This window comes from Methanopyrus sp. SNP6, from assembly GCF_002201895.1.
In the GTDB taxonomy this organism is placed as follows: domain Archaea; phylum JAADCQ01; class Methanopyri; order Methanopyrales; family Methanopyraceae; genus Methanopyrus.
Map to the genome: position 1 here is coordinate 1,035,198 of NZ_CP019436.1, position 115,343 is coordinate 1,150,540.

117 protein-coding genes, 2 tRNA genes and 1 pseudogene (1 of these 120 only partly in view) are annotated in these 115,343 nt (G+C 56.6%); 61 read left to right on the plus strand and 59 right to left on the minus strand.

The annotated features are described in order from the left end of the window. Positions 1 to 22: 22 nt before the first annotated feature. From BW921_RS05765 to BW921_RS05775, 3 genes are read right to left on the minus strand one after another with little or no spacing between them, the layout of a single operon-like run. Entirely contained in the window at positions 23 to 937 is a 915-nt protein-coding gene (locus BW921_RS05765) for a DUF89 domain-containing protein (protein ID WP_148688944.1), read from the minus strand. 15 nt (positions 938 to 952) lie between these two features. Further along, entirely contained in the window at positions 953 to 2,197 is a 1,245-nt protein-coding gene (locus tag BW921_RS05770) for a hypothetical protein (protein WP_148688945.1), read from the minus strand. A gap of 1 nt (position 2,198) precedes the next feature. Then, positions 2,199 to 2,630: a secondary thiamine-phosphate synthase enzyme YjbQ gene (locus BW921_RS05775; protein WP_148688946.1), complete on the minus strand. Its 432-nt coding sequence runs from the start codon at positions 2,628 to 2,630 to the stop codon at positions 2,199 to 2,201. A gap of 3 nt (positions 2,631 to 2,633) precedes the next feature. Here BW921_RS05775 and BW921_RS05780 point away from each other — a divergent pair, with 3 nt between their 5' ends. From BW921_RS05780 to BW921_RS05790, 3 genes are all read left to right on the plus strand, one after another. After that, positions 2,634 to 3,380 carry a mechanosensitive ion channel family protein gene (locus tag BW921_RS05780; protein WP_148688947.1) on the plus strand — a complete coding sequence of 249 codons (747 nt, stop codon included), beginning with the start codon at positions 2,634 to 2,636 and terminating at the stop codon, positions 3,378 to 3,380. Between the two features lie 111 nt (positions 3,381 to 3,491). Further along, positions 3,492 to 4,391 (plus strand): formylmethanofuran--tetrahydromethanopterin N-formyltransferase, encoded by a 900-nt coding sequence (locus BW921_RS05785; RefSeq protein ID WP_148688948.1) that lies wholly within the window; start codon positions 3,492 to 3,494, stop codon positions 4,389 to 4,391. Positions 4,392 to 4,394: 3 nt separating this feature from the next. Further along, positions 4,395 to 5,288: a carbohydrate kinase family protein gene (locus BW921_RS05790; protein WP_148688949.1), complete on the plus strand. Its 894-nt coding sequence runs from the start codon at positions 4,395 to 4,397 to the stop codon at positions 5,286 to 5,288. Between the two features lie 15 nt (positions 5,289 to 5,303). Here the strand turns inward: BW921_RS05790 and BW921_RS05795 are convergent, their stop codons facing one another. Beyond that, positions 5,304 to 6,020 (minus strand): 7-carboxy-7-deazaguanine synthase QueE, encoded by a 717-nt coding sequence (locus BW921_RS05795; RefSeq protein WP_236953814.1) that lies wholly within the window; start codon positions 6,018 to 6,020, stop codon positions 5,304 to 5,306. 2 nt (positions 6,021 to 6,022) lie between these two features. Then, entirely contained in the window at positions 6,023 to 6,496 is a 474-nt protein-coding gene (locus tag BW921_RS05800) for a 6-pyruvoyl tetrahydropterin synthase family protein (protein WP_236953815.1), read from the minus strand. A 205-nt stretch (positions 6,497 to 6,701) separates the two neighbouring features. Here BW921_RS05800 and pheT point away from each other — a divergent pair, with 205 nt between their 5' ends. From pheT to tfrA, 9 genes are read left to right on the plus strand one after another with little or no spacing between them, the layout of a single operon-like run. Then, positions 6,702 to 8,468 carry a phenylalanine--tRNA ligase subunit beta gene (gene pheT, locus BW921_RS05805; protein ID WP_236953816.1) on the plus strand — a complete coding sequence of 589 codons (1,767 nt, stop codon included), beginning with the start codon at positions 6,702 to 6,704 and terminating at the stop codon, positions 8,466 to 8,468. Between the two features lie 3 nt (positions 8,469 to 8,471). Next, positions 8,472 to 9,698 (plus strand): cell division protein FtsZ, encoded by a 1,227-nt coding sequence (ftsZ, locus tag BW921_RS05810; RefSeq protein ID WP_148688953.1) that lies wholly within the window; start codon positions 8,472 to 8,474, stop codon positions 9,696 to 9,698. 15 nt (positions 9,699 to 9,713) lie between these two features. Further along, complete coding sequence (locus tag BW921_RS05815) at positions 9,714 to 9,899, plus strand: protein translocase SEC61 complex subunit gamma (protein ID WP_088335960.1); 186 nt, start codon at positions 9,714 to 9,716, stop codon at positions 9,897 to 9,899. Between the two features lie 26 nt (positions 9,900 to 9,925). After that, positions 9,926 to 10,417: a transcription elongation factor Spt5 gene (locus BW921_RS05820; protein WP_011019191.1), complete on the plus strand. Its 492-nt coding sequence runs from the start codon at positions 9,926 to 9,928 to the stop codon at positions 10,415 to 10,417. Between the two features lie 27 nt (positions 10,418 to 10,444). Further along, entirely contained in the window at positions 10,445 to 10,942 is a 498-nt protein-coding gene (locus BW921_RS05825) for a 50S ribosomal protein L11 (RefSeq protein ID WP_088335962.1), read from the plus strand. Positions 10,943 to 10,955: 13 nt separating this feature from the next. Next, positions 10,956 to 11,600: a 50S ribosomal protein L1 gene (locus BW921_RS05830; RefSeq protein ID WP_088335963.1), complete on the plus strand. Its 645-nt coding sequence runs from the start codon at positions 10,956 to 10,958 to the stop codon at positions 11,598 to 11,600. 13 nt (positions 11,601 to 11,613) lie between these two features. After that, complete coding sequence (locus BW921_RS05835) at positions 11,614 to 12,669, plus strand: 50S ribosomal protein L10 (RefSeq protein WP_148688954.1); 1,056 nt, start codon at positions 11,614 to 11,616, stop codon at positions 12,667 to 12,669. A 22-nt stretch (positions 12,670 to 12,691) separates the two neighbouring features. Beyond that, positions 12,692 to 13,234, plus strand: coding sequence for an NTPase (locus BW921_RS05840; protein WP_148688955.1), 543 nt, complete (start codon positions 12,692 to 12,694; stop codon positions 13,232 to 13,234). Positions 13,235 to 13,239: 5 nt separating this feature from the next. Next, positions 13,240 to 14,910 (plus strand): fumarate reductase (CoM/CoB) subunit TfrA, encoded by a 1,671-nt coding sequence (gene tfrA / locus BW921_RS05845; protein ID WP_148688956.1) that lies wholly within the window; start codon positions 13,240 to 13,242, stop codon positions 14,908 to 14,910. On the opposite strand, the gene BW921_RS05850 is transcribed toward tfrA, so the two are convergent. The 5 genes from BW921_RS05850 to BW921_RS05870 all read right to left on the minus strand — a co-directional run bounded on the left by BW921_RS05850 (position 14,885) and on the right by BW921_RS05870 (position 20,265). Next, positions 14,885 to 16,462 (minus strand): adenine deaminase C-terminal domain-containing protein, encoded by a 1,578-nt coding sequence (locus BW921_RS05850; protein ID WP_168168795.1) that lies wholly within the window; start codon positions 16,460 to 16,462, stop codon positions 14,885 to 14,887. The two genes, tfrA and BW921_RS05850, sit on opposite strands and share 26 nt — an antisense overlap. 175 nt (positions 16,463 to 16,637) lie before the next feature. Further along, positions 16,638 to 17,768, minus strand: coding sequence for a hypothetical protein (locus BW921_RS05855; RefSeq protein WP_148688958.1), 1,131 nt, complete (start codon positions 17,766 to 17,768; stop codon positions 16,638 to 16,640). Between the two features lie 144 nt (positions 17,769 to 17,912). Continuing rightward, entirely contained in the window at positions 17,913 to 18,917 is a 1,005-nt protein-coding gene (locus BW921_RS05860) for a hypothetical protein (RefSeq protein WP_148688959.1), read from the minus strand. 70 nt (positions 18,918 to 18,987) lie between these two features. Continuing rightward, positions 18,988 to 19,968 (minus strand): ketol-acid reductoisomerase, encoded by a 981-nt coding sequence (ilvC, locus tag BW921_RS05865; RefSeq protein WP_236953728.1) that lies wholly within the window; start codon positions 19,966 to 19,968, stop codon positions 18,988 to 18,990. 12 nt (positions 19,969 to 19,980) lie between these two features. Next, on the minus strand, positions 19,981 to 20,265 hold the full coding sequence (locus BW921_RS05870) for a 50S ribosomal protein L14e (protein WP_088335970.1): 285 nt from the start codon (positions 20,263 to 20,265) through the stop codon (positions 19,981 to 19,983). 26 nt (positions 20,266 to 20,291) lie between these two features. Here BW921_RS05870 and BW921_RS05875 point away from each other — a divergent pair, with 26 nt between their 5' ends. Then, complete coding sequence (locus BW921_RS05875; protein ID WP_148688961.1) at positions 20,292 to 21,794, plus strand: hypothetical protein; 1,503 nt, start codon at positions 20,292 to 20,294, stop codon at positions 21,792 to 21,794. 11 nt (positions 21,795 to 21,805) lie between these two features. Then, positions 21,806 to 24,262, plus strand: coding sequence for a DEAD/DEAH box helicase (locus BW921_RS05880; RefSeq protein WP_168168796.1), 2,457 nt, complete (start codon positions 21,806 to 21,808; stop codon positions 24,260 to 24,262). On the opposite strand, the gene BW921_RS05885 is transcribed toward BW921_RS05880, so the two are convergent. Further along, positions 24,251 to 25,528, minus strand: a complete 1,278-nt coding sequence (locus tag BW921_RS05885) for a hypothetical protein (protein WP_148688963.1) — start codon at positions 25,526 to 25,528, stop codon at positions 24,251 to 24,253. The two genes, BW921_RS05880 and BW921_RS05885, sit on opposite strands and share 12 nt — an antisense overlap. After that, complete coding sequence (locus BW921_RS05890; RefSeq protein WP_148688964.1) at positions 25,525 to 25,866, minus strand: hypothetical protein; 342 nt, start codon at positions 25,864 to 25,866, stop codon at positions 25,525 to 25,527. Before BW921_RS05890 ends, BW921_RS05885 begins: the two co-directional genes overlap by 4 nt. Before the next feature lie 44 nt (positions 25,867 to 25,910). On the opposite strand from BW921_RS05890, the gene BW921_RS05895 reads away from it, so the two are divergent. Beyond that, complete coding sequence (locus tag BW921_RS05895; RefSeq protein ID WP_148688965.1) at positions 25,911 to 26,777, plus strand: coenzyme F420-0:L-glutamate ligase; 867 nt, start codon at positions 25,911 to 25,913, stop codon at positions 26,775 to 26,777. Here BW921_RS05895 and BW921_RS05900 read toward each other — a convergent pair. Next, positions 26,767 to 27,363: a TATA-box-binding protein gene (locus BW921_RS05900; protein ID WP_168168797.1), complete on the minus strand. Its 597-nt coding sequence runs from the start codon at positions 27,361 to 27,363 to the stop codon at positions 26,767 to 26,769. The two genes, BW921_RS05895 and BW921_RS05900, sit on opposite strands and share 11 nt — an antisense overlap. Beyond that, a complete protein-coding gene (locus BW921_RS05905) occupies positions 27,303 to 28,307 on the minus strand; it encodes an anhydro-N-acetylmuramic acid kinase (protein WP_236953819.1) in 1,005 nt (334 codons plus the stop codon). The genes BW921_RS05900 and BW921_RS05905 overlap by 61 nt, the downstream gene beginning before the upstream one ends. Positions 28,308 to 28,400: 93 nt before the next feature. Between BW921_RS05905 and BW921_RS05910 the strand changes: the two genes are divergently transcribed. Genes BW921_RS05910 through BW921_RS05925 form a run of 4 tightly spaced genes read left to right on the plus strand, consistent with a single transcriptional unit; the run spans position 28,401 to position 30,154 of the window. Further along, positions 28,401 to 28,880: a 50S ribosomal protein L22 gene (locus BW921_RS05910; RefSeq protein ID WP_011019209.1), complete on the plus strand. Its 480-nt coding sequence runs from the start codon at positions 28,401 to 28,403 to the stop codon at positions 28,878 to 28,880. A gap of 13 nt (positions 28,881 to 28,893) precedes the next feature. Then, positions 28,894 to 29,577, plus strand: coding sequence for a 30S ribosomal protein S3 (locus tag BW921_RS05915; RefSeq protein WP_148688967.1), 684 nt, complete (start codon positions 28,894 to 28,896; stop codon positions 29,575 to 29,577). 3 nt (positions 29,578 to 29,580) lie between these two features. Beyond that, the gene (gene rpmC, locus BW921_RS05920) at positions 29,581 to 29,814 is read left to right on the plus strand and encodes a 50S ribosomal protein L29 (RefSeq protein WP_198324572.1); all 234 of its coding nucleotides are present in this window, start codon (positions 29,581 to 29,583) and stop codon (positions 29,812 to 29,814) included. 19 nt (positions 29,815 to 29,833) lie between these two features. Next, a complete protein-coding gene (locus BW921_RS05925) occupies positions 29,834 to 30,154 on the plus strand; it encodes a translation initiation factor (RefSeq protein WP_088336504.1) in 321 nt (106 codons plus the stop codon). Here the strand turns inward: BW921_RS05925 and BW921_RS05930 are convergent. From BW921_RS05930 to BW921_RS05945, 3 genes and pseudogenes are all read right to left on the minus strand, one after another. After that, entirely contained in the window at positions 30,147 to 30,851 is a 705-nt protein-coding gene (locus tag BW921_RS05930) for a methyltransferase (protein ID WP_168168798.1), read from the minus strand. The two genes, BW921_RS05925 and BW921_RS05930, sit on opposite strands and share 8 nt — an antisense overlap. A gap of 200 nt (positions 30,852 to 31,051) precedes the next feature. Beyond that, positions 31,052 to 31,791, minus strand: a pseudogene (locus BW921_RS05940) (slipin family protein). Then, positions 31,788 to 32,204: an NfeD family protein gene (locus tag BW921_RS05945; RefSeq protein ID WP_168168800.1), complete on the minus strand. Its 417-nt coding sequence runs from the start codon at positions 32,202 to 32,204 to the stop codon at positions 31,788 to 31,790. The pseudogene BW921_RS05940 and the gene BW921_RS05945 overlap by 4 nt, the downstream one beginning before the upstream one ends. A 59-nt stretch (positions 32,205 to 32,263) precedes the next feature. Between BW921_RS05945 and BW921_RS05950 the strand changes: the two genes are divergently transcribed. Then, positions 32,264 to 33,568, plus strand: a complete 1,305-nt coding sequence (locus BW921_RS05950) for an NAD(P)/FAD-dependent oxidoreductase (RefSeq protein ID WP_168168801.1) — start codon at positions 32,264 to 32,266, stop codon at positions 33,566 to 33,568. Position 33,569: 1 nt separating this feature from the next. On the opposite strand, the gene metG is transcribed toward BW921_RS05950, so the two are convergent. The 6 genes from metG to hisB all read right to left on the minus strand — a co-directional run bounded on the left by metG (position 33,570) and on the right by hisB (position 40,075). Then, a complete protein-coding gene (metG, locus tag BW921_RS05955) occupies positions 33,570 to 35,576 on the minus strand; it encodes a methionine--tRNA ligase (RefSeq protein ID WP_148688972.1) in 2,007 nt (668 codons plus the stop codon). Positions 35,577 to 35,581: 5 nt separating this feature from the next. Further along, a complete protein-coding gene (locus BW921_RS05960) occupies positions 35,582 to 36,949 on the minus strand; it encodes a hypothetical protein (RefSeq protein ID WP_148688973.1) in 1,368 nt (455 codons plus the stop codon). A 53-nt stretch (positions 36,950 to 37,002) separates the two neighbouring features. After that, positions 37,003 to 37,617, minus strand: a complete 615-nt coding sequence (locus tag BW921_RS05965; protein WP_148688974.1) for a hypothetical protein — start codon at positions 37,615 to 37,617, stop codon at positions 37,003 to 37,005. Positions 37,618 to 37,619: 2 nt separating this feature from the next. Then, on the minus strand, positions 37,620 to 38,306 hold the full coding sequence (locus BW921_RS05970; RefSeq protein WP_168168802.1) for a hypothetical protein: 687 nt from the start codon (positions 38,304 to 38,306) through the stop codon (positions 37,620 to 37,622). Positions 38,307 to 38,493: 187 nt separating this feature from the next. Continuing rightward, positions 38,494 to 39,465, minus strand: coding sequence for a UDP-N-acetylglucosamine--N-acetylmuramyl-(pentapeptide) pyrophosphoryl-undecaprenol N-acetylglucosamine transferase (locus BW921_RS05975; RefSeq protein WP_148688976.1), 972 nt, complete (start codon positions 39,463 to 39,465; stop codon positions 38,494 to 38,496). Between the two features lie 4 nt (positions 39,466 to 39,469). Next, entirely contained in the window at positions 39,470 to 40,075 is a 606-nt protein-coding gene (gene hisB, locus BW921_RS05980; RefSeq protein ID WP_210400503.1) for an imidazoleglycerol-phosphate dehydratase HisB, read from the minus strand. A gap of 64 nt (positions 40,076 to 40,139) precedes the next feature. Between hisB and BW921_RS05985 the strand changes: the two genes are divergently transcribed. Further along, the gene (locus tag BW921_RS05985; RefSeq protein ID WP_148688978.1) at positions 40,140 to 40,484 is read left to right on the plus strand and encodes an OB-fold nucleic acid binding domain-containing protein; all 345 of its coding nucleotides are present in this window, start codon (positions 40,140 to 40,142) and stop codon (positions 40,482 to 40,484) included. Then, positions 40,456 to 41,271 (plus strand): hypothetical protein, encoded by an 816-nt coding sequence (locus tag BW921_RS05990; protein ID WP_148688979.1) that lies wholly within the window; start codon positions 40,456 to 40,458, stop codon positions 41,269 to 41,271. Before BW921_RS05985 ends, BW921_RS05990 begins: the two co-directional genes overlap by 29 nt. Here BW921_RS05990 and BW921_RS05995 read toward each other — a convergent pair. From BW921_RS05995 to BW921_RS06005, 3 genes are all read right to left on the minus strand, one after another. Continuing rightward, positions 41,262 to 42,185 carry a transcription initiation factor IIB family protein gene (locus tag BW921_RS05995; protein WP_148688980.1) on the minus strand — a complete coding sequence of 308 codons (924 nt, stop codon included), beginning with the start codon at positions 42,183 to 42,185 and terminating at the stop codon, positions 41,262 to 41,264. The genes BW921_RS05990 and BW921_RS05995 overlap by 10 nt on opposite strands. A gap of 15 nt (positions 42,186 to 42,200) precedes the next feature. After that, positions 42,201 to 42,482: an H/ACA ribonucleoprotein complex subunit GAR1 gene (locus BW921_RS08065; RefSeq protein WP_148688981.1), complete on the minus strand. Its 282-nt coding sequence runs from the start codon at positions 42,480 to 42,482 to the stop codon at positions 42,201 to 42,203. Between the two features lie 80 nt (positions 42,483 to 42,562). Beyond that, entirely contained in the window at positions 42,563 to 43,039 is a 477-nt protein-coding gene (locus BW921_RS06005) for a 4Fe-4S dicluster domain-containing protein (RefSeq protein ID WP_148688982.1), read from the minus strand. A 28-nt stretch (positions 43,040 to 43,067) separates the two neighbouring features. Between BW921_RS06005 and BW921_RS06010 the strand changes: the two genes are divergently transcribed. From BW921_RS06010 to BW921_RS06035, 6 genes are all read left to right on the plus strand, one after another. Further along, positions 43,068 to 43,460 carry a hypothetical protein gene (locus tag BW921_RS06010; RefSeq protein ID WP_148688983.1) on the plus strand — a complete coding sequence of 131 codons (393 nt, stop codon included), beginning with the start codon at positions 43,068 to 43,070 and terminating at the stop codon, positions 43,458 to 43,460. A gap of 31 nt (positions 43,461 to 43,491) precedes the next feature. Continuing rightward, positions 43,492 to 44,427, plus strand: coding sequence for a PhoU domain-containing protein (locus BW921_RS06015; RefSeq protein ID WP_148688984.1), 936 nt, complete (start codon positions 43,492 to 43,494; stop codon positions 44,425 to 44,427). Positions 44,428 to 44,438: 11 nt separating this feature from the next. Beyond that, positions 44,439 to 45,155: a hypothetical protein gene (locus BW921_RS06020; protein ID WP_148688985.1), complete on the plus strand. Its 717-nt coding sequence runs from the start codon at positions 44,439 to 44,441 to the stop codon at positions 45,153 to 45,155. A gap of 12 nt (positions 45,156 to 45,167) precedes the next feature. Further along, positions 45,168 to 45,404: a hypothetical protein gene (locus tag BW921_RS06025; protein WP_088335999.1), complete on the plus strand. Its 237-nt coding sequence runs from the start codon at positions 45,168 to 45,170 to the stop codon at positions 45,402 to 45,404. Between the two features lie 41 nt (positions 45,405 to 45,445). After that, positions 45,446 to 46,609 carry a bifunctional glutamate N-acetyltransferase/amino-acid acetyltransferase ArgJ gene (argJ, locus tag BW921_RS06030; RefSeq protein WP_148688986.1) on the plus strand — a complete coding sequence of 388 codons (1,164 nt, stop codon included), beginning with the start codon at positions 45,446 to 45,448 and terminating at the stop codon, positions 46,607 to 46,609. A 232-nt stretch (positions 46,610 to 46,841) separates the two neighbouring features. Further along, entirely contained in the window at positions 46,842 to 48,080 is a 1,239-nt protein-coding gene (locus tag BW921_RS06035; protein WP_148688987.1) for a TIGR00300 family protein, read from the plus strand. On the opposite strand, the gene BW921_RS06040 is transcribed toward BW921_RS06035, so the two are convergent. Beyond that, the gene (locus BW921_RS06040; protein ID WP_148688988.1) at positions 48,052 to 48,306 is read right to left on the minus strand and encodes a hypothetical protein; all 255 of its coding nucleotides are present in this window, start codon (positions 48,304 to 48,306) and stop codon (positions 48,052 to 48,054) included. The two genes, BW921_RS06035 and BW921_RS06040, sit on opposite strands and share 29 nt — an antisense overlap. A 32-nt stretch (positions 48,307 to 48,338) precedes the next feature. Here BW921_RS06040 and BW921_RS06045 point away from each other — a divergent pair, with 32 nt between their 5' ends. Genes BW921_RS06045 through BW921_RS06055 form a run of 3 tightly spaced genes read left to right on the plus strand, consistent with a single transcriptional unit; the run spans position 48,339 to position 49,972 of the window. Further along, complete coding sequence (locus tag BW921_RS06045) at positions 48,339 to 49,322, plus strand: 2-phosphoglycerate kinase (protein WP_148688989.1); 984 nt, start codon at positions 48,339 to 48,341, stop codon at positions 49,320 to 49,322. 6 nt (positions 49,323 to 49,328) lie between these two features. Next, on the plus strand, positions 49,329 to 49,745 hold the full coding sequence (locus BW921_RS06050; protein ID WP_210400444.1) for a CBS domain-containing protein: 417 nt from the start codon (positions 49,329 to 49,331) through the stop codon (positions 49,743 to 49,745). After that, complete coding sequence (locus BW921_RS06055) at positions 49,724 to 49,972, plus strand: hypothetical protein (RefSeq protein ID WP_148688990.1); 249 nt, start codon at positions 49,724 to 49,726, stop codon at positions 49,970 to 49,972. Before BW921_RS06050 ends, BW921_RS06055 begins: the two co-directional genes overlap by 22 nt. Here the strand turns inward: BW921_RS06055 and BW921_RS06060 are convergent. Genes BW921_RS06060 through BW921_RS06070 form a run of 3 tightly spaced genes read right to left on the minus strand, consistent with a single transcriptional unit; the run spans position 49,969 to position 52,587 of the window. After that, positions 49,969 to 50,853 (minus strand): hypothetical protein, encoded by an 885-nt coding sequence (locus BW921_RS06060; RefSeq protein ID WP_148688991.1) that lies wholly within the window; start codon positions 50,851 to 50,853, stop codon positions 49,969 to 49,971. The genes BW921_RS06055 and BW921_RS06060 overlap by 4 nt on opposite strands. Positions 50,854 to 50,856: 3 nt before the next feature. Then, complete coding sequence (gene cyaB, locus BW921_RS06065) at positions 50,857 to 51,402, minus strand: class IV adenylate cyclase (protein WP_148688992.1); 546 nt, start codon at positions 51,400 to 51,402, stop codon at positions 50,857 to 50,859. A 6-nt stretch (positions 51,403 to 51,408) separates the two neighbouring features. Continuing rightward, positions 51,409 to 52,587, minus strand: a complete 1,179-nt coding sequence (locus BW921_RS06070) for a chloride channel protein (RefSeq protein ID WP_148688993.1) — start codon at positions 52,585 to 52,587, stop codon at positions 51,409 to 51,411. A 41-nt stretch (positions 52,588 to 52,628) separates the two neighbouring features. On the opposite strand from BW921_RS06070, the gene BW921_RS06075 reads away from it, so the two are divergent. From BW921_RS06075 to BW921_RS06135, 13 genes are all read left to right on the plus strand, one after another. Next, entirely contained in the window at positions 52,629 to 52,949 is a 321-nt protein-coding gene (locus BW921_RS06075) for a cupin domain-containing protein (protein ID WP_148688994.1), read from the plus strand. A 267-nt stretch (positions 52,950 to 53,216) separates the two neighbouring features. Then, positions 53,217 to 53,933 (plus strand): hypothetical protein, encoded by a 717-nt coding sequence (locus BW921_RS06080; RefSeq protein WP_168168803.1) that lies wholly within the window; start codon positions 53,217 to 53,219, stop codon positions 53,931 to 53,933. A 7-nt stretch (positions 53,934 to 53,940) separates the two neighbouring features. Next, complete coding sequence (locus BW921_RS06085; RefSeq protein WP_148688996.1) at positions 53,941 to 54,543, plus strand: hypothetical protein; 603 nt, start codon at positions 53,941 to 53,943, stop codon at positions 54,541 to 54,543. A gap of 9 nt (positions 54,544 to 54,552) precedes the next feature. Further along, positions 54,553 to 55,407 carry a triphosphoribosyl-dephospho-CoA synthase gene (locus BW921_RS06090; protein ID WP_168168804.1) on the plus strand — a complete coding sequence of 285 codons (855 nt, stop codon included), beginning with the start codon at positions 54,553 to 54,555 and terminating at the stop codon, positions 55,405 to 55,407. Further along, the gene (locus tag BW921_RS06095; protein ID WP_168168805.1) at positions 55,379 to 55,915 is read left to right on the plus strand and encodes a hypothetical protein; all 537 of its coding nucleotides are present in this window, start codon (positions 55,379 to 55,381) and stop codon (positions 55,913 to 55,915) included. Before BW921_RS06090 ends, BW921_RS06095 begins: the two co-directional genes overlap by 29 nt. Positions 55,916 to 56,075: 160 nt before the next feature. After that, a complete protein-coding gene (locus BW921_RS06100; RefSeq protein ID WP_198324681.1) occupies positions 56,076 to 57,386 on the plus strand; it encodes a proteasome-activating nucleotidase in 1,311 nt (436 codons plus the stop codon). Positions 57,387 to 57,473: 87 nt separating this feature from the next. Beyond that, on the plus strand, positions 57,474 to 58,184 hold the full coding sequence (locus tag BW921_RS06105; protein ID WP_168168806.1) for a GNAT family N-acetyltransferase: 711 nt from the start codon (positions 57,474 to 57,476) through the stop codon (positions 58,182 to 58,184). Further along, positions 58,166 to 58,888, plus strand: a complete 723-nt coding sequence (locus BW921_RS06110; protein ID WP_148689000.1) for a polyprenol monophosphomannose synthase — start codon at positions 58,166 to 58,168, stop codon at positions 58,886 to 58,888. Before BW921_RS06105 ends, BW921_RS06110 begins: the two co-directional genes overlap by 19 nt. Before the next feature lie 51 nt (positions 58,889 to 58,939). Next, complete coding sequence (locus BW921_RS06115; protein WP_236953820.1) at positions 58,940 to 60,271, plus strand: FAD-dependent oxidoreductase; 1,332 nt, start codon at positions 58,940 to 58,942, stop codon at positions 60,269 to 60,271. After that, entirely contained in the window at positions 60,268 to 60,783 is a 516-nt protein-coding gene (locus BW921_RS06120) for a magnesium transporter (protein ID WP_148689002.1), read from the plus strand. The genes BW921_RS06115 and BW921_RS06120 overlap by 4 nt, the downstream gene beginning before the upstream one ends. Then, positions 60,780 to 61,301 (plus strand): magnesium transporter, encoded by a 522-nt coding sequence (locus BW921_RS06125; protein WP_088336017.1) that lies wholly within the window; start codon positions 60,780 to 60,782, stop codon positions 61,299 to 61,301. The genes BW921_RS06120 and BW921_RS06125 overlap by 4 nt, the downstream gene beginning before the upstream one ends. Positions 61,302 to 61,312: 11 nt before the next feature. Beyond that, positions 61,313 to 61,903 carry a potassium channel family protein gene (locus BW921_RS06130; protein WP_236953821.1) on the plus strand — a complete coding sequence of 197 codons (591 nt, stop codon included), beginning with the start codon at positions 61,313 to 61,315 and terminating at the stop codon, positions 61,901 to 61,903. Between the two features lies 1 nt (position 61,904). Then, positions 61,905 to 62,201, plus strand: a complete 297-nt coding sequence (locus BW921_RS06135; RefSeq protein WP_148689004.1) for a transcriptional regulator — start codon at positions 61,905 to 61,907, stop codon at positions 62,199 to 62,201. On the opposite strand, the gene BW921_RS06140 is transcribed toward BW921_RS06135, so the two are convergent. From BW921_RS06140 to BW921_RS06160, 5 genes are read right to left on the minus strand one after another with little or no spacing between them, the layout of a single operon-like run. Further along, on the minus strand, positions 62,191 to 62,847 hold the full coding sequence (locus BW921_RS06140) for a hypothetical protein (RefSeq protein ID WP_148689005.1): 657 nt from the start codon (positions 62,845 to 62,847) through the stop codon (positions 62,191 to 62,193). The genes BW921_RS06135 and BW921_RS06140 overlap by 11 nt on opposite strands. Further along, complete coding sequence (locus tag BW921_RS06145; protein ID WP_148689006.1) at positions 62,844 to 63,608, minus strand: hypothetical protein; 765 nt, start codon at positions 63,606 to 63,608, stop codon at positions 62,844 to 62,846. Before BW921_RS06145 ends, BW921_RS06140 begins: the two co-directional genes overlap by 4 nt. Beyond that, positions 63,602 to 64,372 carry a tRNA pseudouridine(38-40) synthase TruA gene (gene truA, locus BW921_RS06150; RefSeq protein WP_148689007.1) on the minus strand — a complete coding sequence of 257 codons (771 nt, stop codon included), beginning with the start codon at positions 64,370 to 64,372 and terminating at the stop codon, positions 63,602 to 63,604. The genes BW921_RS06145 and truA overlap by 7 nt, the downstream gene beginning before the upstream one ends. Continuing rightward, positions 64,369 to 65,268, minus strand: a complete 900-nt coding sequence (locus BW921_RS06155) for an AIR synthase related protein (protein ID WP_168168808.1) — start codon at positions 65,266 to 65,268, stop codon at positions 64,369 to 64,371. Before BW921_RS06155 ends, truA begins: the two co-directional genes overlap by 4 nt. A 2-nt stretch (positions 65,269 to 65,270) precedes the next feature. After that, the gene (locus BW921_RS06160; protein WP_168168809.1) at positions 65,271 to 66,440 is read right to left on the minus strand and encodes a tripartite tricarboxylate transporter permease; all 1,170 of its coding nucleotides are present in this window, start codon (positions 66,438 to 66,440) and stop codon (positions 65,271 to 65,273) included. Positions 66,441 to 66,469: 29 nt separating this feature from the next. Between BW921_RS06160 and BW921_RS06165 the strand changes: the two genes are divergently transcribed. Next, positions 66,470 to 67,018, plus strand: a complete 549-nt coding sequence (locus BW921_RS06165) for a hypothetical protein (protein WP_168168810.1) — start codon at positions 66,470 to 66,472, stop codon at positions 67,016 to 67,018. 51 nt (positions 67,019 to 67,069) lie between these two features. Here BW921_RS06165 and glmU read toward each other — a convergent pair whose 3' ends face one another. Further along, complete coding sequence (glmU, locus tag BW921_RS06170) at positions 67,070 to 68,347, minus strand: bifunctional sugar-1-phosphate nucleotidylyltransferase/acetyltransferase (RefSeq protein WP_148689011.1); 1,278 nt, start codon at positions 68,345 to 68,347, stop codon at positions 67,070 to 67,072. After that, positions 68,344 to 69,702, minus strand: a complete 1,359-nt coding sequence (gene glmM, locus BW921_RS06175) for a phosphoglucosamine mutase (RefSeq protein ID WP_148689012.1) — start codon at positions 69,700 to 69,702, stop codon at positions 68,344 to 68,346. Before glmM (BW921_RS06175) ends, glmU begins: the two co-directional genes overlap by 4 nt. Before the next feature lie 13 nt (positions 69,703 to 69,715). Between glmM (BW921_RS06175) and BW921_RS06180 the strand changes: the two genes are divergently transcribed. Beyond that, positions 69,716 to 70,519, plus strand: coding sequence for a TRM11 family methyltransferase (locus tag BW921_RS06180; RefSeq protein ID WP_168168811.1), 804 nt, complete (start codon positions 69,716 to 69,718; stop codon positions 70,517 to 70,519). A 280-nt stretch (positions 70,520 to 70,799) separates the two neighbouring features. On the opposite strand, the gene BW921_RS06185 is transcribed toward BW921_RS06180, so the two are convergent. From BW921_RS06185 to cofG, 3 genes are read right to left on the minus strand one after another with little or no spacing between them, the layout of a single operon-like run. Then, on the minus strand, positions 70,800 to 72,197 hold the full coding sequence (locus BW921_RS06185; RefSeq protein WP_148689014.1) for a radical SAM/SPASM domain-containing protein: 1,398 nt from the start codon (positions 72,195 to 72,197) through the stop codon (positions 70,800 to 70,802). A gap of 58 nt (positions 72,198 to 72,255) precedes the next feature. Then, positions 72,256 to 73,404: a 5-amino-6-(D-ribitylamino)uracil--L-tyrosine 4-hydroxyphenyl transferase CofH gene (gene cofH, locus BW921_RS06190; RefSeq protein ID WP_236953729.1), complete on the minus strand. Its 1,149-nt coding sequence runs from the start codon at positions 73,402 to 73,404 to the stop codon at positions 72,256 to 72,258. After that, complete coding sequence (cofG, locus tag BW921_RS06195) at positions 73,346 to 74,419, minus strand: 7,8-didemethyl-8-hydroxy-5-deazariboflavin synthase CofG (RefSeq protein WP_236953730.1); 1,074 nt, start codon at positions 74,417 to 74,419, stop codon at positions 73,346 to 73,348. The genes cofH and cofG overlap by 59 nt, the downstream gene beginning before the upstream one ends. Positions 74,420 to 74,534: 115 nt before the next feature. On the opposite strand from cofG, the gene ileS reads away from it, so the two are divergent. Beyond that, positions 74,535 to 77,762 (plus strand): isoleucine--tRNA ligase, encoded by a 3,228-nt coding sequence (ileS, locus tag BW921_RS06200; RefSeq protein ID WP_148689015.1) that lies wholly within the window; start codon positions 74,535 to 74,537, stop codon positions 77,760 to 77,762. A 5-nt stretch (positions 77,763 to 77,767) separates the two neighbouring features. Further along, complete coding sequence (gene alaS, locus BW921_RS06205) at positions 77,768 to 80,515, plus strand: alanine--tRNA ligase (RefSeq protein WP_148689016.1); 2,748 nt, start codon at positions 77,768 to 77,770, stop codon at positions 80,513 to 80,515. A 319-nt stretch (positions 80,516 to 80,834) separates the two neighbouring features. On the opposite strand, the gene nrdD is transcribed toward alaS, so the two are convergent. Then, positions 80,835 to 82,610: an anaerobic ribonucleoside-triphosphate reductase gene (nrdD, locus tag BW921_RS06210; RefSeq protein ID WP_168168812.1), complete on the minus strand. Its 1,776-nt coding sequence runs from the start codon at positions 82,608 to 82,610 to the stop codon at positions 80,835 to 80,837. A 147-nt stretch (positions 82,611 to 82,757) separates the two neighbouring features. Then, positions 82,758 to 84,377, minus strand: a complete 1,620-nt coding sequence (locus tag BW921_RS06215; protein WP_168168813.1) for a hypothetical protein — start codon at positions 84,375 to 84,377, stop codon at positions 82,758 to 82,760. Positions 84,378 to 84,471: 94 nt separating this feature from the next. On the opposite strand from BW921_RS06215, the gene BW921_RS06220 reads away from it, so the two are divergent. Continuing rightward, entirely contained in the window at positions 84,472 to 84,900 is a 429-nt protein-coding gene (locus tag BW921_RS06220; protein ID WP_088336033.1) for a 4Fe-4S dicluster domain-containing protein, read from the plus strand. Between the two features lie 470 nt (positions 84,901 to 85,370). Here BW921_RS06220 and BW921_RS06225 read toward each other — a convergent pair whose 3' ends face one another. Together BW921_RS06225 and BW921_RS06230 are read right to left on the minus strand one after the other, a co-directional pair. Then, on the minus strand, positions 85,371 to 86,993 hold the full coding sequence (locus BW921_RS06225; RefSeq protein ID WP_236953731.1) for a homocysteine biosynthesis protein: 1,623 nt from the start codon (positions 86,991 to 86,993) through the stop codon (positions 85,371 to 85,373). Beyond that, positions 86,968 to 88,092, minus strand: coding sequence for a tRNA sulfurtransferase (locus tag BW921_RS06230; protein WP_148689019.1), 1,125 nt, complete (start codon positions 88,090 to 88,092; stop codon positions 86,968 to 86,970). The genes BW921_RS06225 and BW921_RS06230 overlap by 26 nt, the downstream gene beginning before the upstream one ends. Before the next feature lie 39 nt (positions 88,093 to 88,131). On the opposite strand from BW921_RS06230, the gene BW921_RS06235 reads away from it, so the two are divergent. Continuing rightward, entirely contained in the window at positions 88,132 to 89,037 is a 906-nt protein-coding gene (locus BW921_RS06235) for an AIM24 family protein (protein WP_168168814.1), read from the plus strand. Positions 89,038 to 89,080: 43 nt separating this feature from the next. Here the strand turns inward: BW921_RS06235 and BW921_RS06240 are convergent. From BW921_RS06240 to carB, 3 genes are all read right to left on the minus strand, one after another. Beyond that, positions 89,081 to 89,158: transfer RNA gene (locus BW921_RS06240), tRNA-His, on the minus strand. A gap of 29 nt (positions 89,159 to 89,187) precedes the next feature. After that, positions 89,188 to 91,110: a hypothetical protein gene (locus BW921_RS06245; protein ID WP_148689021.1), complete on the minus strand. Its 1,923-nt coding sequence runs from the start codon at positions 91,108 to 91,110 to the stop codon at positions 89,188 to 89,190. Between the two features lie 116 nt (positions 91,111 to 91,226). Further along, a complete protein-coding gene (gene carB, locus BW921_RS06250; protein WP_148689022.1) occupies positions 91,227 to 92,921 on the minus strand; it encodes a carbamoyl-phosphate synthase large subunit in 1,695 nt (564 codons plus the stop codon). A 1,375-nt stretch (positions 92,922 to 94,296) separates the two neighbouring features. Here carB and BW921_RS06260 point away from each other — a divergent pair. Continuing rightward, complete coding sequence (locus tag BW921_RS06260; RefSeq protein WP_168168815.1) at positions 94,297 to 95,022, plus strand: hypothetical protein; 726 nt, start codon at positions 94,297 to 94,299, stop codon at positions 95,020 to 95,022. Positions 95,023 to 95,191: 169 nt separating this feature from the next. Here BW921_RS06260 and BW921_RS07905 read toward each other — a convergent pair whose 3' ends face one another. The 3 genes from BW921_RS07905 to BW921_RS07810 form a co-directional block, all read right to left on the minus strand. Beyond that, positions 95,192 to 95,920: a hypothetical protein gene (locus tag BW921_RS07905; RefSeq protein ID WP_210400445.1), complete on the minus strand. Its 729-nt coding sequence runs from the start codon at positions 95,918 to 95,920 to the stop codon at positions 95,192 to 95,194. A 405-nt stretch (positions 95,921 to 96,325) separates the two neighbouring features. Beyond that, positions 96,326 to 98,545: a hypothetical protein gene (locus tag BW921_RS07805; protein ID WP_168168816.1), complete on the minus strand. Its 2,220-nt coding sequence runs from the start codon at positions 98,543 to 98,545 to the stop codon at positions 96,326 to 96,328. Continuing rightward, entirely contained in the window at positions 98,509 to 99,105 is a 597-nt protein-coding gene (locus BW921_RS07810) for a hypothetical protein (RefSeq protein WP_168168817.1), read from the minus strand. The genes BW921_RS07805 and BW921_RS07810 overlap by 37 nt, the downstream gene beginning before the upstream one ends. Between BW921_RS07810 and BW921_RS08070 the strand changes: the two genes are divergently transcribed. Further along, positions 99,088 to 99,321, plus strand: a complete 234-nt coding sequence (locus tag BW921_RS08070; protein ID WP_157666094.1) for a hypothetical protein — start codon at positions 99,088 to 99,090, stop codon at positions 99,319 to 99,321. The two genes, BW921_RS07810 and BW921_RS08070, sit on opposite strands and share 18 nt — an antisense overlap. A gap of 3 nt (positions 99,322 to 99,324) precedes the next feature. Continuing rightward, positions 99,325 to 99,528, plus strand: a complete 204-nt coding sequence (locus tag BW921_RS08075; RefSeq protein WP_157666095.1) for a hypothetical protein — start codon at positions 99,325 to 99,327, stop codon at positions 99,526 to 99,528. A 72-nt stretch (positions 99,529 to 99,600) separates the two neighbouring features. Here BW921_RS08075 and BW921_RS06275 read toward each other — a convergent pair whose 3' ends face one another. From BW921_RS06275 to BW921_RS06290, 4 genes are read right to left on the minus strand one after another with little or no spacing between them, the layout of a single operon-like run. Next, complete coding sequence (locus BW921_RS06275) at positions 99,601 to 100,029, minus strand: hypothetical protein (protein WP_148689027.1); 429 nt, start codon at positions 100,027 to 100,029, stop codon at positions 99,601 to 99,603. 2 nt (positions 100,030 to 100,031) lie between these two features. Beyond that, a complete protein-coding gene (locus tag BW921_RS06280) occupies positions 100,032 to 101,096 on the minus strand; it encodes a sugar phosphate nucleotidyltransferase (RefSeq protein WP_236953822.1) in 1,065 nt (354 codons plus the stop codon). Positions 101,097 to 101,123: 27 nt separating this feature from the next. Then, a complete protein-coding gene (locus tag BW921_RS06285) occupies positions 101,124 to 102,041 on the minus strand; it encodes an SIS domain-containing protein (protein WP_148689029.1) in 918 nt (305 codons plus the stop codon). Then, positions 101,998 to 102,474: a GtrA family protein gene (locus BW921_RS06290; protein ID WP_148689030.1), complete on the minus strand. Its 477-nt coding sequence runs from the start codon at positions 102,472 to 102,474 to the stop codon at positions 101,998 to 102,000. Before BW921_RS06290 ends, BW921_RS06285 begins: the two co-directional genes overlap by 44 nt. A gap of 24 nt (positions 102,475 to 102,498) precedes the next feature. Between BW921_RS06290 and glmM (BW921_RS06295) the strand changes: the two genes are divergently transcribed. Then, on the plus strand, positions 102,499 to 103,869 hold the full coding sequence (glmM, locus tag BW921_RS06295; protein ID WP_148689031.1) for a phosphoglucosamine mutase: 1,371 nt from the start codon (positions 102,499 to 102,501) through the stop codon (positions 103,867 to 103,869). A gap of 4 nt (positions 103,870 to 103,873) precedes the next feature. Then, positions 103,874 to 105,301 carry a DNA topoisomerase VI subunit B gene (locus BW921_RS06300; protein WP_148689032.1) on the plus strand — a complete coding sequence of 476 codons (1,428 nt, stop codon included), beginning with the start codon at positions 103,874 to 103,876 and terminating at the stop codon, positions 105,299 to 105,301. Between the two features lie 964 nt (positions 105,302 to 106,265). Here the strand turns inward: BW921_RS06300 and BW921_RS06310 are convergent. Continuing rightward, positions 106,266 to 106,368 (minus strand) — tRNA-Asn (locus BW921_RS06310). Positions 106,369 to 106,430: 62 nt separating this feature from the next. On the opposite strand from BW921_RS06310, the gene BW921_RS06315 reads away from it, so the two are divergent. Continuing rightward, positions 106,431 to 107,018: a hypothetical protein gene (locus tag BW921_RS06315; protein WP_148689034.1), complete on the plus strand. Its 588-nt coding sequence runs from the start codon at positions 106,431 to 106,433 to the stop codon at positions 107,016 to 107,018. After that, positions 107,015 to 107,893, plus strand: a complete 879-nt coding sequence (locus BW921_RS06320) for a hypothetical protein (protein WP_148689035.1) — start codon at positions 107,015 to 107,017, stop codon at positions 107,891 to 107,893. Before BW921_RS06315 ends, BW921_RS06320 begins: the two co-directional genes overlap by 4 nt. Here the strand turns inward: BW921_RS06320 and BW921_RS06325 are convergent. Further along, positions 107,823 to 108,764: a hypothetical protein gene (locus BW921_RS06325; protein ID WP_148689036.1), complete on the minus strand. Its 942-nt coding sequence runs from the start codon at positions 108,762 to 108,764 to the stop codon at positions 107,823 to 107,825. The genes BW921_RS06320 and BW921_RS06325 overlap by 71 nt on opposite strands. A 77-nt stretch (positions 108,765 to 108,841) precedes the next feature. Between BW921_RS06325 and BW921_RS06330 the strand changes: the two genes are divergently transcribed. From BW921_RS06330 to BW921_RS06340, 3 genes are read left to right on the plus strand one after another with little or no spacing between them, the layout of a single operon-like run. Further along, positions 108,842 to 110,272, plus strand: a complete 1,431-nt coding sequence (locus BW921_RS06330; protein ID WP_148689037.1) for a Mur ligase family protein — start codon at positions 108,842 to 108,844, stop codon at positions 110,270 to 110,272. Further along, positions 110,273 to 111,037, plus strand: a complete 765-nt coding sequence (locus tag BW921_RS06335) for a hypothetical protein (protein ID WP_148689038.1) — start codon at positions 110,273 to 110,275, stop codon at positions 111,035 to 111,037. 14 nt (positions 111,038 to 111,051) lie between these two features. Then, positions 111,052 to 112,074, plus strand: a complete 1,023-nt coding sequence (locus tag BW921_RS06340) for a radical SAM protein (protein WP_236953732.1) — start codon at positions 111,052 to 111,054, stop codon at positions 112,072 to 112,074. Here BW921_RS06340 and frhB read toward each other — a convergent pair. From frhB to frhA, 3 genes are all read right to left on the minus strand, one after another. Next, positions 112,071 to 112,967 carry a coenzyme F420 hydrogenase subunit beta gene (gene frhB, locus BW921_RS06345; RefSeq protein ID WP_148689325.1) on the minus strand — a complete coding sequence of 299 codons (897 nt, stop codon included), beginning with the start codon at positions 112,965 to 112,967 and terminating at the stop codon, positions 112,071 to 112,073. The genes BW921_RS06340 and frhB overlap by 4 nt on opposite strands. Before the next feature lie 23 nt (positions 112,968 to 112,990). Beyond that, the gene (gene frhG / locus BW921_RS06350; RefSeq protein ID WP_148689040.1) at positions 112,991 to 113,692 is read right to left on the minus strand and encodes a coenzyme F420 hydrogenase subunit gamma; all 702 of its coding nucleotides are present in this window, start codon (positions 113,690 to 113,692) and stop codon (positions 112,991 to 112,993) included. 162 nt (positions 113,693 to 113,854) lie between these two features. Further along, positions 113,855 to 115,105, minus strand: coding sequence for a coenzyme F420 hydrogenase subunit alpha (gene frhA, locus BW921_RS06355; RefSeq protein WP_236953733.1), 1,251 nt, complete (start codon positions 115,103 to 115,105; stop codon positions 113,855 to 113,857). Between the two features lie 134 nt (positions 115,106 to 115,239). Between frhA and BW921_RS06360 the strand changes: the two genes are divergently transcribed. Further along, on the plus strand, positions 115,240 to 115,343 hold the 5' portion of the coding sequence (locus BW921_RS06360; protein WP_148689041.1) for a radical SAM protein. 1,477 nt of this gene lie beyond the right edge of the window; the window shows 104 of its 1,581 coding nt (coding positions 1-104); it begins with the start codon at positions 115,240 to 115,242; its stop codon lies off the right edge, out of view.

A 115,343-nucleotide genomic window follows, 5' to 3' on the forward strand; every position in this document is an offset into this window, starting at 1 on the left:
AGGGGTCGACTTACCGACCCACTCACCCAACGATCTCCCTCCACCGTCGGACGTTCTCTTCGTCTGGTTCCCAGCGCAGTGCCACGTTACTCCCTACTTCGACCCCTAGCTCCTCGGCGACGGGCTCGCACTTGGCCCTCAGTAGGAAATACACAGGCACATCGGGGAACGGTTCCTCCGGGATGGACTCGAAGTTCCCCTGCCCTTTGGATATCACCACGTCTGCGTAGGACAATTCCTCGGCGAACTCATCGCTGACCTCAGTCGTGAGCAGTCCGAGCATCTCGGTCCCCGTGTCGATCACGTCGCAGATCTCGGTAATACCAACTTGCTCGGCGTCCTCCCGCGTGGCGTCGTTCACTATCGGACCACCGCGGACGGCCACTACCACGTCGCACTCCAACTCTTCCACCAACACCTCGATCAGCAGCTTATCCAGGGCGATCTCTCCCGCGTTGTCGCACAGATAGAGCACGCGTGCGCCTCTGAAATCCTCAGGTTTCAGGTCGAAGACAGTGAACCCTGCACCACTGATCTCCTCCCGGAGTTCGTCTAGGTCGAACTCGTGACCTGCCACCGCGAAGTCGATAGTGTTGCCGACGATCGCTGCGGCCGCGGCCTTCTTCAGGAGTTCCTCAGGGTCCTCGATATTCTCGAGATCGCTCTCGAGCTCCTGCGCGACCGCCGCCGCACGCTCGTTGGCCCGCCGCTTCTCCTCTCGGTAGGGGTCCGGATCCTCCGAGTACTTCATAACGGTTCGTTGTGCTTCGGTACCCAGCTTAGGAGGTTGGGGTGTGGGTTCCATTCGGTACAACTCGCTAACACATTCGGTCGCTGCTAGGATGGCCTCCTTCTGACGGTCCTCCGGGACAGCTCGTTCGACGGTGTTTACCGCGATTTCAAGCACGCACGGTACACACCGTGGTACTGCCCTCATTACCGATGCCCCCTGTCACTTCAGGAACAGCCACTGCAGGTCGTGTGGCACCTTCGTATGTTCCAGTGGCCACAACCCGAACGGTGCAGGTGATATCAGCAGGACGAGCAGGGACACCAGCAGCAAGGCGGGTAGCCAACTTTTGCTCTCGTCATCGTCCAAGAACGAGCGGTCGGACGGTAGTTTCGCCGTTATCTTAACCAGCACGATCACGGTCGCAACCGCTATGTGGTACCAGTGCAGGAAGCCTTGGAAGAACGCCGACATCACGGAGAACCACTTGACGGTGCGGGTATCGTAGTAATATCGCACGATGTATCCTCCTTCGAGCGGGTACACCGGCAGGGCTGAGAGCCAGGTGATGATGAGTCCCGCCCATCCAGCCAACGTGATCGGGTTCGCGACGATTCCGAGCTCGCGCGATAGGGACAGCGTCCACAGGTTGTGCCACACGAGCATTCGGACTGGCGTATGGTCGAACACGGCACCGAGGAGGAATGTCGCGGTGGATAGTAGGAATCCGGACACCAGACCGGCCACGCCTATCCGGCATAGCGATTCGACTAGCATAGGTCGAACTTCCGAGCGAATCACGGAGGAGAAGGCTCCCGGGAAGGGAGGAACCGCGAGGAAAAACGGCAGGCGCGGTCGGAGGCCCTCTACTTTCGCTACCCAGAGCTTCACGATCTCCTTTCCGAAGTAAATCGCCGAGAACGCGAGTGCGAACTCCACCGCGGCCCAGGTCGAGCCGAACGCCAACCACCCACCCAAGTACGCGAATACCGGAACCGAAATCCCTAGCAGAACCAGCCATCCCGGCTCCTGCTCTGGGACTTCGAAACGCTGTACGACCAGCCTACCGGCCTTCCCTTCCGGTTCCGCTGTGAATTTCATCTCAGCCAGCTTCCTAGCCAGGCGACGCGCGTCTCCCTTCCGCTCGTAGTGGAAAACGACCGAACTGTCCTCCCGGATACGGAACTCCTTTACCTCGTATCCTGCGCCTTCGAGGGCCTTTTCAATGCTCTTGACGTCTTTATACGATGGAAACATCGACGGGTCGGCATTCGTTCGGAACACACCCTCGACTAGCAACGTCCCACCACATTCGGGGCACTTACCCTTCCGCTCGTATACTACCTCATGATCGTGAGGTTTGAACTCGAAGTAATCGCAATCGTCACACGCGAGCAGGGTTACCAGCTCGTACTCTTCCTCTACCTTTTCGGCCGCCACGGGCTCCAGGGGTAACTGCCGTCTCATTTCACTCCCCCACCACAGTCACGAGCAGACGACGAGATCGCGGGCCGTCTAACTCCACGAACAGCACGGATTGCCACGTTCCCAGTACAAGATCACCGTCGGACACGGGAATGGTAACGGAATTCCCTAGGAGTATAGCGCGCAGGTGTGCGTCGGCGTTGTTGTCGATTCTATCGTGTTCGTATCCCGCATCTTGTGGCACCAGCTCTTCAAGCTTATTAACGATATCACGGAGGAGACCCGACTCAGGCTCGTTCACGACCACGGTCGCGGTGGTGTGCCGCGAGTACACGTGAGCGATCCCTTCCTTCACTCCGCTCTCCTTAACTTTCTCTTTGACCTGATCGGTGACGTCGATCACCTGAACCCTGCGTTCCGACTTGATCCTCAGCTCAGCCTGGTACACTGACAACGACCGCACCCCGGGGGACATCCTGTGGAACTGCCGTCGATGAAGCTACCGTCGGCACATGTGGAGCCGCTGAAGCTGGCCACGGCGATCGTAATAGCCTTGCTCCTCGTGAAGATTATGGGTCGAGCGGCTAGGGTCGTTCGGGGTAAGCTCGAAGAGGAGGGCTTACAGGATTTGGGGTGGTGGGTGGAGAAGACGCTTCTCTACGGTTCTTACCTACTGGCGTTCTCGATAGTTCTCGAGTCCCTAGGGATGAGCATCTGGGCCCTCGTCACCGGATTGGGGCTGGCCGGAGCCGGTATCGCGGTAGCTGCCCGTGATCTCATTGCGAACCTACTAGCGGGTCTGTACCTGGCACTGGAGCGCCCTTTCGAGGTTGGTGACAGGATTCGAGTCGGTGAATACTCGGGGGAGGTTGTTGACCTCCGAATTCGGTGTACGGTGTTGAAGTCCAGAGGTCGTAGGATAGTCATCCCAAACTCCGTCCTAGTCAACGAGACCGTAGAGAGACTGGACGATTCCGACGAGTGTGAGTTCGAGGTTGTGGTGGAAGGATCCCCTAATGAAATCGGGCGACGGCTGGCCGCGCTCGAAGGAGAATTGGACTCCCTAAAGCTGAAGTATTACGACATCTCGGTGGAACGTGTGGAGTCGGGCAGGGCGCTGGTCCGGGTACGGGCGGCTGGGAAAGAAGTGGATAGTGTGCACGGGGCGGTTCGACGCGCGCTCGTGAAGAGGCCTGGCGGGACGGACCGCTGGGATGACGATTAACCGGGAGCCGGGAGCGGATTCCGCCCCGACCCCCTCATTGTTACACAGTCCGCAACGAACCGAGGATCCAGTTTATAATTACTTTCACTCTACCCCTCGGGGGGGAGTTAAGTGGAGATCAACGGGGTACCTGTAGAAGACACGTTCTGTGAGGCTTTCAAAGGTTTGTACGCACGATTCATTGTGACGGCTGCCGACGAACGTCCCCTGCGTGAGGCTGCTGAGAACGTCGCCGCTCTGCCGGCCACCGTCTTCGGCGAATCTGAGGCGGGCGTGGAACGCTGGTTGGACCCGGAGGAGACCCCGGACGACCGTCCTGGGTTCGTCGCCCAGGTGTGGGTGGAGTACGGCGATGACGCCGTGAAGAAACTGGAGCACGAGCTCGGGAAGCGCATACGTCAGGGTGTCCTGGTACGACCGACTACCAGAGTCTTCGACGCTTGCGAGGATCCGGACGGCTATATCGACACGGAACGCCCTATCGGCCGTTGCGCCGACGGATACGAATACACCGACGTACGTTTCGACCGGGAGATGGTCCACATCCCGATCATGATGGGCGAGTTCATGATCGAGCGTCGACTAGGGTACGCGGAAGGTGTCGCTGGAGGTTTAGTGTGGCTGTTCTGCGAGGACGTAGATGCCGCGCTCGAAGCCGGTTATCGTGCCGTTGATGCCTTGCGAGACGTAGAAGGCGTCATCACCCCATTCAACGTCTGTGCCGCCGGTTCGAAGCCTGAAACTATCTACCCGGACATCGGCCCGACGACCAACCACCCGTACTGTCCGACTCTCCGTGATAGAATCCTCGACTCGAAGGTCCCGGAAGGCGTCGAGGCGATCCCCGAGATCGTGATCAACGGGGTCTCGCTCGACGCGGTAAAGCGAGCGATCGGAATCGCTATCGAAGCCGCCACGGAGGTTGACGGGGTCGTCAAAGTGTCCGCCGGGAACTTCGGAGGTGAACTCGGCGACTACAGGATTCCGCTGCGGGAGTGCATTCGGGAGTGAGAGGTGTTGGACGCAGTGGGTCTCGGCGCCCTCAACTTGGACGAGCTCCTGTACATTCCCCGAATGCCAGAACGCGACGACTCGGTGCCTATCGAACGGAGGGTGCAGCGAGGAGGTGGGTCCGCGGCGAACACGATCTGTTGGCTCGCCTACCTCGGGAGGAAAGTGGGGTTCGTCGGGAAGGTCGGCAGCGATAACGCTGGGGATCTTCTACTTCGGGAGTTCGAAAAGCACGGTGTCGATACCTCAAGAGTCGTCAGGGGTGACGGATACAGCGGTACGGCGTTCTGTCTGGTCTCTGGAGATGACAGGAGGATCCTAGTCGATCCCGGGGTCAACGACGATCTTCGACCTGAAGAGGTCGATATCGACTACATTCGTGAAGCTCGCATACTCCATACGAGTTCGTTCATCGGGTTACGATCGGAGACGTCCCTGGAGACCCTGAAGCGGACCATGAAGGCGGTATCGGACGAGCTGATGGTGACTTTCTCTCCGGCCACGATGGTCTTGCGTGGCTGGTCCTATTTGGAACCGTACTTCGAAGCTGCTGATGTCGTGTTCCTCAACGAAACTGAGGCAGTTCACTTGACGGGCGATGTCGAGGAGACCCTCAACAGGCTGGCTGAACTCGTGGAAATAACTATCATCACCCGTGGGCCCGACCCCGCGATCGTCCAAGAAGGGACCGAAACCTCGGAAGTGGCACCGGAGCCCGTTCCGGAGGAAGACATCGTAGATCCTACTGGGGCAGGGGATGCTTTCGCTGCTGGATTCATCGAAGGCATTCTACGGGGTGAATCGGCCGACCGGTGCTGCGAGCGCGGTCACGCGGTAGCCGCAGAGTGTCTGAGAATCGAAGGATGTCGTCCCCCCAGCGAAGGGCGCCCCGAATAGTGGCTCCGAGGACAATCACTTCGGGATGAAATCCACAAGCTTGTGCACTTGCGGCAACACCCGCACGTCGGAGTCCACCAGTCCGGCTAATCTCCAGAGATCCTCGAGGTCGTGCTCAGAGCCCGTCGCCGGCTGCAGGAATATCGGCTCTACACCCAGCCGATGAAGTCCCTTCAGTGCACCCTCGGCGTGCCGGTAACATTCTTCGTTCACCAGCACCACCTTAGCGTAAACCTCTGCGTTGATCCTCTCGAGGAACCTCAGACAGCGGTCTGGAAAATCTTCCATATTGGGACCGTGTGACGGCAATTTCACGTCCGCGGAAACTGCATCCACCAATCTGTCGATTAATGGAGCTCGGTCGGGCAACGAGGCGTTGGTCTCGAGCAGTACCCTGAATCCGCGTTCACGGAGCCCTTCGATCAACCTCTTCAGTGCGCTCCACGGCTGGACTAGAGGTTCTCCCCCGGTTAACGAGATTATTCCGAACGTATCCTCCAGGTCCTCTAACTTCACCAGCACTTCGACGACGTCCTCCGGTCCGCATGGGACCGGGAGCTCGAGTTTCACCTCTCCGCTCACACGTCGAACCGGGGCCCTCCGGTGGCTGCTCCGGGAGGCCGGTTCGTCACAGTATACGCATCTCAGGTTACATCCTGAGAATCGGACGAACGCCTGCGGTTCCCCCACGAACTTGCCCTCTCCCTGCAGTGAGAGGAATACCTCGTACACGTTCAATCCAGGCGTCGGACGACCTCTGCCCCCTGTCCCCATCCCTCGTCCACCCGGATGCGTAGTTCCTTCAGATTGTCACCTGATAGCTTGCGCTCCAACTCGTCCGCTAAGTACTCTGCCAAGTCTTCGGCCGATAGTGAACTGGTAGGGATCAGTACAACATCCTCCCTAGGAAACACGTAGCGTTTGCCGTCCGATAATCGAACCGTGATCTCGTCCTCGGATTCCTCGATCTCGAAAAGTTCGGACTCGGTCGGTAACAACACCCGATGATCCAGGGGATTTATCAGCTCTCGCACCGCGCTCTTGAGCTCGTCGAAGTCGTACACAAAGCCGTGTGGTTCCGTACGCTCCCCGAGCAGCTCAACCGATACATGGTACGTGTGACCGTGCAATCGACCGCACTTACCATGTCCTGGGATCACGTGGCACGCCGAAAACCTCAGTCCTAACTCCCTACCGTCCAAATACACGCGCGGCAAACGTGCACCCCCGGCCGATGACGAGCAGCCGGAACACCGAGTGGTGACGAGCCCTGGCTTTACCGAGGCCTCGGGTCGGCGGTTAAGGCCCCCCTCATCGCTCGGCCACCGCCGTAGGTCCTCATCCCCGACTCGACCGGCGAGCTAACAGTATTAACGGTGTACCCGAGACGTTCGGGGGTGCCGAAGGTTGCCTGTGGTCACGATCCACTACGATAAGCTCGTGAAAATACTCGGAAGGGAAGTCTCGTTCGAGGAGCTAGCTCATAACCTCATCCCGATGCTAGGTAGCGATGTGGAGCGAGTCGACGAGCGTGAAATGGTGATCGAGACGGAGTTCTTTCCAAACCGTCCCGACCTGTATAGCGTGGAGGGCGTTGCGCGGGCTCTCAAGGGATTTCTGGGGATAGAGAAGGGCATACCCGAGTACCACGTTCGTCGCTCGGACGTGGAAGCACGGGTTGAAGAGAGCGTACTCGACGCGCGCCCATGCCTCGCGGTCGCAGTCGTCCGTGGCGTTGAGTTCGAGGACGAGCGTGACTTGGAGCATCTCATGGAGTTCCAGGAGCACCTCCACTGGGTGATAGGGAGAGATAGGAAAAAGGCTGCGATCGGTATCCACGACTTCGAGTCGATAGAGCCACCTCTTAGGTACTTCCTCGTGGATCCGAACGACAGGTCGTGGGCGTTCGAACCACTCGATCATCCGGGCGAGGAAATGACACCTGCCGATGTTCTCAGGCGGCACGAAAAGGGTCGGCAGTACGCCCACCTGGTGTCCGGTGGAGCTCCGATACTCGCGGACGAAGAAGGAGTGATTTCGTTCCCTCCAGTGATAAACTCGGAACGCACCAGGGTCACACAGGACACGACGGACCTACTCATCGACGTGACCGGTACCGACTGGCGGTCCGTGCTGGACGCGCTCCACGTAATCGTGTGCAACCTGGCCGAACGCGGCGCGGAGGTATTTACCGTTGAGATACTAGGAGCATACGAGCGGACAACTCCGACGATGGAACTCGACGTATGGGACGTCCCCGTGAGCGAAGCTCGGAAACTGTTAGGGATCGATCTCTCCGGCGAGCAGCTGGAGGGGCTGTTGGAACGCGCTCGGCACGAGGCCATCCTCGTTCCCGAGGGTGAGCGTGAGCTCAGGGAATACCCGCTCCCGGATGTGTACCACATCGAGGCTGATTGGCGTGAGATCCCACCGATACTCTACGAGGAGGACGTGGTACGGGTTTTCGTGGGGCCCTGGCGGACGAACGTACTTCACGAGTGGGACCTGATCGAAGATGCTGGAATTATGTACAATTACGACCGGTTCGAGCCTACGGTACCTGACTTTTACACGCCATCACGTGCGGATAGGGGACGCGAATTCATCAACGTCGTGCGTGATACTCTCGCGAGGATGAAATTCGTCGAAGTGAACTCCTTGACTCTCATCAGTCCGGAAGAGAACTATCGGAAAATGCGCCTCGAACCGGATGGCCGCGCGGTGAAGTTGGCTAATCCGATTCAGAGAGAGTACACGATCGTACGAACGTGGATCCTCCCATCTCTGATGCGTTTCCTCGCGGACAATAAGCACCGTCCGTATCCGCAACGGGTGTTCGAGCTCGGAGAGGTGATCGAACAGGACGAGAACGCGGAGACTGGTGCCAAAGACCGGTGGAAGCTGGCGCTGGCGATAGCCGGTCCCGGTGTAGGCTTCTCCGAGATTAAGTCCGTGGTAGAGGCACTACTGCGCGAACTGGGCGTCACCGGGTGGGAGATTACCGAGAGAAAACACCGATCATTTATTAATGGAAGGTGCGCCGCCGTACTCGTTGACGGGCAGGAGCTGGGTTTCTTCGGTGAAATCCACCCCGAGGTATTGACTGAGTTCGACCTCGAAGTGCCCGTAGTGGGTGGTGAGTTCGACGTCGCGGCCCTTAGAACGGCCGCCGGGTGGTGACACTTGGAGCAGATAGTGAAGAACGCGCTGGAGCGCGTCGAACGAGAGCAAGGGGGCGACGACACGCCGTCGTCCCGGGGGACCGACGACGATCAGGAGTTGATGGAAGTCCTTGAGCGGGCCCGGGCCAGGATACTCGTAGTCGGCGTGGGGGGAGCTGGTAACAACACCGCGACTAGGCTCAAAGAGGAGGGTATCGGAGGCGCCGAAGTAATAGCGATCAACACCGACGCTCAGGACCTCGTTTCGTGTAAGGCCGACCGGAAAGTGCTCATCGGATACGAGCTGACCCGAGGGTTAGGTGCCGGTGGTGATCCGCGCGTCGGCGAAGAGGCGGCTAAGGAGGACATAGAGAAGATCAAAGAGGTCGTCGAGGGCGCCGACATGGTGTTCGTCACCTGCGGTCTCGGCGGCGGCACCGGCACGGGAGCGGCACCTGTCATCGCTGAAGTCACCCGCAAGGAGGAGGGAGCGCTCACGATCGGTGTTGTCACTCTCCCGTTCTCGGTTGAAGGTAGGAGGAGGATAGAGAACGCCCTTGAGGGTTTGGAACGGTTGAGGCAAGTGGCCGATACGTGCATAGTCATTCCCAACGACCGCCTGCTGGAGATCGTCCCGGACCTCCCCATCGCGGCAGCTTTCAAGGTGGCGGATGAAGTCCTCATCAACGCCGTGAAAGGGATCACTGAGATGATCACACGACCCGGTCTCATGAACCTCGACTTCGCCGACGTGAGAGCTGTGATGGAGAACGGAGGTTTCGCCCTGATAGGCATAGGCGAAGCCGAGAACGATTCCGAATCCGGTAACAGGGCCGTTCAAGCCGTGGAGAACGCACTCAACAACCCGCTGGTCGACGTTGAAGTGAGCGGTGCCACCGGAGCCTTGGTCAACATTGTCGGTGGCAAGGACCTCACGCTCAAGGAGGCCGAGGAAGTCGTGGAGTTGGTAGCTTCGGAACTGTCGGAAGACGCCACGGTCATCTGGGGAGCTCAGATCGACGAGGACCTGAACGACGTGCTCCGCGTCACCGTAATAGTTACTGGGATCGAAGACGCTGACCTCGAGGCCATGTTCACAGGTCCGAAGCAGCCGAAACGTGCTGAAGTGAAGGAGATGACTGCCGAGTCTTCTCGACCCGAAAAAGTCCCGGAGGTGTCGAAAGGAGGTGCGGAATCGCCAGAAGGTGAGAAGCCGTCCTCACTCGAGGACCTGGAGAAGATCCTCTAAGGGGGCCAAGATTCCGTGAGCACCTACGAAGAACTGATCTCCCTGTTACGGGACTGTAAGCGCGTCCTTCGAGCCGCCCGGAAGCCTACCTGGGATGAGTACGTAGAATCGGCTAAGATCGCTGGACTCGGCATCCTCATCGTAGGCGGAGTGGGGTTCCTGATCAGAATGATTGTGCAGTTGATCGAGCTCTACACGTGAGTGGTGAGTGAGTGGGGTAGTTTGAATTGGCCGAAACCGATTCGACGAAGCTCTACGCCGTCCGCGTGCAGGCGGGTCGAGAGGAGGCCACCGCTGACATGCTCGTGATGCGCGCTCGAAGGAAGGTCAAAGAGGAAGGTATCGAAACTGGTTTAAAGGCTGTAATAGCTCCCGAGGAGCTCCGAGGATACGTAATCATCGAAGTCGAGGAGTTGACCGACGAGCTCAGAGATCTAATTCACGATCTTCCGGATACGCGCGGTATTGTTGAGAAACCTATGGATTTTGAGGAGATTGAACACTACTTCGCGCCTAAGCCCGAGGCCGTGGAAATCAGCGAAGGAGACGTCGTCGAGATACTCTCTGGACCCTTCAAGGGGGAGAAGGCACGGGTCGTCAGTGTGGATGAGTCACGTCGTGAGATAACGGTTGAGCTGCTGGAGGCCCCCGTACCCATCCCCGTAACGGTAAAAATGGACGCCCTGCGGCTCCTGCGGGAGGAGGAGTACGAAGGGTGAAACTAACGAATTAGGGGTGCGGTAATAATGCCGAAGGAAGAGGTCGAAGTTCTCATCGAAGGAGGTAAAGCTGACCCTGGACCGCCGCTCGGACCCGCCCTAGGTCCGCTCGGTGTTAATATACAGGAAGTTGTTGAAGAGATTAATCGTAAGACGAAAGACTTCGAAGGTATGGAAGTGCCAGTTAAGATCATAGTTGACACTGAAACTAGGGAGTTCGAAGTGAAAGTTGGATCGCCTCCGACTTCCGCGATAATAAAGTCAGAACTTGGTATTGATAAGGGAGCGCATGAACCTAGACACGAAACAGTTGGCGACCTCTCGATGGAACAGGTGATAAAAATAGCGAAAATGAAGTTCGACGACCTACTGTCCTACGATTTGAAGACAGCGGTTAAAGAGATCCTAGGAACATGTGGGAGTATGGGAGTTACGGTTGAAGGAAAGGACCCAAAGGAGGTTCAGAAAGAAATCGACGAAGGAAAGTGGGATGACCTGTTCGAGAAGTACGAGGAGGAAGGGTAAGGGGTGAGTGGGAGTGGCGATTACCGAGGAAGACTTGATCGAACCGCTCCGGAAGGTAGTAGAGTACTCTCCACCCCGTCGGTTCCTCGAGACCGTAGACATGATCGTCAACGTGAAGGGAGTCGATCTCTCCGATCCTTCCCAGCGCATCGACAAAGAGGTCGTACTCCCTCACGGTCGCGGCAAGCCCGTGAACGTTTGTGTCATCGCGGAAGGTGAGATGGCCCGAGAAGCTGAGAAGGTCGGGGCGACGGTCATCAACCGCGAAAAGCTCGAGGAACTCGCGGAGAATGTACGCGAAGCCAAGAAGATTGCCCGACGCCACGAGTTCTTCTATGCCCAGGTGGATTTGATGCCGGACGTGGGTAGGGTTTTAGGACCCGTCCTCGGTCCCCGCGGCAAGATGGCCAAGCCAGTGCCACCTAACGCCGATATCCGTGCACTCATCGAGCGGGCCCACCGGACCGCCAGGGTACGGATGCGCGACCAGCCGGTCATTCACACGGTAATCGGCGCCAGGAACATGGAGCCGGAGCAGCTCGCCGAGAACGCTATGACGGTCCTCCGGGAGGTAACTTCCGAGCTCGAGAAGAGCTGGGCCCAGATAGACTCCGTGTACGTTAAAACCACGATGGGCCCGGCGGAGCGGGTGTACTGATGGGGGACTGTGCATGACCGTCAAAGCGAAGGGACAGCCGCCCTCCGGCTACGAGCCTAAGGTCGCGGAGTGGAAGAGGAGAGAAGTTGAGGAACTCAAAGAGCTGATGGATGAGTACGAGAACGTGGGCCTCGTCAGCCTCGAGGGAATCCCGGCACCACAACTGCAGGAGATCAGGGCTAAGCTCCGCGAGCGTGATACCATCATCAGGATGTCCAGGAACACCCTGATGCGAATCGCACTTGAGGAAAAGCTTGACGAGCGACCCGAGCTGGAGCCACTACTGGATTACATCGAGGGTCCTGTGGCGTTTATCTTCACGAATTTCGATCCATTCAAGCTGTACAAGCTTCTGGAGGAGAGCAAAGCCTCAGCGCCCGCTAAGCCAGGTGATATCGCTCCAGAGGATATCGTCGTACCGGAAGGTCCCACACCGTTCGAACCCGGACCGATCGTAAGCGAGCTCCAGCAGGCCGGTCTACCGGCTCAGATCCAGGACGGAAAGGTAGTCATCACTAAGGATACTGTGTTGGTCAAGGAGGGGGAGGAAATAGACGAGAAGACAGCTGAGATTCTTAAGAAGCTCGAAATCGAGCCGATGGAGGTAGGAGTCGATATCGTAGCGATCGTAGCCGAAGGGACGCTCTTCGAGCGCGATGACCTCGCGATCGACTTCAACGAGTACGAAGACATGGTCAAGGAAGCCGCGCAGCACGCGTTTAACCTATCGATCAACGCGGCTATACCGACGGCGGAGACTGCGGACGTTATCGTCGCGAAGGCGCACGCGGAGGCGCTCAACCTGGCAGTCAACGCGGGAGTGCCAGTACCGGATGAAACGGTCATGGGATGTATCCTGGCCAAGGCTCACGGAGAGATGCTGGCATTGGCGGGAGCTATCGCCGAGGTGGACGAAGAAGCCCTCGATGAAGAGTTATTAGAGATGGTGAGCCGATCAGCCGAAGCGGTCGAGCGGGAGGAAGAGGAAGAAGAGGAAACCGAAGAGGAAGAAGCGGAAGAAGAGGAGGAAGAAGAGGCGGCAGCAGGTCTCGGAGCCCTATTCGGTTAACCGACCACGGGGGTCCTATTTCCTGCCTCATAACGTCGTTCTTACCGGTCGTCCCGGTATTGGCAAGACCACGGTTTGTCTCAAAGTTCGTAACGTTCTAGAGGAGAAGGGCTATACCGTCGGTGGAATCTATTGCCCCGAGATCAGGGAGAGTGGTCGACGGATAGGCTTCGAGATCGTCGACCTCACCGAGGGTGACCGGTACCTACTTGCGAGAGAAGGAGCTTCGGGGCCCAGAGTCGGCCGCTATGGGGTTTTCATAGATAACCTCGAACGGGCCGCCGAATCCATCGAACGTGCCGTGGAAGGGACCGACGTTGTGATCGTCGACGAGGTCGGCCCCATGGAGCTCAAGTCGAACACGTTCGTAGGCGCCGTGAGACGGGCGGCCGACGCGCATACACCCGCGATCTTCGTAGTGCATGAACGATCTCGACATCCTGTCGTAGTGGATCTTAGGGAGAAACGCACCGACGTCGTGCGTTTTCGGGTCACGCTCTTCAACAGGGATGAGTTACCCGACAGAATTCTCGAGTACGTGCTTGAGTGGTTGAGGGAGAGGTGATCGTCTTGGAACATCTGGAGTGTGATGTGCTCGTGATCGGAGGTGGCGGCGCGGCCGCCCGTGCGGCGATCGAGGCCGCCAAAAAGGGTCTGAACGTAGTAATCGTTTCCAAAGGTGCCATGGGTAGGAGCGGATGCACTGTTATGGCGGAAGGGGGCTACAACGCTGTCTTACGCACAACCGACCCGGATGACTCCTTCGACGCTCACTTCCGCGACACCGTCGAGGGGGGTGCCTACCTCAACGATCAGGACATGGTGGAAATCCTCGTACGGGAAGCACCTAAGCGCTTACTCGACCTGGAGAATTTCGGAGCCGTATTTGACCGTAACGAGGACGGCACCCTGGCCCAGCGCCCTTTCGGTGGTCAATCTAAGCCCCGTACTTGCTACGCCGGTGACCGTACTGGACACGAGATAATGATGGCGTTGCTGGACGAAGTTCGCCGCCTCGACGGTATCACCGTTCTGGAACGCACGATGGGGTACGGACTGATTCGGGATCACGACGGAAAGGTAGTGGGCGCGGTATGCGTGGACCTTCAAACCGAGGACGCCATCGTCATCACGGCCTACGCCACTGTTCTAGCCACAGGGGGCGCGGGTCAACTCTACCCAGTCACCACGAACCCTGTCCACAAAACCGGTGATGGGTACGCTATGGCCCTACGCGCCGGTTGTCCGCTCATTGATATGGAAATGGTTCAGTTTCATCCCACTGGAATGGTGTATCCCGATAGTGTTCGCGGAGTCCTGGTTACGGAAGCCGTTAGGGGTGAGGGAGGACGACTTTACAATGCCAGAGGCGAGCGTTTCATGAAGCGCTACGATCCTGAAAGAATGGAGTTGGCGACACGTGACGTCGTAGCTCGAGCTATTTACAAAGAGATCAAAGAGGGACGTGGGACAGAGCACGGCGGAGTCTACCTGGACGTCACTCACCTGCCCGATGAGGTGATAGAAGGGAGGCTTGAAACCACGTTCAAGCAGTTTCTGCGCGTGGGCGTGGACATTCGAAACGAGCCCATGGAAGTGGCCCCCACGGCCCATCATTTCATGGGAGGAATCCCGATCGACACTGACGGGAAGACGCCGATCCCGGGTCTCTTCGCGTGTGGTGAGGTGACGGGAGGCATCCACGGAGCGAACCGACTCGGCGGAAACGCCCTGGCCGATACACAGGTTTTCGGGTGCCGTGCCGGGAGGGCTGCCGCCGAACTCGCTCTGAAGTTAAGGAGACGAGGTCGTAGGATACAGGTGCGCGAGACCGACGCACCGGCTGTGGAGTCCGAGATCTGGTCAACCATCGGTCAAGAGGATACTATTCTAGTGCGCGAGAAACTCCGGAAGACGATGTGGGAGCACGTGGGTCTGGAGAGGTCCGAGAAAGGTCTTAAGACGGCGATCAAAATCCTTAATGAGCTTAAGGAGACCGTGGAGTCCGGTCTAGACGATGAATACGGATTACGACCGGTCTTAGAGGTGCGCAACATGGTAGAGGTGGCGATCGCCGTCGCGCGGTCCGCCCTCTACCGGACCGAGAGCCGTGGAGCTCACTACCGCTCGGATTATCCAGAACGCGATGACGAACGGTGGCTCCGTCACACGGTCTACAAGCCCGACGGATCCCTGACCACCCGTCCAGTTAAGATCACTCGACTGGATCCCCGTCGATGATTACGTCGACGAAGCGGATCTCGTCCGGCTCCACCTTTACTAACCCTCGATCCGTGAGCCTCAGTTCCGGTATAACCGGAAGGGTCACAAAAGAGAGAGCCTGGAACGGGTCCCAATCGACACCAGAACTAGATCTAATTAACTCAAGCACGTCCTCGTAGGATTTCTTCACCTCCTCAGGATCTGAGGAACTCATCAACCCAGCCACATCTAGTCGTACGAACTCGGCTCGGTCTCCCGCGACGGCCCCTACGCACCCTCCCACTTCGAAGACGAGCTGCAGAGCCTTACGCACGTCATCGAGGCGTCTACCCGCGACCACCACGTTGTGTGAGTCGTGAGCTACCGTGGATACCAGGGCGCAGCCGAGCTCCTCGAACCCTTCTACGAACCCTATCGACCAGCTGCCCTGCCCGTATCGGTCCGACACGACCAGAAACGCCACGTCGTCGTCTTTCACTACACCGTCCTCGACGGTAACCTCTCGTACGATCTCTTCCGTGCGGATGGAACCTCTCACAAGTCCGATGCACCTCACCTCGTATTTTCCGTCCTGAAACGACACCTTCCTGGGGTTGACGGAGAGTTCGACGTCGGGTAATTCAGCCTCCGCGTCTCGGAACCGAACATGTTCCGAACGTTTGCCACCGATCCACACGTCCGTGAGTTCCATGCTCTCGTCGAGATCTTCGACCACCACTATGTCGGCGTGGAACCCGGGTGCCAAACGTCCTGATCGTAAGCCATAACACAGTGACGGATTCAACGTGACCGTGCTGAGGGACTCCAACGGATCGAAACCGGCCTCGATTGCACGCCCCACCATTTTCCGGAGTGATATTTCGTCCATGTCCTTAATGTGCAGATCGTCGGTGACGAAGCACACACCACGGAGATCCTCTAACGTCTCCAGTGCTACTTCCAAGTCCTTCGAAGATGAGCCCTGTCGGACGAAGGTCCAGATCCCGAGCTCCCGCCTTGAAATGAATTCTTCCGCCGTCGAGCACTCGTGATCTGTCTCAGGGCCGGCCGCGAAGTATCGCATCGCTTCGAACCCTGTGAGGCCTGGGGCGTGTCCGTCTACCGTCAGGCCGTACAGATTCTTCAGCCCGATGAACCCGTCCTTTTCTCCCTCCATGACTCCAGCGACGTCCATCAACTCTCCTACGGAAACTACCATCGGATGGCTCGCAAACCTTCGAGCCACGTCGACCGTAATCTCGCCTTCCACAGTCTCATAGGGAGGTCCTAGTGCCGGGACGCACGACGGTAGCGCGATATAGAACTTAAACGGTAGTGCCTCTTCCGCTGTCTTGACGGCCCATTCAAGTCCGAGCTCGCCTGAGACGTTCACGACCTCGTGAGGGTCCCAAACGACGGCCGTAGTACCTTCACGTACTACGATCTCGGCGTATCGGGCCGGCCTCAGTCCGGAACTTTCCACGTGGACATGAGCGTCCACGAACCCAGGGCAGATGATCCCGTCGACGTCGATAACATCGGCGTGCTCGGGTTCATCTCGCGTCACTCCGAGCAACCTACCTCCGTTCAATATCACATACCCGGTTCGAATTTCCGAGAACCAAGGGTCGACGAATCGACCTTGGAAAGCTCGCGACTCGTTTCCCCCCGCGAGTACAGCGGGGAGGTAGGCGCGCGGGATCACGGTCGGGCCACCGACGGCCCTCTCACCCGCGCACCTGTGGCCCGGCGGAGCCCACGCGGGATCATCCTCGGGATTCCCGCGTCCCCCGCGCCGGTTCGACCGGGCCATGGTGCTCGGTAGGGAATGAGGCATATGAACTTACCGCTAGTTTCCTCAGATTCCAAATGTACAGGCAGGAAGTCACCAGAAAGTGGTATAAGATCGAAGTTTCTAGTAGGTACCTCGCGGCGGCGTTTCCCATAGAGAGATCGGTGGTAGGTGGTGGTGGGATGAACAACTCTCTGATATCGTACCGGCGCCCGTCCTCCGCGTTGTAGTACTCCTTCATAGTTGCTATGGACACCGCTGAGGCGGTGAGAAAGTAAGCGGCCGTCGAGAGAACCATAGCCCCTTGCTTCCACGATATCAGGCACACCATCGGACACCCGACAGCCCAGTAGTTCGGGTTCACCACTTTGGAGAACGCTAACAACGCTAGTCCGATGCACCCGGCCGCGAGTTCTGGGTTCCCTCGCGTTGCCAGTGGGGCGACGACGGAGAGCATCCCGACGGCGTCTTCGAGCCCTGGACGCCATGTTACTAGGGTCCAAATGGAACAGTTCTGAGGAGGACGTTTAGCCTGAAAGATTACGACATCGTAGATGAAGTCCCAACCGTTAGCGACGAGGTAGGGTCCGCATATTAGTACGGAAGCTAGGAGAAACGTGGGGATCGATTGCCGCCGGAGGAACGGAAGGGCGACTATACCTGCAGTTGGTTTCATCCATAACGCCGTCGCTGCGCACAAGCCGGCCAGCTTACCTTCACATACTGCGGTTGCCAGCGCCGGTACCATCGAGATAGTGTCCAGTTGCCAGAACACACACGGATACGCCATCGAGGCGGCGGCTATTAACATCCCAACTTTTCCAACCCCGGCCCACCGGATCAGGTAAATGCACACTATGGCGCCGAGCCATGTCGGCATCTTCCACAACACTCGGAACTCCCAAGTGTGAGGGCTAAGCCCCAGCATGTTGGTGCCGACGTACCACACGAGGGCGGGTAACAGCGATCCTAGCGGGGGATAATGGACGTCAGTCGCCGAGTAATACGAGAGGGGATGACTGCACACGACAGGGCACCAGCGCATCCACTTCTCGAAGTCCGGCGCGTAGACTACCGTCAACAACCACCATAGCATATCCTTCATTCCGCCACCTCCGGATCAGCAGCTCGTGCCTTCCTCATCCGGCTCGGCGAAGGCCAGAATCATCATCCCTCGAGTAAAACCATGTAAGAATTGTTATGATTTCGATAACAATTCCGGCCTGAGGGCGTAAGAAAATGTGGTGGTTTAGGCGAGGTACCCCGCTATCGGCGAGGCCAGCATCGTCAGCAGCTGGTCCAGAGCCTTGACCACTGGCGCCACGATCTGCGCTGCGGTCGCTACGCCCTTGTCGGCCAAGTGTCCCAGCACCGTACTTACAGTCGGTAGCGCTAGGCCGATCGCGCTGGCCACTGATACCTCGGCCGTACCTCCTAGCCCTAGATCTTCCGCGATGTCTACGATTAAGTCACTGAACGGGCTGCCCACCATGTACAGCAGCGGCGCTACCACCGCGCCCGCCATAGTGCCCACGTCGAGCATCGACAGCGTGTTCGGCATCACGTTGTGGTCTAGACCCCAACCCGCCAGCAGGTCGGTTGCCAGCACCATCGCCGGTAGAACGGCGCCTACGTCGTTCTCAGCGAACTCCCTGAGTCCTAGGTCGTCCAGGAAGTTCTGTAGGTCCGTCTTGTAGCCTAGCATGTCGCTGAGCGGGTATCCCATGAACGGGTCCAGTAGCATCAGCGCTGGCACCGCTAGCAGTAGGTCCTTGACCACGGCTCCTGCCAAGTGTGTCGGGATTACCGGTTTCGGAGCTACTACGGTCACCTCGACGCTCTGCGTGGCAGTTCCACCGGTGATCCCGTACTGCGGTAGGTCCGGGAACTTCGCGGTCACGGTGATCGTGTGCTTACCTTCGGTTAGTTTCAGGGTCGCGCTCACGGTCCGGGTGTCTCCGAGCTTGTACGGCGGGTTGATCGTCTTCGTGTCGACTACCTGCCCGTCGACCGCGAACGTCACCGTGGTTGGAGTGCGCTTGATCGTGTACGGGTAGTTACCAGTCCATGTGATTGTGGCCGTCACGGTTACATCGGCGGTCGTCTGATTCCTCTCCAGCTGCACTTGAGTTGGCGCCTCTACGGACTGGATTTGCGGCTTGATGGTGTACTTACCTGGGTAGGCTTTGGCTTCGGCGCCGCCTACTAGGGCGACGGCCAGCGCCACGGCCAGCGCCAGAAGCACACGTTTCACGGCGGTTTCACCCCCGCCACCGGTGTGAACGGGACGTTATATTACCTTTTTGGGAATTTCCGATATAGACTTAGTCCTCAAACCCCATCATCTTCCTCAATCGCTCACCTACCTTCTCTATTTCGTGGTTCTCTATCTTCTCCCGGAGACGCTTCATGACGATACGACCGGACTCGTTTTCGAGCGTCCACTCGCGGGCGAATTCGCCACTCTGGATTTCCTCCAGCACCTTCCGCATCTCACCCTTGTCGATGATCCGTTTACCTCTGGTGAGCCCGCCGTATTCGGCGGTGTTGGAGACGTTATCGAGCATTCCACTGAGGCCTTTCTCGTAGATCAGGTCGACGATGAGCTTCAGCTCGTGTAACGTCTCGAAGTAGGCGACCTCGGGTTGGTAACCCGCTTCGACCAGGGTCTCGAACGCGTAGAGGATCATGTACAGGACTCCGCCGACGAGATCTACCTGCTCGCCGAAGAGGTCGGTCTCCACCTCCTCCCGGAACGTCGTCTTGATCACGCCGGCGCGGGTGAACCCCATCGCCTTGGCCATTGCGAGGGCTAGGTCCATCGCCTCACCGGTGTAGTCTTGATGTACTGCTACTAGGGCCGGAGTGCCGAACCCCTCGGTGTACAGCTTGCGTACCATATGTCCCGGCCCTTTCGGGGCCACCAGGATAACATCGACGTACTCCGGAGGCTCGATGAGACCGTAGTGGATGTTGTAGGCGTGGCTGAAGCTGAGCACGTTCCCCTTCTCCATGTTGTCATGGATGTGCTCGCGGTAAACCTGCGGCTGTACCTCATCGGGTATCAGTATGTGAACCACGTCGCCTGCCTCGGCGGCTTCCGAGATCGGTAGCACTTCGAAACCGTCCTTCTTGGCTCGCTCCCAAGACGGTCCTCCCTCACGTACGCCGATGATAATGTCTATACCGGAGTCTCGGAGGTTCTTCGCTTGGGCCTTACCCTGCGACCCGTATCCGATCACAGCAACCGTTTTGTCCTCGAGGGGTTCGAGAGAGGCGTCCTCATCGCCGTAGATCTTGGCCACCATATGGCCCCCTCACGATCCACTCACTATGCCTTCCTTCATGATGTCCAGGAGGCCGGCTTCATCCAGCGCTTCCTTGACCTCCTCGTCGGACGCGCCCCGGTCGATGTCGACTTTCTCTGGTGTCGGTTCCAGGTGCTTGATGTTACAGCGGCGACGCTTGACACCTGTCACGTCCTTAGGTCCTGTGATAATCACGAAATTCTCATCAACGATGTCCACTACGACGCAGTACCTGCCCGCCTCTCTACCCGCAGTTTTCACGCAGATCCTTCCCACCTCGATCGGCGCCGGCACGCAGATCACCCCGGGGAGTTCGTCGATTGGCGACAGTAGTAATGAAGATGCTGATCGCGGTCGCCTTAATCGCCGGCTTAACAATATTATCCTTGTGCGGATACGAATCGGTCGCAAAAGCTCCCACGTGGAAGGACGCAGAGCGCGCCTTGTATCACTACGGCTTATGCTTGGTACTGTCAGCGTGTTCGATTCGGCGGGTTCCAGGGTACTCGTCCGTGAACATCCTACTACATGGGTACTCCGGGACGTCTCCTTCTCCGGTTCCACTTCGGTGGTGGCTCGCATGGCAGACGGCCAAAATAGTAGGCCTCTCCACACTGCTTTCCGGGTTTCCAGCCCTGGAGGTGTTGAGATGGGTACTCTCCGGCGATCCGAGCCGATGGGTGCTCGCCGCGGCGGTACTGTTCGGGCCTGTTTTTAAGGTCCGAGTGTTCATGAGTGTGATGTCTCAATTAGCCGTTACCATACTTGACGTCTCCGAGTATCGAGTCGACAAGAGACTCCTACAGTCCGCCTTGGTTTCTCACGGACTACGCACTGCCTCGTTGCTCCTCGTATACTTAGTCGTCGTATTGATCACGTACCCCGTTATCTCATTGTGTCTTCTTCCAATGATCATCACACTAGGCTGGATCGTCTGGTACCTACACAAGATGTCGCGTCTGCCGTGGAAGGATCACACCCAGGTGTGTCGAGTGCTCAAAAACCGTCTCAAGCCCATCTTAGTGAGTTCCCTACTACTCTGCTCCGTGACCTTCACCTTAGGCCTGACTACGGATCACTTCACTAACGTCAGTATCCGGATCTGGGAGTACGTCTCGGGAGAGCACGTCAGACAAGTCCACACTCTCGTACCCGCGGTGCTCTTGGATCAAACCTCGCTACGGCGAATCGCAGAGACACACCGGACGGATACGTCCTTCCTAACCCTGGACGCACTGCAGGATAGAGTGATCGTACTCATAGGCGAGGGAGGTGATCAGGCTATCGCTATAGATCCGAGAACCGGCAGATCTTTGGGATCACGGAAGTTACCACCTGAACTTCGCGAGTCGAGCGTCGGGGCTCTAACCGAGGACCTGGAGTACGCTTATCCGTATTTCCGGGCTGGATTGCCCGTACTGTACTCCGGTAAGCTGACGATATCCGGATGGGTCGTCGCCGACGTTTGGATACCGTTCGCCGGCTATACCCTGATGATCCCCGAAATCACGTTAGAGGTTCGGAATAAGAGGTTCAAACCCACCGAAGCTCCGGCGTTTCCCGGCGTTGATTGGGGCGTCACTTGGTACCCCGCACGTTTGGACGGTCGGATTGTTCCCGTGGTGATCCCCTCGACGATCTGCTTCACTAGTTCAATCAGAGTGCCCGGAAGCCTCGTAATATCCCTGCATGGGCCTACCGCGGTTCGAGTATGGCTTCACCAGCCCTGTTTCATCGAGATCGAGCGTGGTCGTGTATACGTATTGAGACCGGAGTACTATCCGGATGGTACCTTGATGAAAGTCGAGAAAATCCGAGTGTAGGGGAAACGAACGTGATAATCGCAGTGTTCACGGAGTACAAGGGTGGAAAGCTTAGGTTCGTGTTAGCAGAGGGTGATCCGGAGGACGGTGCCGAGATATCGATCGAGGGTCACCTGGAGCTCTCCGGAAGCGGTGAACCCGTTCGGGGAGTTTTGGAAGGAGAACCAACGCCACCCGCCCGCGTGTTAAACGAGCTACGGAAAGCTGGTATGAAAATCGCCCTCCCCGACGTTGCGAAGGTGGCCGATCGAGTTATGGGGGAGAAAACTGAGGTTAGGGAACTCTGTCGGAGATGCCTCGCGTCCGATCGAGTGACCGTGTTGAGGGACGGGTACCGGTTCGGTGAAGTCGAGGTGTGCGAGCGCTGCGCCCGTGAAATTCTGGAAGAGGAGTTGAGGTTCCGAGTACCCGGCTTTTCCCAGACTCTCCTCGAAAAGCTCGAGAGATTCTTACATGAGCTCCGTGACATAGATCGTGTCGTGGAGATGGTGGACCCGGCGTTCGATCCCGCCGAGGAAGAGGATAAGACGCGATGGGAGGTGGTGGAGGCCGAAGACGAGGAGGAACACCGTCTCCCACTGACCGAGCTCGACATCCCGGAGGAGCTGCGTCGAGTTCTCGAAAGGATTGGGTATCAGGAGCTAACCCCGGTCCAGACGAAATGCGTTGAGCGAGGACTCCTCGAAGGTCAGAATCTGCTGGTAGTCTCTCCCACGGGTTCCGGTAAGACGCTGGTGGCGGAGCTCGCCGGACTCACCGAAGTCCTCCGAGAAGGTCGTAAGATGGTTTACCTGGTGCCGCTGGTGGCCCTGGCGAACCAGAAGCACCGGGAATTCACGAAAAAGTACGGACGACCACTAGGGATAGGAGTCAGGCTACAGGTCGGCGCGGCGAGATTGAAGGAGTTTTCCGGACCCGAACGTGGTCCGTCGCCATCTAACGCCGACATCATAGTCGGCACCTACGAGGGATTCGACTTCCTCCTCCGAACTGGGACCATAGACCCTGACGATATCGGCGTCGTAGTCATCGATGAGATACATACGCTGGCCGACGAGAGAGGTCCACGCCTTGACGGTCTCATATGCAGGCTTAAGACACTGACCGATGCGCAGTTGTTGGGCCTCTCGGCTACCGTGGGGAACCCAGAAGAACTCGCCGAGTACTTGGATGCTAAACCGATAGTTCACAACCGCCGCCCTGTACCCCTAGAGTACCACCTCGTGATCAATCAGGATCGTCGACAGAAGTGGGATAGAATCGCCAGACTCATGGAGTCGGAATGGGAGACCGAGTATTCCACGGGGTATAGGGGTCAGACTATCGTCTTCACGTATTCGCGCAGAAACACCCATCGATTGGCTGATTTCCTCAGCGAGAGAACGGGACTAGATGTCGCCCCTTATCACGCGGGACTTCCCTACGACCGACGCCGCTCCATCGAACGTGCTTTCGAACGCGGTGAACTAGCCGCAGTCGTGACCACGGCAGCCCTTGGGGCCGGCGTGGATTTCCCGGCTTCGCAGGTTATCTTTGAGAGCCTGGCTATGGGCATCGAATGGCTCACACCGCGCGAATTCCAGCAGATGGCTGGTCGTGCGGGCCGACCCGGATACCACGACCGTGGTAAGGTCGTTCTGATGGTCGAGCCGGGTCGCCGTTACCACCGTTCCCAAAGTGAGACCGAGGATAAGGTAGCCTTCACGCTCCTCGAGTCCGAACCGGAACCCGTAGAAGTCGAGTACGATGACGAGGACGAGAGAGAGCAAGTGCTCGCACACCTCGTCAGCGGAGCGGTGAAGTCTCCGGGCGAGCTCGAGCGCGTATGTGACGAATCACTGGGCTTCGCTGGGGATCCGATGCTTAGGATGAAAGAGCTTCGGGAGATGGGTTTCGTCGAAGGGTTCGAGCCTACAAATAAAGGTCGTGTCGCGGCTCGCTACTTCACGGGTCCCAAGACCGTCCACGAGCTGTCCGCCAGGGCGGGCTCGGATCCACTTAGGGCGGTCGCCTCGGTACGTCCGTTCGAGAGGTTCCAACTGTCACCGTCAGTCAAGCGTGCGGTGGAAAGGGTCACCCGCATGTCAATTCCATCGAGACTGGACGACGCTCTGAGCGTGATACACTCGGAACGGAAGGAGGTGATCGAAAGGCTTCCGCCGAAGGAGAAGCAGAGGTTGGTCTCGCTGATGAAGGAGTTGGATTGTGGATGTAATGCCTTCCCTCACTGCGAGCACGTCAGCCAGCGCGCGTCGGAGCTCGCGCTGAAGGTGCGACTCGAAGGGAAATCCGTGTACGTCATCCCCAGGGTCCTGGAGGACAGATACGGAATAACGGCGTACCCTACCGACATCGCGGACTGGTTGGAGGAGGTCGTGCGGCTCCTGGAATGTGCCAGTGAGATAGTGGGAGAGCCGGGGATGGCGGCGGCTGCTGAGGCACTGGCCGATCCGTGGTCAGAACGGTAGCGGTGGTGGTCCGACTCTACCCTGCTGCAGCACATTAAGCGCCCGCCTCAGTTCTTCCTGTGGCTGTACTGGACTTGGTACGGAGACACCGAGGCTACGAGCCATCAGAGCTAACTTCGACAGCCTTTGAATCAACCTGTTGAACGAGTTGACTGTATCCATCATCGAGATAATAGTCATCATCGCACCCATCACCCGAACTACAGGTTCATATCGGACAACGATACCATTAATAGTCGAAATAATTTCAGACTTTAAGTCCTTTAGAGCTCTCTCTACGCTCTCCTTGGAAAGCCCTAAATCGGTGGCCTTCTCGGCTATAGGTCTCAAGGCGTTTATCGTACTGTCCACGATAGCTTCCGCGGTTTCCTGAACGAACTTCGTGGGATTCATAACGGCCTTGAGCCCAAGCATGGCGTCATTGATTTTGTTTACGATCTCTCGTACATCCGATAGAATCCCGAACACGTCCGGAACCATTGGTGTTAACAATGCTTCAACCCATCGCTTTATGCCACTGGACGGGCTGATGCCTAGGTATCGAGAGATTGAGTTACAGACGTCTGATAACATCAGGACCACAGGGTTCGTTCTTATCCCGTTGAGGAACGTCGCCACCGCGCTCGCTACTTCGAGCTTCTCGTCTCGTGGGATTTGTGCACCGTATCCCACGATCTGTATGAACGAGTCGATCAGTGGTACGACGTCATCCGCGTCTACAGGTTCCGACCGCAGCTTAGCGATAAGCTTGCAGGCCTGCGTCATGTAGTTCTTGAGAGCGTCTGGCGGTACGTTCAAGTTCGCGGCTACAGGTTGCAGCATCGATTGTAACGCGAAATTCATACCGACGGTCACTGCGGCGTCGAGGCAAACTCCAGTCCAGTACGTGAACGACGACAACTTCCCGTACGTGGTGTTGAACTCGTACGCCAGATAGTAACGTATCGGCGCGTTATAATCCACCGCGGCAGCCAACGCCAGTGCTTCTGCTCCCAGTTGGGTGAGGTCAGCACCCACCTCCTGAGCGCTTGGACTGGGGATCATGCAGAGAGTTGCTCCCACCGCGATGTAACCGAGTGCTTTAGGTGCCACTTGATGGAGCAAGGTTCCCGACGCTTGCAGCGTCTGCCCAGGTTGTGTCACTCCTTCTTGCGAGGTCCCCGCCGGCTTCGCTACAGCCGTCCCTTCCGTCACCTCCGTCGCCGCTGCGGGGGTCGTGATGAGCGCCGCCAGTACCAACAATAGGGAGATTACCGGCTCCCTCACGACCCCCCACCCTCCCTAAGAATACTTAGTAGTCTACGCATGAAGTCCGCCGCCCGTTCGCCTTCGACCTTAATACGTCCCTTCACCCGGGTGTCGAGGACCCTCTTCTCGAACTCCAGCGTGAATCCAGTGTCTTGGAACTCACCCGATGCACTGATCTCGTACCGATCCTTCTCGTCCCGCACCCTGAAACTATACGAATCACCTTCGAGTTTGGCTTCGGTTTCTAGGTTTCGGATTAAATCCAGAGCTTTCAACACTAGCTCTTCGGTTACCTGGAAACCGAGTTCGACCACCTTCTCGGGCGTTAAGTACTTCTTCGCGAGCCTGTCGATCAAGTGTCGCAACCCCCACGTAACGAAGTCGTCGGTGGTCGCCGATAATGTCCGACGCCCAATACAGGTTGATCCCAGTTAAAAGCCGTTACTGGAAGGTGGGATCAGGAACCGTCGGGAACGCGTTGGAAGCGTTACGTGGGATCGAACTTAAGGACGGGGACGTCCTGCTATTGTCGGAGAAGGCTGTGGCCGTCGCCGAGGGTGAGCTCATTGACGAGCGCGGGTACGAACCGGGCGTACTGGCACGATTCTTGGTAGTACTCTGGATGAGGATATTTTGGGGTAGGATCCTAGGACCCTTGTTAGGCCCTCTCATGGATCCTCCGATGCGTACGGAAACGATCGAGAACTTGCGTAACTATCCGTTGAAGGACGGATCCCGGCACAAGCAAATGATCCTAGAGGAGTTCGGTCTGCTGCATGCTTTGGAACCTGCGTCCGAGGCGGGTTGTGATGTCGGGAACGTGCCTGGGTACTACGCGGCCCCGGTCCCCAAGTCCGCGGATCGAGTGGCGAGGGAACTCCGCGAGGAACTCCGCCGTCGTCGGGACGTCGACGTGTCAGTTGTCGTCGGCGATACGGACAAAACGTATGAAATTCTCGGAATACTGTTCACCACGGTGGCGAGGGCTCATCCAGACATCGTTGCGGGTACCGGGGTAATCGGTTTTCTAGTGGGTAGGTTACTGGCCAAGACTGTTGGCCCGACCCCCATCGCTATAGCAGGGAATGTTTCGGTGCGGGAGGCCATCAAGTTACTGGACATGGCCGAAGACGTGCGGACGAAGGGGGCGGGCAGGACGGTCTATGACGCTTTGGAAGAAGTGGGCGATCCCGAATCGCTGGATGAAGAGTTCCTGAACGGATTCGATCACGTCCCGATAGTGATAGCTCGGCCCATCACCCCGTAAGTTTCAGCCCGTACTTCTCGATCTTCTCTGCGATCTTCTTCACGGCCTTCTCAGGTTCCTCTTCGGTCTTAGCCCCCGTACATACGGCCTTACCGGAGTAGAACAGGAGCATCGCCACCGTGGGTTCCTTCAGTCTCAGCACCAGCCCTGGGAACTGCTCCGGTTCGTACTCTATCCCTTCGACGTCCTCGTCTCCCACCAAGACTTCCGCGATCGTGTCCAGGTCCAGTGGTACGTGGAAATCGATCGACGCTACTATGTTCTGGATCTCCACTTCGGGTTCTCCGTGGAACTTCACCCCGCACTTCTTCTCCAGGTCTTCCCTAACCCTCTCGACGCTTTTGTAAATCTGCTCCCTATTCTTAGCACCAGTGCACACCATTTTCCCGGATCTGAAGATCAATACCACGGTACCGATGTCTTCGAGCCTGTACACGAGTCCCGGAAACTGTTCCGGTTCGTACTCCCCATGTAATATCACGGAGCACTCGTCCAAGTTCACTTCTCCTTTGAGGTCGACGGATGCTACGATGTTCTGGATCTCCACTTCTGGCTCTGGTACACCCTCCTCACGCCTTTCCGCCACGTCCGACTCCCCCCCTCACACGGTAATGCCGGAACGGGTTCTCCCTCCAGGTACCGGAAGCCTAGGAGGCATAAGCCTCGAACTTCCAACTCTTCACCGGCGAAGATCGAGACGTCTCCCTCCCAAAGCTCCGACACCCTCCGCTTTAAGAGTTCGTTTTTAACACCACCCCCGGAGAGAATCAGCAAGTTCATGCCGTACTGTGCCGCGTTAATGACGATAGTCTCCGCCACGATCTCTACCAGGGTACGGAGTACGTCTTCAGCTGGCGCTTCGGTATCTCGAATGTGGCTTCTCAGGACTCGTTCTTGTTCCGGCGGAACTGGGGCTAGGCTACCTCTCACACGCCCGAAGACGGGTTTCCCGTCGACGTCGACACTTTTCAACTCCCTTCGAAGGTCCTCGTCGACTTTTCCCTCAGCGGCTTTCCTGCCACCTTCATCGTATTCCTTCCCTAGTAACTCACGTGCGGCCAAGTCGAGCGGGAACGTGCCGACGCCGACCACGGCTTCCTCGAAGTCGGGCCTTCCGTCCTTGATCGGAGTCACTACAGCCATTGCTCCTACGTCCACATGTACGCAGTTCGGATACTCCTCCGCGACGCAGTACGGTGCACCTACCGCGTCCCCGTCGGGTGCCCCCCAGGGGTCCCCGTACACTGCCAGCGTCGGTACACCCGTCTTTTCGTGGATCATGGGTCCGAGGATCAGTCCGAGTTCATCGACGATAGTCCCCACAACCACGAGGTCTGGATCAACGCGCTGCACACGCTCGATTACTCTGGGGGCTATCTCCTTCCGCAGTGCACGTCGGCTCTCCTCCAGCGTGAACACGCACGAGATCTTGCCGAAAACCCCTTCCTCCCGCGCTACGATCTCCCAATCCCCGTCTTCATTCATAACACAGTAATCTGTCCCAGTATTCCCAAGCTGAATCCCAAGCACACGCGTCAACGTCGACCCCCCGACCGTCTCCCGATGACGATTTAAGAGCACCCGGGCGCCGGCGGTGAATCCGGAAACGGGGGGTACTGGATTATGCCGAAGACCAAGCACTGGCACTACTCAATCCCACCGGAAGAGCTTGACGATGAACGGACCGCGAAGGCCTTCATACGAGAGCTGAGGATCTCCCCGAAGCACGCACGTGAGATATGCCGGGCAATCCGCGGGATGCCCTTAGACAGGGCCAAAGAGTTCCTACGTCGAGTGATCAGGAAGGAGGAAGCTGTACCGTTCAGGAAACACAAGAAGAAGGTGCCGCACCGTCGGCAGATACGGCCCGGATGGGATGCCGGTCGATTCCCTGAGAAAGCAGCTCGTGAGATCCTACGCGTCCTAGAGCACGCGGAAGCTAACGCCGAGTACAAGGGGTTAGACACGGACCGCTTGTACATAAAGCACATAGCGGCGCACAAGGGTAGGGTGATCCGAGGTTGGATACCGCGCGCCTTCGGTCGCGCGACTCCGTTTAACACTCCGACGACTCACATCGAGGTGATCCTAGAGGAGCGGTGAGGGGACAGTATCCATGGTTATGTACGGCGAGAACGTGCCCGTGCACAAGAAGTTCGTGCAGTATGGAATGCTTAAGACTGAGCTGGATGAATATCTAGAACAGGAACTAAACCGTGCCGGCTACGGTGGGATGAGACTACAGCGCGTACCCAACGCCACTAAGATCATCGCCTACGTCGAGAGACCCGCTATCGCGATCGGTCGCCGTGGTCGCAACATTCGGCGGGTGGAAGAGGAGGTTCAGGAGAGGTTTCCCCTTTTAGGTCGAGTGTCGATCGAAGTGAAGGAGCTACCGAGTCCGGAGTTGAACCCACGCGTGGTGGCCAGGCGTCTAGCTTCGGCACTTGAGCGCGGTATCCACTTCCGCCGTGCCGCATACGGTGCGCTACGTCGCATCATGAACGCTGGAGCTAAGGGTGCAATGATAATCCTATCCGGTAAGCTCATCGGTGCTCGCGCTAGGACGGAGAAATTCGTGGAGGGAGCCGTGAAGTACTGCGGTGAGCCAGGTGACGAGTACATGATCGAAGGTTACGTACAGGCAGTGACTAAGCCAGGTGCCATCGGTGTGACGGTTCGAATCATGCCGCCCGACGTCGAACTGCCGGACGAGCTGGAGATCAGACCACCGGAGGAGGTCGAGGACGAGCTGAAGGAACTCATCGGCAAGCCAGAGGACGAAGCTGAGGGGGCGTAAATGTTGGGTAAGTTTAAGCTAAGACCTGACGAAATCAGGGAAATGACACCCGAGGAGCGACGGGAAAAACTCAAAGAGCTCAAGGCGGAGTTACTTCGGGAGATGACTTCGAAATCGATCTCAGGGGTTCCGGACAATCCTGGCAGGGTAAAAGAAATAAAGAAGAACATCGCAAGAATACTGACGATAGAGAGGGAAGAAGAGTTGCGCAAGATCCGTGAGGAGGAAAAGGGTTAGAGGGGAACTCGAAGTAGAGATGCAGGAAGACGACATCTGTCCGGTTTGCGGTCTTCCCAAGGAACTTTGCGTATGTGAGGAAGTCTCCAAGGAGACAGTTGAGAAGATCAAAATATACGCTGAGCAGGTCCGGCCAGGTAAGGTAGTGACTATCATAGAGGGCTTAGATGGCGCCGGTATCGACTTGCAAGAACTAGCCAGTAAGCTCAAGCGTGAGTGCGCCTGCGGTGGTACAGCCAAGGAGGGTAAGATAATCCTGCAAGGGGACCATCGTAACAAGGTCCGAGAATTCTTGATTAAGAAGGAAGGATTCTCAGAGGATGCCATCGAAGTCACGTGATCCCCATCAAAAATGCCCTTCTGCCAGATACCTCTTCTGGGAATGCCACTCCTACGTGGACTTGGTACCCGTGTTCTTCCAGGAACTTCCCCCTCATTCTACACACTTCAAGCTGATACTCGACAGGACCCTCCGCTTTCTTGAGTAACTTACGGACTCTCTCTATACCCTCATCTACACCGAGTTCCTCCACGATCACGCGAGGGCTGGCCCTACCGTAGCAGCAAGGTACAACGAGCACTAGGTGTGCGTCCGAGTCCACGGCCAGCTCGAGGAGCCTATCCGTGAGCGTACCGCACAGGTGTAACCCCACGACGACATCGGGGTCGTTCGGAAGACCATGCTTCGCTGCCTCGTGAAGGTCGTTGACTTCGAATTCCAGGTTGTCAAGTCCCACTGACTCGACGTAGCGCTCAAGCTCCGTCCAAGTCTTGAACTCCTTGATGTCGAACCCGAGCACGTCACAGGATGGAGAAGAAACCGCGAGTGCCGTCGTCAGTGTCCCGCGGCCGCACCCGCAATCTACTACCGTGTCCCCTGGTCTTAGCCTCGAGCATAGCAGCGTTAGCATGGCCTCAATTTGCTTCTTCTTCCTCCATGCGTCCCGACCGGACCTCGGAAACGCACATCTCGGTAGATACAAACAGCTCATGCCGTGGGGGGTTCGATACCTTAACTCCAAGTCCTCTTCCCACACCCCCAGACCCTGTGGAATTAGTCGGCAAGAAGTTCAGAGTAGTGAGGGCGAACTCCCGGACTTACCTTGGGATATCAGGCCGCGTGGTCGGCTTCACCAAGAACTGTCTGGTCTATGATGACGGTAGCGGTGATCAGAAAATACTCCCTCTTCGCCACATCGTGTTGGAGGTGGAAGGACTGCGCATGGATGGCCGTGTGTTACTCATGCTTCTTCAAGAGCTTTAACAGTTCGATCGGTACTGGAATTACTATGGTGACGTTCTCTTCCGCCGAGATTTCGGAGAGTGTCTGAAGGGTTCTCAGTAAGCCTGGGTTCACCCCCTAGGACTTCCGATGCCTTCCGTAGATCTTGTGCGGCCTGTTTCTCCGCTTCCGCTTGGATTATCCTGGCTCGACGATCCCGTTCAGCTTCCGCCTGTCGGGCTATCGCCCGTCTCATCTCCTCGGGTAATATCACGTCGCGGATCTCGACACCGGTGACGTAGATTCCCCATCCCTCCGTCTTCTCGTCTACGATCTCCCGAATACGTTCGCTCAGCTCCTCCCGCTTCGCTAAAAATATCGTCCAAGTCAACTTCGCCGAGCACAGATCTCAGTGTGGTTTGCGCCAAGTTGAACACTGCTTCTCCGTAATCCTCGACGTTCATCACGGCGGAGGCAGGATCCACCGCCCGATAATATATGACAGCGTCGACCTTGATCGGTACGTTATCTTTGGTAATAACCTCCTGGGCCGGTATGTTCTGTGTAACGACCCGAAGATCGACCTTGATCATCTTGTCGATGAACGGAACGATGAAGTTAAGACCTGGTTCCCTGATCCCGATGTACCGCCTGAGTCGCAGGAGCACGCCTCGCTCGTACTGATTCACTATCCGAACCGAAGCCGCCAGCACGAGAAGGGCCAGTACTCCTCCAACCACTATCGATACGATCAACGCTCCCCGATTTTCTTCGGCTTAACCACGAGTTTATTACCTTTTACATCCAGTACGACCACTCGCTCCCCCTGCCGTAACTTGGTCTTAGAGACTGCCCTCCATGGTTCTCCACGTACTTTCACCAATAGTGGGTCCTTTCGGATTACGATGCCTTCATCCCCTTTGAGCTCCCTGACGCTCTTCAGAAGAACGTTGTCGCTTTCTTCCGTTCGCCTCAGAACCGCCGCCACCTGCATGAGGAGGACGAACACGCCGGGTGGAAGTGCGGCAACCAGATATTCCGTCCCTATCAGGTACGCTCCGACCCACGCGCATACTATCCCTACCGTGGTCACTATACCGGTGTTAAGTACGCAATCTAGAACTACCAGCACCACGCCCGAAATGAGGAGACAGAGCTCTTGAGACAAGGTGTCTACCCCTCCGGAACTATTCTTCAGATCACGTGATATTCGAGCGGGGGAGCCACGTGGACGTAGTGATCGGCGCGGGACCTGCCGGCCGCACCTACGCTATGATCCTCGCCGAAGCTGGGCGCGAAGTGTTGCTGCTTGACAGAAACGGAGAGGAAGGAATCGGTGGTAAATGCCTGAACGAGGCATGTGTCGTACTCGGCGCGTTGATCGAAGCCGCTAGACTCGTCGTGTGGGCGAAGCTCGGTATTCCGGGAGTGGAGTTGGACGTCGGGGACACCGACTTCAGGCGTCTAACACGGTCCATAAGAAAAGTCGTAGAGACCATACGACAACGGCTGATCAAAGAGACCAAGAGAACCGGTGTTGAGATTCGTCGGGCTGAAGCAGTGAAGGTGGACGAATCGCTCAACGTCCACACCAAAGACGGTGACGTTCTCGAAGCCGATAGAGTGCTGATAGCCACTGGTTCCCGACCGGCGATTCCCGAAGTAGAAGGGATGGATTCGGACGCCGTATTCACTTTTCGGGAAATTTTAGAAATGGAAGTGCCCTCAGAGCTCTGCGTAGTCGGTGAAGGTGCGACGGCCCTTGAATCCGCCTTCGCTTTCGCTGCTCTCGGGTCCGAAGTAGTTCTGGCGTACAGGTCTAGGATACTACCGAATGCTCCGGAGGAAGTACGTCGAGAGATCCTCAAGGATCTGGAGCTCGTAGGTGTCAATGCCGTCTGTGCGGGAGAACTTAGGGCGATTCGGGAGACTTCCAGTGGTGTGGAATGTAGGTTTGAGCGCGGAGCCACCGTGGCGGACGCAGTTCTACTCGCCACCGGCCTCGAACCCAACTCTGATGTTGCTGCCAACTCCGGACTTCCCTTACGGAAGGACGGGTCCGTCGTGGTGGATGATAGTATGAGAACGTCACGTGATGGGGTCTACGCTGCAGGTGACGTGACAGGGCCTCCATACCTGACTCCCGTTGCTCGGTACGAGGGAACGGTTGCCGCACTGAACGCGCTGGGCAAGGACGTCCGACGGGAGAATCCTCTAGCTCCTCGTGTGATCAGACTCTTCCGAGACTTCGGCCGACTGGAACTGAGGGGGATCGACTGGGAAGGCTCGCTCCCTGCACCGGTGGGTGGACCCGCGTTTTGGATGCTTCATCATGGTATCGGTGGTAAGATGGTGTGCAGGAAGCGCGGAGTTACCACCGAGGCGTTCATTGTAGCACCCAGAATCGCACCGATGCTCCCGTACCCGTGCTGTGTGGAGCCTGACTGGCGGTTGATCGAGGTTCATCCTACTCCGGATCCTATGATTGGACTGCTCAAGCAGCTGGGGCTCCGTAGGACGCTCGGTGAATGAGTCATCTGATCTGCTCTCCGGGCTCCACTTCCCTCTTACTTTCGTCGATAGTCAACAATGCGGGTTCGTCCCCAACGGCCAGTATCATCGCTTCCGACCGTACGCCAAACATCTCTTTGGGCTGGATGTTAGTTAGCACGACCACCTTACGTCCGACGAGTTCCTCCGGCTCATACGTAGGGTACAGTCCGGCTACTGCTGTTACGGTACGATCCCCGACATCGATCCGGAGCTTGATGAGTCGATCAGATCCCTCGATACGTTCCGCTTCTTTGACCTCGCCTACCCGCAGGTCCAATCGATTGAACTCCTCGAGCGATACGTACTCATCGTCCGGCCCTTCGGACTCTCCTAATTCTTCCGGCAGTAACGCCTTAGCTTTCTGAAGGTCCTCCTCCGTTACCTTCGGGAAGATGGGTTCAGGCTTCGGGATTTCCCTAGCTTCTACGTCCTTCAAGGCTTCTTCCCAATCGACATCATGTACGGAGTCCTCATAACCGAGGCTTTGCCACATCTTCTCCGCACTATCCGGAAGGAACGGGGCTAACATTATAGCTAGTGCTTTCACGATCCTAGCGCACCCACGTAGAACCTCGGCACAACGCTCTGGATCTTCGTCCTTAAGTTTCCACGGTTCATGTTCTTGGAAATATTCGTTCCCAAACTTAGATAGACGTAATACTTCAGTGAGCGCCTCCCTGAATCGGAACTTCTCCAGATGTTTCGTCACGCGCCGGTGAGTTTCTTTTATCCTGTCGACTATCTCCTGGTCAGTCTCGGCTTCGGGGACGTTCCCGTCTAAGAATCTGTAAATGAACGATAGCGTGCGATACACGAAGTTGCCTAAGTTAGCCACTAACTCGTTGTTCACACGGTCTCGGAAGTCTTCCCATGAGAAATCTGCATCCCTAGTGAGAGGGCTTACCACTATGAGGTAGTATCGTAGTAGATCCGCGGGGAACAACTTAGTGAAGTCTCTAACCCACACTACCCAACCACGACTTGTACTCATCTTCTCTCCTTCTAGGGTCAGATACTCACCAGCTACGATAGTGTATGGAAGAGTCGCTCCGACGCCAATGAGCATGGCTGGCCAGAACAGAGCGTGATGGATTATTATGTCCTTACCGATGAAGTGAACTATTTTCGTATCTTCACTAAACCAGTAGTCTTTCCAGTTCTGGCCTGTTCTATTACAGTATTGTTTTGTGAACGTTACGTACCCTATAGGGGCATCGAACCAAACGTAAAACACCTTATCTTCGTATCTTTCCAGAGGAACGGGTACTCCCCAATCTAGATCACGTACTATATCCCAATCCTTAAGTCCTTCACGGACCCATTGGATGGCGTAATTACGTACGTTCTTAGGTAGATTATCATTGGACTTTAACCACTTTTTCAGATCTTCCTCGAACTCACTGAGCTTGAAGAATAGGTGCATAGTGCGCCGGACCTCTGGCTTCGATCCACAAATGACACACCTCGGCTCTTTGAGCTGTACGGGCTCCAGGTAGCGACCGCAAGCCTCGCAATGGTCGCCTCGGGCACCTTCAGCACCGCAGTAGGGACATACTCCTTCGACGTACCTGTCCGGTAGAGGTCTTTCGCACTCAGGACAGTAGAGCTGTTCGACCTCTCTTTCCTCTATGTACCCCTCCTCGTATAATCTCTTGAAAAACCATTGTGTCATATCTACGTGGTCGGGATTGAATTCGCGACAGGTGCATGAGAACTCGTCGAAATGAATGTTCAATCGCTCTAGATCCTCTTCGATCATCTCATGATATTTTTCCACGATTTCCTCGGGATCCTTCCCCTCGAGCTCGGCCTGTAGCGCTATAGGGACTCCGTGATTGTCAGTCCCACCGATGTGTATGGCGTCGACGCCACGCATTTTGAGGAACCTCGTGTACACATCTGCGGGAAGGTACGTACTCCTAACGTGGCCGATGTGGAGCGGGCCGTTAGTGTACGCCAGGGCCGTAGTTACGAGTACCTTCTCCATACTGGCTACCCCCAAATGCACCGGGCTACGTCCGTGAACGTCACTATCCGAGACACGACCACCCCGTGGCGTCTCAACTGCTTCACCATAGAAGGTACGAGATTCACCTCGCGATCGACCTCGGCTCCCAGTTCGACCCGGTAGACGCTCCCCATCTTTTTGACGCCGAGGACTCCAACCACACCGCTTGTAGACTTCAGGGATTCGGTTAAGTCGCGTGGGGAACCGTACAGGACTCGCAGCTCCAAGATGTACCCGCGAATTTTACGGACCTTCGCTTTGGGAACCCGTGGTTTGATGCCACACTTCGTTTTCACACAGGCCGTTACGCGGCCGCCGGTGACGCGGATAGAAACCGCTTCCACTCCCGGAATTCGCGACAGTTCGGCGAGTACTTCCGCTGGGTTCCCGTCCGACACGTCGACTCGATAGTAATCGTGTTTCGATGCCATCCCTAACGTGGAGCGTAGCAGTTCCGCTACTGGGAGATGGGGCACGAGCATGCCGAGTAGGCATAACGATACCGCCAGTATGCCCCTTCGAGTGATCCTGTCGGTTGTGGATGGGAGCAGAGAGGATAGGAAAACCGTCCAGAGGTACGTCAACGTATGATACGTCGGTAGGTAGAACAGGACTTGGCGGAACGCGTCCAGACCTCCTAACACCCCGAGCGAGGTTATCGGTGGAGCGACGGTTCTGATCCTCGAAGCTAAGAATATCGACAGACCCACGACGGACGGGTTTGCCAACGGTCCGCCGTCCAAGCACCCGAAGCAGAGCAGGAACCCCGCAATCGACAAGATGACGGCTTTTTCGGTCCGGTCGGATCGTAAAGGCACTATCCACGCTAGTACTACGTAAGCTATCGCCAGCAAGGCGAATACTGGAAGTGGTACCCACGGTGGTAGCACGGACGACAGGGGTATGCCGCAGTGGAATTCGATTTTAGGTTCTCCAAATATTGCCGAAATCAGCGTTCCGAGACACGCCTTCACGGCGTGACAGTGGTAAAGGGAGGACGTCTCTGGGCGCTCCGTTAGCGTGACTATACAGGTGCCTAAGCCCGGGCTGAACCCGGCTTCATACGTCATCAGTATCTGGAGCACCGGAGGCACCGCTAGGATGGCCACTATCAGCGCGTACGTCACCCAAGTATCGATCTTCGGGAGGGGTATCCGTGAACGGTACGGGAGTACGAGGAAAAGCAGGCCGAGGTGTAGGAGAAACATGACGTCCTTAGCTTCAGTTGACCCTAATATTACTGGGTAGAGCGCATCGTGCACCCTCCATTTGACCTCGGAGTCGGAGATCAGGACTACGGCGGCCAGTGTCAAACATGCGGCCGATAATAAAATCGGCCCACGGATTCTCACCGTTGGTTTGCCCGTTATTCCGTCTTTCCCTACCGCCTATTAACGTTCCCCGGTCATAGAACGTATCCCCACTTTACCGGCGTCACGTTGGCGATCCCCACAGGCTTTAGACCGGCTATCTTCAGTGCGCCAGTAATCGAGTAAGCCACCGGGTACTCCTTCTCTAACGAGGCGACTTCGAATACGTACACCGAACCTCGGCGTTCCACTTTGAATACTGCGAGAATCGTCGGAGCACTCGCCACTTTGCGTGCAGCTACACTCGCCGGGATCTTCGGATCCTCCGTGGCAACTTCAACCACATAAGCGTTCACGGAGTTCAAGAATACTGCCGGTGCTTTTCCGAGACCCTCTTTCCTTAACGCCTGACTCAGTTCTTGCGTTAAATCGTACTTCGACACCGGAGTGGGCGCCTTCACTATGATATACGCGTCACACGATGAAGGCGCTGTTCTAACTCCTCCCACCCTGATCACATAAGGACACTTAAGCAGTGCCCGTTTAACCTCCTCGGGCTTCACCGACCCCTTGACGTTTGTAATCGCCACGTGATAACACCCGACTCTGGCTCCCTTTGAAGAGATCGACCACTGGTAAGCTATCACTCCCATCAACGCACCGATAGAGGCCGCCGAAATGAGTAGGACGGCTACGATTTTAGTCCTCAACACTACCACCCCTGCCTCCTTGCGATCGCGGTCATCAGGAAGAGGGCCACCGCCCACACTACGGAGTATGGTGCTAATGGGGATGTTAGGTACCAAACTACACGAATCGTCGCCTGAAGGAGCATCGGTGTCAGGCCGATGAGGACGGCGATGACCACGTATCGTCGTATGGGAAGCGGTCTTAACGTCCACACGATGAGCATTCCTAGTCCGATAACCATCGGTTTACACATGAACCCTCCATCTACTGCTCCGAGCACTACGAGAAATCCTGCCCACGAGAGTAGTAGCGATTCGACCGCACTCCCGCGCTTGAGGAACACAGCCAATGGTGATAGGATGGCTAAAACCACGTATGATGCGATTACGACGGCGGTGAAGATTGTGGCGGCCCATGTGGGCATGAACTTAGACAGAACAGACCCATAGTGGTACTTAGTCGGAATCGGACCTATGATGTAGTTCATGATCTTCCCTACACACGCCTTGAGGGAGTGGGTGTGAACCAGCGAGGAGGTCTCACCGACCGACGATCCTCCGGATACGACGACCAAAGTACCAGCTTTCAGGCCGTACGGGGTGTTGTATTGTAGTATCATCTGGGCTAGGTAGGGACTAGTAATGATCAGAAGCGTAATACATAGTATCAGTCTCCTCGAAGCGAGGGTCTCGGTCCATCGACTCGGCATCGAGGGGAATGACCAAAGCAATAGGCACATCAGCCCGAGATGGGCTAGTAGTATAGCAGGTTTAGCCTCGGTGGATCCCGTTAGAAGTGGGTAGAAGAACTCCCTAAAGATTCCATCGAGAGGCGTATCGGTCAGAATAAGGGTGGCAGAGATCAAGAGTAACACGATCGATGCGGCGAAGTAGGGATTACTCGGCTTTGAAGATCTCTTCGACGATCTCCGCGACGGCGCTTCGCCCCCTTCTTATGAGCCACTCTCCGCGCGGCTTGCTGGCCATTTGGACGGCGTCCTCTGTACCGGAGCTTTCGCTTAAGTACATTACCGGTACGCCGGACTCTTCGGCGATCCAGTGACTCAAGTGCGTGGGATGCACTTCCGACACCTTCACGGCCTTCTTCGCCACCACACAGGCTTCTATCGTGACCCCGAACCCTCCGGTGAACACTACCGTATCGGCTAGCATCATTACTCCGGGTAAATCTACGAATTCCCGAACGCACTCGAAGCCCTCTGGAGGACTTACCCTGAACGGCACCACCACGGGGTCGTGATCCTCGAGATCGAGGAGCAGTCGTCGAGCTCCTTCCTCCGTGATGTCGCCACCCAAGCATACCAGTACGCGACCTTCGTATTCTTCCGGTACGGGTCCCGGAATACGACCGGATAGGTGACGATCCGCCAGGTACTGAGCTAACGGTGCCCCGGAAACCACCTTAGTTTCAACTCCTGCCCGTCGTTCTAGTACTTCCGCCCACCTTTCCGAGAAGGGCACCAGTACGTGTGTCGCCCATCGGACGGCCTCCACGGGGTTGTACACGTCCATCTCCAAGTGTACTGAAGGGATTCCAAGTATCCGAGACGCTATCAGAGACTTCCTAGCGTCCCCGGTGTTACCGGATGAGAGTACCACTGAAGCACGCTCCGACGCCAGAGCCCGTACGGTCCGTATTAAGTCAACGGAGAATCCTATATACCCCAGTAATCCTTGCCTCCTTCGGGGCTTTCCCAGCCGCTCCGTCTCGATACCTTCCCATTTTAGTACCTCGACACCACGTCCGTGCCCGTAGACTGTTACTTCCCACCCTTCCTCTAGGAGTCGCTCCCACACCGGGAGGAGGTTCTTGGCCGGAGACGGTTCTACGAGGCTGAAAACTTTCATCCGCTCACCCGCGTCGGAGTGTTCCTTTAGTTGATGGCACCCCGTCATCGACTACTTCCTTCGCTGCGCCGAGCGCGCGGCCTACAGCCTTAAACATGGCTTCGATGGCGTGATGGTCGTTGTCCCACCACCGCACCGCCACGTGCATGGTTACACCGGCGTGATCGCAGAAGCTCTTCCAGAAGTGTGAGACGTTCTCCGTGGACAATGGGGGACAACCGATTTTATCGCGTCGAGGTTGATACCCCCTTAGGACGAAGTAGGGCCTCCCGGAGATATCTACGGCACATTCCACCAGCGCTTCATCCATGGGCACCAGCGCCCATGCGATTCGTCGGATACCCTCGCGATCTCCGAGTGCTTTGTTCAAAGCTTTACCCAAACATATACCGACGTCCTCGACGGTATGATGATCGTCGACCTCTAGGTCGCCTCGAGCTTTAATCTCAACATCTATGCGTCCGTGAAAGGCGAACTGGTGCAGGAGGTGGTCGAAAAACGGAAGACCGGTGTCGACCTTGGCGTGACCGGATCCGTCTAAGTTCACGCTCACCTCAACTTCCGTTTCCTTCGTCGTACGCTTGACATCCGCCGTCCGCACCGAGTCCACCCCATTGCAAACGTCGGTCGACGGCAGTAAATAACGCGAGTGTACGGCTCGATTTAGGGTCCTCATGGAGAAGACGATCTCCATAGTCTGCATCACCCTAGGTGCCGTGCTACTTTGGATGTCTTCCGGTACTTCTCATCAGGTGATCGGGGCTAGAGAGTTGCAGTCGACAGATGACGGAACATTAGTAAGGATCAAAGGCGAGGTGATGCAGGTGAAGGCAGTGAGCGGCGGCGCGGAAGTTGTCATTCTAGACGCGGGGGACGGGACGGTGACTGTGTTCCTCAGTAGGGAGGCCGCAAGTACTTTGGCCCCGAGCCCCGGAGAATCGCTGGAAGTGGTAGGAAGAGTGGAAGAATATCGAGGGCGGAAGGAAGTCCGTGTGGATTCGTCAGTACGTGCTCGGTAAGGCTCTCATCGTCGTGATCATCGCGACGCTGACGGTTCCGTATTTCGTGTTCTATGGTAAGCCGCGCGGTCCCGGGTACCCTACGGAGCTGTACGGGTATCGGATCGTACTGAAAGATCCGGCGCTCGCGGTGGTGGACGTGGAACCCAGACGGACCCTGCTGTTCAGGCACACGCTTACGGTGTCCGATGAGGGTTGGTCCGTGTATCCTGTTCTCGATATACCTCCACTGATACTCGTGCGCGCGGAGCGCATGGATGCCCTCGAAACGGTTAAGAGGAACCTGTGGGCGGTTGTACTGCAGGAGGGAGCTGGACGTGTGTTCATGCCCGACGAGTTCGTTGAGGGTGGTGTTCCGGGACTCATCACAGGCATAGCCGGCCAGGCTTGGGCCTGGAAACATCTGAAATGGGCCAGAGAGTTCGGAGTTATTCACGGGCTACGTCGGTACGCTAAGGAGGTAGGACCCGAGCGCGTTTCTACCGCTATCTTAAAAGAGTATAGGAAGGCACCGTGGCGGGCGGTCCTAGATTTCTGTTACATGATGAAGAACAGCGAAGTAGGGAGATTCCTACGCTCACGTGGGCTTTCCTTCAGGGATTTCCTCACCAGTAAAGATCCGAAACTAGTGGCGGAAGTCCTAGTCGTGTTGGACCTGGGGAGGCTTGACAAGCGAGTAGTTAAGGAAAGAATACGGTACGTGTTGGATGCAAGGGCTTACCCCATCCCTAAGCTGGAAGAAAAGATCATGGATAAGGCGGCGCATGAGCTGCTACATCATGGATGAAGCTCGATCCCGAGGGCTTCACAGATCTCCTTGTATCGGTTTCGGATAGTAACTTCAGTAACTCGAGCAACCTCCGCGATCTCCTTCTGAGTACGTCTCTCTCCCTCAAGAATAGACGCTATGTATAGTGCAGCCGCGGCTACACCAGCCGGTCCCTTACCCACGGTGATGCCTTTCTCTTTGGCCTTCTCGATAATCTCTTGAGCCTTAGCCTGGACGTTCTCGGAGACCCCTAACTTTGAGGCGAACCTGGGCAGGTGATCGGAGGGTTCAGCCGGCTTCTGCTTCAGGTTCAGCCGACGTTGCAGTACTCGATAAGCCCGGAGTACCTCGTTTTCATCCGAGACTCCAAGCGCCTCCGCGATCTCGCGGGCAGTCCGGGGCACGCGAGCTTCTTTGCACGCGGCGAACACCGCAGCTCCCAAAACGCTCTCTATGCCGCGGCCACGCACGATCCCTTCTTTGTACGCCTTCCTGTATATCGAGGCGGCGAGTTCCCTGACCGACTCGGGTAGCTGGAGCTTGGACGCGAGATTCTCCAGCTCCAGAAACGCCTGGAAAAAGTTCCTTTCCCTACTTCCAGATACTTTGATACGTGCATCCCAGGTACGGATGCGCCGCATCCGGGGGTTCTTTTTCCCACCGGAATCGCGCAACTCCCGGTCTATAATCGTGGATATTCCCTTATCCGGTAACCTCAGCTTAACGGGCTCTCCAGTTCGAGACCTCCGTTGCCTCTGGTCCTGGTTAAAATGCCGCCACTCAGGGCCGGGATCTATCACCGGATCTTCAGTGACCAGTCCGCAGTCCGCGCAGACGTACTCACCCCGCTCTTCATCGAAAACAATTTCTGCGGAACCACACACCGGACACTCTTCCGTGAGCTTCCCGGGATTCTTTCCAGAAGCAGCCATTCTCGATACACCCCATCATCTGCGGCGGCGGGGTCGACCCCGCCGCCTACGGGGAGGCCTCCGCCGCCGTTTAGGTGGTATGAAAAGCTCCTTCCCGACGAACCTCTCGAGGTGGTGTCGAGACTTATCTCGGACGGCCACGTAGGGCTTATCCGCAGGTCCAAAAACGTCTACAATAACACCTACGCGCTCACGACGGCGAGTTACAACGGGTGCCCCTAAAGGCGGTACGTGATCGGCCCTCGCGATGAGATTTCCCCTGGGCGTAACGTGGAGGGCGCGCCCCAGCCTGCGCATGACGACACCTCCTACACGTTACTGCTTAACTCGAAGTTTTTATCGTTTTTGGCACTCTAGAACCCACGACCCAGACTTCATTATCTGTTGGCACATTCCGAGCACACATCGAGTTTCTTGTTGCCCTTGAACTTCTTCCCACACACCTTACACGTACACTCGTACAGCTTTGCTCGCTTACCTTCGAGCTCGGCTTCCCTCTTGATCCGGCATGTCCTCTCTAGCTCTCGACGGAGGTAGAACCAGGTATCGCCGAACACGTCCCTACCACGCATTACCACTCTCCTGGCGACCTCGAGTCCATTGTCGTCACTATTATTCATAGCACGTACCATTGCACTCAAGAACTGACGCTCTCGATACCTGTAAAGGTCTATAGCGTCGTTGGGGCAGACACGCACGCACTTATCGCAAGCGTCACATGCCTCCAGGTCTGCGATGACCACCTCTTCATCCTTGATTTTCAACACTCCTCTCTCACAAACCTCAACGCAGAGCGCGCAGGAGGCTCCATCACATCTGGTCCGGTCGATCTCGATACGACGGACTACCTGCACCTATGCTCCCCCCCGGGGAGGATCGGAGTTGGACATAAGGGTTCGAGAAGATGACGGCGACGTGATCTTAGAGTTCTATGCGGAGGACGGCAAGTCGGTCGAAGTTTCAACGCGTGCGTTTTACACGGTAATATACCTGAACCGCCAGGATCCTATCGAGAAGACGAAGGAGTTGTTCATTAAGGTCTCGAAGATCCTCGGCGAGGAACAACCCGAGATCTCGGTGCGGCGAGAGGAGTACCCTTCGGGTCACATCCTGAATCCGTGGGTAGCCAACTCGGAGGGTGCTGACGACGTATGGCCGCTGGTCTTCGAGGTGAAATCGAAGGGTGGAGTAGCGTGGGAGTTCACGTTACTTGTTCCCGTAAGGTTGGAGGGCCGGCGACTCAGGGAGATACTTTTAAAAGTTTTCAGATCTTGATCGCCCGATCTCCCGCGGAGGTGATATCATCTTGTACCCGAGAGGGAGGAAAGCTACCCTCGCGGCCATCTTGCATACCATACTGCGGGACCGTCCCTCGACGCAGAAAGAGATCGCAGAGAAGGTTGGTGTCTCCCGGCGATATGTTACGGAACTCCTAAGACCGCTCATCGAAGAGGGCGCTGTTCGAAGGACGTACACAGTCGACATGTCGAAGCTCAGACGCCATTTCCCCAAATTATTCGAGGAGCTCGGAAACTTCCTGTACGAAGATGTAGAGATGCACTTAGAGGGCGTCCGACCCTACTTCAAACGCATGACTGACCTGACCCTCGAGCAAATCGAGACGGCTCTCATCGCGGTCGAGGAGAACCCAGAACAGGCTCCTAAGGTTATCGAGATGGACGAGGAAGTGAACCGATTGGACGAAGAAATACGTCTCTACGTCCGGACGCTTCCAGTTCTCCATCCTTGTGAGGAAGCTGGCAAGGTGGCGACCCTACTGCTGGAGATCTCGCACTGTATCGAGCGGATAGGGGACTACGCGTGCAACATCGCGGAGGTGGCTGAAACACTCGGGACACTGTCCGACCTGCAGTGCTGGAGGGACGTGCGCGAGGCCGCCCTGGAAGCTCGTAGAATGGTGGAAACCGCGTACAGCGTTTTCCTCGGTCGGGTGAAGAAGGAGGACCTGCGCGATGAAGCTGAAAAGGTATACTGCGCCGAAGATCGTGTCCACAAAAACATAATCAAGGCGTGTGAGAAGGCCGTTGAGGAAACGAAAGAGTTTCCTAAAAAGGCCGACCGGCTGTTCGGTCTTTCCCGGATCACGAAGGACATCGAGCGCATCGCGGATAAGGCCGTAGACGTTGTAGATTTCACGCGCGAGCTCGTGGAGGGTAGGCCTAGGGATCTCACACCTGAGCAAGAGATGAGGAGCACCCTACCCGCTGACGGCACTTATTAGGGGGGTGCCGGTTGTATTACATCGGGCTCGGCGGATTCGGCTGCCGGTTCTCCACTCACGCCTCAAACGCAGGTCTTGAGGTGATCCTCTGCGCGGGATCTAGAGGAGACCTACTGCGTGTATCGGAAGGCGAGAAAATCGAGGTGGCCAGCGGTATCGGGTTCAGTCGGGACTGGTGTAAGGCTTCCGAGGAGCTGCAAGAGCAAGCGGAGACTATCCGCGAAACGCTGGAAAGGGTGGGTGCTGAGGAACCCACGGTTCTAGCTTTCGGTCTCGGTGGAGCCGTCGGATACGCTTTAGCGCAGCAGATCCTGAAGGAGCCTCCGGTACCCTTCATCGTACTGACCACGGTTCCGGGAGAATCGGAGGACCCTCAGGTGCGTCGCAACGCCGCCGAGCAGGTGAAGAGCGTCCTGGGAGTGTCTATCAAGCTTCCCGTCCTCTGGGTGGACAACGCGTTAGGTGGGTATGAAAGGGTTAACAGGGTACTCGAGAGAACACTCCTCGACCTCCGAGACTTCCTGGGCGTGCCCGTGGAGGAGCTCCCGAACTTGGCCGGTAACTACGCGTTGTCACCTTCGATCTCCGGAGAGAGGGTGACCGGGGACGTCGTCAAGACATCGGCGGATGAGGTCAGGAAGCTGGTGGAGAGTAGAGAGCCAGAGGAACATGTGGTTCGACGCGAGCGCCGTGGGCCCGATCCGGAGTCGCTGAGAGAATTGTTCTAAGGGTGAACCGATATGTCGAGGAAAGCCAGAGTGACGCTCACACTCTCCGAGGATGCCTTGGCCCGGGTCCTAGCGACTAAAGACGCCCTCGAAGGAGACAGCATTTCGGCCACCGTCGGCAAGTTGGTGAAGTTCGGATTCGCGTACCTCAGGGAGAAGTTCCCTGAACTGTTCGAGGGTATAAACCTTGAGGAATACCGTGAGAAGGCGCGTGAGCGCTGGTTCGATTCCGGATCCTCTCGGTCATAGTTTTTAAACTCGGGTCAGAGGGGTCCCTCCAGGGAACCGCGTTGCGTGCACCTGAAGGCTTCCTTCTTGGTGGTATCAAACGCGAAGGTATAGGAGTTGGGTTAATCTTCTCGGAGCGTCGATGTGCCGTAGCGGGCACCTTCACTGAGAACACCCTCCGCGCCGCTCCGGTGGAGTACTCCGAGGAGGTGTGCGAGCGAGGTGTCGCCCGCGGAGTGATAGTGAACAGTGGTCACGCCAACGCGATGACGGGTGAGGATGGATATCAAGACGTACTGCGCACTGCGGAAGCGATCGCCGAGCTAACGGGGGCTCCGGAGGACGAAATAGTGGTGTGTTCTACTGGCGTGATCGGTGAGCGACCCCCTGTCGATAAGATTGTGGAGTACGCGCGCGAAGTTTGGGAGGATATGGGATCCACTGAACGGCACGTTCTGGAGTTTAGTCGGGCCATCTTGACCACAGATACTGAGGAGAAAATAACTTTGTACGAGGGCGATGGTTGGTCACTCCTCGGAATCGCGAAGGGTGCTGGTATGATACATCCGAACATGTCCACTATGCTCGCATTTTTGCTCACCGATGTGGGAGTGAAACCAAAAGAGCTTCAGATGTGGCTTCGTGAGGTCGTGAACGACACATTCAACATGATAACGGTAGATGGAGATGAGAGCACTAATGATTCCGTAGTGCTGCTAGCGAACGACAGCTCGAACCTCAAAGTCGGCAGAGATGTCACTATCACGGAGTTCCAACGCGCCCTGGAAGAGGTCTGTACGGAGCTCGCTGAGAAGATTGTACGAGACGGTGAAGGGGCGACGAAGCTAATGATAGTACGCGTACACGGTGCGAGTAATGAAGCAGAGGCTCGGCGTGCGGCCCGCGCGATAGCATCCTCAAACCTGGTGAAGGCGGCGCTGTTCGGCGAGGATCCGAACTGGGGACGGATCGGAGCCGCCATCGGGGCCGCACGCGTCGACGTCGATCCTGACGAGTTACAGATAGCTTTCCGCAGCTCAGAGGGCGAGATAGTGGCCTACGAAGGAGGTCCTGTGGATTTTGACGAAAAGAAGGCTAAGCGCGTTCTCTCCGCGAGCGAAGTTGAGATTGTGGTGGACTTAGGAGTAGGTGACGCGTCCGCCCGCGCGTGGGGGTGTGACCTAACGTACGAGTACGTGCGGATCAACGCGGAGTACAGGACCTGACCACCTCCCGTCTTGAGGGATGAAATTTTTCGGGGGCGGTTCATAGTCTCTCTGTTCGGGATCACGCCTCTCACTGTGCAGTCAGTCGAGCCGAATGCATGGGCAAATAACAGGTAGGTTCGTGGCGATTCCGGATCACCGATCAATTCGTGGTCGCTCGGAACCCGAGAATGAGAACCCTCTTCCCTTTCAACCCAAGAGGAGGATCGCTAAGGGCGTGAGGGGGCCTCACTTGACCGACAGGGAGGAGGTGGTAGAACTCCGAGGTCACATCATCGACTCACTCATTTTCTCACGGGTACTGGACACTATCATGGAGATGGGTGGAGATTTCGAAATATTGGAGTTCAAGGTTGGGAAGCGCAAAACGGACCCCAGTTTCGCGAAGATTCTCGTCAAGGGGAAGGATCCTGAGCATCTTAGGGAGATAATCTCCGAACTGCGTAAGTATGGGGCGATTCCAGTTCATACGCAGGAAGTCCGACTGGAACCGGCTCCGGCGGACGGTGTCTGTCCCAGGGGCTTTTACACGACTACGAACCACCGAACGTTCGTATTTTTTGACGGCGAGTGGATCGAGGTCGAGGATATAGAGATGGACTGTGCGATCGTGATTTACCCGGAGGAACGCAGGGCAGTGGCTAAACCTATCCGGGAGGTTCGCGAGGGAGAGTTGGTGGTGGTAGGAGATAGAGGAGTGCGCGTGAAGCCCCCCGAGAGACCTCGAGGTAGGACTGGAATCTTCGGCTTCATGGAGAGCGAAGTCTCACCTGAGAAGCCCACACTAACGCTAATCCGAAGGATAGCTGAAGAACTAGAATGGCACAGAAAGAACGGGAAAGTCGTGGTAGTCGTTGGCCCTGCTGTAATTCACGCTGGAGCCCGTGATGACTTAGCGTGGATGATCAAAGAAGGGTACGTGGACGTACTCTTCGCTGGTAATGCTGTGGCTACGCACGACGTCGAAGCTAGTTTATTCGGGACATCACTCGGCGTGGATTTGGAGACGGGCGAGCCAGTAAAGGGTGGACATAGTCACCACCTTTACGCCATCAACGAGATCCGACGAGTGGGTGGATTACGCGAAGCCGTTGAGAAAGGAATCCTAAAAGATGGGATAATGTACGAGTGCATCGTCAACGATGTTCCGTACGTGCTGGCAGGCTCGATACGTGATGATGGTCCTATCCCGGACGTAATTACCGACGTCATGGAAGCTCAAGCGGAGATGCGACGTCACCTTAAGGGGGCCACCCTAGTGCTGATGATGGCGACGATGCTTCACTCGATCGCTACCGGCAACCTCTTGCCTTCCTGGGTCAAAACTATCTGCGTAGATATCAACCCCGCGGTAGTTACGAAGTTGATGGATCGAGGAACCGCCCAGGCTCTGGGAATAGTGTCCGACGTCGGAGTGTTCCTACCGGAGCTCGTGAAGGAGCTCAAGAGGATCCGCGACGACGAGGCTTAGTCCACTCTTTTATCCTGCGTTCGGTAAGTTCTTCCATCACCTTTTTAGCCTCTTCCAGCGCATCCTTCGTCCCCCTGAAAGCTAGGACTGTTGTCTTAGTTCCTCCACGTTCAATCTCCCGTTGCACGACTTTCACGTCGCACCTTCGCTCCACCTCAGCGATCACATCTGCCGGGACGCCTAATGGTATTATCATATCATACTTCTTAGTGTCTCGTTCGGACACCTTCGACGCCCCCCCCCAAAGGGGGATAGTCGTTGTCGGAAAAAAGTAGCCGGAAGGAGCGAAATGAGAAGACGAAAAGAGAGACCACTAGACAGGGAAAGCATCGCCGCATTAGGGTCAAGTCTAGGCACTACGAAATGCCGTTTTCTCGAGGTGTTCTCGCCAGGTCCCTAACAGCGATCGGCGTCGAGCCTCACAAAGCGTACGAGATAGCACTCAAGATCAAGGAAGAGTTGCAAGAGGAAGGCATAGATAAAATTAGTACTGATGAATTAGCCGATATAATTCGGACTAAACTTGAAGAAATCGATGAGACGTTGGCGGAACGCTATGAGCTATGGAGGAGGATTAAAAAGCGTGAGGAACCGATAATAGTCTTAATTGGAGGAGCTTCTGGTGTCGGTACATCTACGATAGCTTCTGAGGTAGGACACAGGCTCGGTATTACGAACGTTATCGGCACTGACGCTATTAGAGAAGTAATGCGTAGAGTTTTAGCAGAGGAGTTGTATCCGACTCTCTATGAGTCTTCGTACACAGCTTGGAAGCGATTGCGCTATGAACCCGCCGAAGATCCTGTGATTACTGGGTTTCTTGACCACTCCGAACCAGTGGTGGTTGGTATTGAAGGGGTTGTGAATCGATCGATCAATGAAGGTATCCATGTGATTGTAGAGGGCGTTCATATCGTTCCGCGATTGATTAAGAGGGAGATTCTCAACTACCCAAACGTGTTCGTGTTCATGCTCTCCGTAGAGGATGAAGAGGCGCATAAGTGGCGCTTCTACGCCAGGTCTAGGGATACAAAACTCTCACGGCCCGCTGAGCGGTACTTGAAGTACTTCGAGGAGATCCGTAGAATTCACGACTTCCTCGTGGAGGACGCCGAAGAGCACGATATCCCAGTGATCAACAACGAGCATATCGATGAAACGGTGGACCAGATCGTGAGCTACATATCCTCTAAACTCTTGAAGGGTGAAAGAGAGCTATCCAAGAGCGTCTCCTGGTGGTGATGTACTGTGACGTTCCGCGAGGAGTTACTCGGTTGCAAGGTCGAGGAACTGATGACCAAAGACCCCATCACCGCGTCTCCTCAAGTTGGAGTGATAGAAGCGTTCGAGATCATGCTAAAGCATGATATTGGAGCACTGCCAGTAGTGGACGATGAGGGTAGGCTTATAGGACTCGTAACCCGGACTGATCTCGGGCGCGCCCTCCTGGAAGACGAGTACGAGCCCGGAACCACCATCGAGGAGGTGATGGAAAGGGACGTGATAGTAGTTCACCCGGATGATACTCTACTCGATGCCCTGAAACGCATGACGTCCACCCCCGAGGGCATATATAATCAGCTCCCCGTAGTCGACGATGAAGAGAAGCTTGTGGGAATACTGACGGATGGGGATATCCTCAGGTGGATAGCGAAAGAACTGTGAAGGTCAGAGTGCGGAAGGCGCCGGAGGAATTACTTTCGCTGTTACGCAAGTTAGGGCTCTCAATCGCCCGGACCGAGAACGGTTACGAGATTAGTGGTCCTAAATCTCGGCTTCTGGTGGCCCTTCAACATATACCGCCCAAAATGGCTATCCTGGCCCGTGAGACCGTCGAAGAGTTAAGACAGGTGGTTGGGGTGGAAAAGCCCAGATTATCTCACCGCCGTTAGAACACTATGTACTTACCACGTAATATATCCCGGTCTACCACGTATATGCGCTGCTTAACGCCTGAATTCGATATCCATAGTGCTAAGGTTAAATGCTTAGATTTTGCATGTTCTGGCAATACCATCACCATGGCCATTCTATCTCCGAAGTTTATGGTTCGATCGCCAACTTTCTCCTTTCCTGGCCCTAGAAGGGTTAGTTTTGCGGTCCCTAATCGTGCGATCAGCTGCTCGATTACGAGGCAACCTCTGGCACCCGTGGAGTGTAGGGCACGCTCGATACGTTCTTCTATGAGCGTGTGTTTGCCGTCACTTACGTTGCACAGTACCTCTCCGACCACTGCGTTGTAACGTACTTTCAGCTTCGGCCCATCCATCAACCGATTACCAAGCTCACGACGTATCGCCCGCTTGATGGCGTTAACGTCGGGCTTTCCGTCGTACGATGCCTGGAACACGAACTTGGACCCTTTAATCACGGTGCCCCTGGCGTCCAGTACCTTGTCTTTCAACCGCTTCTCGATTCGCTTTTTCACATCTTCCGGATCCGCAGTCAACGGGACTAGAGCGTCCACGACGAAGACCGTGTACCCCTTGATCTTAACTTTCCTGACGTCTACGTTCTCCACACCACCCGCACAGCTTACGGCGCTCTTCACGTCGGATGTCTTGACACCGGGCTTAGGTACGGCTAGGTATCGGACGACCGACACTTGGTAATCCTTCACTATGCTCGCATCGACCGTTCCCTCGGCCGCAGCTACGGCACTCTGTCCTCCCATCATGAAGGAGGGGATCGCGGATAGCACCATCATGGCCGCGAGGAATATTATTCCAGCGGTGACGATGGACCTCCTGTGCCTTCGAATCCAGCCGAACAACGATCACTCCCCCTGGTCGAGCAGCATCTCCAAGTACGAGTGACGTACTCGCTTGCCCTCGACTTTCAGCTCCTCCAAGATACTTACCAAAAGCTCCTCTTTTTCCTCGACCTCTGACTCGTCGTCCGCCTCACACTCCAGCTCGAGAAACGTGCCGAGACCTTTCACATCATCCAGCGCCGCTACAACTTTTTCTCCGTTCACTTCGAGCGTGTAGACCGTCCTAAGCTTCTTTACTTCCGCGTGCTCTAGCGGCTCGAACCCTAGATGACGAAGGATGGCGTCGGCGGTCTCGAAATCGTCGACTACCACTTCTAACTCCACCCGTGACTTCTCACGCCCTACCTTCGGTCCCTTGTAAGTTAGTGCGACTTTATCGTCGGAGCGGCGCAGTCGAAGTGCTTCATCCGTCTCTGCGAAGTCACGGCAAGGATGCTGGTAATACAGGTCCCGCTGCCGGACGGTTCTTACTTTCTCTCCGAGCTCTTCCAGGCGCTTCCGCACGTCCTCGGGGTTCTTCAGTTTAACCTTAACCTCTACCTCGTACACACCGGATCACCTCCTCTTCATCCCGATAACAACTTCGGGTTTCAAGAGCTGATACCCCAGGATCGCTCCCAAAGCGGCCGGGACGGCGCAGTCGATGCCGAACAGCTCGATGACCAACACAGCGGACGAGATCGGAGCGTTGAACGTCGCAGCCAAGAACGTAGCGATGGCCGTCGCGGCCCCGGCTGGAGCGGACGGACCCAGCGTTTGACCTAGAAAGGAGCCCAAAAACGCGCCCACGCACACTGTCGGTGAAACCAATCCCGCGGGTGTTTCACTACCGACTGTTAGCGCGGTGGTCACCATTTTACCCAGGAACGATAGTAGCGCTTCTTCGGCTCCGATACGGCCTAAGGCGGCCTTCGAGGCGTAGTCCAATCCCAACCCTACGGCCGTAGGAATAGCGATTCCCACTGACGCTACCCCTAGTCCTGCCAGGAGAGAACGCACGGGTTGACTAGGTACGGATTCGACGAACAGTCGACGGGCTTCCTTGATGCACCGGCTGTACACGTAAGCGAGTAACGTCGCCACTACAGAGATCACCAAGAGTTCCGGCAGGTGATGTGGGCTGTAATGATAAGGGGCGTTCCTCACGAGCAAGTAGCGCTTTCCTAAGGTCGAAACGTACACGGAGTACCCGGCAAGACTGGCTATCGTGCTGGGAAAAAGTACGACGTAGCGGGACCTTACGCGAATGACTTCGATGGCGAACAGGGCCGCCGCCAGCGGTGCGCACAGGACCCCAGCCACGCCTCCAGAAATTGTCCCCAGCACGACACATTTTCTCTCCATCTCCGACATTCTTAGCTTCGAAGCCACGTAGCATCCTACGGATACGCACGCTTGGGCACAAGGCCCTACTTGACCGCCACTACCTCCCCCGCCGATGACGAGACCCGCAAGTACCAATTTAGCTATTCCTCTGATGGGATTCGCGGGCTCGTTCGGGAATCCCCGGACGACTATCTCCATTCCGGTCCCTCTGAGCTCGGGATGTAGTGCTGCTAGGGTGCCGGCCAACAGCATGAACGCCGGGATGACTAACATCTCGCTCCCGACGACCTTCTCCACCGTGCTTATAATTGAAGAGATGGCGACGGCACACGCTCCGCCGATAACACCCAAAGCCGCGGCCAAAACCGTCCACCGGGCGACGTAAATCAACGCCTCCGTCGACAGCAACTCTTCACCTCCGTAGCCTCCGCGTTGGGGGGTTCTCGTCGGTGTGGACCCTGACGGTAAGTGCTGAGAGGGAACACGGACCGTGCGGACGCGTGCGAGAGTTGTACTCGAACGACAAGGTCTCCGTGGCAGAAGTGAGCGTTCAGGGTGAAGGGGAAGAGCATTACCACCGACGCACGTTCGAGGTGTACTATGTGATCGATGGTCGTGGGAAAGTGGTACTGAACGGTCGTCCCGTCGACGTGGGACCGGGGGACGTCGTCGCCATCGAACCGGGGATAAGGCATAAGGTGGTCGGCAACCTGAAGATGTTGGTGGTGTGCACCCCCCCGTTCGACCCGGAGGATGTGTACCTGGTATGATGAGCTAAGCCTACGCCGACCTAGTGGGGAGTGAGGATACGGGTGAGCTGCCTGACCCATCTCTCGTGTTTATCGAACTTAGGTTAAGGGTTCCCGAGGAGGTACTATCGTCCCTGGATCCGGATTCCGATGAGTACTGCGACAGAAGTGAGGATGTCGTCGAAATTCTCGCCGAGGGGTTTGGAGCGGCGAAATGCGCCGTCGAGGACGTTCTGCGATGCGTAAAAGCTGGTACCGATACGCTCGAAATCGTCAGGGGGAGCGAGAGTGCAACCACTGACGAGGAGGAACAAGAACGAGCATCCCGCGGTTCTCGACCCGGATCGCACGATTGTCTTAGGTGACGTGACAGTGTCCCGAGAAGCGGTGATAGGACCGGAGGTTAGACTGGGACCGGACGCCGTCGTACGAGGTGCTGTGATATCTGGACGTTGTGTCATCTACAATTGTGAGCTCGGACGTTGCGCCGTAGGTCCCAGGACCACGGTTACGGGCGATGTTGGGGATGGAGTCACAATTCACTCGGGCACGATTCTAGGGCAGCTCCGTGTGAGCGGGGAGATCGAGCCACCCGAAGTGGGTGAGGGAGCCTTCCTGGGGCCCGGGGTTTCCGTTCTTCCGGGGACGGTCATAGGTCCAGAGTCCATCGTGATGCCCGACAGTGTGGTGACCGAGCGTGTGCCGCGTCGCGGGGTCGTCAGCGGAAATCCGGCGATGCCCACGGGAATGGTCGTCGACGCGGAGACGTTGATTCTGGAGTTCGATGGAAAGCGGCTGTTACTTGAGGGAAAACGGGGAACCGCCTTTGACGTCAAGTTGAGCGACGGCGAACTCAAAATCACCGAAGGGAGCCCCGATAACTTCGGAGCCGTGCTTGAGAAGGACGTGGTGAAGGTGGTCCGCATGGGGCACGTGATACCCTTACCCGCTAGTCGACCTTTTTCCATCCCGTTGCACGTACTGGAGGTACGAACGAAGGGGTAAGCGGACGGTGCCGGTCCGCGAGTCACTGCTAATAGATACCGATGTGCGCCGCTCGCTAGTTCTCGGGTCCGTGTTGGAGAAGTGCGAGGTGGAAAGAGCAGCCGTGCTGGGTACTGTCGCCCGGGATAAGCGGTTCGAACACGGTGTTTTCGTGGCCGGGAAGCGGGTGCCAGGCGAGGTAATCACAGTAGAGGTGGAAGTTTCAAGGGAAATCGTACGCTCGGGATCTGTGGAAGTCGACCTCGATCCCACGGACCAGGATCTGGTGGCGGTGGTTGCGGACGTAGGAGCAACCGGGCTCATCTCGGATCTCACCGGATTACAACCTGAGCGCCGTGGGTTCCACGCCCTGTTCGCTTTCTCGGGTGAGTTACCAGCCCGAGTACGGAAGAGAGTGGTAATCAACCTGGACGTGTTCAGAGAATGTTGTCCGTGTGCCCTATTGGAGATCGGTGACGTGAAGCTGAGGTTTTTGGGAGGTCGACAGGTGTTCGATGAAAGGTCCAGACTGTCGTATACGGACGTCCTTGCCGTCAGGGACGGTAAGCCGATAGCATCTGCATGGAAGTCGGCGTCCAGAAGCGTCATCTCCAAGCTGGGGACCAGGTGAGGGACCGTGGTGAGGACAGTCAGAGAGCTTCCGATGCTGTTTTGCGAGTCGGTCGCACTGGAGGTACTCTCCGGGCCGAAACCGGGATTAGTGGACCCCGTCTCTCCTAGCTCCCACGAGGATATGGGGCCCCGTGAGTTCCTCGCGTGCCTTCCTGAGCTTCGGAGGTGTCTAGAGGAGGCTCTAAAGCTGGGGATAGATGGTGAACCAGTAGACGAGTTAATCCGGTCCCTTCCCGCGTGGAACGTGGACGTGATAACAGCTTCTGGCGGACCCAACTCCGTGCGCGGGATAGTGTTCTTAGGGTCGGTGTACTGCTACTCGGCTGGGTTCGAAAACGACCCGTTCCCGTTCGGTCGCATCCGCGTCGTCGGAAGGAGGTGCACGGAGGCTCTCTGGAACCGGTCGGAAACCAAGTGCGGCCGAATCCGGATCAAGGAACGGTTGGCCGGTATCTTCGGCGAGGTATCTTCCGGAATGGCTACGGCTCGAGGGGTATCCTTACCGGTCCTACGGGCCACGCTGCGGGCGGGAAGGCCCCTAGAAGAAGCCGTAATACACTCGGTGTTGGCCTGCATGTCAACGTTAGAAGACGCCGGGATTCCCCGGAAACTGCGCGACTGGGTGAAACAAAGGGCCTCGGAAGTTCTACGCGCCGGAGGTCCGTCCACCGAACGGGGTCGTGCGGAGCTGCACAAATTCGTGTACGAGTGCGCTGAACGTGGGGTGAGTCCCGGTGCCTCGGCCGACGTTACGGTCGTCGGGCTCGTCCTTCTATTCGCGAGGTGGGGTAGGGACATCGTATCCCCGTATCGTGATCCTTCACGGAGGTGGAGTGGCGGAGCTGTTGGACGGGACTCTTAGGCTTCTAATACGGTCGGATGGAACCCGGGCGGTCGCGTCCGAGGGAGACGAGAAGTTCTTAAAGACTGACGAAGCCGAGGTCAGCAGGGAGTTAACACCCTTCGAAGCTTACCGGGAGATATGCAAGAAACTGGACGCGTCCGTTGTCGAGCTACCCGAAGACGTAGGACATCCTGTCGACCCTGAGGTGGGATATCGGGTCCTGGAACTTCTGGAGAGCCTGTGGGACTCGGGGTTCAGGCGCTTGGGTGTTTTGGGAACCGTCGGGTGCGGTGCGCCCCTCCACGATATCGAGGTCGGGAACCCGGTTGGGTGGACCAGCGTTCGGGTTTCGAACCCAGGTTCAGATCTCGACCTTGTGGTCCCCCACCGAGATTACTTACTAGAGATGTCATCGTCTGGTTTCGAAACTGTAAAGCGTTTCTCCGACCGAGTGATAATGTCTCCCGTGGCGTTCACCGGGTTCACAACTCCCAGAGTCGAAGTCCGGTTACCCAGGGGGTGTTAACTTGACGGAAAAACTTGACAGCATGTTGCCCAAAACCGCACAAGGTTCGAACTTGAGCGATCTGAAGAACCTCCGCGATGCGTTGGATAAGTTTTCCGAGATCGAGCCGGATCTGGACGTCGAGTCACTGAAAGCTACGCTGGACGATCTGATTACGCTCATGGAAGAAACAGGCGTGAAAGACGTTAGGGATCTCTGCGAAAAGTTTCTGGACTTCAAGCGCGAAAAGGAGCGGCTAGAAGAGCTCCTGAAGGAGTACTTCAAGCGATTGGAGGAGTTAGAGCGGAAGCTGCGAGCTCACGAGGAGAAGCTCCGCATCGAAGCCCGTCGTCGTAAGACCCTGGAGAAGGAGTTGGAGATGGAACGTGATGAAAAGGCCGAGCTGCGTGAGGAGCTACGGCGTAAAGAGGTTATGATCGAAAAGCTCCGTAGTGACCTGCAGCGAATGAAGAAGCCACCGCTCATCGTGGGTACCGTCGAAGAGATCCTCGACGACGGTCGCGTGATAGTGAAGAGTTCCACGGGTCCGAAGTTCGTCTCGAACGTGAGCCCTACCGTGGACAGAAACGAGCTCGAACCTGGTGCAAACGTGGCCCTCAACCAGCAGAGCATGGCTGTGGTGGATGTGCTACCGTCGGAGAAGGACTCACGTGTACTGGCGATGGAGGTGGACGAGTCACCCGACGTGTCGTACGACGATATCGGTGGTCTGGACGAGCAGATCCGCGAAATCCGGGAGGTCGTGGAGAAGCCGCTCAAGGAGCCCGAATTGTTCGAGAAGGTCGGTGTCGAACCTCCGAAGGGAGTCTTATTGTACGGTCCACCGGGCACCGGTAAGACTCTGCTTGCCAAAGCCGTAGCGAACCACGCCGATGCCACCTTCATCCGGCTCGCCGCACCGGAACTGGTCCAAAAATTCATCGGCGAAGGTGCTAGGCTGGTGCGGGAGCTGTTCGAACTCGCACGCGAGAAGGCCCCGAGTATTATCTTCATCGACGAGATCGACGCGATCGGTGCCAGGCGAATGCGGGACGCGACGAGCGGAGACCGCGAGGTCCAGCGCACGCTCACCCAGCTGCTCGCGGAAATGGACGGCTTCGACCCGCTCGACGACATCAAGGTCATCGCAGCTACGAACCGGAAGGACATCCTAGACCCAGCCCTGCTGCGACCGGGTCGGTTCGACAGACACATCAAGATCTCACTACCAGACGAGGAGGGTCGGTATGAGATCTTCAAGATCCACACGCGCGACATGAACTTGGCCGAGGATGTCGACCTCCAGAAGCTGGCGAAGATCACCGAGGGTGCCTCAGGTGCGGACATCAAGGCCATATGTACTGAGGCAGGTATGATGGCTATACGCGAGGACCGTGACGTTGTCACCATGGATGACTTCCTGAAGGCTGTGGACAGGGTCATGGGTAAGAAGGAAGAAGAGAGCGGAGAGTTCAAGCGCGCGTACCACTGATGCGGAAGCTCCTCGATTCTCCGATAACAATCCCTCTTCCTAGGATGACGAGGCGGTTGCTGGCGGATCAGACAGGGATGATGAATAGTGGGCGAGCGGACTGTCGCGTGCTACGGACCTTACGTCGTTAAGGAGATCAGAACGAACCAGGATAACCTAGACGCGATCCGTTCGTTACTGAAGTCCGCTGAGCGCCGTGGTCCTGGAAACGTTGGAGAAGTGGTTCCTCTCGACGTCTTCGACACGGATCGTGGACTAGCCTCCGATCGCACCAGGCTGCTGGTGGCTTTTCGGGAGGAGGAGATCGTCGCTTGTGTCGCCGCAGATCCTCGGGAACACATAGGTTCCGGTCCCAACCCCCACAATGTCTTCGGCCTCGTAGTGTCTCCTGAGGTACGTACTAGGTACCAGTTGGGACACGTCATGCTGGCCGCCGCCCTGAAAACGCTCCGGGAAGAGGGTCTGAAGGTTGCACGAACAACTCCAACAAGACGCGCCTTACCGTTCTTCACAGGTATCCGTGCCGATCCCACTCATGTGTACCGGGAACTCGAGGTGAGGCTTAGGTGGTACCGTAAGACCGGGAGCGAGGAATACTTAGAGCTGACTAGGGTACCGAGGGAGGTCCGTGAAGAGCTGGAGCTACTTCGAATTCGTACGGTGAACGTGCGGAGGGATCCCACACCGTTTCACCGGTTGGATCCGGAAAAACCCGTGCACGTTTTCAGGTCGGGTGTCCGTTCGTTCACCCTCATAGTATCGCTGGGGGAACGGAATTCATGGTCGACATCAGCGTGATATTGCCCACGTACAACGAGCGCGAGAATCTTCCAAAGGTGATTCTCAAGATCGAAGAGGTAGTGGAGAAAGAAGGCTGGACCGCTGAGATTCTGGTAGTTGACGACAACTCACCCGACGGAACGGCGGAAGTGGCCCGAGAACTATCCAGACAGTACGGCAACATTAAGGTGATCGTGCGCGAGGAGAAGCCTGGATTAGGTCTAGCGTACAGGAGAGGGTTCCGCGAGGCCAGGGGCGATGTGATAGTATGTATGGACGCCGACGGTCAACATCCACCCGAGTGTCTTCCTAACATCGTGAATCCGGTACTAGATGGGGAGTGCGACTTCGGATTAGGGTCCAGGTACGTTGAAGGATCCGTCGTTGAGAACTTTCCGTGGTACCGTAAGTTGAATTCTTGGGGTGCACGCATTGTTGCACGCTTGCTCCTCAAACTTCCATACCGCGATCCGACGAGTGGGTTCCGTGCTATTTCCCGGAAGATATTGACCGAGAGCCGACCGTTCGTGTCCGAAGGTTTCGAGATACAGGTCGAAACGCTCGCTAAGGCCCATCACATGGGCTACACCGTGCAAGAGTACCCGTTCTTGTTCCGACCCCGAGAGCGGGGTTCCTCTAACGTAAATGTCCGTCAGATACTGAGGTATCTCAACGGAGTGTGGAGGATCAGGAAGGACTTGAAGCAGCGTGGGCTCCTGTAAACGTTTTCACATACCTGCTCCGGATGGCCCAAGGGCAGTGGATTGCGCGTTGTGGTGGTAGGAGGAGGAGCCGCCGGCGTCGTAGCCGCTCGGACTGCTAGGGAACACGGCGCCGACGTGGTTCTAATCTCGGCGGATGAGCATATCGCGTACTCCCCTTGCGCCATCCCATTCGTAGTCTCTGGGGAGATAGAACGGCCGGAAGATATCCTGATGCGCGATCCTGCTCACTACGAGCGCCTCGGGATCGACGTCAGGCTGGACGTGAGGGTTGAGGAAGTCGATCCCGAAGAGAAGGTCGTGACTACCGAGGACGGTGACACCGTCGAATACGACTCGCTGGTTCTAGCTACCGGTGGAGAGCCTCTAGTTCCCCCGATTAAGGGTTCCGACCTGGGTGGTGTCTTCACCGTCAGGCGGTTTTCGGATATCGAACCCCTACTCCGAGCCGTTCGGGAATCGGAGCGAGCTGTGATAGTGGGAGCAGGACCCATCGGTGTAGAAATGGCGTACGCACTTCACGAACGCGGGTTAGAGGTTACGCTGGTTGAAATGCTTGATAGAGTTCTCCCACAGTTCCTCGACGATGATATCGCTGCGATACTGCAAGAGCGGATGGAAAAGGAAGGCATCAGAGTACTTCTCGGCTCGCCTGTGGAGGCTATCGAAGGCGATGATAGAGTAGAGGCCGTAGTGGTGAACAGTGAAGAAATAGAGACCGACCTCGTCGTGATGGCGGCTGGAGTGAGACCGGCAACTGACCTCTTTGAAGGCATAGGGGCCTCAGTCCTACCCTTCGGAGTTGAAGTTGACCCAGCCCTTCGAGTCAAGCGCGAGGACGGTGGTGTCTTCGACGATATATACGCGGCCGGGGATTGTGTGGCCGATTGGTGTCCCATCACGGGTGAGCGAGTTCCGAGCCAGCTTGGTACGGTCGCCGTTCGGCAGGGCAAGATCGCCGGGAGAAACGCCGCTGGAGGTCCCAGAGCGACTTGGATGGGCACCCTCAACACCACGGTGATACGTGCGTTCGATTTAGAGGCAGCGGGTGCGGGGTTGACACAGACCCGAGCCGAAGAGTTAGGACTGGAAGTAGTTTCGGCTACCGTCGAGACGACCACCAGGGCCAGGTACTATCCGGGTGGCGAGCCTATTGCGGTCAAGTTAATAGCTGACGCGGACACGCACCGTGTCGTCGGAGTCCAATCCGTCGGAGGGGAACGTGTGAGAGAACGCGTCGACGGTGTCGCTTTGGCAATCCGTCTGGCGGCTAAAGTGGAGGACCTCCTGAGCTGGGATTACTCCTACTCGCCTCCGGTTGCTCGGGTTATAGAACCCATATACGAGGCCGCCGAGCTCCTTAGGGAGGAGCTTCACTCATGAAGCGCTTCCTCAGAGACCTTTCCGCCGCCACAGCATCACTGACGGTCTTGGTCCTCATGGAATCGTTCACGGGGATTACACTCGAATCCCTGAAGCATCGGTGGATGCATCATCCTGAATTCTTGGCGATGCTTCCGGCTCTCATGGACTTTCGGGGTAACGTGGCTCTTGCTCACTCCGCCCGTACCGCTACGGCAACCCACCTGGGTGACGAGGAGAAGGCACTGCAGAGCTCACTGGCGGTTCTTCTAGTCGGTCTCATGGTGCCTCCGGTCATCGGCTTGGTCGTCTACTACGCCTACGGAGGTGATTTGAGTACCCTCGTAGGGGCCGCGTTCCTTACCGTACTGTCGGTTACCGCAGTCGTAACGCCAGTAACAGTCGGTATCGTTCGCGTGGCGGCGATGTTGGGTTTCGATCCGGATCATGTCGCTCCGCCACTGACAACGGCTCTCTCGGACGTACTGACTGTGGTCCTCCTGTTCACGATTGCGGAGGTGATGGTCGGTTGAGCGGTGTATGGGGAGGAGTTCTCAGGATCCTCCGATCGATGTTGATGATTTCCATAATTCTCGCCGTCTGGAGCTCTTTCACGGGCTCGCTGCTGGCTAAATGGGAAGCCAAGCTCGAGCATAACCCCGGTCTAGCCGCGCTCCTTCCGGTCCTAATGGCGGCTGCCGGTGCCGCAGCTGCGTCGTTCGGTAGCCGCCTTTCCACCCATTTGCACTTAGGAACATTTACGGTATGGGCGGTATTGAGAGACGCATTGGTACAAGGTTCGGCCTTGATGTTGGTAATCGCGGGCTACGCCGGTCTCGTGACCGTCGCGTTCTCCGGTCGACCGTCTCTGATCCTGTTGGCCGTTGAGTCGACGGGGTTAACGTTCTTGACCTCTACCCTCGTGGCTCTCGGCTCGGCGTTCACGAGCGTAAGACTAGGGATGGATCCCGACGACGTCGTTGGTCCTATCGTAACGACGGCCGCGGATTCCGTCGGAATTATACTCGCCCTAACCCTGGCTCCGGGGTAATGACGTTGGAAATGGAGAAAATCGAAAAAGAGATTAAGAGGCGGACGGTCGTGGAACTCCTCACGGAAATGAAGAATCTCGCGCAGCTATCAGTTGACCTGGCCTACTCGGTTTTACTGTTCGGAAGCCGCGAGCTGGCCGAGGAGGTGCGACGTATCGAGAGACGTGTGGATGAGTTGTCTATCGTACTGAAGGCGAAGCTCGCTCTGGCTATTCGAGATCTTGAGGACGTTCGCCATTTACTGCCCATAATGGAGTTGACGCAATCGATGGAGGTTATCACCGACGCCGCGGACGACGTCGCCGAAACCGTGGCCATGGGTGCGGAACCTCACCCTATCGTTCAGAGGGCCATTGCCGAGTCCGAAGAAAAGATACGGCTTGTTCGGGTGGAGGAGGGGTCAGAATTAGACGGCAAAACGCTGGGAGAACTTAGGTTGGCCAGTGAAACTGGGATGCATGTAATCGCGATAAGGCGGGGATCGACTTGGATAATAGGACCGGATAAAGACGCCAAGATACTGGGAGGGGACGTCTTGATAGTCCGTGGTCGGGACGAGGGATACAAGAAACTAAAGAAGATAGCCAGTGGGCGAAGATGACATGCGTTGGAAGACTAGGCGCGAAAAGATAGTGTCACTACTCACGGAAAGCCGTGAGCCCCTGACCATTGACGAAATAGCTTATATGGTCAGAGAGGGTGATAAGTCGAAGATTATTGAGGATTTGGAACATATAGCTAAAACGCTACGTCGTGAGGGTAAGACGCTGCTCATGGAGCCGGCTAGGTGTAACAAGTGCGGATACGTGTTCAAGAGCCTCAGGATTAAGCCACCGTCCAGGTGCCCAAAATGCAAATCCGAGTGGATCCAATCGCCGAGATTCACTATCAGGGAATGACTCTCCGCGGGACGTCCAAGGACAGATCGTTTAACGTTATCCTCAGAAACTCACCCACCGCCACGACGTCCCCCAGATACCGTTGACCGTTTTCACGTATCTCGACTACTTCAAGTCTCTCGGTAACCCCAACTATCGCGTCCGGTCTATGGAAGCCCAACGGACGACACCTTACACCTTCCACCTTTAAGAAGCCCGAGGAGAGGTCTATCGACACATCACCCGCGGAGAGTTCACTCCCGCGACGCTGCGTCACGATGGTGAGACTCTCGTAGGTCCTGACGTGTAGGTTCTTGCCATACAGCGTCACTACGTAGTCTTTGCCCACTTTACGGACGTCTACGAAGAGTTCCCCGAGGCGACGGTACGGGATGATCGGTGGGACAACGACACCTTCTCCGATCTTTCGGATCCGGAGCGGCTCGGTAATAACGCGCTCTTCTGTGACCCGGTATGGGACTACATAGTAAGACCCTGAATCCGCACGCACCGACACCAGGCACAAGGATAGGAACTTCTCAAGTCCTGCTACTTGACCGAGTCGCACGTACCCGTCGTGAGATCGGCGCATCACCCTAACTTCCTCGCCTATGTCGAACTCCTCACAAACTACCGGAGGCTCCGGAACGTTCTTCGGGAGTTTCATCTGAACACTGACCCCTCCATTTCGAGTGCCGCGTTGAGTACGCCATCCACCAGCTCTGATCGTCTACCCAAAACCGCGGCAGGACTCCAGCTGAACATCCTGTAGCCGACGTTCCTGGACGTCAGGACACCCGCGGCTTCCAATGCGTCCAATATCTTAGTCCCGAGTTTGAATTCACGGAAATTACTACAAATCCTGCCCAGTATCTCCGTGGCGGATAAGTACCTCGTGCGGACTGTTCGCACATCCCTTCGGGCGATTTCTCTTAGGATCGTCGACCCTGTCTCCTCGACGAGCTCGCTCACGTGCTCTTCCATCTCCTCGAGAGTACCACCACGTTTCAACGCTTCCGGGCACGGCCCGTACGGCGGCCATGTAAAAACGTCCTCCGCGGAACCTTCCACCTTGATCAGCTCAACCGACACTTCACGCACGATGCTGTCTGGTACGAAGTCCAGGAACACTTGTGAATAGACCACGATGTGAACTTCTTTGAACCTGTTGAGCAGCGCCGATAGGACGTTGTACACTTTGGATCTGATACTCCTGAGTGCGTAACGGTCACGGCGCTCCAACCACTCGAGTACCGTCGGTGCGTCCATATGGGCTATTACCACACGGTCAGTTCCATTTTCACACAGTGGGGTGATGTTGGATAGCCTTCGGGCGTCCGATACATCTACGACTTCGCCGTCATGCGCCAACTTACAGCATACCTCTCTAAACCCATAGCACGGCGGGCAGACGGTGACTTTCAGCAATTTTCTGCCCCCTCTGGTAGGCGTAGTAGCAACCTCCCCCCCAACTGTATTACTTTATGATCTTCAAACCAGGCTTCAGTACGCTCAAAATGTACCTTATCGTACTCAATGTACCACAAGATCAGCCCCTCTGCCGGGAGGCATCTGGGTTTCTCCGACGGCTTGAACTCACCAGAAAGTAGCGCTTCGGCGTCCTCCTCCTCCCTGAGCCCGTGGCCCACCTCCCACACGAACCCTGCTATCCTGCGGACCATCTCCCATAGGAATCGCGGTGCCACGACCCGTAACACGTACGCGTTAGGGATTATTTCTAAGAGTTCACACCTCTCGATGGTTACTATTGGATTCCGGCCATCCTCCCTTCGGAATGCAGAAAAATCGTGTTTTCCTTCGAGCTTACGGGCAGCCCGTTCCGCAGCTTCGGGATCGTTCAACGGTCCCAAGAAGTACCGATACTCCTTTCGCAGTGCATCGCGCCGTGGATCAAACTCGTCATTGACTTCCGTTTTAGCTATCACTCGGATGTCCTTGGGTAACCTCGCGTTGATGGGGTCCGGTTGAGCTAGCTCCGGGTCGCCTTCCACCACTACTACCTGGTAGCGTGCATGGGCCCCCGCGTCGGTCCTGGATGCGTACCCCACCAGTTCCAATCTCAGCTCCGAGAGAGCCTTTCGTAGCGCTCCTTCGATCGTTGGGACGTCGGGCTGATATTGGAAACCGTGGTATCGCGAACCGTCATAGGCGACCTGGAGGGCTACCCTCATCGTCCTGCCCCAGGGGGCTTGTAAGGAAGCCTCCGGTAGACTTCTATCATTTCCTCTTCGGAAACTAGTTCCCGGTTTCCGAAACGGATCACCGGCTCATCCACAACCTCTCCTGCGACCGTGAACGGACATCCCTCTTCGAACGCTATCTCGGCAGCACGTCCGACGTCGTTCGGGTCCATACATACCATGAAGATCCCCAAGTACCCTGTCCACGTGGGATACGGCATTGATCGGAGCTTGACACCTTTCTTGGCTTTACCCATCATCTCCAGTAGGTTCCCGAGTACTCCACCGCGACTGGCGTCCTTGGCGGTACTCACGTCGATACCTTCCCGTAGGAACCTAAGGAACGCGTTGAATTTCACCTTGGCCTTGTAAACACGGTCACCAACATCCCCACGCACAGGCTCGCCCAAGAACACCAGCGTATCGCCTTCTCTGGCCGTACCATCCGGGATCGGTTCGTCGGCTATTAATCGACCGATTACGGCCACGGAGACACAGGGCACTAGATCGGGATGGGATTGTGTGTTACCGCCGAGGATCTTGATTCCCAATCCTTCCGCCTGTTTCCTCAAATCCTCGAGGATTTCCTTCGCCTGCTCCTCGCTTTCGGCTTGTACGGCGTCGAACGCCACTATCGGTTCACCGCCGGTGACCACGACGTCGGCCGCAGAGTGTATGATCGCAGTCTTTCTACCGATCTTGGCCGGATAGGGACCTTCCATGTTGATCACTAACCGCTCACCGTTTACCTCGATCACTGTGGCGTCGTCGCCCTGTAGTGGGCCTATGATCGTCTTCCACTCCTCCGGGACTTCCCTGAGCAACCTGCGGCAGAAGTTGGTCTCTTCTATATGCTTGAGGAGACGCTCCATATCGACTTTTTCCAAGCTCACCCGACCCCCAGCAACTTCAGAACCGTCGGCAAGGCCAGCGCTGACGTGCAGAGCGATGGATCGACACCGGAGCGGAGCGCGTAAATCCCTATTCCCGCACATACGATCGCCGTACCGAGCGAGCCCAACCCATGAGATGTCATCAACGCGAGCAGTCCGATTACTACGGTACCGGTCAGTACCCGCGCCCGTGCCCCGGAGAGCATCTCTCCCAACACCCTGGTCGAAAAGATGAGCAGCCATACTCCCAACACCGACACGAGTAGGTACACACCCACCGACGCCAACACTTCTGGGTACGTGATGTCTCCAACGGACCGCTGGATGAACACCGAGGCCCCACTTCTAGGGTTTCCAAGCGCGTGCAGAGCCACGATCGAGGACACCGCGTCGGCGGCGTCGATACCGGAGGTTACCAGTAGGTACCGCTCGGTCGTATCGACACCCAACCTCGTCAGGACGGAAACCACGTTGGCAGGACCCAATCCCGGCAGGAAACCGAGAGTACAACCCGCGAATGCCGCCAAGATTCCGCACTTCGGGAGCTCCTTCCCAAGTATTGCAGGCTTTCCGGGCCGCTGCTTCGGGATCGAAGTACGGTTTATCAAACAGGAAATTCCTGGACCGATCGCGTAGAATCCGGAGAACATAGCTTCCAGTGGGGAAGCTACGTCGAGCGGTCCTGAAAGAACCACGTAGCCTAACACGGAGCTCGCCGAGAAGATCGCCAACCCGCGGAGTCCGTTATCGTACGTTTGAAGGACCAGGATCGCCAGTACCAGCCACGGTATTATCGGCTTGGAGATGACGTACATGGGCCCTACGATCTTCACGATGCACGGGAGCGTGACCGCAGCGAAAAAGCCCGTGGATAACGTCCCCAAGGCGACGAGGCGAGCGGCTTCTTCCGCCCTTCCCTCAATTGTATAGCGCTGCAACGGAATCAACACGGCGACCGACGTTTGATCATCGGGTACTCCCAAGAACATGCTTTCAACCTTGGATAACGGGACGTTGACGGCTGAGCATGCTGAAGCGAACGTCAGCACGTCTTCACGGTCGAGGTACGTGGGATTAAACTCCGAAAAAAATGTATTCGGATGGAGTCCGGGGATGTACCCCGATAGCATCCCGGAAAAGATTCCGAGAAACACTCCACCGAGCAAGTCCGACCCACCGGACCGGGGACCTCGAGATGCTAAAGGAGCTATGGCGATCGTTTGTGATGGCGCTAGGAGCCGCATGGGCACTCGGACTCCTAGCACTTACGGTTCACATCTTGGGGCTCGCTTGGACCATAATCCTCTTCTTAGGGATCATGGTCTTGTTGGGAATTGGTGCTTCGGGGAGAGTCTCACCTTTCATTGCAGTAGCGAGAGGTTTAGGGTTGCTGTCGCTTTTGATTGTAAACGCGGCCAGACTGGAGTACCTGGCGCCATGGCTCGCCATACCTGTACTCGGAGCACTTTACGTTCTCGACAGGCCCGCCTTTTACTTGGTGATAGCAGCGGCGGGAGCTATCCTACTGCTTCGAGCGATAATAGAAATCCATAAAACCGCCGTCGGGGTGGACTTCAGGTACAGGTCGAAGGTTCAGGAGATGGCGTTAGCAATTCGTGAGATCTCGTCGGGAATCATGGAAGCCCTAGAGAGACTCTCCATGATCTCTGCGGAGAAGAAAGAGGAGCTGAGTGGAACGTTCACCGTTGCTGGAAAGAAGTTGTTGAGGTGGATGCTCAGCTGAGGACGCGTCTGCGGTTCAATCGTCATCATTCTTCAGTAGCGCGGGACGTCGTCATCCGCGCCCCTTCCAATCGACTAGGATCTGGTCACCTTGAACTAACATCTTGCCCTCTGGGACGTTTTTACGAACGATGGTGGAAGGCGCGGTGGCCGAGTACGGGCCTAATTTCCGTCCCGGCAGTATAGAGGTGTTGATTCCTGTTTTGACTCCGTCCCCCAGTACGGCTCCGAACTTCCTCCTACCTGTATCCTCGAGCTCGCCTTTGACTATCACCTTCACGCTGCGCCCGTCGTGTCTGAGGTTGGCGATGATGGTACCGGCTCCCAGGTTGCACTTGGCCCCGATAACGCTGTCCCCCACGTAGGAGAGGTGGCTGACGTTCGTTCCCTCCATGATTATGGAGTTTTTGATTTCGACGGCTTGACCGATGCGAACGTCCCGGACCAGCGTCGTCGCCGGTCGGAGGTAGCAGTTAGGTCCGATCTCGCACCCCGGGCCTATGTATGCTGGCCCTTCGACTACGACTCCCGACCTGAGGATCGCGCCTTCGGCTACCCACACTGGCCCTCTCAGCTCCACGTTCTCCTCGATGATCCCTTCGACCTCGGGACGCCACATCGCGTTCCGAAGTGCCCAAGCGTTGGCATCGAGTAGGTCCCACGGTCGACCCACGTCGGACCAGAATCCGTCGTACGAAACCCCTCGAACACCTTCTTCGGTGGCGGCATCGAGCAGCGCATCGGTGATTTCGAACTCGCCCCGTGGTGAGGGCGTGACCCGCTCCAAGAACCTCTCGAACTCCGGTTCCGCCACGTACACTCCCGCGTTCGCCAGGTTGGAAGGGGCCTCTTCGGGCTTTGGCTTTTCCACGAGCTCCACCACGTAACCGTCTTGCAGTCTCGCAACCCCGAACTCCGACGGGTCCTCGACCTCCACCAGCACCATCGAGGCGACGCCTTCGTGCTCGCGTACGGCGCGCTCGAGCAACTCCGGATCGAACACCAAGTCTCCGTTCGTGATCACCACGGTCTCGTCGGGTTCAATCTCCCGCCACGCGACGTACACAGCGTGGGCTGTTCCCATTGGCTTACCCTGACGGACGAACTCCAGATCGAAGGAATCTCCCCAACGATTCTTGACGTATCGTTTCACCTTATCGGCCAGGTATTCCACGACTACTACTAGATGCTCCACTCCGATGCGCTCCATGGCTTCGATGGAGAAGTCGATAAGACGGCGATCGGCCACCGGCAGGAGGACCTTCGGCCGTGTCTTCGTCAGCGGTCGCATCCGAGTACCTTCACCTGCCGCGAGTACGATGCCGATCATTCCCTCACCTCCTCGACACACCTGCGGACGAGATCGACGAACTCATCCCCGAGCTCTCGGGCGCGCTCTTTGGACTCCGCCTCCACCGTTATCCGTACGAGCGGTTCGGTGCCGGATGGTCTAATGAGCACCCAACCATCGTCCAGTTCGACCCGAACACCGTCTACGGTGTCGATGTCGTCGTAAGCCTCCCGGAGGCGCGTCTCCACAAGCCTCATCACTTTGGGCTTGAGCTCGTCTGGACATTCGACGGTTTCGCGCACGACCGGGTAGCTCGGGATCTCGGCCAACAGTTCCGAGAGAGGTCGCTCCTCCTCGATCAGCAGACTCACCATCCACGCCGCGGAGAGCGGACCGTCGGGACACATGTGTACGTTAGGGTGTATCCAAGTCCCGTTCGGTTCCCCTCCGAAGATACATCCTTCCTCCCGTATCGCGGCGGCTACGTGAACGTCTCCTACCTTGGTTCTCACCACCTCACCGCCCATCTCTCGGACTACCTCGTCGATGACCATCGAAGCATCGACGTTCACCGCGACCTTTCCTGGACCCTTCTCCTCGAGGATTCGCCGGCACGCCAACGCCAGCACTTCGTCGTACCCGGCGAACTTACCTTTCTCGGTAACGAAAACCACACGGTCGGCATCCCCATCGTGGGCGATCCCCAGATCAGCATCTGTCGCTCGCACGGTTCGCATGAGGTCCTTCAGGTTCTCGGGCTTCGGCTCCGGTTCCCGGCCCGGGAAGTGTCCATCAGGATGCGCGTTTAGGGAGATAACCTCACACCCCATCTCACGGAGTACCACTGGAGTGACGAACGCGGAGGGACCGTTGGCACAGTCTACCACGATGCGCAACCCGTCTCCGTCGACGGAGACCTCATCCAGTATCCTCTCCACGTGTACGTTCAACGCCGTCTCGTCGTCGACCACCTCACCGTACTCGTCCCAATTCGGGTATTCTAAATCGCCGTCCATGATCTGCTCTATTTCACGCTCTTGTTCGGGCGAGAATGCCATTCCGTCGGAGTTCCAGAACTTTATTCCGTTGTACTCGGGAGGATTGTGGGAAGCTGTGATCATCACACCAGCGTCGAGACCTTCAGTCGCAACGTAACAGCCCAGAGTCGGCGTGCACACTAACCCGATGTCCACAACATTGCATCCTTGGGCGGTCAGTCCTGAGATCACGGCTGCACGAAGTGTATCGCAGTGCACTCGGGTGTCACGACCTACGGCGACAGTGCCGTCACCCAAGTACTCGCCGAGAGCGCGCCCAGCTCGAAGTGCGAGCTCCGGAGTTAGGAATTCTCCTATTCTACTTCGGATGCCGGACGTACCGAAGTACTTACCCACGGGGGGACCCCCCTTGTTCGCGTTCCTACTCGCCGGGGATAACGTCGATTTAGCGCTATCGGAACTGAAAGGGGCGCTCAATGCGGAAGTTGGATCCTACAGGATCGAACGTGAGGGTAGAGTGGCTCTAGTTGAGGGAATTTCGAGGAGAGATGCCGAGCGCGTGGTACGTCGTCTCGCCAGAACCCACGCGGTTTACGAAATTGGCCACGGCCCTTCGAAACTGAAGATAGGGGGAGAGGAAGTCCCTGCCGATATGATAGCACGTCGTGAGAAGCTTTCCCACCGTAAGCCACATAAAAGGCCTGAATTTATGCCCGACTCTACCGAACCGTTCTTAGCCCGTACCTTGGTGAACTTGGCTGAAGGACGCCGTGGTGAGCGCTTTTTGGACCCCATGTGCAATGTAGGAGGGATCCTAATAGAAGCTGGACTTATCGGGTGCATACCGGTGGGTGTGGATGTCAGAGTTGACCTGGTGGAGAGAGCGGAACGGAACTTGGAGCATTATGGCATCACCGAGTATGAGCTCCACGTTGGACGGGCCGAAAACGTAGACGATATCCTCAATGAGGGTGTGCAGGCGGCTGCCGTAGATCCTCCCTACGGTCGGGGATCGTACGTAGAAGGTGGGCCTGTAGACAGGTTAGTACTTGAGACGCTGGAGGCGCTCTTCGAGGTCGTGGAAGGTAAGGTGGCTTTATCAGTTCCGAAAGAGGTTTGGAGAGAAATTTCCGGAAGCCTTCACGTCGAGACGGTAGTCAAAGATCGGGTCCATCGTAGCTTGACTCGAGTAATCGCCGCAGTTACCGGATGATGACCGCGGACCGTTCTGAGTAAATGATGAGTTTTCGGGGAGCTGAATGTGGTAGTTCGGCGATCGGTTCGATTCTAACACGTCAGTGTGCACCGTCGGTTTAGTTTCTAGGATACGCCTAAACTCGTCGTGCAGCTTTCCTCGATCAAACCTATCGATCACGCGATAATGAAGGTGCCTCGACACAACACTGGACTATTTTTAACTCAAGCTCGCACGCCCGAATTCGGTCTAATATCGCGAATTCATTATAGTAAACGGCTGGTAAGCGGTACATGTCTCAGCTTCGCCTCTGGGCGAGTTGGCATCCGGGATCCGAGTCATTTACGCTACCCTCGTACGCGTAGACTCTGGCCCTACATCCCCCGCAGACGTACCGGTACTCACATTCCCCACAAGGACCGTGGAGATCGTCGCGGTTTCGACATTTCCACAATATGTCGTCATTCCAGAGTTCTTCCCTGTCATCCCTTAGTATGTTGCCGATTTTGACGGGTAAGAACACACACGGTTGGACGTCTCCATTCGGTCGAATAGCTAATAGACATCGGCCCGCTCCGCATCCACCCAAGAACTCCACCAGGGAGGAGAATCCACCACTCCCGCCGTAAAAATGCGTTCCGTACACAACCTCGGATGTACCTTCCTCGGACATTTGCAGACTGACCCGGGCCATCTGAGGTGCTGTGGAGTAAATCATGATGTCCCTCTCCGTGGCCTCTTGGATTAGGGTCTTGAGGACACGTTCCCTGTCCTCCGGGCTGAGATCAAGATCCGGGCGGAATCTACCATGGCCTGTGGGGATGAAGTTGAACACCGCGACACCGTCGGCACCCAACTCTTCGGCTAGGTCCAGCATTTCAGGCAGCTCGTCCACGTTGTTGCGATGCACTGTGAACGCTATGACTGTGATTACGTCGGTTTCAGCGCAATTTTTGACACCTTCCAGGGCCCTTTCCCATGCTCCTTTGACACCACGGAAACGGTCATGTGTACCCGGATTGGCGCCGTCGACGCTGATTTCTACGTACTCAACACCTGCAGCCTCCAGCCGCTCCGCTACCTCTCGATCGATGAGCGTCCCGTTCGTGGCCAGCGCGGTGAACATCCCCTCGTCAGCCGAGGCTTCGGCGAGCTCGAAGAAGTCGCCACGCATCAGCGGTTCTCCACCGGAGAAAGCCAATGCTGGAACATTCCACTCAGAGAGCCTCTCTATGACCTCCAGCGCGCGTTCGGTGTCGAGTTCTCCTGGTGCCGGTTCGCCAGCGCTCGAGTAGCAGTGTTTACACTTGAGGTTACATAGTCCAGTTACATCCCACACTACTAGGTATGGGGCGGCTGGAACGAACGGCTTTCGAACGCCGTATTCGTGAATTCCAAGCAGAGTAACGGCGATACCTCGCCGGTACGGATCCTGCGCGAGACACTCGCGTAACGTCTCCCGATTCACGCCTAAGGCTTTAGCACATCCTTCGACCGCTGTTTTCACCAATTTGGCTAGCATACGGCACTTTCGGCAAGCGTCCTCGCGTCCTCCGTAGGCGACATCCAGCGCTACCTTGACACGTAAGTTCTCGCACGAGTCACACCACTTGGTACCAAGTTTCAGTAGTTTCTTCCCTGGTGCGGTCTTTAGGAACCCGTTCAAGAACTCGACGAACGCCTCGATTCGCGCCATTGTCCGTGACCCACCGTTTGTGACAGTGAGAGTGAGATGTGGAGAGGGAAGCGATACTTCAATACACCTTCACGGGCTCGTAAAGGGTTGTGCGCTGTACTGGAGTGAAGCCGGCCTCCCGAATTATTTCCACGATCTCCTCTGGCTCTAAGCTCTCCGTTTCCTTAGCCCCCGCCTCACGGGAGATGTTCTCTTCCATGAGAGTACCACCTAGATCGTTCGCCCCGGCGTGTAGCGTCATCTGAGCCAACTTTACCCCGAGCTTTACCCAAGAAGCCTGTATGTTCGGGATCAACGGTCCGAAGTACAATCGGGCCACTGCGTGCACGAGTACGTCCGTCATGCCAGATACTCCGGGTCGCGCCCCTCCCCGTCGGTAAATCGGTGCGTTCGAATGTACGAAAGAGAGCGGCACGAACTCCGTGAAACCCCCAGTGTCCTCTTGGATTCTTCGGAGCCGCTTCATGTGGTCGATCCAGTCCCTAGGTGAATCGATGTGACCGTACATCATGGTACAGGTAGTGGGAATACCAAGCTCGTGTGCGGTCCTGATGATGTGTTCCCACTCGTCGGCTTCCAACTTATCAGGACATAGCCGCTTCCTTACCTCCGAAGAGAATATCTCCGCGGCCGTTCCGGGCATCGAATCGAGACCGGCTCGCTTAAGCTCCCGCAGTACGTCTTCGATGTCCTCTCCAGCCAGCTTGGCGCAGTACTTCACTTCCATCGGTGAGTAACCGTGCACGTGGATATCCTGGGCTTGCGATTTGATCTCGTCCAACATTTCCAAATAGTACTCAAACGTCGCCTCGGGATGCAGCCCGCCCTGAAGACACACTTCCGTAGCTCCAGCGTCACGGGCTTCCGCTGCCCGCTCACCCACCTCTTCCGGAGTCATACGGTAAGCATCTGGGTCGTCCGGATCCCTCCGGAACGCACAGAATCGGCACCTGTTAATGCATACGTTGGTGAAGTTGATGTTCCTGTTCACCACGAACGTGACATGCTCACCGGCGATCTTAAGTCGGGCCTCGTGTGCAGCCCGCATCACCTTGTATGAGTCCAGCTTGCCCTGCAAGATGTCCAACGCAGTTCCCTCGTCGATGCCACCGGCTACGGCAGTGTTCACTAGCTCGTCGACGCTGACTTCATCGGGCGAACCCCTCATCATCCGAGAGACGCTCGATGACTTCTGAGATGTTGGCATGGTACCAGCCCCGACGAACGTACTCCGGGTATATCGGGAGCCGCTCCCTTAACCTGAGATCGACACCTTCAGTCAGTCTTTTCAGCTCCTCGATCTCGGGCCATGGGGCTTCAGGGTTCACGTAATCCTTTGTCACTGGGGAAACTCCTCCCCAGTCGTTCGCGCCCGCCAACAGCGCGAGCTGACCAGTCTCAGGGTTCAGATTCGGGGGTACCTGGACCGGGACGTCTGGCAGCGTCAGTCGCGCCGTTGCGACAGTCCGTAGTAAGTCAGCGGGTGTAGGTTCTGGGTGATCCTCCATCTGGATTCCAGGTTTCGTCCTGAAGTTCTGAACTATTACCTCCTGAACGTGACCGTACCGCTTGTGCATCTTCTGGATCTCCTCCAAAGTCTTCACGCGTTCCTCCCACGTCTCGCCGATGCCGATCAGTATCCCGGTGGTGAAAGGTACTTTCAACTCTCCGGCGTATTTAAGCACCTTCAGACGCTCCTCGGGGTGCTTTCCGGGGGAGTGCTCGTGAGGACCGCCTTCTTCACACAACCGGTCCGATAGTATCTCCATCATGAGGCCCATACTAGCGTTCCAACGACGCAGCTTCCGCATCTCCCTCTTCGTGATCACGCCGGGATTGCTGTGCGGCAGCATATTGTACTCCTCTACGCATCTACGGCAGAGATCGACGAGGTACTCGACTGTGCTTGAATACCCGTGCTCCTCCAACCATTCTAGGGCCTCGTCGTACCTCTCTTCAGGGCGCTCTCCGAAGGTGAAAAGCACCTCCTTACAACCGGCTTCCTTACCCTTCTCCACGATTTCGAAGACCTCTTTCGGGGATAGATACGGCGATTTCACGTCCTCCGGTTCCCGACGGAAGGTGCAGTAAGAGCACCGATTCCGACATAACCGGGTGAGCGGCACGAACACGTTCTTCGAGTAGGAGACCACCGTGCCGAACCTCTCCCTGGTCAACCGGTTCGCCCGGTCCATGAGCTTGAGGAGATCGTAGCCCTTCAAACGTCCGCCCCGGTCGGTCCTGGTCACCCCGCGGAGTTTAATCCTGAGCGCATCGGGACAGACGTAATCAAGGGGTACGCGGCGGGATCCTCGGAGGTCGCGGGGGCTGAGGGAGATGGTCGAAGCTCTCAGTGAGGAACTGGAGCGCGAAATTCAGCGGAGATGGGAAGAGATGGACCTACTCTCGAAGGTCATGGAGAAGAACCGCGACGGACCTCTCTTTTACTTCCTAGACGGTCCACCTTACGCTAGCGGCTCGATCCACCTCGGTACAGCTTGGAACAAGATCATCAAGGATGCCGTGAACAGGTATAAGCTGATGTGCGGATACCGGGTCCGACTGCAGCCCGGTTGGGATTGTCACGGTCTCCCGATCGAGGTGAAGGTCGAGCAGGAAGTCCTTTCGGACGAAGTCGAGTGCAAGAAAGACATCGAGGAGAAAGTCGGTGTCGACAAGTTTGTGGAAAAGTGCAAGGAATTCGCCCTGAAGCACGTTGAGATCATGACGGAACAGTTCAAGCGTCTGGGAGTCCTGATGGACTGGGACAACCCATACATGACCCTGGACAACGAGTACATCGAAGGTGCATGGTACACGCTCAAGCGCGCCCACGAGCGCGGTCTCCTCACCCGGGACGTGAGGATCGTCAACTGGTGCCCGCGGTGTGAGACCGCCCTGGCGGATCACGAGGTAGAGTACAAAGAGGTCGAAGATACTTCAATCTTCGTGATCTTCCCAATCGAGGACGACTCCGACGCCGAGGTCGACCTACCCGAGAAAGCCGCCCTACTGATCTGGACGACGACTCCGTGGACTTTACCTGCGAACCTAGCCGTCGCCGTACATCCGCAGGAAGAGTACGTCCTCGCGCGCGCCGAGGTGGACGGCGAGGAGTGGCACCTGATCGTCGCTGACAAGCTCAAGGTCGTGCTGTCCGTCGTGACGGACTCGTACGAGATCGTGGACTCGTTCCCGGGAGAGGCGCTTGAGGGTCTCCGGTACCGCCCGCCGCTGTGGGAGGAGGTACCCAAGCTGCGAGAGCTGCACGAGGAGGACGACCGTGTCCACCGCGTGTACACAGCCGAGTGGGTCACGATGGATGAGGGTACGGGATGTGTCCACGTAGCGCCCGGTCACGGTGAGGAGGACTTCGAGCTTGGCCGCGAGGTCGGCTTGTCTCCGCACTGTCCGGTTGCCGAGGACGGGACGTTCACTGAGGACGGCGGTGAGTACGAGGGACTCTACGTGCGCGACGCCAACGAGAAGATCGTCGAGAATCTACGTGAGAAGGGGCTCCTCGCGCATGAGGACACCGTAGAACATCGATACGGTCACTGTTGGCGGTGTAAGACTCCAATCATCTACCGAGCCACCGAGCAGTGGTTCCTCAAAGTCACTGAGGTGAAGGACGAGATGCTTGAGTGGATAGATCAGGTGGAATGGATCCCGGAGTGGGCTGGTCAATCTAGGTTTAAGAGATGGGTCGAGAACGCCCGGGACTGGTGTATCTCACGTCAGCGGTACTGGGGTATCCCGCTTCCGGTCTGGGAGTGCGGAGAGTGTGGTCATCTTGAAGTGATCGGCTCGCTGAGCGAGCTCGAGGCGAAGGCAGTCACTCTCCCACCCGGTGAACCTGACCTGCACAGACCCTGGGTCGACGAGGTGGTCCTGAAGTGTCCGGAGTGCGGCTCCTACATGAGGCGCGTGCCGGACGTGCTCGACGTTTGGGTGGACTCGGGAGTCGCCGCGTGGGCCTCGCTCGGGTACCCACGTCGCGAGGACGAGTTCGAGAGGTGGTTCCTCAAGGAGGGACGCTGTGACCCCGACGACCCGGAGGCGAGCGCGGACTTCATCACCGAAGGTCACGACCAGACCCGCGGGTGGTTCTACTCGCAGCTCGGTTGTGGCATCATCACTTTCGATACGTGTCCGTACAGGACCGTGCTCATGCACGGATTCACACTCGACGAGGAGGGGCGGAAGATGAGTAAGTCCCTAGGTAACGTCGTCGACCCGATGGATATCGTCGAGAAGTACTGCGCCGATACCCTACGCTGGTATGTCTTGCGCTCCAACGCACCCTGGCGGGATATGCACTTCAGCTGGCAGGACGTGCGTGACACCCACCGGGCGCTCAACGTCTTGTGGAACGCGTACCGGTTCGCGAAGATGTACTCGGAACTGGACGAATTCGACCCCGAGGAGCACCCACTGGAGGGTATGGAGGAACACCTCAAGCCCGAGGATCGGTGGCTGCTCTCCCGGATCAACTCGCTGGTGGAGGAAGTCACCGACGCGTTCGAGCGGTACCACGTCCACGAGGCGGCCCGTGCGCTGTACCGCTTCGTCACGGAAGACCTCAGCAGGTGGTACATCCGGCTGGTCAGGGAGCGCGTGTGGCTAGAGGGCGATGATCCCGAGAAACTCTCGGTCTACGCGGTGCTTCACTACACGTTCGATCGGTTGGTTAGGCTGCTGGCGCCTATCGTGCCACACGTCGCCGAGCAGATATATTTGGACTACGTCCGTACGGACGACGATCCCGAGAGCGTTCACCTCACGGACTGGCCCGGAGTAGATGACCGATGGGTCGATGAGAAGCTGGAAAAGGCCATGGAGCTCGTCCGGAGGGCTGCGGAGGCAGCCCTTTCGGTCCGGCAGCGTGCTGGGGTCAAGACGCGCTGGCCACTACGTCGCCTGTTTGTAGAAGTCGAGGACCCGAAGCGGCTAGAGGATCTCAAGGACGTGCTAGCTCGCGTAGCGAACGTCAAGGAGATCGAACTCGTGGAGGAGTTCCCGGAGAAGGTACCCGTGGCCGAGCCGAAGCCCGATAAGATCGGTCCCGAGTTCAGATCGCTGGCGGGCAGCGTGATCAAGCACGTTAAGGACCGTGCGGTGGAGGTAGCACAGTCGATCCTGAAAGAGGGAGAGTACAGGGTGGAACTAGACGGTGAAGAGGTCGTCCTGACGGAAGAGCACGTTAAGGTGACCGAGGACCTGCCCGAGGGCTGGGAGGCCGAGGAGTTCGAGGGCGGCCGGGTGTACGTCTTCGTCGAACTAGATGAGGAGTTGAAGTCCGAGGCCTGGGCCAGAGAGGTCGTTCGTCGCATCCAGGAGATGAGGAAGGAGTTGGACTTAGACCTGGAGGAGAGGATCAAGATATGGATAGAAACGGACGAGGAGATCGCAGAGGCCGTGGAAGAGCACTCGGAGTACGTGCGCGGTGAGACGCGAGCGGACAAGCTCCACGTGAACGAGGACTGGCCCGAAGAAGTCGATCTGGAGCGCGAGTGGGAAGTAGAGGGCAGGACGATCCGCATCGCCGTGGTCGTTTCGGGGTGAAGAGGATGAAGGTTGATCCCTCGGAGTTCGAGCTGGAGTTCTTCGAGGAGATCGGGTTCGAGCGCAAGCGTTGTCCCGAGTGCGGCGAGTACTTCTGGGGACCGCCGGAGGCCGAGGTGTGTAACGAGACTCCGTGCGTCGAGTATTCATTCATCGGTGACCCACCGGCGTCCGTGAAACTGGACGTGTGGGAAGCCGGAGAGGAGTTCCTCCGGTTTTTCGAACGGCACGACCACGAAGTCCTCGACCGCTACCCCGTCGCCGCCAGATGGCGGGATGACATCCACCTTACGATCGCCTCGATAGCCTGCTTCCAACCCTGGGTGACCTCGGGGGAAGTCCCTCCGCCCGCCAACCCCCTAGTGATCAACCAGCCCTGTATCCGGCTCAATGACATCGACAACGTGGGCAGGACTGGGCGGCACTTCACGCTCTTCCACATGGGAGGACATCACGCCTTCAACAACCACCCTCACGACCGGAAGGACGTCTACTGGAAGGAGGAAACCGTGCGCCTGTGCTACGAGTTTACCGTGGAGAAGCTCGGAATCCCAGATGAGAAGATCGCGTTCAAGGAGTCGTGGTGGGAGGGCGGCGGTAACGCGGGCCCGTGCTTCGAGGTGGTAGTCGACGGACTCGAACTCGCGACGCTTGTGTTCATGCAGTACGAACAGGTGGGAGGGAAGTACAGGGAACTACCTCAGAAGATTGTCGACACCGGGTACGGTATCGAGCGGTACGCGTGGATAACTACCGGAGAACCAACGGCGTACGACGCTGTCTTCGGAGACCTCGTGAACGCCACTGCTCACGACCTCGGTGTGGAGATCGACGGGGAGGCCCGTGAGATCCTCGGTGAGCTGGCCAGGGTCGCGGGTCTGATGGACGTCGAGACTGAGTCCGACCTGCGGGTCTTGCGGGAGCGCGTGGCACGGAGACTGGACCTGGACGTAAACGAGTTGGTACGGGTCGCCGAGCCGGTCGAGTTCTTGTACGGGATCCTGGACCACGCCAGATGTCTCACGTTCATGCTAGGTGACGGTGTCGTCCCGTCCAACGCCGGCGAGGGCTATCTGGCTCGGCTCGTGATCCGTAGGGTACTTCGCCTGCTGGACGGTCTGAACGCCGAGCGTGAGTACTTGCTGGAGGTCGTCGAGAGGGTCCTCGAGGACCTACGCGGTACGTACCCGGAGCTCGCGGAACGTGAGGAATACATCAGAGATGCCTTGGAATGTGAGATCGACCGCTACATCCGGGCGTTAAAACGCGGGAGGAGGGAGGTCAGGAAGCGCCTTGAGGAGAAGGGCAAACTGTCCTTCGAAGACTTAGTCGAGCTTTACGACTCCCACGGTATCCCACCTGAAGTGGCGCGCGAGATAGCCGAGGACGAGGGCGTCGAGATCGAAGTGCCGGACGACTTCTACTCACGTATAGCCGAGCGACACGAAGGTCCCGAAGAAGTCGAGGAAGGCCTCGAAGAGCTGGAGAGGATCGCAGTGGAGGAGGAACTACCGGAGACGGAGCTCGCCTTCTACGACGACGAGAAGCGATTCGAGTTCAAGGCAGAGGTGATCGGCACCTTCGAAGTGAACGGCGACACTTGGGTCGTCTTGGACCGCACGTACTTCTATCCGGAGGGAGGTGGTCAGGAGACAGACTTCGGTATGATGCGCTGGAAGGATGGAGAAGCCGAAGTTAGGGAGGTCCAGAAGGTACGTGGAGTGGTCTTCCACCGTATCGACGGGGACGTACCGCCCGAAGGTGCCGAAGTCGAGTGCGAGGTGGATAGCGAGCGCAGGATGCGCCTAACCAGGAACCACACGGCGACCCACGTGATCCTCGAGGCCGCCCGACGCGTCCTCGGCGACCACGTCTGGCAAGCCGGTGCCCACAAATCCACTGACGAGGCACGTCTCGACATAACCCACCACAGGCGGATTTCCGACGAGGAGCTTCGGGAGATCGAGCGTCTCGCCAACGAGATCGTGATGAAGAACCTACCCGTCAACAAGCGGTTCATGGACCGGAACGAGGCGGAGCGGCGGTACGGGTTCGAGCTGTACCAGGGTGGTGTGGTTCCGGGACGCGAGATCCGGGTTGTGGAAATCGAAGGCTGGAACGTACAGGCATGTGCGGGTACGCACTGCGACAACACCGGTGAGATCGGTCCGATAAAGATCGTGGGTCGAGAACGTATCCAAGACGGCGTGGAGAGGATCAAGTTCGCCGCCGGCGAGGCGGCCCTGGAACGCACTTGGGAGACCGAAGACCTGTTGCGCGAGACGTGCGAGGTACTCCGGGTGAATCCGGAGAACCTTCCCAAGACCGTGAAGAGGTTTTTCGAGGAGTGGAAGGAGCAGAGGAAGCGGATTGGGCGCTTGGAGAGGGAGTTGGTGGAAGCGAAATTACGTGCAGCGCCGGCGGAGGGTCGTCGTGTCGGCGATCTTAAGGTCACTCTCGTGAAGCTGGAGGGCGTTGAGGTCGGTTCCGTGGCCGGTACAGTCGAAGATCTCGTCGAGGAGCATGAGGATCTGGTCTTGGTGGCTAAAATAGTATCCAACGGATCCTGTCAGGTCGTCGTGGGTTCGGGCGAATCAGCGCCGCCGGCTGGTGAGATAATCCGTGAAATAGGGAAATTAGTCGAAGGCGGCGGCGGTGGGGACGAGCGACTGGCTCAGGGCGGTGGGCGGAACCCCGACGGGTTAACCGAAGATCGGCTGGTGGAGATCGTTGAAGATCTCGCCGGGGGATGAAGAACACCCCCGGCACCGAGGACGGCCGGTGAGGAGGGTGGTCCTTACGCCCTGACCCCCCACCGTTCCGCTCTCGGTCTGCTCCTCGCCCCGCTCCCTATTTATGCGAGTTGGTTCGACCGGCGGCCGGCGCGGAGACTGTATAGGACGACTATTTACTATCTCTTAAATTGCGGCCCTCGCTCACATGCGGCTTCCGGGTGGGAAGCGTTTCTTCCCAATATAGATAGTACGAGATTCGCCGGGTCCGATCCTCTGGAAGGCTTCAAGAGCTACGAAATTTTCAGTCGCACAAATGTCGGTGTGAGAGGGAGGCCAGTCAGAGCTCGTGACGCAGGCGCTCCTTATGCTCCTGCTTTTTGCCGTCCACGAACGAGTCTACTGGCGCCAGGTATCCGGTAACCCTTGACCATATCGTGCACTTACGGCCGCACTCTGGACACTGTTCGACCACTCCCTCGTAGGTACGCTGGCACCGGTCGCACACGCTGTAATCCCTGGTGATCGCGAGGAATCCTATCGTGTTCCGACGGAGCACGCGCACGGTCAGCTTCATGAGGCTCTTCGGGTCCGTCCGCTCCCCGAGCCAGAAGTGGGTGATGTGGCCTCCTAAGGTCATGGGATGGAACCTCGCCTCGATCTCGGCCCGCTCGACGACGTTTACATCCTCGTCGTACGGCACATGACACGAATTCGTGAGGTAGGGACGGCGCTCTGTACCACGTACCCTCGCGTCCGGGTACTTCTCCAGATACTTCCTGGCAAGGCGTTCGGCGGCCGATTCGGCAGGTGACTGTACGACAGACCACCTGCGTCCATCCCGCTCGTGAAACTCCTCTCGCACGTCGTTCAGCTCCTCCAGCACCCGCTCGGCCAGACGCATCGCAGAGTGATCTTCCCAGAAGCCGTACCCCGTGAGGACCTCGATCGCTTCGGCCAGCCCGACGAACCCGAGGCTCCACGTCGTGTGCTCGTACCGGAAGTAGTACTCCCCATCCGGCTTCCAACGCTGGCATCCGTCGTACAGTCCTGCCTCCAGGCACTTCTTGACGCATCTCCACCGCGCCAGGAGGGCCTCTCTAGCTATCTCGCAGTAGTCGCTGATTTTCTCCAGGAACTCGTCCTCATCGCGTGATTCATGGGCTAAGAGTGGTAAGTTCAGAGTGATGTACTCGAAGTTACCGGTGCGGATGGTGTCGATCTTCCAGTCTCCGGTCCAGTTGGTGGCGAGACACGTCCTGCATCCCATGTAGTTCACGTTCTCACCCACGAGCTTTCGCCAGTCCCTATTGAGCATGTTGGCGAAGTACACGGCCCCATTCTCGGCCGCGACCTCGAAGGCGAGCTCTAGTGTCTCCCTATCATAGCCTGGTCGGACCTTCACGATTATCTGCGGGAACTTAAGCGGAGCTCCCGCAGCGTCGCCCTCCAGCTGCACGTCCAGGAGGGCTCTAGCGAACATAATGGCTTCTTCCTCGAAATCGCCGTAAGTACCCACGATCTTCCCACCAGGACCGACGGCGGGCTCGTCCTCTAAGAAGTCCGGACACGAGAGTTCCAGGTTCACGTTCGTGAAGGCGGGTTGTCCTCCTCGGGCCACTAAGTCCTGGGTGGCTTCGAACATCATGATCTGGGCGAGTTGTCGTACTTCTTCGTAGGATAGTCCCTCTTCAGCGATGTAAGGGGCTACTAGGAAGTTAACGAAATCCTGTCCCTGACCGCCTGCAAAGAAGTTCTGAGAAGTCATCAGCCATTTCAGGATGTGGAGCACTGCAACCTCCGAGTGCTTAGCGGGCTTACTCACGCAAGTCAGCCTGCCGATCGGGTTCTGGGCGTATAAACCGTACTTCAATACCCATCGGCAGTCGTGCTGACAGCAGTTCGATCTGGTTAGCGCGTAGTCAAGGTCGTGGATGTGGATGTACCCTTCCAAGTGCGCCTGAGCCGTCTTACTATCAAGTACGTGCTTAAGGAAGTGGCGTTTTTGCCACTTATCCTGGAAGATCTTCGAGACGACTTCCGGAGTCGGTAGTATGTTGGCGTTACGAGTGACTCTGAGTGGTTCCTCAAGGACTTCCTCTGGAATCCCAGTCAACCCCTCCCCCCGTAACGGCCTTGGGAACCTCCTGTAAGCCCCCTTCGCCCACGACCGGACGTAGGCGCGACGTAGATAGGTGGTGTTGAACGTACGGGCGGATTGAACTTCACAAGCTTTTCCGTTAAGAAAAAACACGGGTCATGGTTACGGTCCTCCCAAGACGTGCCGGAACCAATCCAATACCTCGAAACTCATCTCAGGATCGGAAGCGGCGAACCTCAGTAAGGAAGAAGCGAAATCGGGACTCCGTCCTTCAACCAATTCGCGGAATACTTTGAACGCCTGGCGCTCCGAGGCCAGCGACGTGCGTACGTACTCCCGGACGAACTCGGGGTCCCGGATGAGTTCCGGTCGTTCCACCAGCTTCTCCGCGACATCTTCGCCGATCTTGGAAAGGGAAGTCACCCACCACGGTAGGTGAACGGCGTCCTCCCAGCTCAGTGTCAAGACGATGTCGTCCGACCTCACCTCGACACCACGAACGGGTCTCGCACCGACGGAAATCCCGGTCTCGAGCCTCCTAAGTGCCTCACGGATCGGTCGTGCTCCGGTGATCTCCTCTAGATCCTCCACGGCGTGAAGCACAGACGTCGGGTCCGATGACTCAACTGGTACGTTCAGGTTCATGATCAAACCCGTAGCGATGGCGACCGAACAACCTGCTTCGAAAGCCTCCGGCAAGTCCCCTTCGATCCACACCTCCCACGGTGTCGGGGCTTCGACATCGACTTCGAACTCCTCGGTCAGAGTTTCGGGGACCATTCCTAGATCGAGCCTCCGCGTGAACCACACGAGTCGCGCCATCGACATCGGAACATTACGAAGAGGTCGGAAGCGGCGTCCCCTCCACCATCCCTCCCACCGGTAAACACCCGCCCAGACGTCCGACTCGAGCCTCTCCGGTTCACCACTCTCTTCACCCAGTCTGACCATCTCGTGTCGATCGAGCATCGGATCCGGGTTTTCAGCAGGGTTAATAGGACCGCGGACGGAGACGTAGACGCTCCAATCCTTGGGAGTTTCCATCAATTCCTCCGGATCAATCGGGAGAACACCTTCCGGAGTCTCTACGAGCAGACCCAGAAAACACGAGTCCGATCGGTAGAGCGACAGTTCGACGCAGTCCGTGAACTCCGCGGCCACCGGCTCTACCTCACCGATCGCCTCGACCAGGTAGAGGTCTACACTCGGTGCCCTAGTTCGTGCGAACCTCTCCCCGAGCGACGCGCGATCCGCGAACTCCACGATATTCCTATCACGATGGCTCAATTCTCGAGAATCCGGGGCGTTTAGCACCGGAGCTAACTCATCGACGCAATCCCATTCGTCCCCCTGGTATCCCGTACACTGAAGGAGTGGGGCGCAGGCGAACGTCGCGGCGGCGTGAACGGCGTCTTCGGAACCTCGTCGAGCCTCTATCACCGCCCGGACGAGCGCTAACAAGACTCTGCCCCTCGTGGCGAATCCAACGTCGCAGTGTTCCGGTTCCGCGAACGGGCGACCACCTCGGACTACGTAAGGTCTGGCCGGGACTACCAAGTCCAACGAGGACATCTGTAGACGGTCGAAAAGGTTACCCGGTGTGTCGTAGTGTTCCGTCAATAACTCGCTAACGTCGCCAACGGGATCCTCACAACGGGCCCTGTACTCAAGGTACACTGGGTTCCGCCGGAAAGTTACCCTAAAAGCGTGACGTCCCGGCCTGAGACCTCGCTTTCTCGGACTTCCCATGAAAACGTCTTTTAGTTCGAATCCAGGCTCCATCCACGATCCTCCCCGATGACGACAGCACTACAGGCTGAGACTTCGATGAAGAGGGGCCGCTTGGCCGAGTGAAGACCTTAGCGGGTGATCAACGTTGGCCAAAAGAACGAGAAAGAAGATCGTAAGGATCAAGGCCACGGGTGACGTGGTCCAAGCTCTATCCGGGGTGGTTGAAGAAGGACTGAAGCTCAGTATACTCAACGCGTCCGTGTCGCCGGATACCGTGGCCGCCGAGATCGCGGTCCAAGCCGCCGACGACGAGCATATACGGAACTTCTTGCGTACCCTACGTGAGTTCGGTATCGAGGTCGAGGAGATCGAAAAGACGTTGGTACACGACGGAGACGAGTGTCTACACTGCACGGCATGCCACTCAGTATGCCCCACCGGGGCGATCGAGCTCAAAGGGATCGAGATCGAACTCGACGATGAGGAGTGTATTGTGTGCGGGTCATGTACGGAGATGTGTCCCTCAGGCGCTCTCCGTGTCGTCCAAAAAGGAGGTGAGCGAGGACGGCGATAGACTCCCTCAACAGGTCTTTCAACCGGTAGACACCACCTTCCAGAGTCGACGTACCTCTAAAGTGCACGAGGGTACGATGAAGTGCTCGGTACCGGGCTGACTCTCACTACTCGGTAGTAGATGGGGATAGCGCACTCTCGCGGCGCGCCTTCACCAGTAAACGCGTACGAGGTGGAGCATTGTTAGGATCCGTATCCGACTGGGAGACTTGCCGCGTCGACGGTGTGATGATTTTGGACCGCTCGAACCGCTCTTCGCAGTATCCACGCACTTTCGTCGGTAATGTCGACGTGGGTACTGGCCTATCGAGTCACTGTAAGCCACTCCGGGGACTCGGAACTTCTACCCACGATTGAGTGGACGCCCCTAAGACTCCGAAACTCCTAGGAAGGGTTTCGAGCGTTAACGCGTGGATTCTGCGCCGAACCCGATTATGGTGAGCATTTCCACCGTCTTGAGACTGCCTGTCGCTAGACGTTTCCTGAATCATGTCGCTTTTTCGAGGGTTTGCCCGGTAATCGAAGGCCCTCATCGTGTGACGTTCCGATGGTGGAGGACGTTGTCCGCGAGGAGCCGTTCGACGGTGTCTGCCCCCGTCTCCTTAGGACCTCTGTGATGTCGGTCCTGGTTACTATCCCCACAACTCTGTCCCCCTTGTCCACAACGGGCAAGCACGAAATATTGTGCTCGTCCATGCGCTTTAATGCCTCGTCTACGGATTCGTGGAGCTCGATCGTGATTACATCCTCGGTCATGATGTCCTTGAGCCTCTTCTTCCCCTCCGCTACGGCCGCCGCGATGTCCCAGGACGTCACGATACCTACGATCCTCCCATCCTCGTCGACCACCGGGATATGGTTGATCTCCTTCTCTATCAACTTCCGAGCGACGTCTTCGATACTCTCGTCCGGTGACGCCGTCACAACGTCCTCCGTCATGATGTTCTCGACGCGGGGGAGGGAAGGAGGTCGGTACGGCATTGGTTTGAAATCGCTCTCTCTAGGCAGTGGCTCCGCGGGCCGAGTCAGCGTGAACTCTCCCTCTTCGATCTCTTCCTTTAGACGTTCCGCGATCTCGAGGGCTGTTTTGTAACTGGACAGTGCCCCCGTTCTCACAGTCTTCCCTTCGATCTCCACTCTCCCGGATCTAAGTTCCTCGTAGGTTACCCTCTTCACCACTGGCCGATCCCGGGACGGTACCCCGTAATCGACGATCGGTACCTCGATATCGGCGTCACTCACGCCCGTTGAGGCCGCTACCCGTTCATCGAGTACTGGGATGGGGACCCCGATGCCGACCGCTAGGCTCACACCGTACTTCTCCAACACAACAGGACGTAGATACTTGGGATCAGCTTCCTTCAGATCACCTTTCACCATCAGCGTCGCCATACCGCTGGACGGATCGTGTTGCGTGCCTTCCCCTATGATGTACCCGTGAGACCCGGCGAGCCATATTCGCGTACCTATTCCGATAGTTCGAAACTCGGGATCGTTCGCGAGCGGATTCAACTGACCCGCGCCGCAGTATGTGACGTTCCCGTACTCGGGGAGCAACTTGCCCATGTAAGTGTACAGAGTCTCCTCTGAGGAGTTCGTCGCCGCGACGTACCTCTGATAGGAATTCCTCGGATTGACTATCACTGCCTGGTTGATGTCATCGATCGTGATCAGCGTTTCGACGGATTCCCTCGGGTAACAGTCGGTAACGAACCCCTCCGCCCGCAACACGACTTCTTCACCGGACGCCAGCTCGTGGATAACGTGTGCCCCTCCGTACTTGATACCACGATCCTCGCTAGGCTGGGTAGCGCCCAGATAAGCGTCCACCGCGGCGATGCCTGTGTAGGCTTCCACTCCGTTCAACCAGACCCGCCTCATCTTGATAGGGGGGTCCGAGTGCCCGAAGTTCAGGAACACGCCCGAGCTGCACATGGGTCCGAAGGTGGCGCACGTGACCACATCTACCTCTTTAGCGGCACGTTCGGGCCCGATATCTTCGACGATCTCCACCATCTCCTCCGCGGTCACCACACAAACCTCTCCACGCTCGATCCGGTGGTTAATCTCATCGATACTCTTCCGACCCGGCAACGCCGGAACCCCGCAGGCCGCGGTGGAGCACACCCAGTCCCTCCTCTAACTTAAGCACCTTCCCCGGATCCGCTGATTTCACGGGGTTACGCGGTGCCAGCGGACACGGGCGATGCTCTTTAGATACCTCGAAAAACCCCAACCGTTCCGAGAGGCGTTGCACCTCGTTCTTATCGAAACCCAACAGCGGGCGGAAGACCGGGAACCGTGCCACGCGGTCGATTACCGACAGGTTATCCGGAATTTGGCTCGCCACCTGCCCGACGACATCTCCCATAACCACGGCCACGGCTCCGACGTTTTCGCACACGTCACACGCTCTGCGTATCATCTCTCGCTTGCACAGTACGCATCGGTATCGGGCCGATTCACCTTCGAGTCCTTCCAACTTCTCCATGAAATCTTCGAAGTCCTCGATCAAAAGCTCCACGTCGGACGGTAACCACTCGGAGAACATCTCAGCGAGCCGTTCTACTGCATCCACCTCTGACCCGTACTTACCCCGGTCTAGATGCAGCCAAATCACCTCACATCCACGACGAGCTGCGTACCAAGCGGCTACAGGGCTATCGATACCACCGGATACAAGGCATACAACGCGGGACTGAGAGCCGTAGGGAAGACCACCCGGGCCGTCCTTCACCCACGAATCCAGGTACACGAATGTCCCTTCGGGCCGCAGTTCCACATGAATTTCAACATCGGGCTCGTCCAGGTCCACGGTCCAACCGGTGTGCCGCCTGATCAGGTCACCGAGCTCAACGTTCATCTCCCGTGAGGAAAGTGCGTCACTTGTGGCCCTTCGGGTCCGTACGGCGAACGATCTGGCCTTTAGATCGTCCAGTGCGTCCTTCACCTCCGTGAACACGTCCTCGGGGTCGTGAGAGTCGACGTGGAGCGTGCGCGTCCACCGTTCCACACCGAAGGTCTTACCAATCGCTCCGGGTACCTTCGGGTCTGTGACCAGCAGGCGACCTTCTAACCGTTTCACCTGTCCACCCGACTGTTCCTTTAAATTCCGTGCCAACAATAGCTCCATGTGCCGTCGGACCGATGGTGATTTAACGGCTATTTCACCGTACATTACCAGGTATTCCACGAGGATTACCCCGACAGGGTTCGGCTAGGATCGGCTCTTTTGAAGTTGTGTGACGCTGATGCAATGAGGGGGTGCCCGACGCTGGGACTGTTGGATTCGTTGCTCGGGGGAGAAGGTGAAGAGTCCGGTGAGGCTGAAGTGCGAGAAGTGCGGGATGAGGTCATTGAAGTGGAACTCATCCGAGGTCCGGTGTACTTCAAGAACGACAGTATCATCGCGGCCCAGGGCAACCTGGATTTCTCTGCGACTAAACCGATCCGATCTTCTGGAGGGATCATGGGCCTCTTAGAAAAGGTGCTTAAGGCGAAAATGCTCGGTATGAAACGGTACTTTGTGAGAGTCGATGGGTCGGGCGTGTTGTATGCAGGTGACGGTGGTAAGGTCCGTGTACTGGAGGTGCCGGAGGGTGAACACCTCACCGTTAACCAGGACCGGCTGCTCTTCACGACCGCTCCGGCAGACGTGGCGGCTCAACTCGATGCGAGCGTGCTCAGCACAGGGCTCATCGATATTGGGTTCGAAGGCCCCTGCAAGATCGTGGTAACCTCGGAATGCGATCCCGTGACCGTCAAGGTGGATGGAGATCCTGTATATGTCGATCCCGAGTGTTTGATAGCTTGGAGCGGTGATTTGACGTTCTCCGCGACTTGGAAGGGAAGTACGTTAGATTTCTTACTCGGACGGGAGCATGGGGAGGAGTTCCTACTCGAAGCGCATGGCTATGGGGAAGTTCTAGTGGCACCGTACGATGAGAGGATCAGACGGTTGGAACGGATGATCCGCTGCGCCGGTGTCAGAAGTAATCAAGGTGTCGGTGGAAGCGAGGATTACGGGGAAGAAGGATACGAGGAGTACGAGGAACCGTCGGAGGAGGGTGGACTACTCGACGATATTTTCGATCTCGACACCGACGACTTGTTTGACTTCGACATCGACTTCGACTGACTCCCCACAACCTTATCGTTATTAATTCCATAACGATTCGAACTGGGGCCGCGGCCGGGATTTGAACCCGGGGCCACCGGCTCCACAGGCCGGCGCTCTAACCAGGCTGAGCTGCCGCGGCGCTCCCGAACCTGCACCCTTTATGCTTGATTATAAAGGTTTCCGACCGACTACCCAGGCCACTGAAACCAACACTACTAGCATGCAGCTCGCTAAGTACGCTCGACTTTGATACCGTTCCCAACCCACGTAGTGGACGATCGCAGGCTTTCCGTCCGTCTTCACCAGCATGTAGGGACCTACAGGACATACTAGTCCTTCACGTCCGTTCACCGCCCAAAACGGGGCCCATCCCCATGGTATAAGCACGAACTCGGCCCTTTCAGGAGTTCGGACTTCGATCTCGTCCGAGTCGATCCTCAGCGCACTATCGCACAGCCCCTTAACGACGTCTATGTACTTCACAAGCCTCGCGCTCACCTCGTCAACATCGGAACCCCGAGGCCACGGGAGAGTGTCGCCTGAAACCTTAATTACGACCTTCGCCCGCTTGACCAGCCCCAGTCTCACCGCCTCTCTCCACCCTATTTTATCGACCACGAGTACGTCCCCTGTCCAAGGTAATTCGCTGGGATCGAGCTCCTGTCCCAACCTTACGGCCCAGGGATACACTACCGGCACTATCGGCGGCCGTCCCAAGGCACTCGCTAATTTCATCCACAAGATACCGTACAGGCTGAATGATCCCACGTAAAGCACCTTGAACCGCTCCACCGGTACTGCGTCGTTCAGCGTCAACTCGGGTCTCCCGCGCCAGTTAATGTGATCAATTCCCATCGATTTCCGGACGACGGTACCTCTAATATCTACGTATCCGATCGGAAGGGTCCGCAGGTACGTGTCGAGCCTCCTCCTGGTAACTTCCATAGCCTTCGAGAACTCCCAGCGGTTTACGTACGGGTATGAACACGCGGACGGATTGTTCGCCAGCACCAGGGCCGGAATTAGCGATTGCAACTGCGGTTCCGATGCCCCCTGATAGAACGCTCCGGCTATCGAGTAAACGGGTTTTCCGGAGAACTCCGGTGACAGGGCCTCGAACCCGTTATCGCCGGTTACTAATACCCTCCAATTCGCCGTTCCGGCTGATTCCCAGTGTACCTGTATGGGCTGGAACGATACCGTCAGGGCTAGAACAGGGAATCCTACCGCAGAGAGACCCGAGCCGAGGTAGGCGATCCGTCGAAGTCGCTCGTAACGCTCGACGACGACCATCGACGAGAGTATTGCAGTCAACAGCACCCTCCACGGGTCCAGCTGAGATAACGGCCATACCGGCCCGATGATCGCCTCCGTGTACCACAAGATCGGCCACGGTAGCACCGGGAGTACCGATCCACCGCCCCGACTCGCCGCGAAAACAACACACAACATCCCCAGCCCGGGAGCCACCCAATGTTCCCACGGGGACGCCCGCGTCCACGCGGGTGGTATCCACGTGAAGGCCGACGTCAGGAAGTACGTGGATAGCGCCGCTATCGGCATCATCGGTAAGAGCGCCAATAGAAACCTTCTCTCCCACATAAATATAGACTCCAGTAGAAGGGCCGGGAGGACGTACAGTGGGTTCCCCAGAAGCGATAACACCCACAACCACAGTGCCGGTAGACCGCGGAGAACGTTCCTCCCACACCTCCATAGGATCAGTGCCGCACCAGCTGTCCCCAGCGAAAACGTCGTGGCCACTCGTGTAGAGAAGATCTCTACAACCTGGAAGGGCACGCTGGCAGCGTACACCATCATGGCCGCATCAGCCTTGGGTGTAGTCATTTCCCCGACTTTGAGTATCGACCATATCCAGCACGGTAGTGAGCGATAGATGCCGTCAACCAGCGTGCACGCGAGATAGGGATCCCCGAACCACCGGTAGAAGAGCACCGCGGGTAGGAAAGGGAGTATCGGGTAGTCGATCATCGGAGGCCTACCGGTGTACGAATAGGGGTCCCAGTCTCCCCTGGCTAGTCCTCTCGTCCCGAGCAAGTACACTTTATGTGCTTGCACGGCTAGGTCCATAACGACAGCGTGTTTTCCCCAAAGTTCAGGGATGGCGGGTGAAAGACTGGCTATCGTGACAAGGAGCGAAATGACTACTGCCTCGAATTTAGACGGCCTGATGCTGTTCCCCCGGTCTAATCGTACCGCAGCGCTTCGCACTCCTCCTCGTACGTCGAGTAGAAGTACGGCGAGACCGCGGCGAACTCCGCGGCGCACGTATCCACCAGTTTATACGTGGCCTCCACACCGATGCCCAGCCGAGCCTCCCGAACCTCGTCCTCGTCCACCTCGAGCAGCTCTGCTATCTGCTCGTCCGAGAAACCCGTCCGCTTGATCTCCCGAATGAACTCCACGGTCTCCTCATCCGCCTCTCCGGTCCGGATGAGTTCGAGCAACTCCTCCCTCCTTCGTACTATCTCGCGCTCCATCTCGACGATCCGCTTCACCTTCTCCACGAACCACGGGTCGATTCCGGAGAGCTCCGAGATCTCTTCCACGCTCATCAGACCGCGCTTAAGCGCGGCGTAGACGTAGAAGATACGGCGGTCGTTCGGCGTCTCGATCTTACGGCGGATCTCATCCGGATTCGCCTTCAGCTCCTCCGGTGAAGGTCCCAGGCCGGGCTCTCCGATCTCCAACGATCGGATCGCCTTCTGAAGCGCCTCCTCGAACGTTCGCCCTATGGCCATCACCTCGCCCACGGACTTCATCTCCGTTCCAAGCGTCCGGTTCGCCTCCGGGAACTTATCGAACGGCCACCGTGGGATCTTCACAACCACGTAGTCTAGAGCCGGCTCGAACGCCGCGTACGTCTCCCCGGTAACCTGGTTCTCGATCTCGTCCAGTCTCAGCCCGATCGCTATCTTCGCCGCGATCCGCGCTATCGGGTACCCAGTGGCCTTGGACGCTAGCGCCGACGATCGGCTCACCCTCGGATTCACCTCGATCACCCGATACTCGCCCGTCTCCCGGTTCAGTGCGAACTGGATGTTACAACCGCCCTCAACACCTAGCGCGTCGATGATGTGTAACGCCGCGCTGCGGAGCGTCTGATGCTCCTCTTCTGTTAGCGTTTGAGCGGGCGCGACTACGATCGACTCGCCGGTATGCACCCCCATCGGATCCACGTTCTCCATACTGCACACCGTTATGCAGTTACCCGATCCGTCCCTCATTACCTCGTACTCTATCTCGGCCCAGCCACCTACGTACTCCTCTATCAGTACCTGGTTCACCCGGCTGTACTCGAGGCCCCGCTCCACTACCATCTTCAGCTCTTCCTCATCCTCCGCGATCCCGCCGCCCGTACCGCCCAGAGTGTAGGCGGGCCGCACCACCACCGGGTAACCGATTTCCTCCGCTACTTCCTTAGCCTCTTCCACCGAGGAAACAGCCTCGCTCGTACAGACGGGCTCTCCGATCTTCTCCATGAACGCGCGGAACTCGTCCCGATCTTCGGCCCGTACGATCGTCTCCACTGGCGTCCCTAGTACCTCTACGTCGTACTCTTCTAAAACGCCCATCTCGTCGAGCTCGACCGCGATATTGAGACCAGTCTGGCCCCCGAGCGTGGGAAGGATTCCATCGGGCCTCTCCTCCTCTATGATCTTCGCCACGACCTGGGCGTCCAACGGTTCCAGGTACACTCGGTCCGCCATGTTCGGGTCCGTCATGATCGTCGCCGGATTGCTGTTCACGAGAACTACTTCAACTCCTTCCTCCCTGAGAGCCTTACACGCCTGAGAACCCGAGTAGTCGAACTCCGCCGCCTGACCCACGACGATCGGTCCGGATCCGATGATCAAAACCTTATCCGGAGTCTCGGGCACGTGAACCCGCTCCTGACCGCTCAGACCGGCTTAATAAAACCGACGGATGAGTTCGGCGTTGCCTGCGTGCGGGGTCTCTGACGCAACTTTTCGACCCTTAGTCATCTAACTGGGGCGAACGTGCGGAATGAGTCGATCCTCCGGGCACGGGTTGTGTGCGTGGATAGTGTGAGGGAAGACACGATATTAGACTGTTCACCGTGAGTGGGGATTGGTAACCCCAATTCAAGCTCATGAGCTTTTCATCGGGGGAATGTTTTATTGCCCACGGCGAAGGGAAAGGCAGCAGCGTTCACGTTTCGGACGCTTCGGAAAGTTGATATAATGAGACCATGGGTGCCCGGTGCGAGTGGCGTTTCGTCTCTTCATGGGGCTGAGGATTGTCGTCAGACCCACAACGTCCAACCAAGGTGCCCTGGGTGAAGGAGATGGCTATCGGACTAATCGCAGTAATGAGCGTGAAAGCATTGTTTCACGGGTGGGTAGTTGCCACACTCAATCCCACGAACAAGGACTATTTAGTAGTGTCGAATGCGCATCATGCCGCACCTGGGACGATTTACGTCCGGGGAATGTCGGAGTATATGTTAAGGATGTACCAAGTACGCTACACTCGAGTACGGACCTCAAAATCACACGTAATATAGTACGGTGGGTTTCCCGCCGGTTTTGACGAGACATCTGGCATAAGGAATCAGAGTGGATGACGTCGACGATCGAACACTCTAAGACTAGTCTCTCTCGGACCACTTCGACTACTTCCGGACGCTTCTAAGGCACTACTGGGCGCGCATTACTTCAGGCATGATAGGAACCGTGATAGGAACTCCGGAAGTACCGTCGCAGTTCAGGATGCGCAGAGTAATCAGCCGAGTTGAGCGTGGGCGTTTACTGGTTCACCGCTCCTTCGAACGTAACGCGACGAGCCTCACCACCACAATAATATAATACTATGCCTGTGACTACAGCGGTTGATACGAGCTCTCAGGACCGGTGGCTGCGGGTCACGAGACGGGGGTTAAAAAGTTGGCATCTGAAGGAGATTGGGTGATTGACGTATCAAAGCAAGATGCAGTAACACGGATAGAGGGGGCGCGGGAGCTCCCCCTGTATCAGCATCCGTAAATAACGTCCATATTACCCATATTGTTAAAAACCAGTACTACGAGCCCGTCTCGCCCGCCAGGAATGTTTTATGCGCCTGCACTGCCAAACCCACCGCCACAGGATGGACACAGGAACTCAAAGCCTCTTGGATATTACAACAAGGACTACTATCAGCGACATTACCAGTATGATCACTACTTCCTGTAACATCTCCCTTGCCGGGGGCGTACTAATGCCGCGGACGGTGCGATGGATCGGAATAACTAAGATGTTGATAGTGACAGCATTAATTGCTCTCGTAGGCATGAAGGTAACATTTCATGATTGGGTTTGTGCCACACTATGTCCCAGGTGTGGTGATTTTATCGTTATGAAAGTAAAACGTGTTCCATGTCAAACAGGTGCCGACTTGCAACCCGGTCACGTTAAAGTTTATGCATATTCTTATGGAAATGTTAAATATTTTGAATTTAAGTTTGGGAGGAAAGACTACAGAAAAATCTTAGTTCCACTGATACCTCCTAGAATCACTTCACCCTACGTAACTGTGACAGGTAATCTAATTCAGATAAGCAAAATGAGTATCAAAGCACCTTTTAAAGTAATTGTACTTAATGCAAATCCTCGTATTTATGTTGACCAATACGAGATCAAAGTAAATACCCCATGCAAAATTCTACTAGAACCAAATGCTTTCAAATTCTTTCCACCAGTATTCATTGTAGATGGTAAAGCCACCAGATATCCGAACAACGTCTCTTGTCAGAATGTAGCTATAATAATGCCATATAGCATGTCAGTAACACCTGGTAAGATATCATCTACAACTGCGGTCTCTGTAGTTTCCGTATCCGCAAAGGAACTAAAAGTTAACACCATATCAATATACGCTCCTAAGGGGATAACGATCAAATGGGAGCCACTCAACGTGCTAACCTGGACGTCTTACGCGGACATAATGTGGAGATGGCCGTACTGGCCTTACTCACTATAATAACCGCTATCGTGGTCCCGAAAGATTTTCCTACAGTGCCTTATCTTTCCGTTATTTCCATCTCATCCCTTAAAGCTTCTTCCAACAGCATGCGCTTCGGAGAATTACCCGAATGGGATCCTTATCTTGGTGGTGGCAGGCCCTTAGCACCGACGCCTTATTACATGTTCTACGCTTTCGGGAGAGTAAGCCTCCTACTGTTAATACTAGGATTGTCAATGTTAATCCTAGTATCTAAAGGTGTTAGTAAACTTCTACGTACCCTTGTAGCGCTCGGATCTACAACCGTTGGGTTGGTAATTCCTAGCCCACTTCTACCACTTGTTGCTGTATATATTTTGGGAGTAATTAGTAACTGTCCACTACGTAGAGCTATTGGATCTGTCGGAATTCCCGATATAGCATTCTGCATAGAAGTAAGTAGAAAAAATCCATCCCTAGCTGTATTGATGGTGTCTAGTGCATGTCTAGCGGACATTATATTAGCACTGTTAGGGACCGAATCGAGAGCAGCTCCGTCACTGATTACGGCTTTATTGATCACTAAAGCGACATTGCTATCAACCTTAATAACATTTGGTGTGTCGTTAGTAATTAAAAATATCGGTTCCACATATAATTGGAAGCGCGTAGGCATAAGTTCGATTGTTCTGTCCATAGTGCAAATATGCTTATACGCAATACCTACAGCTTCAATTACTCCACTAGTAATAATTTCTACTTTGGGTATAAAATATATTGACCGATGGTTATTATTCAAATTTGAGAATGTTAGAAGTCTCAGATTAATAGTATCGGTAATTATGGCAATATTATTCATATTCACCCTCAGTGAAGTTTCACATCCGAAATTTACCGTATCAAAAGAAATTTCGATAGGATCAGGTATGAAGTACATAATATCGCCTGACCCCTGGTTCACTGAATGCGTTAAGACGATATCGGCAGGTGAGCCCGTCTGGAACGCGCCGATACCGTTCGAACATCATCTAGCTCCGGCATCCCTGTTGGGGTGCCGGTTGGGAGATCCTAGGGCACTGTCTCCCCCGTTCCCGACATCGCCGATCCTCATTCAGCCGAGTGTAAAGCTGGTGCTGGTATCGTCTCCGCCAAGATGGGCCGAACTCTCTGCGGAGTCTCTCGAGCTCGTTAAGACCCTGCGTCCGCACAGCAGCGTGGGGGAACCTCATCTCACGACTCCTCGTAGCATACGTGGCCATGGCCCAGTGGGCCAAATATATGACAGGTGGTGGTTTAGGGCTACCAGCAAGCGAGGACTGCTGGTGGTTGATGGTAAGGCCACTTACAACCGACCTTCCGCTCCTATTTCTACGATCTTGGCCTTTCTGAGTATTGTGATGGCCGTTATCGAGGTGAGTAGGAGGAGAAGTGAGAGTGCGTAAGCCTTGCTTTGGTGTCGTTCCCATGCTACGTAGTGTAGTGTAGTGAGTTTTCCGTCGGTTTTGACGAGCATGTATGGGCCGACGGGACAAGTTTGACCCTCCCGACCGTCTACCGCCCAGAACGGAGCCCAAGCCCAAGGAACAACCACGAATCGATGACCTCGCGAATCCAACACGTACTTATCGTTTGACACCCGGTGTAAAGCGTCATGAATTGGGCTGAGCTTCACGCACGACTCTCTGGCCAGTCTCTTGACTATCGGAGAGTGTAGTGAGTGGTGTACGGGGCCTAGAACGTGAATGTGGTGTGTTATCCTTTTCAGTCGCCGTACTACCTTCGACGGTGGTCCAGCGTCGAAAGCCCTACTGGAATAGACTACTATCACTTCTTTCGCCTCTTTTGCCAGCTTCTCAGTTTCAGGATAGCCCAGTGCCTCCGAGTCTACTACGAGTATATCTCCCGACCACGGTATTTGCTCAGCGGGTAATGATTGCCCACGTTCTACATTATACGGTCGTATCATCGGTATCATCGGAAAGTACCCGGTGGGAGCACTTCTAACTAAGTTGAGCCACAAAAAGCTATAATTAGTGTATGATCCCACATATATCACTTTGACACTTGTTATTGGAATTACATCCCACAATGACAGTGTTGGTTTTTGACTGAAAGTGAATCCAACGATATCGGAGTAGCTTCTAATAGTCTTGATATCGGCTCCATAATCTACACTTGTTAGCGGTAAGAGAGTCAAAACTTTGCGTGCGATATCCTCATCAAAAAGTTGACACTGACCTGGATGTGCTAGTTGTTCACAACATTCTCTGCCGCCGCTATTGAGAAATAAAATAGAAGATAATATTCGTGAGTTCACTTCGGAGCATCCTTGGTAAAATGCGCCTCCCAAAATGTATGTTGGATGTTTGGATAATGTGCTTAATGGGCATGCTAATGAGAATAATCCTAAATTGGTATTGGATGTTCTGTAATCATGCGAAACGATTGTAGGTGAGGAGAACTCGTATTCAACAATAATTGGGATCATTGGTGTGGAACTTACAACTTTTAATATGATACCTACGCTAATAAGGGAAAATATTGCAGAATATGTTGTGGTAGACAATTTTATCTTAGAGAATATTTTAGGGAGGACTATAATTACGAGCGTACACGTTATTAGTGGCATTCTGTACATATCAAGTTGTGTTAATGTCTTTGATATACCTAATATGGTATAATGAACTTTAGGTGATAGAAATACTACTAATCCAAATAACGGAATTAATCCTATTGTTCCAATTACAAACTTCTTCTTGCGTGAAATATTAAGCAGGGATAGTGATAGAAATGTTATTGAAGTTACGACTATAGTCGCTAGTACGATATCATACACGTCAAATATTGAAAAACCCATCGTTGTAGATTCAGGCAAATTATCGAATTCTAACTTACCTACACTACTAGCGAATAATAATACTGGAAAAGTCACTATTATAGGTAGGAAGAAAATGGGGCTGTCTAGAATTCCAGCCACTATCAGGGGAGGAATAGAATAAATAAAATTTGAATATAATGAAGTTGTCCACAGTACGAAACTAAACATTCTCTTGATTGAATCTTTTAATTTTGAGTTCCATATGATGACAGCTATCGCTGCTAGTGAATAAGACATCGTAGTGGCTATTCTTATGTATTTGACTTCGTAAAGAATTGCGATAGGGTATAGCGCTAAATATGCTAGTAATGCGACAGTTGCTTCGGCGGAGTTGAGATTAAGTATTTGCAGTATGATCCACACGATTATCGGAGCTAATCGTAAAAGTTCTTCTCCAATGCAAGTTGCTAGAAAGATATCCTTTACCAAAAATTTATGGATTGCTACTGGCACCATGAATGGTAATATGGGGTAGTTAGCTAATGGTGGTCGTCCTAAATATGAATACGGATCCCAATCAGAGCCACTTAATCCATATTTTTCTATCAGATATGCTTTAAGTGATTGTATTGCTAAATCTAAGTAGATAATATGCTTGCCTAAATCCGGCGCTTCATATTCTACTATAAAATTAAGAATGATTATCGTTACAATAGCCAAAATGGTCGTAATTCTGATTTCCATGTAAATACACCCGAGTACGCGTTCTCGGGCAGCATACAGATTATGTTCCAGTTTCCTTGTACGAGTACTACTCCGATACCTTTAATTACTTCACCTCTCCCTTTTGCCACTACAAGGCTATTACGTGTCGGAATTAGAAGTAAATCTTTTTCAATTTTAACGGCATCTATGCAAGGAAATGATAAACAAATGGGATTTGATGAAATACCATAGTAGGTAACAATTGGGTTATCAGAGGATCTCGTTAAGTTGTCATAATTTAGTGTAGGCAACATTGTAACAGGCGCACCGATACTGATCACTCCTACGCGTTTCAGGCCATATAGCATTATTTGTCTGCAGTTCACTACAGTTCGTGTTGGAAGATAGGTATCAACTGCAGGTCCTAAAACACTGGGGTACTTGAGTGTTCTAAGGAGATCATGTCTATCAAAATATGGATAAATAACTTTCCCTTCTGCTATTTGGTATCTCGGGATAGAGGCTGCGTAAGAGTTCACCAGTGCGAGTGTTGCGATCACTCCTGCGGCGATGGCTTTAATTTGTTTAGTACCCACCATGCTGTCACCTCCAACATCACCACCGAAGCTACTGCGACTGAGAATTGTAACGCCACGCTCGGTAGTGGTACGATAGGCCAGGCTTGGTACTTGTACCAGGCGACTAGGGCGTTGATTGTTGTGGTGATGAGAACCCCTGAGAGAACGGCTAGACGCGATGGCATCGGGTCTATTAACGTCCGTAGGAGCCAAGCGACCGTGGTCGACGCTGAGTAAGCGATGTCGGCCCACTGGTCGATCCCGACGAAGATCACTGCGAGGGCGGAGCCGAGAGCGTACAGGACTATCAGTGCGTCCGTGACTCCGTATGCGAGGAAGATCGGGGCGCCGGTGAAGTACGCGTACAAGTTCCCTGGGACGGGTATCGCCAACCCGTACACTAGGACCGCTACGGGAGCAAGGTACCCGAACGAGTACAGCTGAATGAGGGTTCTTGCCGGTCGCTTGACGACCACGTAAATGGTTGCTAGAAACGGTAAGCTGGTAATCACCGTGTTAACCGTCACTACGGTTTCTGGACTCAGCATATATCGGTCCTCCGACGATTTTCTCTGTGATTTCCTGGACGTAAATCCGTAGGGCTCGACTCGTGTCGTCCTCCCGTAGTGCCTCTTCCAGTTCGTCCTCTCGGTCGAGCTTTAAGGACTTCTTTCTGTGCTTCGCGAGGTTCTCTGCTATTTCCTTTAGTATCTTCTCTCCGGTGATCCTGTAGAGGGCGAGTAGTGCGGCTTCGGCCGCGAGGCTGAATTCTGGTGGCGTCCAAGGTATCTTTGCGAACACCAGGACGAACGCGAGGACCATCGTAAATAATACGATGAGTGGGGCGAGTGTCATCACGATGGCTGCGATCAGCACGGGAAGGACGAAGAACAGGAAGAATAGATAGGCAAGGATTCTAACCGCCTCGCCCGCTTCGATCTTCATGTTCAGATCACCCACTCACCCTCGAGGTCCCGCTCGGCTTCCTTACCGGGAGCCACCCGGACGCTCTTGAGGTCGCAGCCACGCGCCTCGGCATCATGACCTAGCACACACCCGTCGAGACGTGCGTTCTCGATCTTGCACCCTTCGGCAACGATGGTGTTTCGTACCTCGGAGTCGATGATCTCGACGTCGTCTAGGATGACTGAGTTCTCGATCACGGACCCGTTGATCTCCGTCCTCTCGCCCACGTACACGTACGGTCCGACTTCGGAGGAGCGTAGCTCAGCCATAGGTGCGGCGACTACTGGCGGTTCGAACTCAGTGTCGGTGATCCGCGCTCCTACTACGGACTTGCTGGAACACTCGTGCTCCATCAAAACGCGGTGTGCTTCTAGGTAAGTTTCTGGTAGACCCACATCCACCCAGTACCCGTCGAACCTGAACCCGTACAGTAAGCCCTCCTCGGCTAGCTTTGGAAAGATCTCACGTTCGATTGAGACGGGTCGTCCTTCTGGTATATAGTCCAGTACCTCTCGGTCGAGCACATAAGCACCCGCGTTGATGAGGTTCGACGGGGCTTCGTCCGGCTCGGGTTTCTCGACGAAGTCTAGGATACGGTTGTCGTCGTCCAATTCCACTACACCGAAGCGTGAAACCTCTTCCTCGGGAACGGGGTACAGGGCTATCGTGGCGATACCGTCGTGCTCGCGGTGGAATTCCAACATCTGACGTACGTCGAGCGAGGAGACGATGTCACCGTTGAACGCAACGAGGGTGTCAGTCGTGGAGTCTCGGCACGCGAACTTGATCGCACCGGCAGTGTCGAGTGGCTTGGGTTCTACCTTCAGGTGAAGCTTCCTGGGGAGGGGGTTGGACTCCACGTACCGCTCGAGCTTATCGGAGCTGAAGCCGGCGGCGATGTGAACGTGAACGACGTCACGGGGTAAGGAGCGGATTACCCACTCGATAAGCGGCTTACCTAGGATGGGAACCAGGGGTTTAGGTGTGTCCCATGTCAGGGGGCGCAGTCTTGTGCCGAACCCTCCTGCGAGTACTACCGCGTCCACGTTCAACGTTCGATCTCCCCTAACGTGCTACACGTGGTTCCACCAGCTTCGTGCTTCCGTGGTGTCCACGGGACCGTAGGCCTCGTCGACAAGGAGATACAGTGTGGGGAGGGTTTCGACGGGCGCGTTCGGGTCGTCAGGGTCAACATCGAGCCCGAGGTCGTCGGGTCGCACGACTGTGGTCTCGCCACCCGATCGCTCCTCGATTAAATCCGCACCCTTCTCGTTCAGGCACAAGTAAAGCCTTTCGGAGTGATCACCGAAGAACCTGCCATGGAAGAGCTCGTCGGATGTTGTCGCGAAGGCGTTGGCATCTCCTACCTCGATCGACTTCAATGCGGCCTGCTCCGCGGCGACGTACAGGTACTTGTCACCGATGAAGAAAACCTTCTCGCGGTTTCGCATCTCGAGGATTATGTCCTCCGGAACGCCGCGCTTCAGGTGGCGTTCCACCCTATCGGGGACGTCGGGATCCACGAGGTCTTCGTTCGAGAGTTCCGAGGCGTAGGCGCATAATGCGAACATAGCCGACACGATGGTGCGGGTGTTGAGGAAACCTTCCTCGCGCTCTGTCGGGAGGAGTAACAGATAGTCGGCGAGATCGGCCAGTGGAGAGTTCTCTTCACAGGTAACAGCCAGGATTTCGCAACCCAAAGCGCGGGCGATCGAGTGAGAATCTTTACCCCCGGACATCGAAACTACGACCGCGAGGTCGGCTCCATCAGCCCAAGCCGCTAGTCGCCCAGGATGCGATACCGTCGCGATATTCAGCTCGTGAGTGAACAGTAGCGAGGCGTAGTGAGCTACGTGGTGACTACTACCTGAACCTGTGGTAAGTATGAATCGATAAGATGATAATTTCGGTAGATCCTCAAATCTTAAAGCGAGCACCGCCCTCAGATCATCCGGGGTTCTTTCCACGTCGTCTCTCATGTGCTCGCTCAATCAGTACACCCCAGGTCATCCTATTGTTCATCCAGTAATTCCAGAGTGTAGCGGCGGCGATACCGAAAAGGGCCGAAGTGATATAATAAATATGGAGAATTTCGGTAAGCGTCCATAGGACTGTCGTGTTGATCACCAGACCGCCGGCACAGATGATGTTGAAGGCCGCGAGACGCTTCAAGAAGTTCAACAGACCTGGGTCTCTGCGGTCTCTCCACGTCCATAAATCGTTCAGGACGAAGTTCGATATTATTGAAACCTCGACGGCGATTACGTTCGACATGACATAGTGGACTCCGGCGATTTCCGTGAGGAACCACAAGAGACCGAGATTGACGAACACTCCCGAGAAACCGACGAGCGAGAACTTTAGGAACCTCTCCGGGTCGTCGACGCCCGGCGTTCGCTCAAGTACACGGAACAGGATCTTCAAAGTCCATCACCCGGGGGTCGGTCGATGGGTAAGTTGTTCGGTACCTTCGGAGTTCGTGGTATAGTGGGGGAGGATCTCACTGAGGATGTCGCCCGAAGGTTGGGACTCGCGTTCGGAACGTACCTCGGAGGTGACGCGGAAGTCCTCGTCGGCGGTGACACCCGGACCAGCACCGACACGCTCAAGGATGCTCTGATCTCGGGTCTAACTGCCGCGGGCTGCGACGTTATCGACATAGGGGTCGCACCGACTCCCGCCGTGCAGTACTTGACAGACGCGGAGGGGTTCGACGCCGGTGCCGTGGTGACGGCGTCGCACAACCCGCCTGAGTTCAACGGTATCAAGCTGTTGGGCTCGGACGGATGCGGACTGTCTAGGGAAGACGAGCAGAAAATCGAAGAGATTTACTTCGAGGAGAGCCCGGACAGGGTTCCGTGGGACCGCGTTGGAAACCGGGTCTCGGCGCCGGACCTGCTCCTGAATTTCGAGGAAGCTGTGCTCGATTACGTGGGTGACTTTAACGGAGAGGGTCTGCGAGTCGTTGTTGACGCTGCGAACGGTGCGGCGTCGTTGGTCACGCCGCGCCTCCTCTCGGAACTAGATGTCGAGGTGATCAGCGTCAACGCACATCCGGACGGGCGGTTCCCAGGGCGTGAGCCCGAGCCGTCAGAGGAGAACTTGAGGACCACGATGAGTATGGTTAGAGCTGCCGGAGCGGACTTCGGGTTAGCCCACGACGGGGACGCTGATCGACTAATTCTAATCACAGGCGACGGCGAGTTCGTCCCGGGGGACTACTCGCTGGCGATCGTAGCGGCGTGGGCGCTCGATATGGGTAAGGGGAGCCAGGTGATCACACCGGTCAGCTCCTCGATGTGCGTCCAGAAGGTCGTCGAGGATCGCGGTGGCGAGGTAATCTGGACGAAGGTTGGGGAGCCCGTCGTTGTGGAGGAGCTCAAGCGGGCGGAAGACCCCGCACTGGGTGGTGAGGAGAATGGCGGGATAATCTACCCGGACTTCCATCTCTCCCGGAACGGAATCATCACTGCCTTGCTGATCTGTAAGCTCGTCGCCGAGGTGGGATCGCTCGACGACTTACTGGCCGAAGTACCAAAGTATCACCTGCATAAGACCGGTGTAGAATGTCCAGACGATCTCAAGCCGAAGGTTATGGAGCGTGTCGAATCACTAGTCGAGGAAGAGGAGTTAGAGGATATCTTGACGATCGACGGTGTGAAGTTGTTCTACGAGGATGGTTGGGTACTCGTACGGCCCTCGGGTACCGAACCTTTGATCAGAGTCTTTGGAGAGGCGCGTGATAGAGAGACCGCCGTCAGGCGAGTAGAGCACTGGAAGGAACGCGTCGAGGATATCATCTTGGAGCTGAAGGGGTAGCTGGATGGAACGGTTGGAGTGGCGCGAATCCTCACCAGCGGAGTTCTTCGAGCGGAACCGTGAGATGCTCGGGTTCGACGGACCCGTGAAGAGCATGGTGATGACTGTTCACGAGCTCGTCACTAACTCGATGGACGCGTGCCATCTGAACCGCATACGCCCCGACGTACGTGTGGTGATCCGACGCGAAGGGGAAAACGTGTACCGGGTGCGAGTGGCCGACAACGGACCGGGGATCCCGTCGGAGCGTGTGCCGAAGGTGTTCGGCAAGTTCCTCGCGGGAGACAAGTTCGACCCAATCTACGGGATACAGTCGATGGGCCAGCAGGGGATCGGTGCAGCCGGCGTAGCCCTCTACGCCCTGATCACCACGGGCGAGCCCGTGCGCGTGCTCACATCTACTGACGGTAAAACCGCGCACTACTTCGAGGTCAAACCAGATCCTTCGACCAACGAGCCGGTGATCGTCCGGCGAGAGAAGCGACCCGCGAGCCGTCGCGGGACGACGGTGGAAGTGACCATCGGGGATGCCGTCTACGAGTCCGGCCGCCGCGGTCCCCGGGAGTACCTTCGTAGGCTGCATGCGGTGAATCCTCACGCTCGAATATCCCTCCGAGACCCCGACGGTAACGCACACGTTTGGAAGCCGTTGGTCAGGGAACTTCCCGACCCACCCCGGGTGCTGAAGCCCCATCCTCATGCCATCGACGCTCACAAGCTCCTCAGGATCGCCGAGCGGACGTCCCGGAGGACCGTTCGAACAATGCTCGTCGGGGAGCTCTGCAGGTTCTCAGAGGCCAGGGTCGAAGAGCTTCGGGAGCGACTATCTGGCTGTGTGGATTTGGAGAAGGACCCGAAAGAATTGACTCGTGAGGAGGCCGAGCTCATCGTGAAGGTGCTGCACGAGATGGACTTCATGCGCCCGCCGTCCTACGTAGTTTCCCCGATCGGGGAGTCGGCGCTGAAGGCTGCGCTGAAATCGGAAGGAGTTCGACTGGTCTCAGCGGTCTCCCGACGACCGCTCGTACTGCGCGACAACGTAATCCAAGTCGAGGTAGCCGTGGGTTACGGTGGTGAAGGAGACCTATGGAGGTTCGCGAACAGGGCCCCGTTGATGTTCAGGGCGAGCGGTTGCTCCATCACCAAGGGCGTAGACGAGGTGGATTTCGGCCGGTACGGCCTCGAGGAGGACCGGTTGCTGATCCTGGTGAACGTGAATTCCCCGTTCGTTCCGTTCAGTGGGCCCGCCAAGCAGGAAATAGGTAGCGAATACGTCGAGGATGAGGTAAAGCGTGCGGTGCAGCGGGCGTGTCGAGAGCTTGGACGTGAGGTCCGACGGCGACGTCGGGCTCGCCTCGAGCGCCAGAAAATGAAAAGGATTGAAAGGAACCTCAGGATCGTGAGGGAGAAAGCCGTCGAAATACTCTCGTGATGACCTCACGACGGGGAGACCTAGTCGGGATGATCGACCCCTAGCAGGCTGAAAGACGGCGCGGGTAGAGGTAGCCGGCGGTGAGCACGGGCTTTAGACCCGAGCCGATGATCCGCCGGATGCCGCGACCGCGCCACACTACCTCCTCGTATTGTTACGAATTTTGAAACGTTTACGCGAGGGTCAGGGGCGGGAGTATTCTTCACTCGGTCCGCGGCTTGCATGATCATCATCCCCAGTTCGTTGCGTACCTACCGATAAAACCTCATCTCCCGTGGAGTTGAGAAGACACCACCCCGCCCGCGCTGCTGTCGGATTTCGGGCCCTCAAGTACGACCAGGGGGTTCACGGAGCGCTCACTGGCCGAGACACTTAGAAGTGAGGTTGTGGAATCCCGCCACCACGATCTACGTGAGGGATCATATCCTTACACTCTGGGACAGCACCCCGGTGAGATGAGCGCAATCACGATGCCGAAGCGCGTCTAGGAACCGGAGAGAAGTTGCACGTGTCCGCTTAGTTCTCGCCGAAGGGGGCAGAAGGTCGAGGGAGATAGCAGAGGACTATATGTCCGTTGGACAAGTAGAATTCGAGGTCGAGGTCCATTAGTCGTCGGCGTTCGATCCGTGCCGCTTCTCCTCGAGCGCATCGACACCATGGCGCGTTTCGACGACCGCGAAATGGTACTCATCTAGCATTTCGGCCGTGGTTGAGATGGCGGCCGCTCGATTGCCGGGGCTGCGCGGGCTTCGCTCGTCGAGTGGTCGTGCGATCGTGGTCACCACGCGGCTTCGGTTCTGTTGCCAAGACCTTGTTCACTCCAAAACGATCTACGAGTGGGCCTGGGAACGCGACTGATCGTCTGAAGGAAACGACGGCGTGAGAGGAGCCCGTCCGTCGTGGAAAGTTGATGCGTCGGATTATCGGACCGGAATTGTTACAAGTCCAATAACAATTCGTGGTCTGGCGCCGCGGCCCGGACTTGAACCGGGGACCACGGGATATCTGCGGCCCTCTCCTCATCGGGCCTTAACAGTCCCGCGCTCTACCTACTGAGCTGCCGCGGCCTCGATCCCCGGGCCAACCAAGAGTCGGCCTTACAAAAATATAATGATTTCGGGGGAGGTCTATGACCAGTTCGAGGGTGAGAGTGAAAGTCGTAGGGGTGGAAGAGGAAGACGTCAAGGAGCGCCTTAAGTTGCTGCGTCCCGAGCGCGACGTCGACGTTATAGTGGATGGAGTGTCCGGGATGATGCGCGTGACCTCGGGAACCACCCGCCTACGTATCAACGCCGGCGGCTCTGCGTTCTTCTCGTGTTCGGGTAGGGTCTCGGAGGATGCCGCGGCAGTGGCTTCAATTCTCCTCTCTGAAATCGGCGCGGACCGGAAGGAGATTCCGAGGTTCCTTTCGGCGGCTGTGGAGTTGGGAAGGACTACACCGGAGGGATGCGAGCTGGTGACGGTTCTACGGGGTAAGGACGTGACCGTGAGGTTCCGGAGGAATCCAGAGTCCGGTCGGTACGCGCTGAAATCTAGACGCGGGGTGTTGGTAAGACGGACCAGATCGATATGTGAGGTGGAAGTCCTCATCACTGTACCGGATCTCGATCGGATAGTTCGGAAGGCTGGGAGGGTCTGGGGACAGTTGGAGGATTTAGCGGGAGGTGGAGACCCGGAGCACGTCCTTCTAAACGTCCTCGATGCACTGGGGAGGTGAGGCGACTGAATTGGATCCTGGAGATAATCAGGACGCTTCTGTGCATGTACATGGGGATTTTGATCGCGTCTTACTTAGGGTCCTCCGAAGCATGCGCCCGGTCGTTACTCCGAGTACTGAAACCCGTGGTTGGGTCCGGCCCCTACGGTCACGCCGCGTCGCTATCGGTCTTGAGTTCCTCTATGGCGCTTTACGCGGCTCAGAACAATGTGAACTCCATCAGAGAGGCCATGGGTTTACTGCTCCTCCTAGCCTTTCCTACCTCCGTAGCGGCGGCCCTTCAATTCTACCTCCCCGTGGTCGTACCCACTGTGGGTCCTGCGGGTCTCTTCATGGTCTGCATATCGGCCGCGAGCGCCTTGCTTACCTCCATATTAGGGCGTGTTCTACTACTCGAACGTGAGGATAATGGTAGCATGGGTAAGATCACGCTCGTACGGGACCCTTGGCGTACCGCCCATAGGGTGTTCTTCAGGGTAGGGCCCGCTGTCGCCTTGGCGATGGTGGTGGTTAAGCTGGGCGAAGGGTATGGCGTGACGGAGTGGATCGAGAGATCCCTTCAACCGTTGGCTAGGTTCGTTGGACTCCCTTCAGACGCGTCTTTGGTGGTGTTCGGGTGTCTGATCAACGTGGCTGTAGGGGCCGCTTTAGGTGCGGATCTCCGGGCGTCCGGGAAGCTGCGGATGGAGGATCTGGCACTCGCGTTGGCGTTCGGTAGGGCCCTTTCTCTACCGAGGATTCATCTTCAGTTCTTGTTCCCTCCTGCCGTCACGTTCCTCGGCAGGAGGGGGTTGCTCGGTGCGACTACCCGCACACTCGTCGAGACCTTGGTAAACGTATCGGTAGTGCTGGCACTAGCGGCGTTGATACACTAGAGCCCGGTTTTTTCGTCGGAGTTTCCTTCGGCTCGTATCCGGCCGCCCAGATCAGGGCGCGCGCCAGTAGCTTCCAGGCCCCCGTGCGCTCGGTCAGTTCCGGATGCACGCCCAATAGGACGAATCGACCCCTCGGTTCCCATTCGCCGTCCTTCTTAACGCTATACCATCCGAGTACCATAGCCCAACCATTGACGATTTCAACGTACTTCCCGAACCCCTGTACGTCGATTCTAATCTCTTTCCCATCTAACCAGCACACTTTGTACCACCTGTTGTCGGAGATGAACACCGAGCCGTCTTCCGCGGCCATCCCGGGACCGTTCGCGTAGTAATACTCGTAGATCTTTCCCCAAGTGGATTGTGGGGTGATGGGGTTCTGCTGGATCAGCACAGAGACGTACCCGTTCCCCCGGTTGCCGTCGATAGCCGTTACACCGTCCACCACGAGATCCTCGCCGATGGCCCCTCGGTGCGTCACTCCGGCGTGTAAGTACGCGCCCGCGCAGATACCGACGTACCCGATGCCGAGGTCGATCTGCGCGTGACATAGCAGGTCGATCCAGTCGGAGTCCCAATGCCACTCTGGGTGGTATCCGCCCGGAACGTAGATCACGTCGATGCGGGTGCCCGTATACGGATCTCGTCCCGTCTCTAAGACGGCCTTCCAGTCCGACGGTGACGCGTAAGTGATCACGTTAATGTGATAGGCACCGGCGTAGTTCGCGTTCCAGTACTCGATGGCTCTCAGTGAGCTTTCCACGCAGTTGGACGCGGCCCCGTCTCCTACCCACATGGCGACGTTCACCGTCGTCGATGAGACCGGGGCTAGGAGCGTTACGATAGCCGTCAGTGCGGGAGTCCACCTCACGTTAACACCCCCTTGCTCCGCAGCCGGGATCGTTAATCAAACTACTGGAAACGCGTTACACAGGTAGGGGACGTGTCATGTCCTTGAGGTCGAAATTGGCGGAGTTGGCCGGACTGCTCGCGCTCAAGGCAGTCCGGTTCGGGCCCGGTATGGGGCGGAGCTTTCCCGGGTGGACCGTGATCAAGGTTGGCGACTTCGACGCCGTTCGCGAGCTCGCACGGCGGCCGGAGTACGGAGTGGTGCTGATCACGGGCACCAACGGTAAGACCACGACTACCAGACTCGCCTGTGCGCTCCTAGCCGAAGATGCGAAGGTTTCGTGCAACTACGATAGCAATACCATCAACGCCGTTACGACGGGCCTACTTAAGGGTAGGAAGGCCGAGCTCGTGGTGACGGAGTACGGGATTCGCAGCCGTGAGTACGGGATTCCAGATATTGTCTGCGAGCTCGTGAACCCGCTGGCGATCGCGTATACGACTATCTCGAAGGAACACTTCCGGGAGAACGCGGACAAGGAGGATCCATTCGGGGCGTACTTCGAGGCGAAGCGCCTCCTGGCGAGACCCCTGAAGGACGGTGTGCTGATACTCAACGCGGATGATCCTCGTGTTACCTACATCCGCGACGAGAAACGCGGTGACCCCGTGGAGTACGTCTTCTACGGTTTGGATGTCGAAATCGAGGATCTGACGCCACCGACCGAGAAGCTCGAGTGTCCTGCGTGTGGCGGCGAGTTGAACTACGAGACCCGCTACTTCAACCATAAGGGGTTATACTCGTGCCGAGACTGCGAGTTCTCGCGACCCGACCCGAACGTCGCCGTGGTAAGGCTCAAGGGCGGTCCGGACGAGTGGAAGGTTACGCTGTCGTACGATGTGACTAACGCCGTGACCGGAGAACGACTGGAGGGGGAGTTCACCTACGAACTCCAGCTGCCCGGTCTCCATAACGTCTATAACAGCGTTTGCGCGATCTCCCTGTACCTCGCGGTTACCCCTCGGCCCGAGGATCCGGAAGGGACCATTCCACGGGTAATCGAAGGGTTGGACCCACTCGAGTTCATTCCACCGGGCAGGTTCGAGGTGCTGAACGTGGGTGGTAAGCCCGTCGGCGTCGGTCAGGGGGACAACGGGGATGCCTTCAAGGCTAACGCGAACCTGATGCTCTCGGTAGCGGGGAACGTAGAAGTCTGTGTGTACACTACGCCGGATGAGAATGAGCACCCCATCTTCGAAATGCACAGGATTGTCCTGCGAGCCCTCGATCCGGACGAGCTGCACGTGTTTCCGGGCAGGGAGTCCGTGGAAGCCGCGGAAGGATACTACGAGGAACTGACAGAGGAGTTCGACGCGGAATTCCACTCCATCCCGCACGATCGGATGCGGGAGAAAGTCGAGGAGATGCGTAGGGTGTGTGAAGAGGCGGATGGCCCCGTGTTCGCATCCGGGTGCGGGCCGGAGCACGAGATGTGGGAAGCCCTGAAGAGGGAGCTCAGGGGCGGCTGAATGGGACTGAGGCGCCTCTTCGGGCTAGTTGGGGTCGGATTGATCGTTCTGTACTTCTTTCTACTTTCCGTAGAGTATTCAAAATTCCAACGCTTCTTAGGTGATCCGTGGGGGAGAGCCGTTTACGTCAAATTACACAACCCGGACATCGCTCCGGGCACCCCACATATCCTGGCCCTGGTCAACTTCGCCAAACAGCACGGGTACTCCAAGATCCTCGTGATTCACAACGCAGGGAAGATCGGATACAGTCACTTCTGGTACCGCGGGATACTCATCATCCAGCTCGGGTGGTACGACTACCGCACGGTCTTCGCACAACCTGAGCTGTGGTTGGTGATGGAGGACGTACTCTACGGTCAACGTCCTATGTTGGGCATCTGGATCGCAGATCGGCGTGAATTCCGTAGTATGCATGAAGCCATAAACCATGTGCGTGACCTGGAGTCGGCTGTTCCCGGACGTACGATGGTGGTGTGGCACGGGTCGTGTCGTAACGGTAATCCACTCTGGAACCTCGGATGTGGTGCGGAACCGTACTTCTGGATCCTCTCTGCGTACGGCGGGCGCGTACTCGCACTTACCTTGGCTGCACTGGGTAACTTCGCCCCTATCGTCTTCTACGGAGACGCGGCGTTAGCGGAACTCAGGAACTACGACAAACTCCAGGCGCTGTACAACAGCGGGACCTTGAATCGCTACGCCGTAGATCCTTACCTCCGTAAGAAGCCGATGCCGATGGGACCGCGGGGAGTGTACGACTGAGAGGGGTGAAGCCTGTGTTGGAGCCACTCACTGAATATCACTCGATCGATGACGACGAACTTGCGGCTCGGTTCATGGTAGCACGGACCGTTCCAGTCGAAACCACGGAGGGGGAGCTAGAGGACCTGTGGAAGGAACACGATGAAGCGATGGAAGAGTTCCGCGCAAGGTGGGAAGAGCGTCCCGCACCCGGGGATCTCGAGGAGACCTCGCCGAACCTCCTCGACTTGAAGCTGGAGATCGCCCGGAAGATCCTCCGCGAATGCACGTTCTGCGAGCGGAGGTGTCGTGTCGATCGGGCCCGTGAAGATGGGTTCTGTCGGGTTCCAATCAAACCCAGGATTTCCTCGGAGTTCCTGCATATGGGCGAAGAACGTGTGCTTGTACCCTCACACACTGTGTTTTTCTGCGGGTGTACGTTCCGATGCATCTATTGTCAGAACTGGGACATAGCTTTCCAGCCGACCAACGGGGTGTACGTTGAGCCGGAGTCACTCGCCCGAGTGATCCGGCACCGGCGATCTCGAGGTGCTAGGAACGTGAACTGGGTCGGGGGAGACCCAGCACCGAACATTCACTACGTTCTGGAGGTGCTCAGGCGGCTCGACGTGAACGTCCCGCAGGTTTGGAACTCCAACATGTACTTGACCGAGGAGGCCATGAGGCTGTTGGACGGCGTTATTGATCTGTATTTGACGGATTTCAAGTACGGCAACGACGAGTGCGCGGAGAAGTACTCGAACGCCCCGAATTACTGGGAGATAGTGACCCGGAACCATCGTGAGGCGGATCGGCAGTGCGACTTGATCGTGCGTCACCTCGTTTTACCAGGTAACGTGGAGTGCTGTACGTTTCCGATCCTGGAATGGATCGCCGAAGAGCTGGGTACGGACACGCCGTTGAACGTTATGCCCCAGTACCGCCCGGAGCACCGTGCGTACGAGTATCCGGAGATAAACAGGCGACCGTCCGCGAACGAACTGGAAAAAGCGTGGGAGAAGGCGAGAGAACTGGGGCTCCGATACTACCGGCTTTAAAGGGATTCGTGCACCTTGCCCGGTTCCGGTAGGCCGAGCTCCTTTCGCTCCTCGATCTCTTTCTGGTTCTTGTCCTTCTTCACTTGTGCGAGCTTTTGAACGAGGCCGAGACCCGGCTTGACCTCCTCGATACTCTTCACCTCCAGCAGACCCTGATCCACCATGTCGTCGAGTATCCCCTTTGCCTTCTCTGTCCGCACGATCACGGTGCTCCATCCGTCAGGTGAACCCACCGAGCCGGCAGTTAGATCGGATAGCTCGGCGCAGTAATCCGTGCACACGTGACACGGTTCACCCTCGAAGGGATGCGTTTCGTTGATAGGGATCGACTTCACCTCACCGTCCTTCGTGTACACCCAGAACTTGCCCTTACCGATGTCCATCTTGGCGACTTCGCGCACCCACACGCCGCAGAGTTGTTCGATGATCGTCTTCATACCCTCGTACGGAAAGTTCTCCATGCAGATGATCCCTATCAGTAGCTCGATTTTGTCCGGGACGTGCCTCATCCCTATCGGGCAGAACTGTGCTTTACGGACGGCCCGGATCTGGCATGGGGTTCCTACCATCGCCACTTTCTCACAGCCGTAGCTCCTAACTGCCTCCTTGAGAACGCTCACGTTAGGACAGTACGTATACTTGGTCCCAGCCGCCTCCAGGACCTCGTCCGGGTCGGTGATGACCACGGGACGTGGCTTCCACGGCTCCTCGGTGTCGTCCGGGTCCGCGACGGCGGCGATCACACCGTCGAATAGTCCTTCCTCGAGGCCGTAGATCATGACGGCGGAGACGATCCCTCCGTCCTGGGTGATCTTTGTTATCTTGCTCTCGGTCGAGCGGGCCGTAAACACGCCGAGGTGGTCTCCCAGCAGCTCTGGATCACCCTTAACCATGATTTCGTCCAACTCGCTCACGGTTACTCATCCCCCATGATCATCTCCTTGATGGCCTCGTCGCCCGGCCAGATCGTCCTCGGGCACTGCGTGAAACACGCACCACACTTGATGCACCGGCTCTCGTTTACCACCGGCCTGCCGTCCACGATCTCGATCCCCCGCGTGGGGCAGGCCGCCGCGCAGGTGCCGCACCCCGTACACATGCTCTTGTTCACCACGTGGTACATCAGGTCGCAACCGCAGTACTCCGTCTTACCTTCCGCTAGCTTCGCGAACGGTTCGAGCAGCTCCTCTTTACCCTCCAGAAGGAGCGTTAGGAACCGCTCGATAGCTTCGGGTGCCGGTGGACATCCCGGGACGGCGTAGTCGACGTCCGCTACCTCCGTGAGTGGTACGAACGCCTCGTGCGTGGGTGCCGCCTGCTGGTTCCCCCGAGAGAATCGCATGAAATTCCCCGTACTCGCGCACGCACCTAGTGCCACGATCGTGTCGGCGTGCTCCTCCAGCTCCTCTACTTCTTCTAGCATGTGCTCGTCGTTCAGGCATACCGCGCCTTCCACGATGACCACATCACACTCCGGAATCTCACGTTCATCCATGAGGGTCTGGCAGTAGACCAGCTCGATAGATTCCAGTATGTCCAGAAGTCGTTCGTACGTATCGGCTAGGGACACTAAACATCCACAGCACCCGGCCAGTTGTACATAGGCCACTCGGACCAACTCAACACCCCCAATCCGAAGGGGAAGAAAGGTGGAAAGAACGGGAGAATGTAGGTCAAGGGTGTCAAGGTCTAGGTGAGGAAACTGGCCCCCCGCGTGGGGGGCGGTCGCGCCGCGGGTCCCCGTTTCGGGGTTCCCCGCGGCGTTCATCCCAATGGTGTTTTAAGCGAGCTTAACCACCGACTCCCGGATCTTCTCCCGGGAGTCGGCGTCGCGGACTTCCTTCACCACGTGAGCGGCACACGATGCTCATATGTCGTAACATCGCATGATAACCTCGGCATACTCTTCGTGCTCTCCCTCTATGGACTTCTCTACCACCGGGAAGTTCCACGTGGAAGCTGCAATGATGCGATAATCCTCGACGATACCCTTCTCGTTCACCTTAGCGATGTGCACGTTGGTGCCCCGTGGGGCTTCGTGAACTCCGATTCCGACTCCCGACCTCGGCTCCCACTCGGCTATGGTCTTACCGCTGGTGTTGAGTTCGTCCAGGATCGTCATCGCCCGGTCGATAGCTGCTAGTGTTTCCTGTGACCTTAATACATGGATGTACAGGACTCCGTGTGGATCCACTCCATCGAAGAGCACGTACCTGGCTCTTGGTCCGACTTCTACCGGAACACCGTCGTAAAGCGGGATCTGGCCCCGATGCTGGTACGCGACTTCCTTGTGCTCCTCTCCGTAGTACTCGATTGGAAGCAGCTCCACCACGCGGTCCATGTCCAGCCGGTCGGGGTCCCCATAAGTAGTATGTGTAGCCAGGAACGGCTGGTCGTGTCTGCCGAATTCGTCGATGTCGAGGTCGTTCTTGTCGCCGAACCTCTCGACGATGTTTACCATGAACTCGTGCTGCTCCATCATCAGTTCGCGCGCCTCACGTAGCTTGCGGTAAAGCTTCCTACGCGCCGCTTCCGAGATGTTCTCGGCCATCCCTCCGATCCTAATGTTGGGTGGATGGATTCCCTCACCTCCGACCACGTCCACCACGTACTGTCCGATCCGCCTGATCTGCTGGATCCTCTTGATCGCCTCGACCTTTTCGTCCTCATTCTCGACGAAATCATCCAGTACCAGCAACTGATGGAGCACGTGAGACTGAATCCTGTTACCTAAGGCGCAGAGTTCTCGCAGGAGTTTCCCGTCCTTGGGAGGTTCGATGTCCATAGCCCGCTCGAAGGCCTCGGCGGACGCGGTTCCGTGCGTCGCCTGACAGATTCCGCAGATCCTCATAACGGCTACCTGAACGAACTCCGCGGGCCTTCCCTTTGCCAGCGCTTCGAAACCTCGGACCGCCGAAGTATTCAGGTAGAAAGCGCGCTCCACATAGCCCTCGTCGTCGACGTATAACACTAGCTTAGCATGACCTTCATGTCTCGTGGTCGGTTGAATCTCCACGGCACCCTCCGCCAACGCCTCACCCCCCATCGGCCCGTCCCAGTAGTCACGGAAGAAGAACATAAAACTAGGGTGTGTTCAGTGATCGAGTAGAGGCACATTTAACGGTTGAATACCCTTTCCGTTCTACGACGAGAGGGTTACGCGGATTGAGTCAAAGTGTCTTGGTAGTAGACGCGCTTGGCGCAGGGAAAGGGTGTAGGACTAGATCCAGAGATGTTATCGGTGCGGGTCCTAGGACAGTCGCATCGTT

Bases quoted from the DNA above. Each gene is read 5' to 3' on its own strand.
- BW921_RS05765 (WP_148688944.1), bottom strand. From the start codon at position 937: ATGAGGGCAGTACCACGGTGTGTACCGTGCGTGCTTGAAATCGCGGTA.
- BW921_RS05770 (WP_148688945.1), bottom strand. From the start codon at position 2,197: ATGAGACGGCAGTTACCCCTGGAGCCCGTGGCGGCCGAAAAGGTAGAG.
- BW921_RS05775 (WP_148688946.1), bottom strand. From the start codon at position 2,630: ATGTCCCCCGGGGTGCGGTCGTTGTCAGTGTACCAGGCTGAGCTGAGG.
- BW921_RS05825 (WP_088335962.1), top strand. From the start codon at position 10,445: ATGCCGAAGGAAGAGGTCGAAGTTCTCATCGAAGGAGGTAAAGCTGAC.
- BW921_RS05835 (WP_148688954.1), top strand. From the start codon at position 11,614: ATGACCGTCAAAGCGAAGGGACAGCCGCCCTCCGGCTACGAGCCTAAG.
- BW921_RS05855 (WP_148688958.1), bottom strand. From the start codon at position 17,768: ATGAAGGATATGCTATGGTGGTTGTTGACGGTAGTCTACGCGCCGGAC.
- BW921_RS05895 (WP_148688965.1), top strand. From the start codon at position 25,911: ATGTCCGACGCCCAATACAGGTTGATCCCAGTTAAAAGCCGTTACTGG.
- BW921_RS05910 (WP_011019209.1), top strand. From the start codon at position 28,401: ATGCCGAAGACCAAGCACTGGCACTACTCAATCCCACCGGAAGAGCTT.
- BW921_RS05915 (WP_148688967.1), top strand. From the start codon at position 28,894: ATGGTTATGTACGGCGAGAACGTGCCCGTGCACAAGAAGTTCGTGCAG.
- BW921_RS05925 (WP_088336504.1), top strand. From the start codon at position 29,834: ATGCAGGAAGACGACATCTGTCCGGTTTGCGGTCTTCCCAAGGAACTT.
- metG (WP_148688972.1), bottom strand. From the start codon at position 35,576: ATGGAGAAGGTACTCGTAACTACGGCCCTGGCGTACACTAACGGCCCG.
- BW921_RS05970 (WP_168168802.1), bottom strand. From the start codon at position 38,306: ATGCCGAGTCGATGGACCGAGACCCTCGCTTCGAGGAGACTGATACTA.
- BW921_RS05975 (WP_148688976.1), bottom strand. From the start codon at position 39,465: ATGAAAGTTTTCAGCCTCGTAGAACCGTCTCCGGCCAAGAACCTCCTC.
- BW921_RS05985 (WP_148688978.1), top strand. From the start codon at position 40,140: ATGGAGAAGACGATCTCCATAGTCTGCATCACCCTAGGTGCCGTGCTA.
- BW921_RS05995 (WP_148688980.1), bottom strand. From the start codon at position 42,185: ATGGCTGCTTCTGGAAAGAATCCCGGGAAGCTCACGGAAGAGTGTCCG.
- BW921_RS08065 (WP_148688981.1), bottom strand. From the start codon at position 42,482: ATGCGCAGGCTGGGGCGCGCCCTCCACGTTACGCCCAGGGGAAATCTC.
- BW921_RS06025 (WP_088335999.1), top strand. From the start codon at position 45,168: ATGTCGAGGAAAGCCAGAGTGACGCTCACACTCTCCGAGGATGCCTTG.
- BW921_RS06100 (WP_198324681.1), top strand. From the start codon at position 56,076: ATGGAAGAAACAGGCGTGAAAGACGTTAGGGATCTCTGCGAAAAGTTT.
- BW921_RS06110 (WP_148689000.1), top strand. From the start codon at position 58,166: ATGGTCGACATCAGCGTGATATTGCCCACGTACAACGAGCGCGAGAAT.
- BW921_RS06120 (WP_148689002.1), top strand. From the start codon at position 60,268: ATGAAGCGCTTCCTCAGAGACCTTTCCGCCGCCACAGCATCACTGACG.
- BW921_RS06130 (WP_236953821.1), top strand. From the start codon at position 61,313: ATGGAGAAAATCGAAAAAGAGATTAAGAGGCGGACGGTCGTGGAACTC.
- BW921_RS06135 (WP_148689004.1), top strand. From the start codon at position 61,905: ATGCGTTGGAAGACTAGGCGCGAAAAGATAGTGTCACTACTCACGGAA.
- BW921_RS06140 (WP_148689005.1), bottom strand. From the start codon at position 62,847: ATGAAACTCCCGAAGAACGTTCCGGAGCCTCCGGTAGTTTGTGAGGAG.
- truA (WP_148689007.1), bottom strand. From the start codon at position 64,372: ATGAGGGTAGCCCTCCAGGTCGCCTATGACGGTTCGCGATACCACGGT.
- BW921_RS06165 (WP_168168810.1), top strand. From the start codon at position 66,470: ATGCTAAAGGAGCTATGGCGATCGTTTGTGATGGCGCTAGGAGCCGCA.
- glmU (WP_148689011.1), bottom strand. From the start codon at position 68,347: ATGATCGGCATCGTACTCGCGGCAGGTGAAGGTACTCGGATGCGACCG.
- BW921_RS06185 (WP_148689014.1), bottom strand. From the start codon at position 72,197: ATGGCGCGAATCGAGGCGTTCGTCGAGTTCTTGAACGGGTTCCTAAAG.
- cofH (WP_236953729.1), bottom strand. From the start codon at position 73,404: ATGCCAACATCTCAGAAGTCATCGAGCGTCTCTCGGATGATGAGGGGT.
- ileS (WP_148689015.1), top strand. From the start codon at position 74,535: ATGGTCGAAGCTCTCAGTGAGGAACTGGAGCGCGAAATTCAGCGGAGA.
- alaS (WP_148689016.1), top strand. From the start codon at position 77,768: ATGAAGGTTGATCCCTCGGAGTTCGAGCTGGAGTTCTTCGAGGAGATC.
- BW921_RS06215 (WP_168168813.1), bottom strand. From the start codon at position 84,377: ATGGAGCCTGGATTCGAACTAAAAGACGTTTTCATGGGAAGTCCGAGA.
- BW921_RS06245 (WP_148689021.1), bottom strand. From the start codon at position 91,110: ATGGACCTAGCCGTGCAAGCACATAAAGTGTACTTGCTCGGGACGAGA.
- BW921_RS06260 (WP_168168815.1), top strand. From the start codon at position 94,297: ATGTTGATAGTGACAGCATTAATTGCTCTCGTAGGCATGAAGGTAACA.
- BW921_RS07905 (WP_210400445.1), bottom strand. From the start codon at position 95,920: ATGTACTTCATACCTGATCCTATCGAAATTTCTTTTGATACGGTAAAT.
- BW921_RS07805 (WP_168168816.1), bottom strand. From the start codon at position 98,545: ATGGAAATCAGAATTACGACCATTTTGGCTATTGTAACGATAATCATT.
- BW921_RS07810 (WP_168168817.1), bottom strand. From the start codon at position 99,105: ATGGTGGGTACTAAACAAATTAAAGCCATCGCCGCAGGAGTGATCGCA.
- BW921_RS08075 (WP_157666095.1), top strand. From the start codon at position 99,325: ATGTCGGCCCACTGGTCGATCCCGACGAAGATCACTGCGAGGGCGGAG.
- BW921_RS06275 (WP_148689027.1), bottom strand. From the start codon at position 100,029: ATGAAGATCGAAGCGGGCGAGGCGGTTAGAATCCTTGCCTATCTATTC.
- glmM (WP_148689031.1), top strand. From the start codon at position 102,499: ATGGGTAAGTTGTTCGGTACCTTCGGAGTTCGTGGTATAGTGGGGGAG.
- BW921_RS06300 (WP_148689032.1), top strand. From the start codon at position 103,874: ATGGAACGGTTGGAGTGGCGCGAATCCTCACCAGCGGAGTTCTTCGAG.
- BW921_RS06315 (WP_148689034.1), top strand. From the start codon at position 106,431: ATGACCAGTTCGAGGGTGAGAGTGAAAGTCGTAGGGGTGGAAGAGGAA.
- BW921_RS06330 (WP_148689037.1), top strand. From the start codon at position 108,842: ATGTCCTTGAGGTCGAAATTGGCGGAGTTGGCCGGACTGCTCGCGCTC.
- BW921_RS06335 (WP_148689038.1), top strand. From the start codon at position 110,273: ATGGGACTGAGGCGCCTCTTCGGGCTAGTTGGGGTCGGATTGATCGTT.
- frhB (WP_148689325.1), bottom strand. From the start codon at position 112,967: ATGGTTAAGGGTGATCCAGAGCTGCTGGGAGACCACCTCGGCGTGTTT.